Below are 115,343 nucleotides of genomic sequence, written 5' to 3'. Positions count from 1 at the left end.
AATATTACTGTTAGACGAACCAGCAGCAGGTATGAACCCCAATGAAAAGCAACAACTAAGTAAATTTATCCGTCATCTCCGTGACAGATTCAACTTGACGATAATTCTTATTGAGCATCATGTCCCCTTAGTTATGGGTTTGTGTGACCGTATTGCTGTCTTAGATTTTGGTCAGTTGATAGCTTTGGGGGAACCATCTGTTGTCAGAAGTAACCAAGCTGTGATTGAAGCGTATTTAGGTAATGATTAAGGATATGAAATCAGGGAACGCTTAACAGTGAACAGTGAACAGTAAACAGGGAACAGGGAACAGGGAACAAGGGGTGGACGAGTCCGTTTCCTACCAGATAACTGATAACTGATAACTAATAATTGACAACTACATAATATGTAAACAAATGAATACAGATATATTAAATGAGAAACAGGTTTTAAAGATATTAGAAATAAAAGCTCTTTATGTTAACTATGGGGGCATTGAAGCTCTACAAAATATTAATTTATTTGTGAACAATGGTGAGGTAGTTACCCTAATAGGTGCTAATGGTGCTGGCAAAACAACAACTCTCCGCGCTATCTCCAAAATAATTAATCCTCGCCACGGCACAATTATGTACAACGGACGTAATATTACCCGCCGACAACCTCATGAAGTTGTACAATTAGGTATTGCCCACTGTCCTGAAGGAAGAAGAATATTAGCTCGCCAAACAGTTTTAGATAATTTACTTTTGGGTGCTTATATTCGCTCTAATCAAACAGAGATCAGAAATCATATTCAGCAACAATTTGATATGTTCCCGCGTTTAGCACAAAGACGTAGTCAACTTGCAGGAACTCTCAGTGGCGGTGAACAACAAATGTTAGCCATAGCCCGTGCTTTAATGAGTAAACCTAAACTTTTGCTCTTAGATGAGCCTAGCTTAGGTTTAGCACCGACAATTGTTCGTGAAATTTTTAGTATTATTCAGAATCTGCGTGCAACAGGCGTTACTATTCTTCTAGTTGAACAAAACGCCAACCTTGCTTTACAAATTGCAGACCGTGGTTACGTATTAGAAGCTGGTTGTATGACCCTATCAGGTGTAGCATCGGAATTAATCACTGATGAGCGAGTGAAAAAGGCTTATTTGGGTTGATGAAGTTGAGAACCCTCTGGTGTTACTCTCCGAAAATAAAAATTTCGAGAGAGACTTTTTATCCATCTGGAATATAACGCTTAAACTCATTCATAATGTCAACCAGATGTAAAAAGCTTCACATCAAATCAAAAATCGTGAAAATGCCAAAAGGGTGTTAAATGTTAACTTTTATTCTTAGTCACCGACGAATATTTCTCTACGGTAGCCTTGCAGGACTATTACTACGACTATTTTTCGTTATCTGGTTTCATACAACTAATGACGATACCGTTATTTATGCTGATATTGCTAAAACTTGGTTAACATCCGGTGTCTACGGAACCCAGGAAGATGATAAATTGATTCCTACCTATGTTAGATTACCTGGATACCCTGCATTCCTGGCTGCTATTTTTGCCATCTTTGGAAATGACCATTATCTGCCAGTTCTACTAATTCAAACTGTGGTGGATCTGGGTTGCTGTTTGCTTGTAGGGGCGATCGCACTGGAAATATTTGGAGAAGGCGCGGCTATTGGGGCATTTTTAGTCTCAGTGTTGTGTCCATTCACCGCGAACTACTGTGCTATAGCATTATCAGAAACACTATCTATCTTCTTTAGTGCACTTGCACTTTGGCTAGCGGTGAAAGGAACCAAAGCACTGAAGCAACCCAAAGATTGGGGTGCTAAGTGGTGGGCTATGTGTGGGCTAGCCATTGGTGCGGCGACGTTCCTCAGACCAGATGGTGTTATTCTGCTGATGGCAGTATGTATTTTTTTACTTTTGAAACTAGCTCAGTTTCGGCACAAAAAAAATATCATATTTGCTGGTGCGCTGACAGTAGCGATGGTGTTGGCAATGCTAACGCCCTGGACATTGCGTAATTTGTTTGTTTTCCATGAATTTCAACCGCTTGCGCCACGTTATGCGAATGCACCTGATGAATATGCTCCCACAGGCTTTTACCAATGGGCTAAAACATGGATGGTTGATACTGCTTCGGTGGAAGATATTTACTGGAAAGTTTCAGCAGATTCTTTGGGTGAAATAGTTGATTTAAATGATCTTCCTTACTCGGAGTTTTATAATACTGCGGAACGTGAGAAAACTGTGGCACTGTTCAGTAAACTGAATCAGACTAGGTTGCTCACTCCACAATTAGATGCACAGTTTGCCTCTCTAGCACAAGCACGCATTGCAAAAGCACCCCTGAGATACTACTTATATCTTCCTGTTCTGCGAATTGCAGATATGTGGCTTCGCCCGCGTACAGAATATTTAGATGTTGATCTACACTGGTGGAAATTTGAGGATCCTGTTGAAGATTCCTTTAGCGTTGCTTACGCTCTACTAAATTTCTTACTAGTTTTGATTGCAGTATTGGGGATGTGGAAATTCCGACAGTTTCCGTGTACCGGACTATTGATTGCGTTTATTATCATTCGTTCAGTGCTTCTAGGAATACTACGCGAGAATCCTGAACCCCGTTTTATACTGGAGTGCTTCCCTGTAATTCTTGTGTTCGATGGTATTATGTTCTACACATTTTGGCAAATATATAAACAAAAAAGCAGGAATAAACGTAATTAATTCCCCCTACACCCCTATTCTCTCACTCCCGTGATCCCCTAATTCTTGAGTTTAGAGATAATAGAACTGACGATTACAGATTATGATAAAGAATTTTATATGGAAAGACGAAGTTTTCTCAAACAAATGACTCTATTTTCTCTTTCTGGATTTTCTATTAACTTTAGTGATAAAGTGAGTAGAAAATTTCTCAAAGCAGAATCTAAAGATGTGGTCAATAAAGCAAAAATCTTTGAACATGGTAAGTATACAGTTTGGAAATTGGTAGATAGACCTGGATTTTTTTTCAAATCAGGAATGGCAATTGATGCTGATGGCGCACCGAACGCTTACCATCCCCAAGATGTCGGTATAGATAATTTAAAACATGCTGGAAAACCTGGCAATTGGTGGGCACTTGTTACAGATAAAGGTATACCAAATGGCAATCCGATTATTCAAGGAACTGATGATCCATATCCAGGCTATTACATCTCTACCACAGCGCTTTGTGATGAAACCAAAGAAATAACCAATCCAAAACGGTACGTTGATTCTAGAGAAATTCCCTATATAGTCCTTCCAGAGAACAATAATGAAGAATTTTTAAAGAAGACAAACATTAAACTCGGAGATTTTGCTGTTATTTACAACGGAAACAATGGTAAGTTTGCCTTTGCTATCTTTGCTGATACAAGTCTGTACTTCGCTGGTGATATTGAAGAATATAGGTTTGGTGAAGGTTCAATAGCCCTTGCTAAGGCGCTAGGTATTTCCTTAAATCCTAAAAATGGTGGCGTTAAAAATAACATAATATACACTATCTTTCCTGGCTCAGGAAACGGTAAGCCTAGATCCATTAGAGAAATCAACACACAGGGGGCAAAGTATTTTCAGCAGTGGGGCGGAGTGGCTCAAATTCAGACTTGCTTGATTTCAATCCCTGATAAAGATTCATAGAAATTACCGAGCCTAGGGTTGGGCAAACCCTCTGGGCGCTCAGACAGCGAGCAGCGAACAGTCCTTGTTTCCCTCTGGAAGAAACAAGGACTCCGAATGAGGGCTTTCCCGCTCTCGGGAGCGACTGCGTATCTCCTCCACGCCTAAGCGATCCAGAGCGGAGGGAGACCCTCCTGCAGCGCTGTCTCACCAGTCGCCTGACGCCACATTCTTCAACGGGGGGAACCCCCCGAAGCTTTGAGTCTTCTGCAAAGACGCTGCGCGAACGGAGGAAACCTCCGCTCAAACTTCTCTCCGCACAGAAGTGACTCCGGAGGGAGACCCTCCCGCAGCGCGCTTACTCACCGTAAGGCGTGCCGGAGCGCCATAGGGCTTTCCTTCGGGTAGGATGTAGCGTTTTCAAGGGCAGAAGTAAGTGGCCTGCTGGCTCGGTTTTTTGCAGTCGATCCACTTAATCATTACTGTTTTTTTTGTCACAATATTGCCATTTTATTGACATTCTCCCGCCACACAAACCGATTAAACTTCTTGGTTGGTGTATAGAAAACACTATGTTTTTTCACTAATGTCTTTCCAGTATCAGACAAGAAGCAGTTTGTAGCGCTTTTTATTACTTACTTCAAAATCAAGAAAAATCGTATGTCAAAAAAATTAAATCATCCAGTATTTTATGATCCAAATAATCGTCGCTGGCGGCGGTTCAAACATACAGTACAGGTCTTAGCTGTTGGACTGACAATCATGTTTAGCGCCTTTATTGCTAGCATGATTATCCAACCGGATTTGCCAGAACTAAATTTGTCGCCTGTAAATAAACTTCTACAAGTTCATCAAATTTTTTCGCGCCATAAGTTACAAAATTCACAACACCAAGACGGTCTTTCTTCACAGTTAAAGTTAAACAATTCTCCTGGTAATACTAGTAATACACAATCGTCTATAGTTGCTTCTACTCAAGTCACAAAACCTAAAAAATCTGAGATCATTGGCTTTTACGTTAACTGGGATGACAACAGTTTTACCTCACTCAAGCAGAATATCTCAAAGCTGGATAAGCTGATGCCTGAATGGCTGCACCTTAAGACAGCTGATGGCACGATTTCTATTGATGATGAAGTAAAACAAAAAAAGGCGCTGACTTATATACGTAAGCATCGCCCTGAACTACCCATCATGCCACTGATTAACAACTTTGATAACGAAACTCAAAGTTGGAATTCTGATAAGCTTGCACAAATGTTGAATGAGCCGACGGCGCGTACACGTGTTATTCAGAACCTGCTGAATTTTGTCCGCAGTAACGGTTTTGCTGGGATCAATATTGACCTTGAAAATCTCCCCTCTTCCAGCCAGCAAAACCTGATAGCTTTCATGCGCGAATTGTACGCACAGTTTCATCCCCTTGGCTTGGAAGTTTCCCAGTCAGTGCCTTTGGATGATTCTGAGTTTAACTACCGCACCTTAGCCCAGTTCAATGATTATCTCATTTTAATGGCTTACGACGAACACGAGACCAGCAGTGAAGCGGGTCCTGTGGCTTCCCAGAAGTGGTACGCAGAACACGTGCGGCGGCGCTTCGCTGAGTTACCACCTGATAAATATGTGATTGCTATTGGTGGCTACGGCTATGACTGGAAAGCGAATACTCATTCAGGTACAGAGGTTTCTTTCCAAGAAGCGCTGAAAACAGCACAGGAATCTGAAGGGCAAATTAGGCTTGACCCAGATGCACTTAACGTCACCTATGATTATTACGACGATAAAGATCAGTTGCATCACGTCTGGTTTCTTGATGCGATTACAGCTTTCAATGAACTCATAGAAGGACAAAGTGATGGTGCACGAGGATTTGCATTATGGCGACTAGGTCAAGAAGACCCCTCAATTTGGCAAGTTTTTGACAAGCGTACACAGCTTGACAAAAATACAGCTAAGATGCTAGAAGTACTCCACTACGGTTTCGATGTTGACTATGAGGGACGGGGCGAAGTACTGAAGGTGACAGCAACCCCCCGTGACGGAAAACGAAAAATTACATACGACCAGAAGTCCGGTTTAGTTATTGGTGAACGTCTCATTTCCTATCCATCGCCTTATGTGATCAATCGTTGGGGGGGAGATAGCAAAAAGAAGATTGCACTCACTTTTGACGATGGACCTGATCCAGATTACACACCAGATATATTAGATGTGCTGCACCGCTACCATGCACCAGCGACTTTCTTTGTTATCGGTATGCATGGTAACAGCAACCCAGATTTGCTAGAGCAAATTATCAGCGAAGGTCATGAAATAGGCAATCATACCTTTACACACCCGAACATAGCCTTGGTTTCTCACAAGCAGCTGAAGTTGGAACTCAACGCCACTGAACGCCTTTTAGAGGGTCAACTGGGACTGCGATCGCTGCTGTTTCGACCCCCCTATGCCGAAGATGTTGAACCAGAAACGCCAGAGCAAGTCGCTCCTCTGAAGTACACTGGTAATCTTGGTTACTACACTATTGGTATGCAAATTGACCCAAGTGATTGGCGTCGCCCTGGTGTGGACAAGATTGTCAAAGAAACAATTGATCAGGCGGTGAGTGGTGAAGGTAACGTCGTCTTATTGCATGACAGTGGTGGCGATCGCTCTCAAACTGTGGAAGCACTCCCCCAAATTATTGAAGGCTTGCGCTCTCACGGCTTTGAACTGGTGACGGTTTCTAATCTCATTGGTTTATCACCAGCTCAAGTTATGCCGCCAATTTCTCAGAACCAACAGATGATGGCGAAGTTTGACAGTACAGGGTTTGTCCTGATTAACTGGTTTAACACACTCATCTACTATCTGTTTGTCATTGGCATTGGACTGTCGATTATGCGGTTGCTGTTTGTTGTCGCTTTAGCTCTCTACAAGTGGTCTCGCGGACGTCGCATCCAATTCAAATATTTGTCCAATAATCAGCCCTCTGTGTGTGTGGTGGTACCCGCCTTCAACGAAGAGAAGGTGATTAGTAGAACTATTGATTCACTGCTACGCTCCCGTTACCCGAACTTCAACATTATTGTCGTGGATGATGGCTCAACTGATGGTACTTACCAGTGCGCACTCGAAGCTTTTGGCCAAGAATCACGTGTGCGCATTTTTACAAAGGCTAATGGTGGCAAGGCGCAGGCAATCAACTATGGTATCAGACAAAGCAACGCTGAAATTATCGTCAGTTTAGATGCTGATACCATCCTGCGTCCCAACGCTATTAGCAAGATGGTGCGCCACTTTGCCGATCCTCACGTGGGAGCGATCGCAGGTAATGCCAAAGTTGGCAACCGCATTAATATTCTCACCTATTGGCAAGCAGTGGAATACATCACTAGCCAAAATCTGGAACGTCGCGCCTTTGGTTTGCTCAACTGTATCTGTGTTGTGCCAGGAGCAATTGGTGCATGGCGGCGAGAACTGATCATACAAGCAGGTGGATATACTAACGATACCCTAGCGGAAGACGCTGATCTGACGCTGACAATTTTGCGGATGGGCTACAAGATAGACTACGAGGAAAATGCGATCGCCCTAACAGAAGCACCTGATACTGTACGCGGTTTCGTGAAGCAGAGATTTCGCTGGATGTTCGGTACTTTACAAGCAACTTGGAAACATCGTGACACCTTATTTCGTCGCAACTATGGTGCAATAGGATTGTTTGCGATTCCTAATGTATTTGTCTTTCAAATCTGTTTTCCCCTGATCTCTCCATTGATGGATCTTGTGATGCTGGAGTCAATAGCTTGGGCTATATGGCAAAAACATCAGCAACCTGTGGGGTATTCCTCCAATGGACTAGAACACGTCATCTTGTACTACGTGCTATTTTTGGCTGTCGATTTTCTTGCTGCCTTCGTTGGCTTTATGCTGGAACGTAAAGAAGATTGGAAGTTACTTGTTTGGTTACTACCGCAGCGCTTCTTCTACCGACAGTTAATGTATTACGTGGCGATTAAGTCTATTATCACTGCGATTAAGGGTCAAATAGTTGGTTGGGGAAAATTAGAGCGCAAGGCGACTGTGAGTTGAGTTGCTTGGTATCTTTGGGAACTGATGATATATCTTAACTAATCTTCCAGCAAGTCAAATGTAAAAAGCCTCTCCAATGCCACCAAAAAGCGTTCTAAAGAGTGATCGCTTTCGGCTTGTTGTGTTTCTAAAATACCAAAGACAGGAATAAATAGACCTCTCCAGAAATTAAGTATTAACCCAGACAGCACAAGGGTTTAAGATTAGTTTTTGGAGATGTCTAATAACTGGAGTTTAGACTAAGGCATGGAAAATGACCCAGCAATGGTGGGTTAAAGAGATCATGACTAAAGATCAGAAAAATGCCCGAACTAAGCCGACTTAGTAGTTTGTTTGCGAGGCTTAGAAATGCGTTTTCTAACAACAGGATAGTTAATTCTACGCTGGCGTTGCTGCCCGGTTTTCCAGCCAGGTGATTTTCCCCGAGGTTTTGGAGGTGATGCTGGTGTTCCAATCGCCATCAAAACTCCTCCCATAGCTTGGGCAACCCTTCCAGGGGTCAACTTATCGACTGACTTTTGCCACGGTAAAGGGTTATCTGAGACAATATCACGAGCTAACCATACTTCCCAAGTTATTATCGGCATGAGATCACTCCACCGTTCGCATTGCTTTGGTGTAGCAATTTTAGGCAGTGTCCAATGCAGGCGTTGTTTGAGAAATCGATACCAATGCTCACGGGGTCTAACACGTGAAAAAATCAGGCAGCCTTTGTTTGATTGATCTGTCGGCGTAGTCGGGTACTCGTTGTAATAAGGCTGCCTGATTTTTTAGGGGACAATGCGTCAACAGCAAAACGTCTTAAATAAAGTCGCCAGACTTCATCTATAGGTGGCATTTGTTCTCCACAAAAAGCTAACCACAAAGGTTTCGCCACCCGTATTGAACCATCTTCTTTTAATCGTTCAACTAAAATCAGTGAGATTGCATGTTGTGCAGCATTTCTAAAATGCAAATCATCCCACAGGCGAATTCGCAGCAAACCTAATTTTGAATCATTGATTTCAAGGATTTGAACTGGCTCAATCCAAGTTCCAGGTTCGTTTAGCTTAAACTTGCTTCCATGAACACGGGGTCTTCCCTTACCCGAATACACTGGGGGCTTACTCCATAAACATAAGTTTGAGCGTAAACGCATTAATTTATCTGCATTTATACCAGCCGTTTTTAACACAAATGGGGCGCATCCATACTCACTGTCCCACAAAGAAATCGGTCTTGATGGCAAGAACTTACATACTTGTCTTAGTTGCCACACCGCTTTACTGATAGGACTTTCCCAAGATGTAATTCTCTCGTGCCTTAATGGCATTGCCCAACTACCTTGGTTTTCTGGTATCCAAGCAATGGTACTATAGCCTTGACCCGAGGTAATTGGCTTGTTTGCTGGTATCCCACCAATGAGCGTGATGTTCCATTGTCCGCTCTTTTAGTGTGACTGCATTTGGTCTTGACCAAGCTGTATGGTCTCCTGCTAGTACAATTCGACCTGATGTGGGCATTTGTTGTATGTAGAGTTTCATCAACTTTTGACGTTGAGGTCTTGTATCCTGTAATGCTTCATAGATACTTGGCCACTTCCGGCGAAATATTGGGCATTGGGACAGATCTGCAAGGCAATAAGCTTTGCGTGTAAGCATTACAGCATCGGTTAGTTCAAATGTCGCATCGTGTGCTCGGCACAAATTGTTGTAAACATCTTGACGGAAGACCTTTAATCTGGCAAAAACATCCATAGTGGTTGATGTGAGTTGGTAGTGCTTCTCTCATCTTCCGTTGGGGGATGCTTGTTTTAACCGCAGGCATCTCCATAATTTTTTATACCTATTCCTACGTAGCGTGACCGGGTAGCGATACGCCCTTGGCTTGACGCTCCGCGTATCGCGTGGTTTAGTCTAAACTCCAGTAATAATGATATCCCTACACTCCGTTCAATGTTTCGGCAGACTCCCTTGTTTGGATGCATATGGTAAATGACCTAGCGTCGGGGGTTCGTGTGTTTGACAGATTCTGTATTTATACGAGTGAAGTGTTTCCTTGAAGTCTTCGAGAGAACACGCCCCGTCAACAAAGATGCGTTTAGAATGAAAAACATCGTCTCCTTGCCGATTAGCGCCATCGCTTGCAGTCAAGACTGCTTCATAATGCGCTGCTTTTGCCATTTGCAGAAGCTTGTTATTATACCAACCGTGTGGCCAAGCAAAATACTTAATAGAGCGATGTAATTTAGTTTCAAGCACTTTTTTAGATTGGCGAATCTCATATTCGGCATTAAGAGCAGATCGACCTTTGGTTTTCCCATCAACCCAAGTGACGAGGTTGCTACGAGGATCGTCGGGATGAGTCATTGAGTGAGCGCCTATTTCAAAGCCAGGAACATTGGCAATTTTCCGAACCTCTCTCCATGAAAGATAGTCCCCATAGGGGTCTTGAATGCCACTTCCTGGAAACAACCAAAATGAGGCTTTGAAGTGATACTGTCGTAGAATGGGGAGGGCGAGCATTTGGCTTTTCCAACCGTCATCAAAAGTAATGACGACCGACTTTGGTGGAATAACTCTTTTGCCCTTCATAAAGTTCACGAGCTCCTCTATGTTCAGTGTTGTGTATCCCTGTTGATAGAGGTAGGTCATTTGCTGGGAGAATTTCTTCAAGGAAATAATGGTTTCACCAGGACGCTTGTACTCATTTCCGTGGTGGCCAGAAAGAATTTCGTGGTAGATAAGAATAGGGACAACAGTTCCCTTCTCGTTCTTTTGATGAGGAGACTCTGCTATTGCCAGAAGAGGGAGCAGGACATTTAGAGTCAAGACAATGACGAAAAGCGCTTTGGGCTTTAGTACATAAATGATCAGGTAATCCGTGATATGTCTTAAACGGCTAGGCATTTTATTTTTTAGGTCAAGATACCTGGGCAAACACACCTTTTCTGGGGTAGATATAGCGTAACTAACACCAGGAGCAAAGTAGTACAAATTTTCCTGAAATCAGATTTTGTAGTATACCAGTAACATAACTAAAACCCTATGAATTATTCTATTACGAATAGTTACAGACTATGTAATATTATTTAACTAATAACCCATGCTAAACGGGCTGCATGCATAGAGCCACAGGCTTTACTTTAGAAAAAACATTTAATCATACCATGAGTCAAATTGTTTGGATCGCAAGACACGCCAACCGTCTCGACTTTGTTAACCCTGATTGGTTTCTCACAGCAGAACGACGCTACGATCCACCACTTTCTGAAGATGGCATGGTGCAAGCCCAGCAGTTAGCCAATCGCCTCAAGCGAGAACATATTACTCATATTTTTGCTTCCCCCTTCCTGCGGACAGTACAAACAGCAAACGCCGTGGCAGAAGTTCTTGATTTGCCGATAAAACTAGAAACAGGCTTAAGCGAATGGCTGAATCCCGTCTGGATGAAAGAAGAACCACTGCGACTCTTAACCCGAGCATTAGCAGAATTATTCCCCAGAATAGATATTAGCTATACTCCGCGCATCGCAGTAAATTACCCAGAAACTTACGAAAAAATGCAGGAACGCTCGGGACAAACTGCCAGATGCCTAACGACAGAATTCTCTCCAGAAAATATTCTTTTTGTGGGACATGGTGCGTCCGTATTGGGGGCGACAATAGGCTTAGTAGGTGAAATTGCCAGAACGGAAGTGAAGGCTTCCCTATGTTCTTTAGTAAAAGTTGTGCGTCAACACCCAGAGTGGTTGCTAGAACTAAAGGGAGATACCTCGCATTTAACTCAGGTAGAAGAAGTAATTCGGTTTAACTAAGAACAACTCACATGACATTACTATTGGCAGGAGACATCGGCGGCACGAAAACCATCTTACGATTGGTTGAAGCATCACAAAAAGCTTCATTACACACCATCTGTGAGGAACGGTACCCCAGTGGAGACTTTCCCGATTTGGTGCCGATGGTACAACAGTTCTTGCTCAAAGCTAACACACAAACTCCAGAAAAAGCGTGTTTTGCCATTGCAGGACCGGTGGTGCAAAATACCGCGAAGCTGACTAATTTAGCTTGGTTCCTTGAGAGCGAACGTTTACAACAAGAACTAGGTATATCTCAAGTTTCTCTCATCAACGACTTTGCTGCTGTTGGTTATGGTGTTTTGGGTTTAGACAATCAAGATTTGCTCACTTTACAGGCTGGCAAACCCAACCCCGAAGCCCCTATTGCTATTATTGGTGCTGGGACTGGTTTGGGACAAGGATTTTTGATTAAGCAGGGACACAGCTATCAAGTTTTTGCTTCTGAAGGTGGACACGTTGACTTTGCCCCCCGTACCGAATTAGAGTTTCAACTTTTGAAATACCTGCTCTCTAAACATGATATCCAACGGGTTTCTGTAGAACGAGTCGTTTCTGGGATGGGAATTCTAGCAATTTACCAATTTCTACGAGACCGTAAAATTGCTACTGAATCACCAGAAATTGCCCAAATCATAAGAAAATGCGAACAAGAAGTCGGAGGGCAAGAAAAAAGCGTTGATCCAGGCGCTGTCATTGGTAACGCTGCATTAGAGAAAAGCGATCGCCTTTGTGAACAAACCATGCAGTTATTTGTAGAAGCCTACGCTGCAGAAGCAGGTAATATTGCACTCAAACTTCTACCTTACGGTGGTTTGTACGTTGCTGGTGGAATTGCTCCTAAAATATTGCCTTTAATTCAACAAGACAGGTTCATCCTCAATTTCACTCAAAAAGGTAGGATGCGTCCTCTGCTTGAAGATATACCTGTTTATGTTGTCCTAAATCAACAAGTAGGACTCATTGGTGCTGCCATCTGTGCTACTAGGTTATGACTACTAGTAGCACAGTTGAAAGTAAGTTAGTAACGGGTTATGTTCCTACCCTACTTTGAATTGATGAAAAAGCGCCTGCAAATGCGTCAATAATTAGGGGTGTAAGGGGAGCCCCTACACCCCTACACCCCTACACCCCTTTCTTGGTCAGAGTCACTGCATCGCTAATCAACTATTAGAATTTGGTTAAGTCGTATGCACCTCCACGTTCAAGGGCACGTTTATAAGCAGGTCGCGCATGGATGCGCTCGACAAATTCCTTAATCTTTGGTCGGTTCTCGACCTGTTCGGGAAGCTGGGCGAGCATTTCCAGAGGAAAGCTCATTTGGATATCGGCGGCAGTGAATTCTTCGCCTACAAACCACGTATTCTTACGAAGCTCGCCTTCTACGTAGTCAAAATGAAGCTTTATCTGTGGCGCGATGAACGCATCTTGAGCGCCGCTGTCCCCTTTCCCAAAATGTTTGAAAACTACCTTCATCACCAGCGGTGGCATTGCAGAACCTTCGCCGTAATGCAGCCAATACGTATAGCGCAGACGCTCCGGTGTACCCGATGCTGGGACTAACCGACCATTGCCGTAGCGATCCACTATATATTCGATAATGGCACCCGACTCAGCGATCGTCAGGTCTGCATCTGTGATCACGGGTGACTTGCCGAGTGGATGGATTTGGTACAGCGACGCTGGTGCCAGCATCGTCTGAGCATCGCGTTCATAGTACTTGATTTCGTATTCGATACCTAATTCTTCGAGCAGCCATAGTACGCGCTGCGATCGCGAGTTGTTGAGATGATGGACAACGATCATAAAACCCTCCTCCTAGTGGCTGATTACTGTTCGATTTCAGCGAGTCCGTAACTCTTTCTTAAAAAGAGTTTGTTAGCATGACTCCCCCAATTGGGTACTTAGCCAGACAGTTTCCAGCCTAATTTTTTGATTGCATTATGTCACACTCAGCTTAGCTTGAGACTCTTCTGAAAAATTCATTCTTTAGAGGTTCTTTCTAGAAAAAAATTGAAGAAAAGTCCGTAACAGTTGACTTTGTAGACATTGAAGAAATTTGCAGAAAAAGTGCTTTTTGTCAATCATTGCGTTAATAGTCATTATCCGCCACACACATCCCTTTACATTTAATTCCGTTTGTAGCGGTGCGCTTACAATGAGAACATAGAACTTTTTCGTTTTCTGTTTCTTGATTTGTCTTGATATTAGTGCTTGCTGTAAGAAAGTCTTTTTCGGTCTGGATTTCTACAGTCATAGAGTAGTTGTTTTAAGAGGATGTTTTCAGAGTATGGTTTTCGTTATGCTTTTAGCGTAGCGTGCGTTTTTGACGCTTAGCATTTGAGCTGACAAAAACACCTTTTTTCCTTACACCCCTACACACGCCAGATACCTCTGTCGGGAAAACGCCAGGTGCTACAACGGGGGGAACCCTCCGCAGTCGCCACAACGGGGGGAACCCTCGCAAGGCGCTGCTCTCCGCAACGCACTAGCTCCCCTCCTATGGCACAAAGTGCCACGCTACGCGCTTGCTGTACTGGCTCACGCCACATGCCTCAACGCGGGGAACCCGCGCACGGTGAGACAGCGCTGCAGCAGGGTCTCCCTCCGTAGGCGACTGCGTTAGCGCAGCGGAACCGGAGGTTCTCCCCGAAGGGCAGTGGCTCCCCTACACCCTTACATCCTCACACCCCTACACCCATGTGTTTCTTCGAGACTCTGCTGTATCACTGGCATCTTGTCGAACTTGGGTAGATCTGGGTTCATGTAATCCCAGGGTTGGGCACTCACTGCGTAAAGATCCATCGTAGGTCGAAACCAGCTTGGATAATCAAGACTCCCTGCCATAATACCTATAAGTCCGGGAATTGGGGGCTTGCTAAATAATCGGGAACCACAGTTTGGGCAAAAGCCTCGACCAACAAGATTTCCACTATCACCTATTACGTCATAGTATTTCACATCTCCGGTAATGGTAACTGCACTCTGCGGCACGAGAAGCGCGGAAGCATAAGCACTTCCTGTTGCTTGTTGGCAATCGCGACAGTGGCAATTACCCATCGTAATCGGTTCGACTGAACATTCGTAGTGGACAGATCCGCATAGACAACCGCCAGTAAATTTTGTCGCCATAAGAGTATCTCTCCTTAAGAGCTTTCTGGTTTTGTTACTTCTAGGACGCGAGTGCAGGTAGCAGAATTCTTTAACTCGTAGTTTGTAAGACCAAGCAAGATATGACACTTGCAGCGCGTCCTGATTTCTAAAGTAGCGATCGCACTCTTATTTGGTCTTACAAGTTTTTGCTTTTTTTTACACGTTTGTGCTATTTTGCTCGAACGACTTTAGGTGTGACTCCAAACAGGCGCTTAAAATGACTGGTTAAATGTCCTTGATTCGCAAAGCCAACTTTGTAAGTGATATCCGCGATTGACAAGTCATCTTTGAGGAGAAGTTCACGAGCACGCTCAACACGACACTTAATGACAAACTGATGAGGAGAGTATCCGGTTGACTGTTTGAATAATCGAGAGAAGTGCGACAGACTCATTTGAGCTAAGTCAGCCAATTCAGTCAAGCCAATATTACACTCAAGGTTGGCATGGATGTAATCAATGACCTGTTGTACTTTGTACTTAGGCAAGCCACTTGTTGTGATTAGCTCCTTTTGTTTACCTTGGGCGTAATGGTGGAAAAGATGGGTGGCAAGAAACGTCGCGGCAGATTCTGCATATAAACGGCTAGAATGCCGATTATGTTCTAGTTCAGCTTTGAGCGCCAGCCCAATTTGATAAATAAGCGGATCAAACGTCGGAAACTGAGGATGGAGTTCAAGACAATCTAAGTCAATCGATTCACAGAGAGTTCGCTCAAGAAAGCTGAAATGAAAACCTAAGGTAATCCCTCGGCTTTTGTGGTTATCTGATTGCCAATAAACTGTGCCGCGTGGAATGATGAGACTATGACCCGTGACAAGAGAGCTTTTTTGCAACCGTCCATTAATTCGTGCTTCAAGAAGGTACCCAGAGGGCATATCTGTATAAATATGAATCGCATTCTCTGGAAAGACTACTTCATCTGGCAATGCACTTGCGCTTCTACTTTGAGTGAACTGGAAGCGGATACCGTTCCAAAACGAATTGTCGTTGGAGAGTAGAGATTGACGATTAAAGCTTTTTAAGATTGCCTTTTCTACAGCGCAGCATTCATGCTCTGTTTTTGACATAACTCTCACCTTTTTAGCTCGGCTGAGAACATTAGGAGACAGCAACGACAAATACAACCAGATGCAACACACTCAATTTCCATGCTTGGGAACAAATCTTAACTTTACTTAACTTAAAGCCTTAACTGAACTATATTGTCACCATAGAAATTGAACAATTTTGCTGGGCAAAAGGCAGAGAAGATTCTTCCCGCCTTATTGCTGTCCTAGGATCGCAGCTACCTGTGCTAGCCCCTAAACTTGATGCGAAGCGAGAAAAGCTTCCACTTCATCTGCGGTGGGTTGAGATGCGATCGCCCCCGCTTTCATTGTCGTTAATGCCCCCGTTGCACTTGCATATTTCACGATTTTTCTCGCAGTTTCTGAATCATTTAAGCTTTGGATTCCGTGAGTGAGCAACTGGTGCATGAAACCAGCGACAAAGCTATCCCCTGCACCTGTTGTATCAACGACGGAGGGAGAAAAAGCAGGTAATTTGCCTTCGTTTTCGCCAAGGCAGTAGGCGCAGCCATGTTCTCCATCTGTCACCAGTACACCCTCAACAGTACCAAGGCGGTAAGTGATTACCCCTGGATCTGCGGTATCAAATAGCCATTCTGCTTCTTCTTTTGAAAGTTTGATAAAGTCTATATACTTAAATAATTCTTGAATTTTTTGTGGAGCGATGTCAGGATTTGTCCAAAATACTGGACGCCAGTTGACATCGAGCAAAATTTTGACATCATATTGCTCAGCCAGTTGAAGGGCGCGGTGAACTGCTTGCCCACTTTCAGGATACGCTAGTCCCAGAGTACCTAAAATCAGAAAATCTGCTGCTTGAAATAACTCCTTCGGTAATTGATCGGCTTTGAGGCGCGTATCAGCAAATTCTGTAGTTTCATAATCTTTAAATCCAGCAAAAGTGCGATCGCCCTCAAGAGAACGCACAACATTTACTTGCCGCGTTGGTGCTGTAGAATGACGCTGTACTCCAGTTGTACCCACACCTACTTCTTGTAATAATTCTACCAATTCATTACCTGGTGCGTCCTCACCAACACAACCAATAAATGCCACTGGTGTCCCCAGCTTCACTAAAGCACAGGCGACGTTAGCTGGTGCTCCTCCAGGGTAGGCAGTCCATGACTCAACTTCTTCTAGCTTTCGCCCCAGTTGATCAGCTAAACGATCAAATAAAACTTCACCCAGGCACAAAACACGGGGATTACTCATTGAATTTCAGATTTTGGATTAGGATTTGCCAGTATAAAATCTACAATAATTTGTGTCACTATGTTGGCAGTCGTTCATACAATGAAATAGCAATTTCTATGAATTAATTTAGCCATTAACGATGGTGATCAGTGCTTATTTGCCATCAGTATTATTTCTATTATTTTTAATTTATTTTTTATAAAAATTACTTATAAATAACTGATTTGGGATGAGGTGAAGTGTAATGGTGTGGGGGGAGCAAGGATAGCGTCCTGATAATTTCGGGTTTTCAATCTTGATCTTTTTCTATCTTCTGCTCCGATACTGTAAACCCAACTCTCAAAGAAAAATAGTATTTATGCCTACACTTGAAACATCTACCTACAAAAGAATCTTCTAGAATGGGATAGAGCGATTGAGTACATATACCAAGGAGGATAAAGTAACTCTATGGCTGGTGGCGAGTCTCAGACCCCCGTTAGTCTGTCAGACAGAGAACTGCAAATTATCGACTTAGTGGCCGCTGGCTTAACTAACCAAGAGATTGCAGGTAAATTAGAAATAAGCAAGCGTACGGTTGATAATCATATCAGCAATATTCTCACCAAAACAGGTACCGACAACCGAGTGGCTCTTGTCCGCTGGGCTTTGCAATGGGGCAAAGTCTGCCTGAATGATGTTAATTGCTGTACTTTGCCTCGGCCTGAGCAAAAAGAATAGATAAAGTGCTAGTATACTGCCAAGCTCATTTTGACTGGTTACTTATTGTTCTCCTCACAACTTAACGTATAAGTGTAAACCTCTCAAAATCAAGCACCACAGAGTACTCGACTATGTTGTCTTGGGTAGAGGTTGTATTTCCTCAGATTATTCGATCTGTACGCATAAGGACACGAAAAGCGCGGCAGAAAGCGCAGCTTTGCTCTTTTTTAAGTTTGTCCACCAGAGCAGAGAAACCAAGCTTTCTTGGCTTTTAAATGGAAGAACCTTGCCGTTGCTATGTGTCCTTATTAAGATTTTGCCTTTAGTCAATCAAAGTAAACCAAATAGTAAACAAAATTTAGCAACTATCTCCAGGCTAAAACGCTACATTAAAAAGAAATCTCTATTGGTTTATTAGCTTAGGAAGCAGTGTAGCAATGAATACTTCCGCTTCTGCTAAAGGTAGCTTGTCTTTCTATAACTTTTTCAATTCTGATTTTACAGTACCTCAGCCCACACAAGATGCTGATTTACTCAGACAGCTGTCGTTTTTGCCTGGATTAAAAGAAATTTTAATGCTGCGTCAGGTTCATGCTCTAGAACACGCTACAGTTTGGCTTCTGAGTGCATCAAAAAACGTCCAAGCTTCCACAGCAAGACCAAGACCAAGCAATTTCCAAGTTGACAACGAACTCTTAGGCGGTTTGTCCACAGAGCGGGGATTCTATCTTTATGGTGAAGTTAATATCAGCGATTTGCGACGTGCAGTCACACTCGCTCTACATCGCCTCACCAACGGAGAATGGGACTTGGCTGTACACCCCCGTTGTGGAACAAATGTATCAGTAGAAATGCTGCTGACAGCAGGGCTAGCAGTGGGGATGCATCTGCTGCTACCGCGAGGACTAATTGAGCAACTGATAGGTTTGGGGGTCGCGACGACAACAGCGGCTGAACTAGCTCCTGACATTGGTGCTTTAGCACAGCGTTACCTGACAACTTCCATTCCCTTTAACCTCAAAATTGAAAATATCACACATACGCGTGACCTTTGGGGACGACAGGCGTATTTTGTTCAAGTGCAGTGGCGGGAGTAGGAGGAGGGAGAGAAAGAGGGAGAGAGGGAGGGAGTGAAACTTTCTTCATTCCTTCATTCCTTCATTCCCTCATTCCCTCACTTCTCATCTCGCCATTTGCCGAGTTTGGGTTGTAGAATCATTGGCTTGTGTGTTGAATATTCTTGTGCTTTATGTCTTTAGACCCTGATTTTGCCATCTTACTGCGTGCTTCGGCTGACCGCTTGTTCTTTTTATTGGAAAAATTCGCTTCTGCACGGGTACTGGTTATCGGAGATTTAACTTTAGACGAGTTTCTCACAGGTCAAGTCGAAAGAGTTTCTCGGGAAGCACCAGTGTTGATCCTGCGCCATGAAACCACCAAGCAAGTCCCAGGAGGTGGGGCAAATGCGATTTATAATTTTGCCCAACTGGGAGCAAAAGTTTTGGCAGTAGGGCTATTGGGCAAAGATGAACAAGGAAAGGCGCTACGTAGTCTTCTGGAAGCTGCGGGAATCAATACTGATGGCGTTTTTGTTGACTCCAGTCGCCCAACAGTAACTAAAACCCGGATTTCTGGTCATTCCCGTCAATCGGTGACACAGCAGATTGTTCGCTTAGACCGAAAGTCGGATGATTTGCCAGACTTAGATTTACAAGTTCAGATATCTCAATATATTAAAGAACAAATTAATTCCGTAGATGCTGTTGTCTGTTCTGACTACGGGGATGGAACTCTAACTCAACCTGTGATTTCAGCAGCATTGTCTGCTTCTCGAACAATTGTGGATGCTCAAAAAAATCTGGAACGGTATCGTGGAGGAACATTGTTTACTCCAAATTTGCCGGAAGCAGAACTTGCTGCTGGTTATGGAATTACTGATGAAGCAACTTTGACTCAAGCAGGACAAGATTTGCTGGCGTTGACGCAAGCGCAACATATACTGATTACCCGTGGTGAGCAAGGGATGAGTATGTTTAACCGCGAGGGTAGCGCATTTCACATCCCAGCTTTTAATCGGACGAAGGTGTTTGATGTCACAGGTGCTGGAGATACTGTGGTGGCGGCGTTAACTTTAGGTTTAACCGTTGGGGCGTCGGCTTGGGAAGCTGCAGTTTTAGGTAATTTGGCAGCTAGTATTGTCGTGCGACGGTTTGGTACCACAACCACAACTCCTGAAGAAATGAGGGTCGCGTTGCAACGGTTATTGGAGGAAGGTTAACAGCCGCCAATAGTCCAGAGCTTAATCCCATTGAGCGTTTATGGGAACACATTAAATCTGAGTTGTCAGTTGGTTTTTCGGCGAGCACCCATATTTACCGACACTATCACTTAATTACTCGTCAATTCTACCGATTTACATAATTTTCTCACCTAAGCGAAAAGTATTTGAGAATTTCTTAATAATGATAATCGCAGAAGCAGGAAGAGTATGCCTATGGCGGACTCTCCCTGCTTCTCCTTTTTCTGATTATTGTGATCAGGAAATCTTTTTATACACTAAGAGATATTGACAAAATATACTTTTTTCTAACTTATTACCAATGATATGAGAGCGATCGCCTTCAAAAGTAGGAAATTCCCCACACGGCATATCGCTTTTGATTGGCGCGTGGAGAACAGCCGAAGTTTATTTACTTCTCGCTTAAGATAGGACTCACAAGTGCTAGCACTTCCTCCTTTGTAGCGTAGCCATCAAAAGCTTCATTACTGAAGGGAATTGGGGAATTAGACCCTTGCCGATTTTTGTTGAAGATAACTTCACTAGCATCTTTTATCCAAGGTCGCACATCTGCACCATAATAAGTTTGCCGTATATAGCGAACACCAGCAGCATGTCGAGCTTCTATAGTGTGGATTTCCAAAGCTCCAGCTAAGACAACTTTACCAGCATCACCGGCGGCGAGCAAGTTCTGCACCTGTCCCTTATAAGCTGCTACCCCCGTGTCTTCAACATACTGTAACGCCAGAAGAAAATCTTCAGGATTAGCAAATGGGTCGCGATTGAGTATAGCATCGTAGTTGGGGTTCTTTGGGATAGCGATCGCATCTGGATTACCTCCCAGAGATTTTAATACAGCCGATAAGTCTGTAACGTGCATACCCTCATCCTGTCCGTAGGACATGATTGCTTTTTTAGCAGGTTCTACCAGACTCATTAATCCACCGCTCTCGATTGCAGTAAATGCACGGCTATACATATCAGCTTCCAGTTTTTCTAAAGTCAAAGCGTATTCCACAACTTCCTTGGGTGTAAGCGTTGCTTGTTGAGCAGAAGCTGGTGTTACGGGGATTGTGAGCAAGGATAGAACAAGTAAAGACAGGATCAGCATTCTACCCCTTACTGCCAAACAAAAGCTGGCAACTAATTGCCCTGCTAGAGATAAAAGGGTTTTCATATTCTTTGTAACTCCTAGGGTTAAGCGACAAGTGCGCCGTTGATTGGATTTTTCAATATATTCAAAGAGCCGACAATTGCTATAATCTGTTTGGGTGTGTATAGCTCATCGTAGGCACGTCCCTTAAATGGATTAAGTTCAGGAACTAAATCAGCATCGCTCACAGCGCGATCGCTATCTGGTTCTGTGGTAGGTCGCTTCAGAAGCGCACGTACTCCAGCAGTGTGGCGTGCTTCAATAGATACGATAGAACCAGCTGCCAGTAAGTATGTGGGGTCTTTCAAGCTTGTTCCCGCGCCATTGTAAGCGTGAACACCCGTATCTTCCAAAGCTACAGCCGTATTCAAGATGGTATCGCGGTCTGTGAGGACAGCATCTAACCCAGCTTTGTTAAATTTGAGATTTTTTGTCTTAAAAGTCGCATTTTTACCTAAAATTTCCCGCAGAAATTTGACGTGGGTAGCTTCATGAGAACCTATAGCTTTGATATAGTCATACTCTTTAGGATCTGTAATTTTGCCAGATTTAAGCACAAGTAAATAAAATGCTGCTTCTAGTTCTTCTAATAACAAAGCAAAGTTGAGGATACCAATATCATCAGCATTAAATGTCAGAGTTTTGCCATATTCATTAGTCTGTGCAGTCACTATCTCAGGTAGAGTGGTTAAAGCTGCCGTACCAACGCTTAGAAGACCCCATTTCAACAAGCTGCGTCGCGAGGTGAAAGATAAATTCTTTTTCATTTTCATATCTCCTAATAAAAGTAAGCGCTTATTGCTGATAGTTAAGAATTAATTACCCGCGTCGAAATCAATTACCGCGCTTATATGTTGCAAGAAGTTATATCCTTAGAAGGATGAAACTAACTGCCATTTCATCAAGTCTTCTCCCCAACTCAAGTTAGGAAATTCCGTTTATAGTTCTACCCCGCTGTCTTCTACGCGAGGCAATAGCACCTGTACTCAAAACACCAAAAGCTAATAAACCTAGTCCAGAAGATGCTTCCGGGATTGCTTTCGCACCAGCAGTTTGAACGCCCGTGAGGGTGATATTATAACTCCCACTGTCCAATATCAAGCCGTCAAACTCCTCAAGTTGAAATCCATCACCAGTACCAGATGGTTTCAAAACTGTTTGAAAATCAACATCGGGGAAATCTGAGAAGATTTTACCTTTACTACCAACAGGATCGTAGTCAAAACCAGAGATCCCTAAGTAATACGTACCAGGGTTACTGGGGGAAAATTCACCTTTGGGCAAAGTAGCTTGTTTTGTATTAGAACTCTCGTCGTCGTTTGCGTAAATGCCTTTGCCGTTTGAATCGAATAGAAACAACTGTGGATCGGCAAGACTACCTGGATTGATTTTAGTCGTAGCTGAGAATGTCTTTGCGCCAGTTAGGTAGATTTTAAACAAATTGGCAGGATTCGTTTGGGAGATTGTCCCAGAGATTGAATCCAACGATAGTGGTCTCGATGGAATAACTTGAACTGTAGTAAGAGTCTCACCAGCTTCCTTAGTTGCCGTAAAACTAACAGCTTTTACCTGAGTTGGTATCAGCGCACCGATAAGTGCAAATATGACTGTTTTCCATGCAAAGTTTTTCATTAGCTAAATTCATCTCCATATCCAGCTAGCTATGTCTGGAAAAGCACTTAGAACGAACACTTATTAGAGTCGCACTCCTTTAGCTCATCTTCCAGTCCAAAAAGTGTTCATTAACTGCTCATTTCTGACTCATTTTTTATAATGACCAAAAAAGTTTCATTGATAGAGCTATTTGTCAAGAGAATTATTTGATTTTTATTTAGTTGAATAAATCAAACACCTAATTTATAAATTTTGTCAAAATAGATTTTATGAATCAAAAACATCCTTCATACTTGAAAATAGTAATCCTACGTAAAATTTGAGGAAGGGATGCTAATGACATCTCTATTAGAGCGACTAAGTGCAGAACGAAATCGCAGATTTGTAGGACGTGGGCGGGAACTGGAGCTATTTGATCGTGCGATCGCAGCTCCAGAATTACCTTTTCACATTTTGCACGTCTTTGGTTATGGCGGTGTGGGCAAGACAACCCTCATGCAGCAGTTTTTGCGATTTTGTGAACGGTCAAAAATATCAACAATCTACGTAGAAGGACGTAATCTAGAAGCTGCACCAGAATCTTTTGTTAGCACGTTGCGATCGTTGATGGGACTGAATGAATCAGATTCTCCTTTGGATGTGCTAGCCCAAAGACAAGAACGTAATGTAATTTTCATTGATACCTATGAAGCTATTACCCAGCTAGATGAATGGTTGCGGGAAGGATTCTTACCCCATTTGTCTGTTAATACCTTAGTTGTGATTGCTGGACGCAATCCTCCCTCATCTGGTTGGTGTAGCGATCCAGGTTGGCAAGCTTTGATGCACACTTTTCCCCTACGCAACCTGACCCCAGAAGAAAGTCAAACTTATCTTACCACACGAGATATTCCCACCACACAACACCAGGCGATTCTAGATTTGACCCACGGACATCCTCTAGCATTATCTTTAGTTGCTGAGGTGTTTGCTCAGGGAAAAGAAATCTCTTTTCAAGCAGAATCTGCTCCCAATGTTGTGAAAACACTGTTGGAAAGATTCATAAAAGAAGTACCAACACCCTCACACCGTATGGCTTTAGAAGCTTGTGCGGTGATTATGCTGACTACCGAAGCCGCACTAAATCAAATATTGGCTGCGCCTGAAAATACCTTGGGTGGTGAGGCTCATTCTTTAGGGGAAGTACTTGATGTTCACGATTTATTTGAGTGGTTGCGCGGGCTGTCGTTTATCGAATCAGGACAATTGGGTTTATTTCCCCACGATTTAGCACGAGAAGTTTTAATTGCTGACTTGCGTTGGCGGAATTCGGAATTGTACACTGAATTACACCACCGATCGCGTCAATACTATAGTAAACGACTAGGACAAACTCAAGGGCAAGAAAAGCATCAAGTGCTACTTGATTATATTTTTTTGCATCGGGATAACTCGGCAATTCGATCCTGTTTCACCTGGGGTGAGCAAAGTAGTTTATTAACAGACTCACTACGGGAAACTGACAAAATTCCACTGCTAAAGATGGTGGCACAATACGAAGGTGAAGAATCAGCAAAAATAGCAGATCACTGGTTGAAGCGCCAACCACAGAATGTAGTAGTATTTCGTGACTTGCACTCCGAACCTGCGGGATTTGCAATGATGGTGGCGTTGCATACAGCAACGGTTAAAGATTTGAGTGCAGATCCGGGCGCTGTTGCATCTTGGCAATATCTCCAAACCCATGCACCATTACGCCCTGGCGAAGGCGCAACTATTTTCCGCTTCTGGATGGCGCGGGACACCTATCAAGCTGTTTCCCCTACCCAAAGTCTAATTTTCATTAACTTTGTGCAGTATTTTCAGAAAACACCAGGGTTAGCATACACCTTTCTACCTTGTGCCCAAGCAGATAGTTGGACAGCAATGTTAAACTATTTCGACTTGGTGCGACTTAGAGAAACTGATTTTACAGTTGGGGGAAGACACTATGGTGTTTATGGTCATGACTGGCGAATTGTGTCACCTGCCGCATGGAAGGAAATTTTGGCACGAAAAGAGGTGACAACTGCCGGAGAATCTGTAGAGAATACTCCAGTCGGTGAACCTCTGTTAGTTCTTAGTCAGCCAGAATTTGTGGAGGCGGTGCAGAATGCGTTACGTAACTTTAGTTGTCCTGATGCATTACAGAATAATCCCTTAATGCGATCGCGATGCGTACAAGAAGTGTTCTGGCGCTTAGTGGAAGGACAAGTTGCCACAAAAGCAAGTATGAGCGAGAGTCCTTCATACACGCAATCCGAGAAGCCGGATGGACACTTAGGCGATGCTTGCAGCGGGCAAAGCCAACGGGTTAAGGTTTTACAAAATCTGTTGAAACAAGCAGTTGAATCCTTACAATCATCTCCGCGTGATGAAAAACTCTACCGCGCTGTTTATCGAACTTATTTAAATCCCGCCCCCACGCAAGAACAAGCAGCTGAGTTACTAGATTTGCCTTTCAGTACCTATCGCCGTCATCTGAAAGCTGGGATGATGAGAGTTACAGATATTTTATGGCAAAGAGAAATTAGCTAATAGGGCGAAAATAATGTCTTAAACGGCTGTTTTCTCCTTCAACTCTTCTTGTCCGGGGGAAAACCTGCACAAAACGCCCAAGTGCGACGTGAAAGTCGTGCGGAGGTGCAATAGAACATATAACTGAGGAGCCGTCTCCTCCTGGGGTTCCTTACTTAACTTTTAAAATGGGCGGTACTGGACTCGAACCAGTGACATCCTGCTTGTAAGGCAGGCGCTCTACCAACTGAGCTAACTGCCCGCTGTTGCACACAAAAACAATATTAGCACACACATTTTGAAAAAGCGATAGTCTTAGAAAAAATTTTTTGCCTTATTCTGCATCTGTTGGATTGAATTGCGACTCGGACAGCAAGATACTGATTAGCAATGGCTTGAATATTTTTGAATTTTGAACTTTGAATTGTTTATGCCCTCAGGTCGGACTCATGATCGCATTACTCTCTGGGCTTTGCCGTTTGTAACTGGTGTTGCTTTTTGGCTAACCAACAGCGGTAACTTGACTTTGTTGGTTACTGGTGGGTTTCTGTTCGGAGGGCTGATGTTCGGTCCTGACTTGGATATTTACTCTCGCCAGTTCCAACGCTGGGGTTTTTTCCGTTTTATTTGGTTACCTTATCAAAAAAGTTTACGCCATCGTTCTTTGTTATCTCACGGACCAATCATCGGTACAACGCTGCGTGTCGTTTATCTGGGCTGTTTGGGAGCAATAGTGGCAATTTTCACTTTGTTGATTGTCGAAAAGCTGTGGAATGTGCAGTTCAATTGGCAGATGACAGGGGAAACTGTAAAATTCACGCTCGCTCACTACAGTATGGAATTTCTTGCTTTATTTGTCGGGCTGGAAGTTGGTGCTATGAGCCATTATCTTAGTGACTGGGGAGGTTCAGCTTATAAGCGTTTTCAAAAGCAGGGAGTTCGCGGATTGCTGCCGCGTGCGAAAATGAAGAAACGTAAAGTGACGAGTCGTGGTAATAGGAGTAAAGTCAAACCAAAAAATAGCCGCCGCACCTAATACGGCTCGGTTAAGATCCCCCCGCCTACGGCGACCCCCTTAAAAAGGGGGTAAAAGAGGGTTAAAAGCCCCCCTTTTTAAGGGGGGTTGGGGGGATCTTCACAAAGTCATAGATAAATTGTGAGGTAGGATCGGAGCCTGCTGATTAAAAAGAATAAGGGAGCATCCCAATGCATGCAAATTTACCAAGATGATAGATTGTCATTGCGAATGAAGCGAAGCGGAATGAAGCAATCGCGAAGTCTAGATGTTGCGATTGCTTCGCTCCATTTCATTACGCTCGCAATGACAAAATAAGATCGCTTGTCATTGCGAATGGAGCGGAGCGGAATGAAGCAATCGCGAAGTCTAGATGTTGCGATTGCTTCGCTCCATTTCATTACGCTCGCAATGACAAAATATGTACTCCCAAGAATAAGATTTACAACCGCAGAGGACGCAGAGGACGCAGAGCTTTTATTAATTATGGAAACTAATCAAACTGAGAGAAACGCTGAGACTTTGGTGGCGTTGCAAAAATTAATTGATGTGGTGGCAAAGTTACGTTCTCCTGATGGGGGTTGTCCGTGGGATTTGGAGCAAACTCCTCAAACGCTGACACCATATGTGATAGAAGAAGCTTACGAAGTTGTAGATGCGATTAAGAGTGGGGATCAAGATGCGATCACCGAAGAATTAGGTGATTTACTGTTACAAGTTGTCCTGCAAGCACAAATCGCCAGGGAATATGAACAATTTTCTTTGAAGGAAGTCGCCGAAGGAATTTCACAAAAGTTGATTCGCCGTCATCCTCATGTTTTTGGTGATGTGTCGGTGCAAAGTGTTGATGATGTGCGGCGAAATTGGGAAGAAATAAAAGCTGCTGAGAAAGGAGAAGCTTCGGCGGATACTCAAAAACTGAGTTATAAACTCAGTCGTTATGCACGAAAGCTTCCTCAGTTAGCAGCGACGATGAAGATTTCCCAAAAGGCGGCTGCTGTTGGATTTGAATGGGAAAATATTGATGGGGTGTGGGACAAGTTTAATGAGGAATTGACGGAATTTAAGCAGGCGTTAGCTGAGGAAACACCAGAACGACAACAAGCTGAGTTGGGTGATTTGATGTTTTCTCTTCTGCAGGTTGCTCGTTGGTGTAATCTTGATCCGGAAGCTGCTTTGCAGGGAACAAATCAGCGGTTTATTCAGCGTTTGCAAAAGATGGAGGTGTTTGCTGAGCGTCCTCTGACTGATTACACTTTAGAGGAATTAGAAACGTTGTGGCAAAAGGCGAAAGTCCAACTTGCACAGGAAGAGTAAAAATCTGGTTTAGGGGTATTTGGAACCGCAGATAAATATATAGCAATCCTATATGAGTTGTGAGAATTATCGAACCGCCAAGACGCCAAGAACGCCAAGAAAAAGAAGAGAAAATCTTACTAATGATTTAGGACTGCTGTAGATAAATACAGATAATTGAAACTTAGTTTTGTAGTATGACTATTTCTGTTGAGAATTCATCAAACATCATTGCAGCGGCTAAAAAAACCAGACAAGCCGCACTCAAGCTGGCAGTTCTCTCTACTGAGGCGAGAAATCAAGCAATTGAGGCGATCGCTCAAGCTTTAGAATCTGCCAAAGATGAAATTTTACAAGCTAATGTTGCTGATTGTGAAAGAGCGATTACAGATGGAATTGCTAAGCCACTTTACAAGCGTTTGCAGTTAGATGAATATAAGTTAAGAGATGCGATCGCTGGGGTGAGAGATGTCGGCAAACTCAGTGATCCGGTTGGTGCAGTGCAGATTCACCGTGAACTGGATCAAGGCTTAATCTTGAAGCGAGTGACTTGCCCTTTGGGTGTGTTGGGTGTCATTTTTGAAGCACGTCCGGAAGCAGGAATTCAAATCGTGACTCTTGCTATCAAGTCGGGAAATGGTGTGATTCTCAAAGGTGGGAAAGAAGCGATTCGTTCTTGTGAAGCGATAGTTAAGGCGATTAAACAAGGACTTTCTCAAACTGCTGTTCATCCAGATGCCGTGCAGTTGTTAACAACACGAGAAGAAATTTTGGAACTTCTAAGATTAGATAAATATGTGGATTTAATTATTCCTAGAGGTTCTAACTCTTTTGTGAGATTTGTGCAGGAAAATACTCGTATACCTGTATTAGGTCATGCTGATGGAATTTGTCATCTATATATAGATAAAGCTGCAGATTTAGAAAAAGCGATCGCAATTACAGTTGATGCCAAAACAAACTATCCTGCTGCTTGTAATGCAATTGAAACTTTGCTACTTCATGCGAGTATTGCTGCAAAGTTTTTACCAAAAGTTGCTGAGGTTTTGGTAAAACTCAATGTGGAATTGAGAGGGGATGAACGTACTCGCGAAATTCTACCAGATATTGCAGATGCAACAGAAGAAGACTGGGAGACAGAATACTCTGATTTGATTTTGTCGATAAAAGTTGTGGATTCATTGGAGGATGCGATCACCCACATCAACAACTATGGTTCCAAGCACACTGACGCTATTATCACTGAAGATGCAGAAGCTGCCCAAACTTTCCTCGCGCTGGTAAATGCAGCCGGAGTTTACCACAACTGTTCTACCCGATTTGCTGATGGCTTCCGCTATGGTTTTGGTGCAGAAGTTGGGATTAGCACTCAACAAATGCCTCCTCGTGGTCCAGTTGGTTTAGAAGGTTTGGTAACATACAAATATCAGATGATTGGCAATGGTCATATTGTGGCGACTTACACAGGTGCAGATGCCAAGGCTTTTACTTTTAAAGATTTAGGATGAATCAGCGCTCACAAAATACTATAGCAATCCGTGCAGGAGTTGTGAAATTACTCGTTGAGACGCTTAACAGGGAACAGGGAACAGGGAACAGGGAACAGTAAACAATTGATCACTGGTAACTGGTAACTGGTAACTGTTAAAGTTTTGTCTGACGTTGAGTAGCTAAGATCGCATGAGTGCTGAAAAAGTAAATTGGTTTCAAACCGCCTTACGAGTACGAGGTTCAGTTATTCCTGTTATATTACCTCGTATATTTTTGTTTAGTGGATTTGGAGTTATCATATCCATAATCCACTATTACGGGTTTTCTCTACCAGAGGAAATTGGCAACGTTACAACCAATGTAGCTTTTAATCTTGTCTTAGGTTTGTTGTTAGTTTTTCGCACAAACACTGCCTATGAGCATTATTGGGAAGGTCGAAAAATTTGGGGTGGGATAGTAGTTAATTCCCTGAATTTAGGCAGAAAAATTCAGATAGCAATTTTAGAAAATGATCCTACAGATAGAGAGAAAAAAGCAGCATCTCTGCGGCTATTAAGTGCTTTTGCAATTGCCACTAAATTACACTTACGTCAGTCACAAGAAAACAACGAACTAAAACCTTTTCTGACAGAATTGCAATATTCACAATTACAAAATGTGAAAAATCCTCCCTTGAAGATTGCTGTTTGGATTGAAGAATATCTCAAACAGCAGCAAATTAACAATCGCTTGAGTATGGATGAATTGCTGTTGATGAATAATTTACTAAATAACATGGTAGAGTCATTAATCGGCTCTGAGCGTATTTTAAAAACACCAATGCCCTTAATTTATGCTATTTACCTTAAGCGATTGTTACTGATATATTTTATTATATTACCCTTGGATTTAGTCGATGATTTACAGTGGTGGACTGTACCCATTGTGGCGTTAATAAGCTTTACTTTACTTGGAATAGAAGAAATAGGTAACCAGTTAGAAGATCCATTCGGTTTCGATTTATATGATTTGCCCTTAGATGAAATTTGTCAGACATTAATCAAAAATATAGAAGATTTGATGGCTCGAAGTGAAGACGAGTTAATTAGTCAAACAGAATCAAATTTGCCAAGCTGAGCTTGAATAGCAGTACCTTTTCTTGTCGCATATTATTCACCAAATGTCAAAGCATTACACTATTAAGCAATTATTACAAGCATTGGACAAAATTATAAACTCATGCTTTTAGCAACGCGAGGCTTTTGAGTTGAAGTTCTGCCAGTTCTTTGTCAGGATCGGAACCAGCAACGATACCAACACCTACGTAAAGTCTGAGGCGATACGCGTAGTGTCAAGCCTCTGGCTTATCGCCGTTGAAGAAGTCAGCATTATATGAATAAACTGTCATAGGTCTAGAAAGAGTAAATTTTTTTGAAGTTAACTTCCAAAAGAGTAATATTTCGTGGTCGTATTTTTACAGGTAAAACAAAACAGTTACCTTTTTACCTGCACTGGCTTCTAATGGGTTATCGATTTGAGTTTCGTCCTTATCAGCACAAATTGGTGACTTCGCTCATGACAAGTCATGGTATTTGGGATATCCGCGAAGGAATTATTCTTCGTCTCACCGATGAAACAGGAAAAATCGGCTGGGGGGAAATTGCACCCATCAGTTGGTTTGGTTCAGAAACTCTAGAACAAGCTTTAGAATTTTGCCGTCAGCTTCCACAGCAAATCACACAAGAGACGATTTTCTCTATTCCTGACGAGTTAAGCGCGTGTCAATTTGGATTTGAGTCTGCTTGGGAAATGATTAGCACCCTCGCCCGCCCGGAAATTAATTTCCGGACTAATAGCCCAAGTCCATTAAAATGGACAACAAACTTTTTCCAGTCGTCTTTAGATGACTTGGATTATGAGCCTGGGGCTTTAAACCCCAGCCGGTTGTTGCCACTGGTACAAGATCACAGAAAAATTGAGACATTAAGCTACAGCGCCTTACTACCAGCTGGGGAAGCGGCGCTAGAGGCGTGGCAAAAGCTGTGGAAGGAGGGATATCGTACTTTTAAATGGAAAATTGGTGTCTATCCCATTGCTCAAGAACTAGAAATTTTTAAATTACTCTGTCAAACTTTACCAGCTTCTGCAAAACTACGATTAGATGCCAACGGCGGACTTAGCTATGAACAAGCTCAGTTATGGCTCGGGAATTGCGATAATATCAAGAGAAATGAAGAATTATTCCCAGAAATTGAATTTCTTGAGCAGCCTTTATCTGTGGATCAATTTGCGGCGATGTTGGAGTTGAGTCATTGTTACCAGACGGCGATCGCCTTAGATGAATCTGTCGCCACACTCAACCAACTCACGACATGCTTCCAACAAGGTTGGCGAGAAATTTTTGTGATAAAGCCTGGGATAGTCGGTTCACCATCCCGTCTGCGTCAGTTTTGTCAACTGCATAAAATCGATGCTGTGTTTTCATCCGTGTTTGAAACTGCAATTGGTAGACAAGCTGCACTCCAGATAGCAGCGCAATTATCTCAAAATAACAGAGCAGTGGGTTTTGGTGTCAACCATTGGTTTGCTCAAGAGGAGACAACGCCCGAAGATTTATGGAAAAAACTTTAGAACATTTTGTGCAGTATACATTTTGCCAGCCTCTTTCTAATGACTGGCTCATTTGTCATGATAGCCATTTATTTGCTCAATTAACCCAACAACTTTATTTAGAATTAACCCAGTTTTCATACTATCGAGGCACACCAATCAAAATTCTTTTAGCCGAACGTGAACCAGTGCGCTTTTTAGCAGGTTTTCTCGCGGCAAGTGCCGCTCGTTGTCCAGTTTTTCTTTGCAACCCCGACTGGACAAAACAAGAATGGCAACAAGTTTTTGATTTAGTAAAACCGGATTTAATATTGGGACTAGGGACTAGGAATTGGGGACAAGACTATTCCAAATTAAAAAATCCTATGATTCCATCTCCTCACTCAGGACTGATCATGATTCCCACAGGTGGATCATCAGGAAAGATGAAGTTTGCGATCCATACTTGGGAAACTTTAATCGCATCCGTGCGAGGATTTACAGAACATTTTTTGATTAATCATGTTAATTCTTTTTGTGTCTTACCGCTCTATCACGTCAGCGGTTTAATGCAATTTATGCGCTCCTTCACCACTGGTGGAAAACTCGTTATTCTGTCATTTAAAGAAGTAGAATATCGTCAATTCGACAGTACACAATTATCCAATTTCTTTATTTCTTTAGTACCAACACAGTTACAACGTCTGCTACAAAATCCAGAGTTAACTCAGTGGTTATCCCAATTTCAAACTGTACTATTAGGAGGTGGAGCAGCATGGAATGAACTTTTGGAAAAAGCAAGATACTACAATATTCGCTTATCTCCTACGTACGGTATGACGGAAACTGCCTCCCAAATTGCTACCCTCAAACCAGATGAATTTCTTAATGGTAAAGATAACTGCACTCAAATTCTCCCCCATGCCTCTATCAAAATTCGCAATCAGCAAGGCGAGGAATTGAATTCAAATCAAATCGGAAACATCACAATCAATTCTCAAGCTCTTGCCCTAGGATACTATCCTAACACTTGGGAGAATCAGGCTTATTTACAAGTGGATGATTTGGGTTTTTTAGATAACAAAGGTTATTTACATATCGTCGGACGTAACAGCGACAAAATTATTACAGGCGGTGAAAATGTCTATCCAATAGAAGTTGAATCTACCATTAGAGCTACAGAAATGGTAGTAGATATTTGTGTCATCGGCATACCAGATAAACTCTGGGGACAAGCAGTCACAGCAATTTACATTCCCAAAGACTCAAATACCTCTGATATAGAAATCCGAAATTTGCTGAAAGAGAAACTCAGCAAATTTAAAATTCCTAAAAATTGGATTCCTGTACAAACCTTACCTCGCAACTCCCAAGGTAAAATCAATCGTCAAGAGCTACAGCAAATAGCCACAAAATTTCTTCAAACTAGCCTCGCTGATTAAAGAGAAAAATTACAGCATCCCAATGCGTGTGAAAGTAGTGCGAGCCGGAAAGCTCGCTTGTGAGTGTACTGCATTTGGGATGATCCCATAAAAATTGGAAAAGAAAAATCTCTTTTAACTCTTGATTCCCAACGTTTCAAACAACCTCTCTTGACTTTCTTCTCTCTGCTGTTTCTGCACCTCTCTTGTTTCTCTCCAACCATTCCTTCATATTTTCTGGCAACTCTGTTTTCGTTTTATTACTTGTCTCAATGCAAACGTGCCTAGTCACAGCTTTAGCAGCGATCACCTCACCAACTATCACCTCATAAGCCACTTCAAATCTGTCAACACTAAGCTGTTGAGGCATTAACCTAATAACCAAATTGTCTCCACAATATAGCGGACGAAAAAAGTCCACACTAGCATGAACAATCGGAAAAGCTACAGAAGGATTCGTGAAAAAATCTTTGAGATTAATGCCAGAGATAACTAGAGACTCTTCATAAGCCTCATGACAAATACTCAAGAGATTAGCAAAGTAAACTACCCCAGCAGCATCAGTGTCTTGAAAGTGAATGGTGCGGTTATATGTAAAGGCCATAATTCAAGCCAAAGTTCAAGCCAAACTTCAAAAATATATAGCAAACAAATAGCCTGCTACAGTAAACAATTTTACCGCAATCATCTGGTTTCTAGTATTTGCCAGGTAGAGTAGGACATGAACTAATGAGAAAATACGCACACCACGAGATCATCAAGCCTATTAAGCGTTCGGGTGTTAAGAGTTAAGCGTTCGGGTGTTCCCTGTTCCCTGTTCCCTGTTCCCTGCTATATCAGTTCAAGGGGTAATAAATATCCTCAGAGCAAGGATTGAGGTAAGGACGCTGTAAATCAATACCAAGCCGAGTAAAATGTGAGTCAATTGCCTTCATCCGCTGATCAGTTGAATCGTTATCTTGTTGCCAAACTTCCAACAAAGCATTCGCTACGATTTGACAGCGGTTCATCCCAAAACTTTCCTGTACCGCAAATTTTTGACTAAGTTCTTCAGCTAAACTCAAGCCAGGTGCTAAAAACTTGGTAAACAAGGGGATTTCTGTGTGGAAATGAGATTGATGTTCTGCATAGACACTTCTTAGGACTTTTCGCACTGCTGGATAGTCTTCGCGTTCAAAGGATAGCACTCCTGAATCATAGCGCCCATAAGCAGCCCGATTGTGTAACACCTGAAAACTAAAGGGAATTGCTGCAGCGTTCAGTTGTTGTGTCAAGCTATCCATAAGGGCTAAGGCACCCATTGGAGTAACATTAAAGTAAATTCGCCCTGCCCCCAAATCAGTATCCGGGTTAGTCTGCAAATCCTGTCCGACATTGCTAAGCGCTATATAAAAGCCGTTTTGTAGTCGATTTTTAGGCATCCATATATTTATCAAATCTCCTACCTTGGCAGTTGGCGTTGACGGCTCTAGATTGTGATTGTACTCAACATACAACGTCAAACCACCTTTGCTCACTGCAATACTACCATCTGGTTCCCGTCGCAACAATTGCCAATCTGGATCAAAGTAGCCTATCCCATGATTACTGGTATGTAGTAACTCGTAAAATTGCCAATCCATCTCTAAGCTAGAATAGCTTTCCAAGTTTTTCTGTGGCAAATCATGAGCAACATCACTACTGAGTGACAACGTGCTTTGCAGAGAACCATTGTAATAAATACCGTGAACGAAATTCCGCAATAGCAGAGCAAGATACTTGTGTTGTAATGCTGGCGAATTTTGTCGAAATCGCTCTGCTATTTTAGATGGCAGGGCAAAGGGTTGATATTTTGGATGGCGAATGCAAAAGTTGGATTGAATTTCGATATTGCTAGCAATATCCAATAGAGAATTTAGCAGTGGTTTGGTAGAAGACTCTAGCATGAGTGGAACTTGTCAAGGAAGAATTATCAGTTATCAGTTTGAGAATTTAGGTTTTAGTCCTTCAGCATAAGCCAACAAGACTATTCACTGTTCACTGTTTTAACAACCGCGTAGACGAGTTTTATTATAATAAAGACGAAGTAAGTTATTCTGTTTTTTTGGATGAGAAAGTTGAACAAATTTTGTAAACAGCTTTAGGATTTCTGACTCTGTGATCCCAAAAACAGTCAATACAGACTCTTGTGGTCTACTGAGTAAGCTTTGAGCAAATTTGAACATACAAATACTGGAGTTATCAAAGTATTTGTGAAAGTTTATTTTTTCCTTGATTCGATGAAGTAGAACTAAACCCGCAAATTGGATAACTCGTTGAACAAATTCACAACGATACTCAAGAATCACTGGAAAAGTATCAAGATAAGCTAGAATAAGAGTTAGTAGTGAAGGTTGGATCACTTCCAATGGAATCGCTGCCAGAAGTAATGACTCTTCTAACTCAAGAGTAGGATCTACCACTAGGCTTTCTAACCAAAGTGTTAAGTAGCTTGCCACTAAAGTTCCCAAATCAAAAGCTGGATCTCCCCAGGAACAAGCTTCCCAATCAATGAGTCGTATAAGACAGTTGTCTAACTTCTCCCACCTTGAATGCACTAAAACATTTTCCAATTTCAGATCATTATGAGTTAAGCAGCAAGGATTCCATTCATACGCCAACTCAGAAATTGCTGCTTCTAAACTCTCATAACGTTGATAAAGAGCGTAGAATTTCAGCGCCTCTGTAGGAACATTGCCAAAAATTTCTGGCCCAATTGACTCTATCCCTTGCGCTGGATTATAAAATTGATAGCGAAACTGTCCTTCAGGAGCAGTTGCCATAAAATCACGATACTCCCGGCGGTTGAAAGTGGCACGATGCAGTGCTCCCAAACTACTACCAATAGCGCTTGCGATCGCTTTTGGAAAGTGCAAATTTTTTTGATAAAAACTTGCTAGTTCAAAATACTCCTTGAGGTAGTGACGAACAAGAATAGATTTTTCTTGCTCAAAATGCACTACCAAAGATGCCGCAGCAGAAATATTTCCTAAGACTGGAAACTGCTGAAGTAGTTGATGAAACAACCACTCATTCCAAAACTCATGTGGGTTTTCGTTATTATCAATACATTGTTCTTGCTTAACCAGCAGCTTCTGATTTCCAGGCAGAGTAACTAGTAAATTTAAATTTTTTTGACTCGTTTGCGGGAGTTCAAAATAGGAATTTATACCTTCTTCTGAGCTACACAGACCTGCTTGATGCAGATAATGAATAACATTATGAGAAGACAGTGAAAGTACCATGTCTTATTTCCTAAAGCGTAAGATTGTTCCTAAAACCACTATTTCAGTATTAGCTTTACTTCAGTGGTCTTCAGTAGATATTCATGGCTCGTGCAAATATCAATAACGATTAGCACAATCTACTAATATCCGATTTATCAAAAATAAACCTGCCAAAATGGCAATGTTACTTTTGCTATTGCTTTAAATTTTGCTCAGCACTCAGTCAAATCTTTGAAACGACGTTGTAGAATAATTCGCGCTATTATCGCTACTACAACAGGACTTAAAAATAGAAATCAGAAATCAGAACTCAGAACTCACAACACAGAACACAGAACACAGAACACACCAGAAATATTCACCTGCCTTGGTGTACGTAGTTCATGATGACTACTTAAACAGAGAATGAGCTAGTAGGGCTGCTTGGGTGCGATCGCGCAAAGGGCAGACGCAATCATGCGTATCGCGCAAGTTTAAGCGACTGAGAATATTAGTCACACAGTTCTTAACAGTATTCTCTGAAAGGAAAAGCGACTGAGCAATCTCACGGTTATTCGCTCCGGAAGCCATTAAACGCAACACATCCAACTCTCTGGGTGTGAGTAGGGCCATTTCTGGGGAATATTCAACGGATGAGACTAGTAGTCTGCCAAGGTAACAATGCTTGGTTAATAGCAGCAAGAAAAATCTCTTTCTCCCCCTGCTTCCTCTGCTTCCCCTGCCTCCCCTGCTTGCCTTAACCCGGCAATTTTGGGTTGGTCGAGTACTAGTAGTCCACCACATCAACTTTGCGGGGTAAAATAAAAAACCGCGTTCGCGTAGCGTGTCCTCTGGACATAGGCACAAAGAGCGCAAAGGAAGAGGGAAAGAAGACTAGGAGCGAAAATTGATTTACCCATTAAAGTTTTTGTGGTGAAGTACTAGTAGTGTTATGGACAAAAGTGCTTTTTATAACAATTCAGGTTCAAGTTGAGTATGTCCTTTGGCGGTAATTGTCAACCAATTTTGGATTTAGGATTTTAGATTTTGGATTAACTCCACCCTAAAAGTGCTCTGCTTGGAGCGGAGCGAAACGAAGCCTAGATTTTGAAATTTACGATTTTGGATTAATTCCGTCCTAGAAGGCTTGCCGAAAATCAACGCCAAGTACCTCTGTCGGGAAACAAGGACTATGGCACAAAGTGCCACGCTACGCGCTTGCTGTATTAGCTCCCCAATTTCAAATCTAAAATTTCAAATCTAAAATTGTTTCGGTCAAAAGTCTGGAACGACCAAATCCTGTTAATACACATGATGTATCATTTGTACAGTGCTTAAGTGCTATATTTTTTTACTGATTTGGTTATGGATACTCGTGACTTTCTTCCCATTTCATATTGAAAATCACCGTTGTATATTGAAATCACCTGAAAAAACCTAACTAAATCTACGTGGTAAAAACACCGTAAAACTGGTGAATAAGACAATCAGATTAAGTAAATATTTTTCCAAGATGAATTACACGTTGCCGTAAATCAATTGACTAGGCGACTGGCATAAGTATGAGTTGTGTCAGTGTTTTTCTTATTCATACAAGTTTACTCACTTTGTGTTCTACCCAAGTAAAAATTACTGTAAATGGAGAAAAAATGATCAACAAACAGATAATATTACCAACCCTTCTATCTGCAACTATCCTTCTGGGAGGAATCGCTGGTTGTTCCGAATCTAAATCATCGGACGCAACCAGTCCAGATGCGTCTGGAACTAACGTATCTCAAAACAGCCCATCTACGACAAACAACAATAAAGCGGATACACCAGAACGTGCTCAGAAGCGTGAAGAGATTCGCAAACAAATTGAAGCCGTTTTAACCGCAGATCAGGTGAAACAGTTGCAAGCGAAACTGCAACAAGGGGAAAAAATGCGTAAAGCAGTGTTGAGCCTCAATCTCACTGCAGAGCAAAAAACTAAAATTCAGGATATTTTTAAGACTGCTTATCCCCATCGTCAAAGGAAATCTCAAGAGAATTCCTAGTAGTTTAATAGGGATGTAAATCTGAGTTTCCAGAAGGTTTGCTGCAATTTTCTGTACTGTTGTTTGTGAATTTATTGTTATCAGTGAAAGCATGTTCAAGCCAAAATTGCTCGCCAAGATAAAACTTGCTTTTATGGCAGTATTCCTGACAGGAAGTAGTCTCTATGCTGTAAAAGCTCTAGGACAATCTCAACCTAGCCCACAACAACTGGTAGATGAGGTGTGGCAAATCTTGAATAAAGATTATGTAGATACCAGCTTTAACCATCAGGATTGGAAAGCAATTCGACAGCAGTATTTGAGCCAGAAATATAGCTCTAAACAACAGGCATACAATGAAATTCGAGAAATGGTAGCTAAATTAGGCGATCGCTACACCGAATTTTTCGATCCCCAAGAATTCCAGGCTTTAGATAACGACCTTTCTGGCAACCTCAGTGGTGTAGGACTGGAACTAGCGGAAAATGAAAAAACCAAAGCTTTAACCGTTATCGCCCCAATTGAAGGAACACCTGCTTTTAAAGCAGGTATCTTGGCGGACGATGTAATTGTCAAAATTGATGGTCAGCCAACTCGGGGGATGAACATCAACGATGCAGTTAAGCGGATTCTCGGTCCAGTTGGAACTAAGGTGATACTTACGATTCAACGAGGCAATCAATCGCAATCTTTCAAACTTACCCGTGCCAATATTGCTACTCATCCTGTAACTTACAACATACAAACAACGGCTACAGGCAAAATTGGCTACATTCAACTACCAGAGTTTACACAAACGGCTCCCATAGAAATGGGTCGGGCAATTCAAGCCTTAGAAAAGCAGCAGGTACAGGGCTACGTTTTGGATCTACGCTCTGATCCAGGCGGACTCGTGGATGCGAGTTTGGAAATTGCCAGTATGTGGTTGAAGCAAGGGGCGATCGTCTCTTTGGTAAATCGAGACCAAGTAAAAGAGAGCTACAATGCGACAGGACATGCCTTAACCAATAAACCCCTGGTTGTGCTAGTTGATCAAGGGTCTGCCAGTGCTAGTGAAATTCTGGCGGGGGCACTGCAAGATGATAATCGCGCCAAGCTAGTAGGAACTCGCACTTTTGGTAAAGGTTTAGTTCAATCAATAGAACCACTGGAAGATGGTTCGGCATTGAAACTCACCATTGCTAAATACTACACACCCAAAGGTCGAGATATTAATCATGTTGGTATTGTGCCAGATATTACAGTAGAGTTGACCGAGGCACAGCAGAAAGCATTAGTGCAGAACCACACTTTAGGCACGTTAGCCGATCCTCAGTATGCTAGTGCAGTTGCAGACTTGAGCCAATTGATTCAGACAGGGGCGAACTCTGTTGGTTTACAGCGTGGGAAATAAGTTTCTTCACAACAGCCAAGTCCAAGAGGGCGATCCCACTTGAAAAAAATAATTTGTATCTTCTCTCCTGTACCCCAACAGTCATTATCGGTAATTACTGAAATAAATTTACAAAAAAAATTATAGCCCCTCAAACTCCCCATCAGTTAAATAAAGAATGAGCAAGCAGTGCTGCTTGGGTGCGATCGCGCAAGTTTAAGCGACTGAGAATATTAGTCACATAGTTCTTAACAGTATTCTCTGAAAGGAAAAGCGACTGAGCAATTTCACGGTTATTCGATCCTGAAGCCATTAAACGCAACACATCCAACTCTCTGCGTGTAAGTTGCGCCAATTCTGGAGGTTGTGCAACTGAAGCGGCTGGTGCTGGGGCGGGCGTAAGTGCTTTTTCAAACAATCCTGGTCCGAGTTGGGTATGTCCTTTGTAGACAGCGCGAATGGCTAGCGCCAATTCATCTGGTTCAGTGTCCTTGAGCAAATAGCCCTTAGCCCCCACTCGCATCGCTTGCGAGACGTACCCATCATCATCGAAAGTTGTTAATACCAGAACTTTCGTGTCGGGATATTGTTGAGCGATCGCCCCAGTAGCAGCAACTCCATCCATCACGGGCATCCGGATATCCATCAGCACAATGTCCGGTTGTAGGGTAGAGATTTGTTCGATCGCTCGTTGCCCATTTTCCGCCTCACCCACAACTTGCATATCGCAATTGGACTCTAGCAGACTTTTGAGTCCTTGACGGATGAGAAGTTGATCATCGACTAACAAGATCCGAATCATAAAACCTCGCAGGAGTTTAGATACCCTCGTGCTTTAGGCAGGGGAATGCTTACAGTAACAAATTTGATATTGGAAAAGAAACACAGACCCGGCAACCTTTTCCCGGTTGACTGTGAAGAGAAAACTGACCGCCCAACGCCAGTGCTCGTTCTCGCATCCCCTGCAGTCCAAACCCGGTTGTATTTTGAGTTGGATTAAACCCTTCACCATTGTCCTCAATCGAAAGATCAAGTATCCCAGCCTGATACTGTAGCTGAACGCTCACAGTTGTTGCCTGTGCATGTTTGTAAATATTTGTTAGCGATTCTTGCACAATGCGGTAGACAGTTGTGTTCACTTCTGTGGGTAAGGATAATGGTAAATTAATTTTACTAGACAGTTCAATCCCTGTGTTGTGCTGAAAATCCTTCAGCAGCTTTTCAATAGCTGATTCAAGTAATTGTCCTTGCAACGGATTTGAGCGCAAGACAGAAACTGAACGCCGGATTTCCAGCAACGCCTCAGCCCCTAGTTGCTTTGCTTGTTTGAGAAATGTCAATGCCTTCTCGTCATTCGATTGCCAGAACAGCAGGGCATTATTCATTTGAATGGTTTGAGCTGCTAGGGTGTGTCCAAGTCCATCGTGAATTTCGCGGGCAATGCGGTTACGTTCCTGCAAAGTAGCCTGATCCTCAATCAGCAACGCATACTGTCGCAGTTGCTCATGGGTCATTTCTAGTTTTTGATGGGCAATTTCCAATTGCTTGCGACTTTGCCACTCTGCAAGCAGAGCGTTAATCAACAATAAAGCAAATACTAATGTCAAGCTATATAATAACAACGAACTCAGTCGCCAATCCCATACAGCAACTTTAAGCTTCGCAGGCACGATGGGTCTTGACACAAGCAGCATGAGATAGGATGCAAGAGTTAAACTCAATACAATCAACTGTCCCTTTCGCTCAAACAGCAAGCAACTCCGCATCACCAATATTAGGCACAGCATGAAAAGAGAGCGAATGGTTAAGCCTTGTGGAGTGACTGCAAGCATTATCAAGCCAAACTCCACACTCGTGTAAAGCAATTTTTCTGCCAACTTCTTAGTTGGCAATCTTAAGCCCATTAAACCGAAGGCAGCAATTATAGAAATTCGCAGCAGCAACTGCCAAGACAACTCGAACGGCAACAGGATTTCCATTAACACTGCTGTGGCTAACAACAGCCATTCCAGATAAAGCAACAGACGAAAGGATTGGTAACTCGGGCGAACCATAGGACTGTCTGAAATAAACGACCAAAGGAACAGTACCACTAGCATTATCCTGATTTTAAAAGGAGTACAGCGCCAACACAGAACGTTGGAAACCTTAAACTTTTTGCAAAGGTCAACAGCAGTGAACCTAAAACCACAGATGCACACTGATCAACGCTAGTTATTTATTTGTATCCATCCTTGGTTCTAAATATCCATTAATCATACTTTTGCAAGAAGTTTATTCTCTTCAACTCTTACAAAATTGTTACCAGTATCGATAGAGTTTTTTCTACTGATTCTCTTTCTGGACTAGGAAAAAAGTCACATCAGTTTTAGTAATTTCTGACTGATCAGCTTAGGAATCCTGCTTCATGTAAATATTCATGTCCATTTCTAAAATTGACATAGTGAATGCGGAGATTTCACCATCAACCATAAACTTAAACCAATTGGAGGCTCTGGTGCTCGATAACATTCCCAAAGAGAGTTTAGCGGAAAATCACTCAGCGGAAAATCACTTAGAAAAGCAAGATCCTCCATCCAGGAAACGGACTGGTGAGGCTCTGGTGGTCTATGAGATTCCCAAAGAGAGTTTAGCGGAAAATCACTTAGCGGAAAATCACTCAGAATTCAAGCAAGCTCCTCCATCCAAGAAGCGGACTGGTTTGGTTTTACTCGGTTTGATGTTGCTCGCTACGCTGGGCTTTTTTAGTTTGCGTAACGTTGCCAAGCCTAACAAAACTGACAGTTCCCAAACGTCGCAAAGGTCTGGACGTAAAGGAAAAGGACGGTCAATGATAACTCCTGTAACCGTCGCCAAAGTCGGCCAAAAAACAGTTCCGGTGCAATTGCAGGCAATTGGTAATGTTCAAGCGGAGTCTACCGTATCGGTGACACCCCAGATTGGTGGAAGAATTACCGGAGTGTTTTTCAAAAAAGGTCAGCAGGTGAAAAAAGGACAACTTTTGTTCACACTGGATGACCAAACACAAAGGGCTGCCATCCAACAAGCAAGAGGAACTGTCGCCAAGGACTTGGCGCTGGTACAGCAAGCCAGAGCAAACTTAGCCAAAGATCAAGGAGCGGTAGAACAAGCCAGAGCCACGTTAGCCAAAGACCAAGGACTGGTAGAGCAAGCAAGAGTGACGTCAGCCAAAGACCAAGCACTGGTGCGACAAGCTGAGGCGACTTTGGCAAAGGATCAAGCGCAAGGACAATACGCACAGGCACAAAGTAATCGTTATACTAACTTGTACAAGCAGGGTGCTGTTAGCCAGGATCAAGCTCAGCAATACTCTACTAATAGTCAGGTGAATGCGGCAACGCTTCGGTCAGATAGAGAGGCGATCGCCAATGCTCAAGAAGTTGTCAAGGGAGATCAAGTCGCAATCAAGAACGCTCAAGAAGTCGTCAAGAGCGATCAAGTTGCAATCAAAAATGCTCAAGAAGTCGTCAAGGGCGATCAAGCAGCAATCCAGAATGCACAGGCGGTCGTCGATTCAGATAAAGGGGTATTGCAAAACGCCCAAGTGCAACTTTCTTACGCCAGAATATACGCCCCAATCTCCGGTCAAGCTGGAGATCTTTTGGTGAATCAGGGCAATGTGGTCGCAGCTAATAGTACGAGTCCGCTTTTGACAATCTACCAGATTCGCCCAATTCAGGTTTCTTTTTCAGTTCCAGAGACGCAACTACCGGAAATTCAAAAGTACGCGAGCAATAACAAGCTGGCAGTGGATGCTACTATCCCCAACACCAATAATCAGATACGAGGCTTTTTGACATTCATCAATAACACAGTCGATAACAGCACCGGAACCATAAAACTCATAGGCGAGTTTGATAATGCTCAAGGGCAACTATGGCCTGGTCAATATGTGAACACAACACTAACGCTGAGGACACAACCGAATGCGATCGTCGTTCCTTCGCAAGCAGTTCAGAATGGGCCCAATGGTCAGTTTGTCTTTGTTGTCAAGCCAGATAACACAGTGGAAAATGTCCCTGTAACTGTTGGCAGTATGATGAATGGTCTAAACGTTATCGAGAAAGGACTGCAAGCTGGTCAAACAGTTGTGACTGATGGTCAGGCGAATCTTATTTCTGGTAGTAAGGTAAAAGTCAGATCCGCCTCGAAACGAGCAGGAGGTCATCATTCATGAACCTCTCGCAACTATTCATCCGTCGCCCGATCATGACCACTTTGGTTATGGCGGCTATTCTTATCTTCGGTTTGATGAGTTATCGGTTACTGCCAATCAGCGACTTACCCAGCGTTGATTATCCTACCATTCAGGTGTCAGCGGCGCGACCAGGAGCTAGCCCGGAAACAATGGCATCTTCTGTTGCCCGTCCTTTAGAAAAGCAGTTTTCTAGTATTGCCGGACTTGATTCGCTCAACTCAACCAGCACGTTAGGTAGTAGCCAAATTACGCTCCAGTTTAACCTTAGCCGAAACATCGACGATGCGGCTCAGGATGTGCAGGCGGCGATATCAGCAGCGTCTGGACAAATTCCTGACGATTTACCTAACCCTCCATCTTACAGCAAGGTCAACCCAGCCGATCAGCCAATTCTTTACTTATATATAGACTCACCGACTCTGCCGCTTTCCCAAGTAGACAAGTACGCTCAAACGTATTTAGCACAAAAGCTTTCTACAATCAACGGGGTGGCTCAGGTACAGGTTTACGGTTCCCAAAAGTATGCAGCTCGTATTCAACTTGATCCTGAGAAATTAGCAAGTCAGCAGATTGGACTTGATCAAGTGGAAACTGCAATACAACAAGGAAACGTAAATTTACCGACAGGTAGTATTTCGGGCAAGAACAAAAATTTTACAGTCCAAGCTAACGGTCAATTACAAGATGCTGCGGCTTATCGCTCTCTAATTGTCGCCTACCGCAATGGTGCACCAATCTACCTTGAACAACTCGGTCGAATTATTGACAGTGTCCAAAACGATAAAGTGGCAAGCTGGTACAATGACACCCGCGCCATCATTCTCAGCATTCAACGGCAACCAGGTACAAATACGGTACAAGTTGTAGACACAATCAAAGAATCGTTACCGAAGTTGAGTGACCAAATTCCAAAATCAGTTGAAATCGGGGTTTTCTATGATGCATCCCAGTCCATTCGAGAATCGGTGGATGATGTCAGATTTACTCTGGTTTTGACCATTGGTCTGGTGATTTTGGTCATTTTCCTGTTTTTACGGAATCTCTCGGCGACGGTGATTCCCAGTTTGGCTTTACCTGTATCGCTGATTGGGACTTTTGCAGCGATGTACATGTTGGGTTACTCGCTGGATAACTTATCAATGATGGCGTTGACGCTTTCAGTGGGTTTCGTGGTTGATGATGCGATCGTCATGCTGGAAAACATCGTTCGCCACATGGAAATGGGTGAATCTCGTCTAGAAGCTGCCTTAAACGGTTCTAGAGAAATCAGTTTTACCATCTTGTCGATGACAATTTCACTGGTGGCGGTTTTTATCCCAATGCTGTTCATGGGTGGAGTATTGGGACGACTATTCCACGAATTCGCGGTAACGATCGCCGTCGCAATTTTGGTGTCTGGGTTTGTCTCCCTATCCCTCACCCCGATGCTATGTAGTCGCTTTGTAGGCGCACCCAATCACGAAAATCAAAGTCGTCTGTATCGTGCTTCCGAGTATGTGTTTGACCGCTTCTTAGCTGTTTACGATTGGACCTTAAAAATAGCTTTAAAGTTTCACCTAACCACAATGATTTTGTCTGGTGTGCTTTTTATTGTCACTATTTATCTGTTTATTGTTGTTCCCAAAGGATTTATTCCTAGTGAAGATACTGGACAAATTATTGCAACAACACAAGCAGCACAGGATGCGTCTTTCGATAACTTAGTGCGTCACCAGCAAGAAGTGGTAAATTTGATTCGGCAAAACCCAGATGTTGATGCGGTTAATTCTAACATTGGTCCTGGTTCGAGTGCGAGCGGTGGTGGAGGAGCAGTCGCAGGTAATTCTGGGAATTTGTTGATTCGCCTAAAGGAGCGATCGCATCGCCACAACAGCGCTGATAAAATCGTCCAAGAACTGCGCAGCAAGCTAGCAAGTGTCCCAGGGATTAAAGTCTTCTTACAAAATCCCCCTGCCATTCCCATCGGAACACAACAGACAACTGGACTATATCAGCTTGCGCTTCAGAGTACTGAGGTCCAATCCCTCGAAAAATACGTCCCGCAACTTGTCGCGAAGATGCAAACTCTCCCAGAACTCTTGGATGTCAACAGCGACTTACAAATTGCACCCCAAATCAAAATTAATATTGACCGTGATAAAGCTTCCACCCTTGGCATTACCGCCGAACAAATCGAAAACACTTTGAAAAACGCCTATGGCGCTTATCAAGTGTCAACCATTTACGCAGCTAGTGACGAGTACGAAGTCATATTAGAACTACAACCGGAGTACCAGCAAGATCCAAATGCTTTAATGAAGCTCTACGTTAACACTAGTACGAGTACGAACTCTACCACGAATACCAGTACTAGCACCAGTACAAATTCCACCACGAATACCAGTACTAGCACCAGTACAAATTCCACTACTGGTCAAGCAGTTCCTCTCAGCACATTTGCCACAATATCCCAAGGTGTTGGACCGCTGATGGTCAATCACTATGGTCGGATGAATGCTGCGACCATCTCCTTCAACTTAGCACCAGGTGCATCGCTGGGAGCAGCCACTCAAACCATAGAAGACTTGGTGCATAAAGTGATTCCCGCCAGCATCACAACAAGCTTCCAAGGAGCGAGTGAGGTATTTCAATCTTCACTGCCGAGTTTGGGATTGTTGCTAGCCGTCGCTATTTTGGTGATTTATCTGATTCTCGGTATCCTTTACGAAGATTTTATACATCCTTTAACGATTCTTTCTGGTCTGCCTTCCGCTGGATTTGGTGCGTTGTTAACGTTATTAATTTTTCATGTGGAATTGAATGTTTATTCATTCATCGGCATCATCCTCTTGGTAGGTATCGTTAAGAAAAACGGGATTATGATGGTGGACTTCGCCATAGAAGCGCAGCGAAACGAAGGCAAAAGTCCGTTTGATGCCATTTATGAAGCTTGTTTGATTCGGTTCCGTCCGATCATGATGACGACAATGGCAGCTTTAATGGGAACATTACCAATCGCCCTAGGTTATGGTGCAGGTTCTGAATCTCGTCGTCCTCTGGGAATTGCCGTTGTTGGTGGATTGGTGTTTTCTCAGATATTAACGCTGTATTTAACACCAGTGTTTTTTACATACATGGAAGCTTGGCGGAAAAAACTCACACAGGTTAAGTTTCGTCGAGTTTCTTCGTTGACAGGAGTTAGGTAAGAATGAAAACATTACTTAGGCAAAATAATGAAAAAATAAACCGCAAAGGACGCAAAGTACGCGAAGAAAGAGAAAAAAGAAGAGAAATTGAAAAGTTCATTTACCCATCAAAATTAATGCGATAGACCAGTAGTTTACCTCGGAGATTGATCTATGAGTTTAATACTAGAACAAGAAAGTCCTCCCCTAAGTCAAGATGCCACAGGCGCAATTCGAGTGGGTAAAACAAGAGTTTTGCTGGAACTGGTCATTCGCGCCTTTGCTGATGGTGCATCTGCTGAATCAATTGTTCAGCGTTATTCATCGTTATCCTTATCTGATGTTTATCTGACAATTGGTTACTATCTTCGACATCGGGATGCTGTGGAAGCATATCTAGATCAACGTGAGCAGTTAGCTGAATCAGTTCGTCAACGTTTGTCCAGTGTTCAACCTGATTTGAGACTGATTCGTTCTCGCTTGTTAGCTCAGTAGCAATTCTATGAAGCTTTTAGAAATCAGTAGACACAATAATCTATAAAATTCCTTTTTCATCATTTTACCTAAGTCCTTAACTTTATTAGGACTTACGCAGGAACTCTCTAAAACTCTTATTCCTTTGTGTCCTTCGCGCCTTGGCGGTTCGTTTTTCTATTTTTTGTTCACTAGCTATCTAGGATTGCTGTAACTTCACATTTGCCAACATCATCCACCCCAAATTTTGAAATAAAAAATCTGGAACAACACAACTCATGAACCTTTCAGAACTCTTTATCCGCCGTCCTGTCATGACAACCTTAGTCATGATAGGTATCGTCATCTTCGGTCTCATGAGTTATGCACTGTTACCAATTAGCGCTTTACCTCATGTAGAATATCCCTTTATTTCCGTCTCTGCCAGTTTGCCGGGTGCGACGCCTGAAACAATGGCATCTTCTGTTGCTTCACCTTTAGAAAGACAATTTTCCAGTATTGCTGGACTGAATTCCTTCAACTCCACCAGTTCAACAGGCAGTACCAACATCTCCCTGCAATTCGACTTCAACCGCAGCGTGAATGATGTTGCCAAAGATGTCCAGGCAGCAATTTCAGCAGCAGCAGGACAATTGCCACCAGGTATGCCTAAACCACCTACCTACCGTAAGGTCAACCCGTCGGTTGCACCGATTCTCTACCTGTACATGTATTCCGAAACGCTCCCTATCGCTACAGTGGACGAATACGCAGAGATTACGGTCGGTCAGCCAATCTCTATGATTGATGGCGTTGCCCAAGTACAAGTATACGGTCAGCAGCAATATGCTGTTCGCGTCCAAGTTGACCCACAAAAATTGACAACGCGGGGAATCGGGCTAAATCAGGTCAAGACTGCGATCGCACAGTCAAATGTAAACTTGCCAACTGGCAGTGTTTCTGACCGTAACAAAACTTACACAATCCAAGCAAACGGTCAACTCACGAATGCTGCTGCTTATCGTTCACTAATCATTAGCTACAAAAATGGCGCACCTGTGAGACTCCAAGATGTGGGGCAGGTGATTGACAGCGTGCAAAATGATAAAGTCTTGAATCTCTACAACGGCATTCATTCGGTTCTTCTGGCTGTGCAGCCTCAACCAGATGCCAACACGGTGGAAATTGTCGATACCATCAAGCAACTTCTACCCACTCTGCGCGAACAAGTTCCCAAATCACTTGAGATGGGCATCATGTACGATCGCTCTGAATCGATCCGCGCTTCGGTTGATGACGTGAAATTCACGTTATTTCTATCAGTTTGTTTGGTTGTCGTAGTCATCTTCCTATTTTTGCGTGAACTCTCTGCCACACTCATTCCCAGTCTGGCACTCCCTGTGGCACTGATCGGCACATTTGCCGTAATGTATCTGTCGGGCTATTCTCTGGACAACATCTCACTGATGGCGTTAACGCTCTCAGTCGGCTTTGTTGTTGATGATGCGGTCGTTGTACTGGAAAATATCGTTCGTCACCGCGAAATGGGTGAAGGTCCAATGGAAGCGGCGTTCAATGGCTCGCGAGAAATCAGCTTCACAATTGTGTCGATGACATTATCGCTGGTGGCGGTGTTCATCCCCCTGATATTTATGGGTGGATTAATTGGTCGGTTGTTTCATGAATTTGCCGTGACAATTGCCGTTGCGATTTTGGTGTCGGGCTTTGTTTCCCTCAGCCTCACGCCAATGCTATGTAGTCGATTCATCCGTCCACCAAATCATCAGCATCAAAGCCGTCTGTATCGTGCTTCGGAGCGTGTCTTTGATTTACTGTTGCGGGGGTATGAGTGGAGTCTCAAGCCATTTTTTAGATACCGCCTGACAACACTCATCGGTTCAGTCATTCTCTTAGCGTTGACAGTTTACTTGTTTGTCCTTGTTCCCAAAGGATTCATTCCCACAGAGGACACTGGACAAATCATGGGAAACACGCGAGCAGCACAAGATATATCCTTTGATGCTATGCAGCTTCACCAAGAGAAGATCGTTAACATCATTCGTCAAAACCCTAATGTTCAAGCTGTTGACTCTATTGTAGGTGCGAGTGGACCCAATGCTGCTGTCAACTCTGGTCGAATTACTATTCTGTTGAAGCCGCGTTCCCAACGCCGTCTCAATTCCGACCAAATTATTCAAGAAATGCGCCCTAAGTTGATGCGCATACCAGGCATCCAAGTATTCCTACGCTCTCCACCTGCTATCCCTATTGGTGGTCAACAAACTAATTCATCATACCAGTTTTCGTTACAAAGCCTGGACTTACAAGCACTCCGTCAATATGTTCCTATACTAAAAGATAAAATTAAAGCACTACCAGGATTCCGGGACGTTGACAGCGACTTAGAACTGAGTACCCCACAGTTACAAGTCGAGATTGACCACAAAAAAGCAGCAACGCTTGGTATTACGGCAGAACAAGTCGAACAAACACTTGGCGCTGCTTATGGTTCTAGCCAAATTTCAAAAATTTATACCCCAGACGATCAGTTTTACGTAATTCTAGAATTAGAGCCGCAGTATCAGCACGATCCCAACGCTCTATCGCTACTCTACGTCCAATCGAGTAATGGACAACTGGTTCCTTTAACGGCGATCGCCCGTATCACCCAAGGAGTTAGTCCTCTCACCGTCAAACACGTTGGTCAGCTGCCTTCTGCCACTATTTCTTTCGATGTAGCAGAAGGAATGTCTCTGAGTCAAGCGACAGACACCATCAAGCAACTCGCTAGTCAGATTCTGCCTGAAAGCATCACTACCAACTTTCAAGGTTCTGCACAAGTCTTTCAACAGTCTTTCAATGATTTAGGCTGGCTGTTGCTTGTGTCGATTGTGGTGATTTATCTGATTTTGGGTATCCTCTATGAGGATTTCATTCACCCCATAACCATTCTTTCTGGTTTGCCTTCGGCTGGCTGTGGTGCTTTGTTAACACTGTTGATTTTCGATGTCGAGTTAAATCTCTACTCCTTCATCGGAATCATTTTGCTAGTAGGTATCGTTAAGAAAAACGGCATTATGTTGGTAGACTTCGCGATTGAAGCGCAGCGACGGGAAGGGAAAAATTCCTTTGATGCTATCTACGAAGCCTGCTTGGTTCGCTTCCGTCCAATTATGATGACAACAATGGCAGCTTTGATGGGGACAATACCAATTGCGTTGGGGACAGGTTCGGGTTCTGAAGCACGTCGTCCTTTGGGGATTGCGATCGTCGGCGGATTAGTGTTCTCTCAGATTTTGACGCTTTACCTGACTCCTGTGTTTTACACTTACATGGAAGAATGGCGGAAAAAGCTTGGTCAACCCAAGTTTCCGAGATTTTTTTCTCGCAAGAAAGTTAAGCATTCAGGCTGATTTCTCAAACCTAGTAGGTATTAACTGGAGAAATATGTCAGTAGGGTGGGCATTGCCTAAAACAGTTTTTCTGCAAAGGTTACAAGCTTTGAGTAGGCAATGCCCACCATTAATTTAATTTTGTCCACCCACTTATAAGCTCAATCCTAATTAAATAAAATTTGGGTAGTGCTCAAGATGTAATGATGGAGAAGTAGAGTTTCTTGCTGTTCTCTTTCCATGCCTGCCTGCCCTATTTGTGCGTCTTCCCAAACGGTTAAGAATGGCCACATCCACAACGGTAAACAACGGTTCAAATGCCATGACTGCGGACGACAGTTCGTCGAACAACCGACTAAAAAAGTGATCAACCAAGCCACACGGGAACTGATTGACCGATTGCTACTGGAACGCATTTCTTTGGCTGGAATCGCTCGTGCAGCCCAGGTTTCTGAACAATGGCTACAAACCTACGTCAATGAGAAATATGCTTCTGTGCCTCGAAGCGTGCAAGTGACGCCCAAAAAAAGGGAAGGCTAATGATTCAATGCGATGAGTTATGGTCATTCGTGGACAACAAAGGTAACAAGCAATGGGTCTGGTTGGCTCTAGATGCAGACACCCGTGAGATTGTTGGCGTTTACATTGGCGATCGCAATGAATCTGCGGCGCGTAAATTGTGGGAATCCTTGCCTGGTGTCTATCGCCAATGCGCGATCGCATACACTGACTTCTGGGCAGCCTATGCGGCAGTTCTGCCGAGCAAGCGACATCGCGCGGTAGGAAAACAAACAGGCAAAACCAGCTACATTGAGCGATTTAACAATACGTTGAGGCAACGAGTGTCTCGATTAGTGCGAAAAACCTTGTCCTTTTCCAAGTCCTTGGAGAATCACATTGGTGCTATTTGGTATTTTGTGCATTACTACAATGCATCATTACTTGTTTAGCACTACCCGCAGTTCAATTAATTGTTGAAGGTACAGTGGATATATTTAAAGCTAATGTACTAAATCTACTACGGTAAGTTATTTCAAGACACCAAATTCTAAAACAGACTTTTCATGGGAAGTTCTCAAACCACGAAACTAGAATTACAGTGGGGACGAAAGCTTGAACAAAAACATCATAGAGTGAAAAAGAAAGTTGAAGAAAAGGATTATCCATGAAGGATCAGCAGATTAATTTACCATATATTGACCAGCTTTTGACATTGCTCGACACTGGTCATCCTGAGGTTGATCTAGCGTTTGGGCGTCATGTACATTGGGGCTATTGGTTCAACCCAGAACAAGCATTGAATACACCAGAAGATTTTAGCAAGGCAGCCGAACATCTGACTCGCGAAGTTTATTCTGCTGCAAATGTTAAGAATGGTCAAGATGTTTTGGATGTTGGTTGTGGTCTTGGTGGCACAATCGCTAGCTTGAATGAACAGTTTTCGCAAATGAATCTGGTTGGGTTGAATATTGATGGACGGCAATTGGAGCAGGCACGAAAAAAAGTAATAGCACGGGATGGCAATACACTTCGGTTTGAAGAAGGTAATGCTTGTATGTTACCGTTTCCCGATCAATCGTTCGATGTGGTGTTAGCAGTTGAATGCATTTTTCACTTTCCGGATCGTCGGCAGTTCTTTCAGGAAGCCTTTCGCGTGCTTAAGCCAAATGGGCGTCTTGCTTTGTCGGATTTTATTCCTGTAGATTGGTTTCTACCACTTGTATGGTATGCTAAACCACCTGAAGGCTTTTACGGCTACTTCGACATAGGATACACTACTAAATCCTACTGTAAACTCGCTGCCGAGACAGGTTTCGATCAACTGCTCGAACGGAATATTACGGTCAATACCTTACCAACTTATAAATTTCTTCAGAGTATGAAGCAATATCTTAAGTTAGACGTAGATCTTTTTTCGGCGTTATCGCAAACTTTAATCCTTGAATGGGTTAGTCGATTGGAATTGATACGTTATATGATCTTCTCATTTAGAAAACAGTAATCTTGCCATTTAAGTAGGTCGGCGTAAATAATTCTTGTTGGAATAAAGCAGGGAGCAGGGAGCAGGGAGTAGGGAGAGAAAGAGTTTGAGCCTTATTTACTTTTCTTTACACAGTTTGATTTTTTTGCACCGACTTACTTATATATTTATATCTATTAAAGAAATTGAAGAAAACCCATATGCAGAGCCGTCTAAACCAGCTGAAATAGCGACAGTGCCACAGTGGCTAGTGGTAGCAAAGAATCGACGGGTTAATCGAGACTGGGAATTATTACTGTCGCGTGCGCCAGAAAATGCTAGTCGCTGCTATGAGGATTTATCTACCACGCCTATGACGCCGGAAACCTGGGCGCGTTTTTCCGTTGAAAGGCAAACCCTATAAGGGCGCATGGGAATATGAAGTCACCAAGGAAGATAGGGTATTTTATGTCCCTGACGCTCAACAGCAGAAAGTAGTTGTTTACTATGCTGGAGAGCATCCTAAAAATGCTCCCCTACCTGAATAGCGATATCGCTCTTTTTTCATCTAGAAATATAGTGGTGCACAACGTCAAAAACCAATACTGGTTATAACTTGAACGCTGATGCTATCCCAATACCACCAGCTGATTGACCATCATCGCTAGTGCTACCAAACCCAAAATAGCCATAACTCCTGCAGGCATAAACTTCCGTGTTTTCACGAGCCTAACCCCAAAAGTTATGACTAAAATAGCGGTGATCGCAGCTGCTAACGTCAAACCCCAAGTTTGTCCTTGGAACTGGACAAAAGCAGCAATAATCAGTAATAAGCCACTGATACCACCACTGATAAGAGAAACTTTGCTATTCGCTTTACGGTAGCCGATGATGCCACCAACCAGAGCCACAACGCCGTAGGCAAGAGCTGTAACAATACCTAAAGTCATTATTAAAAACCTATGTAGATTTTGATTTTGTTGCAACCATCAGCAGACAATTTACCATAGCTATTGAGCTATATCACTTTTTTGATCAATGGATAATCAAGGGACCTTCTACGAAGCGGCTAAGCCGATCGCAAAAGTTCAATTCCTCCAGCGCGAAGCTGCATCCCTCTTACTCTACCAATCCGTCCTCCAAACCGAACTGGGGAGGGTATATCTTGACCTATTGCAAGCAATACGCTACACTGATGCGGATGGACAAGGTTGTCTCCAAGCATACGGCAATTACTTCAGGTGCTTGGCTGCCAGACATCAAAACTGGGAGGAATATCTCATTACTCAAATTCTCAGAGCAGATAATCCTTTTACTCAACTTGCTCAACAACAAGAATTTGAAAATCTCCCTCCAGCTTTAGTCGCAGCAGTTGAGCATGATTTACGAGCGTTGCAAAGTCTTGATGAGTGTGGCAGTGCTATTTTGAGTCAGTGGGTGCAAGAAGTAGCTCATTTAAGCGTTTCACCAGTCGTATGGTATGTAGAGCAAAATCGAGTCGCAAGAGTTCACGAATTTCCACTTATAGAGAAGTTACAACAGCTGGAAAATTGGGCTGATGCCGTGAAAGAATTGGCAGCGTATTATCGCCAGTTTGGTACAGGTTTATTTGCAGAGTATAAAGCTGCGCGTTGGCAAGGTGGGGAGTTTATTCCAATACGCTATTGCGATCCAATTGAGTTAAATCAACTTGTGGGTTACGAGTTGCAAAAAGAAGCATTGTTGAAAAACACAGAGTTTTTATTATCTGGACAGGTGGCGCTGCACGTCTTGCTTTACGGTAGTCGCGGTTCGGGAAAATCTTCTTTGGTGAAAGCTTTACTGAATGAGTATGGCAATTCCAACTTACGCTTACTGGAAGTCACCAAATCTGACTTGAAAGACTTACCAAAAATTGTGGAACAGTTACGAAGCGTCCCACAGAAATTTATCATCTTTGTTGATGATCTGTCTTTTGAAGAAGACGATGATGCTTTCAAAGCACTCAAAGTGGTTTTGGAAGGTAATGTAACCGCACGATCTCAAAACATTGTGGTCTATGCTACATCTAACCGCCGCCACTTAATTCGAGAATTTTTTGCTGATAGACCATCTCCCAGAGACAACGATGAAGTTCATGCATGGGATACTATGCAAGAGAAGCTATCTTTTAGCGATCGCTTTGGTTTAACCTTGACTTTTGAAGGGGCTGACCAGAAAACTTACTTACAAATTATCCGGCATCTTGCGGCACAAGCTGGAATTGATATGAGTCAGGAAGATTTGGAACATCAAGCTTTACAATGGGCAACTCGCCATAATGGTCGTTCTGGAAGAACAGCAAGACAATTTGTTGATTTCTTAAAAGCAGATTTGACTGTGTCTAGTTCAAGCCATCATGCAGCAAACACAGAATCATAAAATAAAAAAATTTCGTTTTTAATTTTTCCGTTTTCTCGACTCTAATGTTAAAAATAATAACACCTATAGCTTGAAAGGCGACAATGTGAGACTCCTTAACTGAAAAATATTTAGAATGATTTGGCTATGTTAAAAACAAGCAATATGCAATCAGCGATCGTGAGTAATCGACTTATTATAGGTATAGTTGCCTTTGGCGTGAGTTTTGGTCTTAGTCTCGTCCTTAGCTGGGATTTTAATAAAGCCTTTCTCACTGGTCTAGTGACTGTACCTGCTACGTATCTATCAGCCTTATTTGTAGACAAGCGCAAAAGAAATTATGAAATGATGATTTTAGATTCTCTACAGAGGCGAATTAGAGATCTTGAAGGACTAAAATCTCGCATTGTCACAGAAGTTAATCAACTTGAAGCGCATAACGCTTTACTGCACGCAGAGTCAAGCAATTTACAAAATCAAGTTATAGAACGACGTAACCAGAGAGATACTCTTAATAGAGAGCTAGGCGTTTATATAATAGAAAAAAAACAGTTACAAGGAAAAATAAACTATCTACAAAATGAACTTCGCACAATTGAGGAATCAAAAGTAGAACTTAACAATACCTTTTCGACACTAACCGCTGAAAAACGGCGTTTAGAATTAAACTCTAATATTTCACGTTCTGAAATTATTCAACTGCAAGCTCAAATCAGCGAACTTCAGCAGCAGAAGCAAGAATCAGAAAACAGCTTAATTCTGCTGAATCGGCTTAAGCCTCAACTAGAAGAAAAATTATACGAGTTGCGAGTCCAAATACAAGAGGTTGAAATCCAAGAAAACCAGCAAAAGCAACTCATGTTAGAGAGAAAAACTGAGAAAGAACATATAGAAGTAAGCCTGAATGCTTTGCAAACCGAATTAACAGAACAACAAACTCAACAACAACAGCTACAAGGGCAAGTTATATTGTTGCAGGAGGAACGTGACGAATTGCAAAGTCAAGTTTGGGAACTTCTCCACCAAATGGAAACCCTGACAACTCAAGAAAAAATTAATGAAAACGAACAGGAAGAGGACGAAGATTTATTTCCTTTCTCTGAATTAATAGATACTTTAGAGCCAATAGATACTATCAGTGTATCAGATGTTTCCGAAGAATGGGGGGAATTTACCAAGCAGTTACAGGGTTATGAAATTCGGGTATTAAAAGCTATGCTAGAGCAAGACAACCCTTATCCTGTCATTAAAAAGATAGCTGAAGAAAATATTACAATGCCAAATCTACTGATTGATTCAATAAATGAACTTGCTAATGATACTATTGGTGAATTGATAATAGATTCGAGTTCAGAAACGCCAGAAATTTATGAGGAATATAAAACAAACCTCAAAAAAATACTTGACATGTATGAATATAAAATGACTGAAGAAACCTCACTCAACTAAAATTCAGTACAATATTCTTCCATATTTCAGCTATAAATACTTTCACCTAGGTTACATATTTGGTAAATTGCAACAGAGGAGACGCCCACTCAATGCTTTTCCACGTGCTTCCTAGGAACAAGAAAAGTTAGGTGTATTAATCTACATGACAAAGCTCAAAATCTCAAAAAAAGTATCCACTGCGTTGATAAATTCTCTAGGTGCAGGTGTCGTACCTAGAGTCGGACTAGAACACATAGCAGTAGGGCGGGAACAAGAATTTAAAACTTTATCGCAAAATCTTGATGACATAGCAGAAGGGGTAGCAGCATTTCGCTTCGTCATTGGTAATTACGGTTCCGGCAAAAGTTTCATGCTACAATTGCTTCGCAACCGTGCTATGGAGCAAGGTTTTGTCGTAGCTGATGCTGACTTATGCTGGGAACGCCGATTAGCAGGAAGCAACAACGAAGGGTTGGCAACGTATCGAGAATTAATGAGCCATCTTGCGACAAAAACTCGTCCTGATGGTAATGCGTTGATTTCCATTTTAGAAGGATGGATTAATAAAATCCAACAAGAAGTTGCCAAACAAACCGGGATGCGTCCTAATGACGAAGGTTTTGATGATCGAGTTGAAGCAAAAATCAGGGAAGTCGTTCAATATATAGAAGACTTAGTTCACGGATTTGATTTTGGTAGTGTTATTGTTGCTTACTGGCGCGGATATCGATTGGATGATGATGATTTGAAAAATGCAGCACTGCGATGGTTGCGTGGAGAATTTTCTACTAAAACAGAAGCAAAAGCCGCCTTGGGAGTACGTGTCATTATTGATGATGAAAGTTGGTATGACTATATCAAGCTTATAGCTAAATTTGTTGCGGAGATTGGCTATAAAGGTCTTTTAATTCTGCTAGATGAAGCTGCACTTTTATACCAGATATCTCCAACAGTGACAAGGGAAAAAAACTATAACAGATTGCTAGGGATGTTTAATGATATTATGCAGTGTAAAGCAGAACATCTTGGCATTTTTCTTGGTGGTACGACAAGATTTTTAGAAGATCCAAATCGAGGTCTTTTTGCAGATTCTGCTTGGCGGAGACGGACAAAAGAAAGCCGTTTTGTCACTCAAGCAGGAGTCCAGGAATATATGGGACCAGTCATGCGGCTGAACCCACTCACACAAGAAGAAATTCTGACACTTCTGCAAAGATTAACAGAAATCCATGCCGTTAATTTTGGTTATGAGAAGAATTTAAAAAATAGTGATTTGAAAGATTTTGTACAAGAAATTGTTAACCGTTTGGGTGCAGAAGCTTTGCTAACACCAGGGGAAATTGTACGGGATTTCCTGAGTGTATTGAATCTTCTTTATCAAAATTCAAATCTTTCTTTTGCTCAACTCATTCATGGTGCTAACTTTAAACCGACTGTTAAGGGTAAAGATGCAGATTTGGATGATAATGCAGCAGAATTTAGTTTGTAAAAGTATAGCAGGGAACAGGGAACAGGGAACAGGGTTGAAAGTCTCGTGGTGTCCATATTTTCTCATTAGTTCATGTCCTGATCTACCGGGCAACTGCTATAACTGCAAAATATAAAAGATAACGTAGAGTTACACGATGCGTTATAGCAATCCTGTTAAGGTGTAAGTACAAGATGAGCGATGCTATATTTGCCAGACTCGCCCCTTTTATCCAAGAATATATTTATAATCATAACTGGACTGAATTAAGACCAGTTCAAATCGAAGCTTGTAAAGTCATCTTTAACACTGATGCTCATTTGCTCGTTGCTACTGGTACTGCTTCGGGGAAAACAGAAGCAGCATTTTTACCAGTTTTGACTTTATTACATGAAAACCCTTCTGCTACAATTGGCGCACTGTATATTGGTCCTATTAAGGCTTTAATTAATGATCAATTTGAACGTCTGAATGATTTGTTGAAAGAGGCTGATATTCCTGTTTGGTATTGGCATGGTGATGTTAGCCAAAGTCACAAAACTAAGCTTCTTAAGAATCCTAAGGGTATTCTGCAAATTACACCAGAATCTTTAGAAAGTTTATTAATTAACAAACATCATGAGTTAGCGCGTTTGTTTGGTGACTTACGGTTTGTGATCATTGATGAAATTCATGCATTTATGGGTTCAGAACGAGGTTGTCAAATTCTTTGTCAATTAGCACGGTTGGCAAGATTGACGCAAAGAGAACCCCGAAGAATTGGTTTGTCGGCGACTTTGGGTGATTACTCGATGGCTGAAGAGTGGTTACGTTCTGGGACTGATAAGTTGGTGCTTACTCCGAAGATTGAGGGGGGAAAACGTCAAATTCGACTTGCGGTGGAGCATTTTTATGTTTTTGAAACGAACCGCCTTAGCGCAGCGTGTCCCCAGGATATAGACGCCAAGGACGCAGAGAGAGGAAAAGAAGATACAAGTCTATATGATAGATATGTTTTTAATTTGAGTAAGTCTCGGAAGTGTCTGATTTTTGCAAATAATAAGTCGCAAACGGAATCTGTGATTTCATCTTTGCGTCAAATTGCTTCTGATGAGGGGTATCCAGATATTTATCATGTGCATCATGGTAGTATTTCTGCGAGTTTGCGTCAAGCGGCTGAAGCTGCTATGCGTGAACCAAATCAACCAGCGGTGACTGCTGCGACGTTGACTTTAGAGTTGGGTATTGATATTGGTTATTTGGAGCGAGTTATTCAGTTGGAATCGCCTCTTTCTGTTGCTAGTTTTTTACAACGGTTAGGACGTACTGGAAGAAGAGGTGAAGCTGCTGATATGCGGTTTGTTTGTGCTGAGGAGAAAGTAGATGCAGAAGCATCTTTACCGGAACAAATTCCTTGGCAACTTTTGCAATGTATTGCAATTATTCAACTCTATTTGGAAGAGCGGTGGATTGAACCAATTAAGCCTTTGATATATCCTTTGAGTTTATTATATCATCAGACAATGAGTGTTTTAGTAGCAATGGGAGAACTTTCTCCTGCTGGTCTTGCTAAAGAGGTTTTAAGTCTACCAAGTTTTGCTGCTATTTCTCAGGAAGATTTTAAGTTATTGTTGCGCTATCTCATTGATATTGACCACCTTCACTTAACTGAGCAAGGTAAACTTATCGTAGGTTTGGTAGGAGAAAAGGTGGTAGGTAAATTTCAGTTTTATGCTGTTTTTCCTGATAATCAGGAATATGTTGTTAAGCAAGGAACAACAGAAATTGGTAGTATCACAACGCCGTCTCCTGTTGGACATCTATTTGCTTTGGCAGGGAAAACTTGGGAAGTTGTAGATGTTGATTTTAAAAGAAAGATTATTTTAGTTAAGCAGGTAGATGGTAAGGCTAGTATTTATTGGCGGGGTGGTAGTGGTACGATTCATACAAGAATTTTGCAACGAATGCGACAGGTGTTGTTTGAGGATATGGAGTATAGCTACTTACAAAACAATGCTTTGAAGCGTTTGCAGTCAGTTCGTGAATTGGCAAGAGAAGCTGGACTCGATAAACATAATATTTTGCAATTAGAAAAGGGAAAGTGCTGCATCTTTCCTTGGATGGGTACTGTCGCTTACCGTACTTTGGAAAGATTGCTAAACAGTTTTTGTCGTGAGTCGTTGGAAATTAGCAGTATAAGTGGTGATAATCCTTATTTTTTGACAGTTAAATTAGCTCAGAAAAAAGTTGAATCTCTTTATTATGAAATTGTTTCGTTATGTGAGCAAAGAATAAATAATGAGGATTTAGTGAGTGATATGGATGCTCCACAAATTCAGAAGTATGATGAATTTATTCCTTACCCACTTTTACGAAAAGCGTTTGCTAGCAATCATTTAGATATGTTGGAATTGAGACAACAAGTTGCTCTTTGGCAAGAATAGAACAAATCGTATTGATACTGTTTTCAAGACTAATACCAATTCTCTGTAAACTTGCACTTAATACTTACTCTTTCATTCTTGGCGTTCTTGGCGTCTTGGCGGTTCGTCTAATAAACATTAAGTGCATCTTCATGGAGAATCGGTATAAATATATAATCACAAATATTCCAATCAGCATCTTCTCTAAGTAGTTGAAAGTAGTCACGTTTGAGTTGGTTAAGTCTGCTGTATGACACTAACAAAGTCTTGCTATTACTAGATCTAATGAGAAGATTTCCTGAAAGACGAACAATTTAAGTTGACACCAATGTGCTGGGTGTCGTCCTCTCATATCATGTCCGGTGAAAGACTTATCATTAAGACGGCAGGGAGCAGGGGAGCAGGGAGCAGGGGGAAAGAGGATTTCCCAGTTGTTGCACATATTTGGTAATCACAACTAATTAGCCGGACATGATATCAGGTACATCTCATATTTTTATCGAACAAAAATTTACCAGATTCTTTTACATAATCGCCAAAATAGCTTACACCGAAGTCAAGCAACCAAGAGTCGGTTCCAAAAAGATTAGAAAGCTGAATATTAATCTCATTGAGTACCACGTCATAAAAATAGCGATCGCACCCAGTGAGGATATGGGGTTCTCCACCATGCTGTCTCAGACTTTTGATAAAATCCTCTTCTTGTGCAAAACCAAGCTTTTCGTCGCCAAACACTACAAGTAAGTAGAACGGCGTAAATAATTCACACTATGTCATAGCGAGTGGAACGAAGCAATCACAGGGGTTTGAAGAATTTTACTTTCTGTTACATAATTAGGTTTATTTTCACCGACTTACTTATACGTGCAGTTGCTTTCAGTTGTGGCGTTTGCTGGGGTATAAGAAGGGTGTATGGAATAAATCTGTGGTTCAAGGTATCTGCCACTGATTTTAGACCACCAAATCTACGATTTTCTTAATCAACAAGAATCGAAGCTTGCAAACCTCTGATATTTAATCATGGAGTAATGTCCTTCATCAATCGGGACAAGATATCCCAATCTTTACAGCAAATGAAGGGCTGATTCGATAAATGATTTAATAGTGATAGGAGTTACTAAATTTATGTAGTCAATGTCACTCTTGTTACACTTTATTAACGATTGTAATTATAAATACTTTTATGTAGTATATAAAATTACTATTTTCGAGGTTTTCAATCACTGTTTCTTGTTAAAAATATTAGAAAAACACCGAAAACATACAAAAAAACAGAGATAATACTAAATATTAATAGCTCAGTTGCCAAAATATATTTTTCTCAAAAAGTGACTTCAGGTAAAGGTTACAGACTTATTTGTTAAGTAAAATACTATATTTCTTGGAAGATAATCAGGGAAAATTACTGCAAAAAACAGACTTTATAATTGATGCTATGCTTTTCTGAAACATACGAAATTTTTTGTAACAAAATTGTGGATGGCAATTATTGTATAAAAGAAATTACGAGTGAATAGGCGAAACAAAGTAGTGAAGCTTCTGTTTTATTGAGGTTCATTGCTTTTATAACGATTGTGAATTTTTCTCAGATACTAAAAGATAATCTAGTCTTTTGGAAGAGGATGTTCTTGCTATAAGAAAGCAAATGGTTAAGATTTTTATAATCTTGGCTTCAAGTTTTTCTTGTGCGATTCTCCGTCTGAGAAGAAGTGCAAAGCTTAATCCTTCACTTCCTGTTTTAAAATCACATCATTCATTCTCAACTCATCAAAATTTAGGAGATTTCAACTATGGTGCAGGATGCTTTTTCTAAAGTTGTTGCCCAGGCTGACTCACGAGGAGAATACCTTAATGACTCTCAATTGGATGCTCTACTAGGTTTAGTTAGAGACGGTAACAAGCGCGTTGATGTCATCAACCGGATTACTAGCAATGCCTCTACTATTGTTGCTAATGCAGTTCGACAGTTGTTCGCTGAACAACCTCAGCTGATAGCGCCTGGTGGAAATGCTTACACAAGCCGTCGTGCTGCTGCTTGTGTACGGGATTTGGAAATCATTCTACGCTATGTGACTTATGCGATTTTTGCAGGAGATGCCAGTGTATTGGATGATCGTGCCCTCAATGGTTTGCGGGAAACTTATCTGGCACTAGGCACCCCTGGGGCTTCTGTTGCTGTTGGTATTCAGAAGCTGAAGGATGCCTCGATCGCCATTGCCAATGATCCCAACGGTATTACCCGTGGTGATTGCAGTGCACTGATTGCGGAAGTTGCAACCTATTTTGATCGCGCGGCGGCGGCTGTTGCCTAAATCGTCACAACTACATCAAATCAATCCTTTATAGAACAAACTTGGAGATATTAAGTCAATGAGTAAGACGCCTTTAACGGAAGCGATTGTTTCTGCGGATTCCCAAGGTCGCTTTTTGGGTAGCACTGAAATCCAGGTTGCATTCGGTCGTTACCGGCAGGCAGCTGTCAGCTTAGAAGCGGCAAAGACGTTATCTAAAAAAGCGTCAAGTCTGGCTGAAGCCGCAGCTAACGCTGTGTATCAAAAGTTTCCTTATACCACCCAGTTGGATGGACCTAACTACGCTTCTAGTTCCACTGGCAAGGCAAAATGTGTGCGCGATGTAGGCTACTACCTACGGATTATTACTTATGCTTTGGTTGTAGGTGGAACAGGTCCAATCGACGATTATTTGATTGCTGGCTTAGCTGAAATCAACCGCACCTTTGAGTTATCTCCAAGCTGGTACATTGAAGCCCTCAAACACATCAAGGCCAATCATGGTTTATCAGGTGACCCCGCTGTTGAAGCGAACTCCTACATTGATTATGTGATCAATTCTTTGACCTAGCGGAAGTCTTTCAGTTTTGTGTGATGCAGCAAGAAAATAATTTGGTAATTTTGCATCCAAAGTAATGTTATTACGAAATTATTTTCACCAAACTTCGTTACATAGTTCCACAAAACTGAACCTAAAGTTTGCAAATGCGTCGAGCCTTTGTGTAGTCAGCCTGAAAGGCTTCAAACACTGGCATCATTATCTGTTCTCTCAATTCAAACTGACTGAGATACTTATGCTGTTGGAGTTTTCTAGCTTTTCAATGACTACGCAAGGGTTTTTTTTAAATGTCTTTTTAACCAGATTCGCAGTTGTGTGATCGAGATTTAAGAGGTGGAATTATGGCAAGGCTGGGAGAAGCAAGCCGATTAGGAATTAGCCCATTTGCAGATGCTGAAAAGGTTGAACTGCGTCCTGTGAGGACAGAAACTGATGTCCAGGCGGTGATTTGGGCGACCTATAGACAAGTTTTGGGCAATGAACATCTGATGCAAAGTGAGCGTCTTTTGAGTGCAGAATCACTCTTGCGTCAGGGACAGATTACACTACGGGATTTTGTGCGTGCGATCGCCCAATCAGAACTATATCGACAAAAATTCTTCTATTCCAACTCTCAAGTTCGCTTCATTGAATTAAATTATAAACATCTTTTGGGTCGTGCGCCCTACGACGAGTCAGAAATTGCCTACCACGTCGATCTCTACAATTCCCAAGGTTACGAAGCTGATATTAATTCCTACATTGATTCTGTCGAGTATCAACAAAGCTTTGGAGATTCCATTGTCCCTTACTATCGAGGCTTCCAAACCGTGGTAGGACAAAAAACAGTTGGGTTTCCGCATTTTTTCCAGTTGTATCGAGGTTATGCGAATAGTGATCGCGCCCAAAGCAAGCCCAAAGGACAATTAACTTGGGATTTAGCAAAAAACCTGGTATCCCCCATCTACCCTGCTTCTGCTGGCACTTTAACTGGCACTTCAACAGGTCGTCGCGGTGGTAACACTTATCGAATTCGCCTCACGCAGGCGGCTTCTCCTAACTCTACAGTTATCCGCCAGAGTATTAGTGAAGTGGTTGTCCCTTTTGAGCAGTTGTCGGATCGATTGCAACAACTCAATCGCCAGGGACGCAAGATTATTAGCATCACTCTTTCATAGGACTTACGCAAAGTTATGGAAAAACGAACCACAAAGACGAGGCAGTGCGTTGCGGGGGTTCCCCCCGTTGTAGCACCTGCCGTGCAAAGGACACGAAGAAAAGAGGTTAAGAAGAGTTTTTGCGTAAATCCTGTTTCATAAAAGTTTTTAATCAAGGAGACTTTTAGATGGCTATTACAACAGCCGCATCTCGACTCGGAACCTCTGCTTTTAGTAATGCTGCCCCTATTGAATTATGGTCTAATGCCAGCCAGACAGATCTTTCTGCTGTGATCGCGGCTGTTTATCGTCAAGTCTTAGGCAATGATTATTTATTAAAATCCGAACGCCTGACTGGCGCAGAATCTCTGCTGTTGAATGGCTCAATAAGCGTGCAAGAATTTGTCCGTCAGGTGGCAAAATCCCAACTGTATAAAGCTAAGTTTTTCTCCAGTAGCTTCCACAGCCGTTTCACTGAGTTGAACTACAAACATTTTTTGGGTCGTGCCCCTTATGATGAATCTGAGATAGCCTATCACCTGGATTTGTACCAAACCAAAGGATACGACGCTGACATTGATTCCTATATTGACTCAAGCGAGTACCAAGTCAACTTTGGGGAAAATATCGTACCCTACTATCGGGGATTTAAGACTCAACCTGGACAGAAAACCGTGGGCTTTACCCGGATTTTTCAGTTGTATCGTGGGTATGCGACGAGCGATCGCTCCCAAATCCCAGGCAATTCCCCTCGTCTAGCTAGTGAACTGGCGAAAAATAGTGCATCAACCGTAGTTGCTCCTGCCCCTAGCAATAATGGCTTTGCCTATCGTCCTCCGCTAAGAGGAGAAACTCCCAGCAGCACATTTGGAGGCTCACAAGCTTTTGGCACAGGACGACTCTATCGAGTTGAAGTGGCAAGTATTTCCAAACCAGGATATCCCAAGGTTCGCCGCGTCAACCAAGCAGTCGTTATCCCCTACGAACAGCTATCAGATTACTTTCAAAGGGTTCAACGCCAAAATGGCAAGATTGCCAGTATTACGCCTCTTTAATTCAGACTTTATAAAATTTGTCAATCCCCCGATAAGGGGGAATTTAAATTTCCTTTAATTTCTGGGATAATATAATGGTTTATCAAATTGTTAGCGGCAGAGGCAACAACTCCATTGCAGCGAATCGGAGTTTCCGGTTTGAAGTGATCGGTCTCCATCAAAATGAGGTTACGGATAATAACAATTATGCCATTCGCTCCAGTGCCAGTGTGTTTATTACGGTACCGTTTAGCCGCTTAAATCAAGAACTCCAGCGGATTAATCGACTCGGTGGCAAAATCGTTAATATAGAACCGTTGGCACCTGAAACTGATCAAGCTTAGGACAAATTCCCATTTGATTTGCAGATAAAATTAAAAATTAAAGGTAATGACATAGTGATAGGAGTAACTAAATTTTAGTAGTCAATATCACTTTTGTTACACTTGATTAATCTTGGATGCTGCTTCTTTGATTTTACTACAGATGTCCACCCAAGCTCCATCTTGCTCTGCCTCACTCAACCTACTTAGAGGATTCTTGGGATCGTGCGCTGCTTGATACTTTTCAATTGCTGTTTCTTTGTAACTGCTAAAACGCAACGGTATCCAAATAATCGTAAGTCCTTTGGCTTGAGCTGTATTTAGTAGTGGAGGTAACTCATTCTCAGCAATGAAATCTGATGCTAAAAAGTCAGGGCTAACCATCAACACAGCTACTTTTGCTGCTGCGATCGCTTCTTCGATTTCTTGTCGCCACTCAGCACCGGCTTTGATCTTGGTATCATCCCACACCGCGAGTTTTTGATTGCGAATCATGGGTTTTAGGTGTTTCTGGAGTTCGGTAAGCGATTGTTGGTCTTCATGACTATAGCTTATGAAGACTTGATTTCTGATTATGGGTTCTGGCATAAATGATTGCTGAGATTCATTTTTCTTCTGTTCTAATTCCCGTTGCAACTGTGCACCCGAAGTTTGCTCCATAACATCATCAATCAACTTTCGGACATCTACCATTTGAAAGCTGTTCTCGCACTCAATTTGTTTTCGACCAGCTTTTAAGCGCTTTTGCAGTGCATCCAGAGGATAAGCATAAGGCGTCTGACTTCCTTGACAGCTTTGGCAATTGCAGGGAACAAAGATTTCAGGCTTCAAACGCTTGAAAGACTGATGAATTTTTTCGAGTTCGTGGGTGACAACTGCTAGCAGTTCTTTCTTGCGGTTTCCGGCGACACGAATTTTAATTTCCCTTTGATTATAGTTTTCAATAACTTTGGCACGGGTTTGGTCTTTATTGAGAACAACGCCGCTTTTCCAAACGAGTTTTTGTTCATCAATCCAAGGGTATGTCTCAACGATGAAGCGGGTGAGGATACCTTTGGGCATGAATTCCTTGTATTCGTAGCGCAAAATCAGGTTGTTGGTTTCGTCCCAGGTGTAGTCGGGTTGGTTAGCACAAAGCAGTTGAGGTGCAATATAGGTGTCAGGAAGATTGTCAGGACGATTGGGAATTTTGTAGCACAGTTTAAATTTCATCATTAGCTGCAACAGTTCTGCCCGCATATCGGTATATTTGTTGTCATGCCAAATTTTTGCTAAATCATTGCGGTCAAATTTACCCAAGTTTTCAATGACTTGTGGGTTATCCAAAACTTTGTAAACGGCATCTGTACCCCAACTAGGTTTGAGAATCACGGTTTTTCGTAGCAAGTCATCCTCTTGGAAGTGAAGACATACGCCTAAATCATGCAGATAGCCGCTGAGTTGGAATTTGTCCTTATTTGCAGTAAACCCATATTGTTGACAAATAGTGAGATATTCTTCCAAGCTAATATATTCGCGGGGGTCGTCTTCTAAAGCTTCCCGGACTTTAACCCAGGTTTTGGGGAGTTCTGTTCCTACATGGGGTAACTTTTGAATGTAATACTTAATATTATTAAGGATTTCTGGAAGACCACGATTAGTCGCAAGATTTGTAGTGAGTGTTTCTTTAAAATTAGTAAACTCACCCCGTAACTCCCGTTCGTTGATTTCTCGTTTACGCTCCTGCTTTTCGTTTTTGATAATTAACAAAGGACTGTTACCGCTCAGTAACTCTACCACTTTTAGCCAGTAGTAAAAATCTGTATCTTCTTTACGAGTATCTGCGACCACAACATAAAGGGAGCGTTTGGTGAGGAAAAATTGGTGGGTAGCATGATAAATTTCCTGACCGCCAAAATCCCATATATTAACCTGAAACTCTCTGCCAGTTAAGAGTGGAAATTTCCATTGAATAACATCAATACCTTCGGTAGAGATTTCATCCTGTTGTAGCTGATAATTTTGGTCTTGAATTTTTTTTGCTAGCGTAGTTTTGCCCGCTCCAGCTTCTCCTACAATAAGTAATTTGGCTTCGTAGAGGTAATCAGTTTCTTGTTCTAGCTGTTGCCTGTAAAACTCCAGAATTTTTCTAAATCCTTTTGTTTGGATTTCTGGTGGAAGTGATTTTAGGGGATTGTGATCAAGCTCAAGGTTTGTGAGTTTAGTGAGTCGTCCAATTTCCCTTGGCAAGCTGTTCAGTTGATTGCTGCCCAGGTAGAGCCATAGCAGGTTGGTGAGTTGTCCAATTTTTGCTGGCAGTGCGCTCAGTTGATTCCTGTCGAGGTGGAGCTTTTGCAGGTTGGTGAGTTGTCCAATTTTTGCTGGCAGTGCGCTCAGTTGATTGCTGCCCAGGTGAAGCTTTTGCAGGTTGGTGAGTTGTCCAATTTTTGCTGGCAGTGCGCTCAGTTGATTGTCGCCCAGGTGGAGCTTTTGCAGGTTGGTGAGTTGTCCAAATTCGGGTGGCAGTGCGCTCAGTTGATTGTCGCCCAGGTAGAGCGTTTGCAGGTTGGTGAGTTGTCCAAATTCTGCTGGCAGTGCGCTCAGTTGATTGCTGTCGAGGTGGAGCGTTTGCAGGTTGGTGAGTTGTCCAAATTCTGCTGGCAGTGCGCTCAGTTGATTGCTGCCCAGGTGGAGCGTTTGCAGGTTGGTGAGTTGTCCAATTTCTGCTGGCAGTGCGCTCAGTTGATTGTCCCAGAGGAGGAGCGTTTGCAGGTTGGTGAGTTGTCCAATTTCTGCTGGCAGTGCGCTCAGTTGATTGCTGCCCAGGTGGAGCGTTTGCAGGTTGGTGAGTTGTCCAATTTCTGCTGGCAAACTGCTTAAGCGATTATCAGTAACCTGAAGTTTTTCAAGATGGTGAAGCTGTCCGATTTCTGTAGGTAAAGCACTCAGGTTATTCCCGATAGTACCATCAATACAGCCCGCGTCATTATATTTATATTTGCCGATAATCAGTTTTTTGAGTTGAGTCAACTTGCCAATCTCAGGCGGTAAAACTGTCAACTCATTACCCGATAGGTCAAGTTCTCTGGCTCCCTCACTCGCCGCCTCCTCAATTACCCGCTGCAATTCTTCCTGAGTCATCAGCAATCTACTGAACTATTATTCAATATATTAAAGGTAGCCCAAATTCTGAGGTACACCTACTCCTTTCCCACCCGAAGATTACCGTTTAGGTAGCAGGGGAGCAGGGGAGCAGGGAAGCAGGGGAGAAGAAATTACATCGGTAATCTTACACAGGGAAGGGAGTAAATAAAAATCAAGCCCGCGTTAGCGAAGCGCATAGGCGGGCTTTGTTTGTTTCGCCCCACCCTTCTAGAATGTGGGCGTATATTTGCAAAACTGACGTACTCAGGACTTACGCAAAGAAACCCGGTTTCTACCAAAAATCGTCTGTTTCGCAACCAAAGACGAACGAAGAAACCGGGTTTCTAGCAGATGGTGCGTAAGTCCTAGTACTTTCTTAAGCAATGAGCAACCTAGCCTTATCCGCTTGCTCTTGCACACTTTCCTTAAGCCACTCACTGATAGATTTACCCAATTTGACACCTATTGTTGGATCTTGGATTAAAGTCTGTTGAATTTTTTGCTGCAACTCTGGTTTCTTCTGATAGGCTAATTCGTCAATTTTTTGATCAGGCACCAATTTGCGTATCCAGCCCGGTATATCTGTTTCCTTAACTAAGGACTCACCTATAAAGTAAGCTATTATTCCAACAATCGGTGCAATGATTCCCGTAAAAAGTAGGATATGGAATAATCCTGCTAGGACAACGCCTACGATTAAAGCAACAAGGTGCCCAACAAATATAGAAAGCCCAGTTAAATCATCCAAAGATATAGATGTGGGAACTTTGTCTGTGTGATCGCCCAAGTCAATTGTTTTGCTGCCAAATGTTTCGAGTGGTAAACTATATTTTCTACAGATTGAATCTGTTTTTTCCCTCACCTCGTTTTGAACTTTTGACAACCACTCAACTAAACAGGTCGTCACTTTATTATTGGCATCACTTCCTGTTAGCCAAGCTTTGGCTTTCTGCTCTATTTCCGATTCAAGAGATGATAGCGTTATGATCTTTCTGTTCCGCCAAGATTGCACGCTTGGTTTTATCACGTCGTCTACCAAACCATTTGCCAGTTCTTCGGCTAATTTTTCCAAGAAGACGGGTATATAATTTCCTACAATACCTGTCAGTTCTCGGTCAAGAAATTGATTAATTTCTTCCAGAAATCCCGCTGTGCGAATGTACACACGTCCCCAACGTGCCAGTCCTTTGGCAATACTAAGTTCAGGTTCTCCATCTCGCTTGCAAGGCAAATCGGGAAAGACTTCTTGGCATATTTCCAGAACAAATGACATCTTGGAAGCACTACCTGTCAGGAGGATGGCACTTGGTTGAATGCCTATGTGTGGCAACTTTTCTTTGACTGCCTGCAACTGGTCACGGAAAGCATCACGCCAACTTTTATTGTCAAGTTCTCGTAGAGGTTGACTGAGAATAGTGTTCATTATTTTGCCATTGACAAGAGGCAAAAACTTAAATTTTCTCTGAATATCTTCAATACCTACATTAACAATAGTTTCTTCGTAAGAATCTTGATAATTAAAATACTCTTCTTTTGCTTTCCGGCATCGAAGTTCACAGCGATTTTTGTATATTGGGTTTTGCTCAAAAATTTTTTCAAGTTGCGAAATTTCTTCTAGTTGCAAAATTTCTTCATCTTTAAGAATTTCTCCAAGTCGTAAAATTTCTTCGCGTCCCTCCCTATATTGTGTTTGACATTCCAGGGTTTTCTTAAGAATTTCTTTCTCAATTAAGGATGCACCCAAGTCGTGTCCAAAATCTATCGGAGTGTCAGACATACCCTTGACAAGGGTGTAATCTGTGGTGGAAGAACCAATGTCAATGACCAGCACCGACTTTTGTAATTCTTCTATGGTGAATATGCCACTTTCTTTGGCGTGCATCAAAGCAGCGCGTGACTCTTTGACTACGGTTGCATTTGGCAAGCAATCTTTAGAGAGGAGTTGTTTGTAAGTCTCAATTTCTTCTTGCCACCATCCTGATGGACAACCGATGAAAAAATAGTTGTTATCTCCAGACTGAATTTGTTGGGTATCAATCAAATGCTGGTATATAGCATTTACAAATTCTTTAATATTTTTTTGATATGCGGTTTCATTAAAACGCCTAGATTTGAAGGCGATTTCAAAGATGGTGGCATCGGGCATTTGACATGCCATTTCACCAATTATTATTCCTTTTTTAGGATGATGGGCAATGGCAGTGATTTGGCTTTTCCTATTATTAATGAGTAAACTTTGAGGAGTCGTTTCTGCATTATCTGCTCGCACCCAGCTAAGAGCCGTTTCTCCATGCCCTAAATCAAATCCAATGATTTTGATATTATGATAATCGCGCATGAGTAATTCTGTTTGCTCCATACAATTAATACTATTGATTCGTTCCCATGATCTACGTGAGAACGAGAGTAAAATGATGAATATTGCCCACCTTACGATATTGGTTATACAGGCTCAATTACGCTACCTGGTAAAAGTACTTGGTTATCTTTAACAAAGGCTTGTTTCAAGGTGATGTAATCTGTAATTTGTGGATCGAGACTTGGCTCAAAGTAAAACATTGACCAAGCTTCCATTCCCGAGTCCTGTTCCTCTATTGGTTGATAAACTCGTGTCTCAATTCCGTAGCGTCTCAAAATCGTCGCAGCTTGTTCAATGCGCCTACGCACCGCAGTTGGCAGTTGAGTTTGTTCATCGAGTCCGTCTGCCATCAGGTCTTGTAAATACTCTAACAAGTCTAGATGATTTTCCAGACCGGGTTTGAATGATTTCTCTTCGCTTCCCCCGTACGCAGCAACAGTTAGATCAATTGATTGAAAAGCTTGATAGAGATGGTCAAGTAATTTATCAATATCTATTTTTACAATACTTGTTTTCAACGTGTTTTTAGGTGGTTCTGGCTGCGAGACAACACCTGTGTTTTCAGACGACTGGGTTTGCTGAACTATTTTTCCAATCACTCCTCCGGTAATTGCTCCTATTAACCCCCATATATAACCCCCTGCCAAGGTTCCCGTTATACCGCCAGCAAGTAAGCTACTCATAACCTCGCGGTTTTGCTGTACTTGTTGTGATAATCCCTGCTTGTAATAGTCAAGCGATGTCAATGATTTCAGATTTTTTTCTATCTGAATCATTGTGTTAAATGGCGCTAAAGTGTTAGAGGTTAATTCAGTCAAGCCTAGCTGGTTTTCGGATTGTGAGTTAGCACTACTGTGAGATTTTTCCGAAGTGCTTAGGATTGAATCTTGCAGTTTGACTAATATCAAAATGCTCGTGTATTGATTAAGCGCCTTTAACATGACTGTAGCAAGGCGTGCCTGTGGTGGGGTTAATCCTCTAATGTAATCACCACTCAAGTCTGCAAGCTTGTTAATCTCGTCTTGAACTATCTTGACGACTTGCTCAGTTGTTTCTGTTCGTTCTAATTGAGACTTTAGCTTTTCTTGTATTTCTTTGTAATAAGATATAAGTGTTTTCATAATAAAAAAATTTAAGGTATCCTATTTCTATACTATCGTTGCGAGATCACAGGGTGATATTTATGTTTGTTGGGTTTGCACAACTCTTATAGTAGTATTTTCAGTATATAGGAATCCGGTTTGATTTCTGAACAGCTCGTCAGGGCAGGGAACAGGGAACAGGGAACAGGGAAAAAGCAATACAGGTATACTGAGTTTTTTTCAAAAATCAAATAGGAGTCCTATATATAGAATTTGTTAAATAAAACACTTTCATATTGAACCCTTGGTAGCTAATACCTTTCCCTCTCCTTTATAAGGAGAGGGATGCCCGATAGGGCAGGGTGAGGTTTCCACGGGGTTTTAGTTAGTTCAATGACTTCTATGTACACCATAGTCTTGCGGCGAGGAAAGCCTAAGCGCAGGTTTTGCTGGGTAGAGTTCTTCAAATCTACTTACTGACCTCGTAGAATTCCAACACCCGCTTTTGTCTCTATATAATCTGCTAAGCTGATAAAGTCATCACGTGGATAGCACCTTCCTCCAATCAAGTCAAATGCCAATCTGCTAGATGGATTTTCTGGATTTTCTAGAATATGTATTCCCCAGTAATAAAGTTGTTCACTGGCTCGAATACAAACTTCTTCTGGGTCTATACAATGAAACTTATCATCTTTTGTGAGAATATCTTTATATGTCTCTAAATAAACTTTTCTGAGAAGACTTAATTTTTGATATCCAGGATTTTTAAAGTTATTAACTAAAACAAATAAGTGAGCATTTTTGTTTATGTGACGTATTTCTGTTACAGTATCTCGAATCACTTGACCATGCTTATTTAAGCCGAGTGGATTTAAGGTGGTTGGTATGATGCAATAGTGCAATTTTTCGAGTAAGTTTGTGGGGTTCCGCTCAAGTGCAGGAGAGCAATCGCAAATAACTATTCTACAATCACGGGCGGAATCTTCATGCCAATCCCTGCCATCAAATACTTCTATCGTCGTACCCCTACCTCTAGAATTAGGAACAAAAACCCCATCTCCTACTAGCTTTTGCAAATTTTGTTCTGGATCTAAATCTACAAGCGCCACATTGAATCCTTGTAGTGCAAATGCTCCTGCTAGATGCGCTGCTATAGTTGTTTTTCCAACCCCTCCTTTACAAGTAAAAATGCCAAAATAAATCTTTTCTGAGGTTGTGGAATCGTCATTAATTCTATCTTCGTAATCAGCGCCATCAATGCCAACTAGCTTTTTTTCCTGAGCAATTCCACAGCGGATTTTAGCATCTTTCCCCCAGGATCTAATTAAAGCCAGTGCTGGTCCACTGAAACCTCTTGTTGTTATGAATAAGCCAAATTGAAATGTTTTACCTTCATCAGAATCGAAAAAATTAGCAAACTTTAAAAGCTGCGGTGCTGCGACATTATTTCTTAACCACTTGATGCAAACAGCGCCATATAAATTTCCTTTTTTCACAACCAAATCGTAACCAGACTGGTTTGATTTGGCAGCTATCACTGTCCAACCCGCCCTATGGAGAAGTGTTGCTACGTGCTGTTCAAAGTGGCTATAATCCTTTATGTAAGCAGGCTCCATAGATTAGATTTAGGGATACTGTAAGCTTATAGTAGCTCAAATAACTTTGTTAATAATAGGACTTACGCAAGAACTCTCTAAAACTCTTATTTCTTGGTGTACGAGTGCGTCCTTGGCGGTTCGTTTTTCCATAATTTTGCGTAAGTCAAGACTTAAGTTTGTTATGAAGACGAAATCTAGTTTAACATCCACAAGAACTTTGATAAATTTTTCAAAAAGTTGTTCCAAACCCTATACTCGCTTGGCAATGATTTGTTAAGCTGTAAGCGCTGGTAAGCGGAGCCATGTCAGCGCAATGCACTGGTTGTTATCTGGACCTTTAAGCGTCGAGAAGTTAACGGTTAATATTGCAGGGTTGCCAGCATCGTTACAAGGTACGAAGCTGGTTCATATGTCGGACCTGCATTATGACGGTAAGCGGCTGTCGGAAAAAATGTTGGAACAAGCGATCGCAGTTTGCAACGAAGCTGAACCCGATTTAGTTGTTTTAACAGGTGACTATGTGACTGACGATCCGTCACCAATTCATAAGCTAGTGCTACGACTCAAACATCTGCAAAGTAGCGCTGGGATCTATGCCGCACTTGGTAATCATGATATATATTATACTCGTTCCAAAGCAGAAGTCACAGCTGCATTTGAAAGTATAGATATTAAAGTTCTTTGGAATGAAATTGCATATCCTTTAGGGAAAGAACTACCCTTGATTGGGTTAGCTGATTACTGGTCACGAGAATTTAAGCCTGAAATTGTGATGAATCAGCTAGACGATACTATTCCTCGTATTGTGCTATCCCACAACCCAGATAGTGCTGAAATATTACAAAAATGGCGAGTGGATTTGCAACTGTCTGGTCATACCCACGGCGGTCAAATTGTATTGCCAGGACTTGGTCCTGCGGTGATTTACTATAAGCCGTTTATTCGCAAACTTCCCCGAAAACTACGGCGAGTGGTGCCATTTTTACGAGGAGACTGTTCTAGAGTTATGAAACACTGGGAATGGGCGCAGGGTTTTCACAAAATAGGAACAAATCAGCTCTATGTTAATCGTGGGTTAGGGACTTATCCACCAGGACGTTTGTTTTGCCCACCAGAAGTCACTGTGATTACTTTAATTAGCCATTAACGGATTAACCGCCGAAAGCTACGATGGATGCGTATCAGCAGCTTGCGGCGGTTTTGTAGGTGTAAATGATTGAGAAGAGTAAAAAATGAGAAGAAAGTCACTCAACTAAGGTGGACAAGGTTCACAACCAATATCTTCGCAATTGTGTATTCTCGATTCAAGCTAAGCAGGCACTTTTGCTGTCAGTTAAAAAACCTCCAAAACGACTTTACTAAACTTTAGGCGAAATACATCACAACAGAACACAACAACTGAGAAATGGTCGCGAATATATTAGAGCAGGAGGCACAGGCTCTAACAAGTGAAGGTTTAGATAAATTTCTAACTTCCATGCGCCTACTTTTAAGTTAGCATCTCCTGCTGAGAAAGGTTTATATATTTACCAAATTTTATAACGATTCATCTGTCTTAACATTTTATAAAATTTGTTATAAACATAGTCTTTTTTTACTCTCTTACCGGAAAAATTGATTTGCATTGCTTGATCTGCTGATTTCATTTGCAGTCTCCAAGTGCTTTGCCCAGCTTAATCACAAGGCAATAGCATGACAGTGTTATCACCATAGCCACCCACTGCCAAAGTCTTACCATCTGGACTAAAGACAACACAATAAATTGGATCTTCACCAAGAGTGAAAGTACGGATTTCCTTCCCTGTCTCCACTTGCCAAAGCCTTACCGTCTTGTCTTTACTACCACTTGCGATCTGCTTACCATCTGGACTGAATGTTACAGAACAAATATCATCAGAATGTCCCCCAATAGTGCGGAGTTCTAGACCATTTGAGAGTTGCCAAATTTTAATTGTCTTATCTGTACCGCCACTTGCAAGAGTATTTCCATGTGGACTAAAAGCAACAGAATAAATTCCTCCCAATTCTTCAGAGTGACCTTTAAGAGTCAAAAATTTATTTTCAGCCAGATACCACACTTTGATAGTTTTATCCTTTTTACCACCACCACTAGCTAAAATATTTCCATCTGGGCTGAAAGCAACGCAGAAAATCTCGTCACAATGCCCGTGGAGTGTAGATGTTTCTTTATTTGTATCTATAGACCAAAGCTTGATACTCTTATCTTTACTGCCGCTAGCTAAAGTTTTTCCATCTGGGCTAAATGCTACAGTATAAACCTTATCTTTATGCCCTTTGAAGGTGGAGATTTCCTTTCCAGTGGAAATCTCCCACAACTGAATTGTTTTGTCATCATTTCCACTTGCCAAAAGTTTTCCATCAGGACTCAATGCTACAGAATTCACTGCGCCAGAACAGGAAAATCCTCCGGTTTCCCTAAGCATGCGAGGTTCCTTGTCAGGCAAATGCCAAGTTTTTATAGTTTTGTCATCACAACCACTAACTAATGTTTGTCCGTTCGGACTAAATGCGACGGACGTCACTTTATATGAAACAAGACTTTCTGTTGTCAAACTTTCTAGTGTTGGTGGTGATGTTGTTGTGCTGACAACAGGTGTAGAAACTTCCGGTTTTGGGGGTGATGTTGTTGCGCTGACAACAGGTGTAGAAACTTCCGGTGTTGGAGGTGATGTTGTTGCGCTGACAACAGGTGTAGAAACTTCTGGTGTTAGGGGTGATGTTGTTATGGTGACAACAGGTGTAGAAACTTCTGGTGTTAGGGGTGATGTTGTTACGGTGACAACAGGTGTAGAAACTTCCGGTTTTGGAGGTGATGTTGTTGTGCTGACAACAGGTGTAGAAACTTCCGGTGTTTTATGATTGACCTGAGAACTTGGGTTTTGTGTCACCGTCACTGGAGATAGATTTGGAGAAAAATTTGTTGTCTGTTGCTTCTTTTCCTGCGGGGGTGGTGGTGGTGCTGGTGATTTAATCGTTACTTGAGGAGGCTTGAAACCTTCTGGTTTTTGTTTTTTTTCCGACAGGTTTTGAGATTGCTGCTTTCCCAAAGACAACTCCTGTAGTTCAGTTTGTATGAGTGCGATCGCGTACTGAAGTTCTTGAAACTGTTTTTGAGTATTTGCACTTAAATTTTGTGTCAGGGCATCCAGTTCAGTCAGGTGTTGTCTAACATCATCCACATTTTGTTCCTGCTGGGTTTGCTGTAATGCCTGTACCTGGTGCTGAGTGTATCGATTTAATTGCTGTGCAAAAGAGTCCAGTTGAGAAAGGCGCTGAGAAAGTGGATTAATTTGCTGTTGTGTCGTTGTACTCAACTGTTGCATGATGGTGTCGAGTTGAGTGAGTCGTTGACTCACAACATCAATATTTTGTTCCTGCTGGGTTTGGTGTAATGTCTGTATCTGCTGTTGTGTCCTTGTACTCAACTGTTGTGTCAAAGCATCAAGTTGTGCAAGGCGCTGATAAATAGGGTCTATCTGTTTGTGAGTGTTTGTATTTAATTCTTGCGTTAAGGTGTCGAGTTGAGTTAAGCGCTGTTTGAGATCATCGGTATTTTGTTCTTGCTGATTTTGCAGTAATCCTTGTATCTGTTGTTGAATGTTTGTACTGATTTGCTGGAAAGAGGCATCAAATTCTTCAAGACGTTGAGTGAAAATATTGGCGTCTTGCTGCTGGTTCTGTCGTAACTCCTCAAGCTGCTGTTCAGTTGTTGCACTGAGTTTTTGAGTGAAAGTATCAAAGTTTGTCAGTCGTTGTCGCAGTGGATCCATGAGTAGATCCTGTTTGGCAATTGTTGCTTGTTGATGCTGCTCAATCAAATACTTTAACCTTTCTCGATTAGCAACGTTCAAGCAAACTGTTACAGTCAAAGGAGCAGCTACATAAATCATCTGTTGCGTGAGTGCGGCTGTGACTAATCCCAGTGCAGAAAAAGAGACGGAGGCGTATTCGCTAACTTCTAACCAGTGGAGTTTGGCCATAATCAGGTGAGTGCTGTGCTTGGTGCCTAAATCAGAAAATAACTTGAGCGCGTAACGCGGTTTCACTACCCTATCCTCATCTTCTTCTAATAAATTTCAAAGAATCTATGCCCAGAAGTACTCATGTCAACAAGACATGACAAACACAAGTGCATCCGGATGACCTCTTAAAACCTAGCCAAACGCTTGATCCAGTGTAAAAACCTTTCTAGAAGGGATCTGAGCTTTGATTTTCTTCGGGAGGTTTTGGACGATCTTGATGATGGCGATGCTGAATGAGTCTGTTTATTTTTCAGCCTCGCTTCGATTTGTGCGGCTTTATTTAAATCAGAACTGGCTCGATACTCATATCCAAGTTGGGAGCAAATAAACCCACGGTATTTGTAAGCATCGATGTAGTTGGGATTGAGGCGAATTGCATGAGTAAAGTCCGCAAGTGCTTCCTGGTATCTTCCTTGTTTTGCATTCTCTGCTCCCCAGTTGTAGAAAAGTTCGGCATTGGAGCGACTTGTATAAATGTTTGTCTGTGTTGTCTGTGTTGTCTGAGTGGGCGGATCAGTAGAACTTGGCAGATCAGATTTAAGCTTGTCGTAAGCTTCGTTGATTTGTTTAATTTTTTCTTCTGCTTCCTGTTTTTGGTGCGGATGAGAAAACCGATCAGGATGCCAAATCTTAACTAGCTTACGATAGGCTTGCTTAATCTGTGTTGGTGATGCACCAGGTTTAAGTTCCAGGATAGAGTAGGCATCATTTATGTTAAGGCGATCGCTCATACTGGGAAATAGGCAGCATGGTAAATCTATGTTAACTATTTCCACAAATTCTCATCATTTAATCCAAACACCCCACAGTGGTTATCACTGGGACGGTACTGCTCGTCGCTTCTTTGAAGGTTGGTATTACCGCGTCACCTTACCAACTGAAGGTGAAACTTTTGCCTTTATGTATTCTATTGAAGACCCAATCGGCGGTAAACACCACAGTGGCGGTGCAGCACAAATCCTAGGTCCCAATGACGAGTATTTATGGCGCACGTTTCCCGATGTGAGCAAATTTTGGGCAAATCGTAACGTTTTGGGCTTAGGTCATTGGGGCAAAACAAACCTTCTACATACTAAACCTGTGTACCTCCTACCACCTGAGTTTGAACACCATATTCAAGAAGGCTACCAAGCAACAGCCACCCTGAATCAAGGGGCAATTCACGATCCTGCTACTGGTCACTACTGTCGTTGGGAGTATGAAATTCAACCCATTTATGGATGGGGTGATAAAGGAAGTATTCAACAATCAACCGCTGGTTGGTTGTCATTTTTGCAGATTTTTGAACCCGGATGGCAAATTCTCATGGCGCATGGCTTAGCTTCCGGTTGGATTGACTGGAATGGTAAACGCTACGAATTTCGCAACGCCCCAGCTTACGGCGAGAAAAATTGGGGAGGCGCTTTTCCCCAAAAATGGTTTTGGCTCAACTGCAATAGCTTTGAAGATGAACCCGACCTTGCTTTGACTGCTGGCGGTGGACGACGCGGTGTTTTATGGTGGATGGAATCTGTAGCTATGATTGGCATACACCATCAAGGCAAGTTTTATGAATTCGTACCCTGGAATTCCCAAGTAAAGTGGGATATTCAGCCTTGGGGTAGATGGCAAATGCAAGCACGGAATTTGCTGTATGAAGTTGAAATCACAGGAACTACCAATTTACCTGGAACTTCTTTACGTGCGCCAACAGCAAATGGTTTGAGATTTTGCTGTAGTGACACTATGAAGGGAGAGTTAAATTTAGACCTGCGAGAATTAGGTATTGGAAAAAGAAAAACTATCCGGAAAGCACGTAGCTTGCTATGTGGATTAGAAATAGGCGGCGGATCTTGGGATAATTCTTGGCAGTCCCCCTAAAAATGGTATCATGTTGAATGATATCTGTTTGGGGCTGTAGCTCAGCAGGATAGAGCGAGCGCCTCCTGAACTATCGGGCACTATAGAGGAAACTCTATGAGTGAATGTAGTTAAATTCGGTGAACCCTAAAAAGAAAGGAAAAAGTAGGATTGGTTGTCTTTCGACTACAATGCTGACACTTCATGGGAATACCGAGCCAAGCCTGGGCTAAGACTTGTCATTTCTTATACAGGTCTGCTCAGGAAGGTGTAGAGACTAGAAAGCTACCACCTAAGGGCTTAAAGCCTATGGTGAAGGTATAGTCCAGAGAGTGGGGAAACTCACACAAATCTGAAGCGCTAGGTCGCCGGTTCGAATCTGGCCAGTCCCGTCCTCTAATACATTTGATAAACTACTTGGGAAATCTTTGGATTTGCTTAGATGGAGGTTATAATCATCCATTGAATCTGGAGATGTCTCTTATTTTTAGGCACAGATAAGACCACATCTCGTGTCTGTTAGTTCAATAAACCCTGAGAATTGTGAGTCGTGGTTTGTCAAAAAATATTCTGATATTGGGACTTTAGAAAAGAAAGATATTTACACCAGTGGTGTACAAAATTCGTGGAACAGAAATATGATAAAAACACAAATGTGAGTTAAATTTTTATTGCTTTGATAATGTACGTTATGATTCCCGCAAAAAATTCAGTTTAAGCAACCGAGGTGATAAGCCCTTGAAAAAGCAACAATCTAAAGGTATTTATTCTCGGTTTATGTTCCTAGCACTACCACTGATGATGTTGTGGGGTTACAAGGAAATTCAAACCCAATTTATGCAGCCTCAAGCAATTTTGGTTTTAGGTGGTTCAACATCTAAATTAGAGCGAGAGAAGTTTACAGCAAATTTTGCCCAAAAACACCCCAATTTAAGCATTTGGATTTCTGGAGGTAGCCCTCCAAAGGTAACTAAACAGGTGTTTGCTAAAGCTGGAGTTGATACAAGGCGGTTGCGTCTAGACTATAGAGCAAATAATACTGTAGAAAACTTTACAACCTTGGTAGATGATTTGAAAAAAAGAGGCATAAAAAGTGTCTATGTAGTGACTTCTGACTACCACATGCGCCGTGCTAGAATCGTTGGTGAAATTGTTTTGGGTAGTCGAGGAATTGATTTCAAACCTGTCACAGTCCCTTCAGAGACTTCTCCCGAACCAATTGGAAAATCTATCCGTGATGGAATTCGAGCTATAGTTTGGGTAACAACTGGTTACACGGCTACTGATGAAATTAAAAACAAGCAGTCATCAAATCAGTTATTAAAAGAATAGTCAAAAAATTATAATTTAAAAAATATTTCAAATTGAGGAAACTGAAGAACTTTAGCGATCGCTTTATCTTTTTTAGGGAACAGTTTTTTCTTGTATCATCACGTAAGGTTGTACAATTAAAGTTTTAAAACGCTTTGCACCCTGAGTGTTCCATTCTCCTATTTGTGTAACCGAGGGTTTGGTAATCAATGCCTCATCTATCCAAGTTTCGACTTGCGATACGTTATCGCCAGCGATCGCCACTCCCACATCTAGTATATCTAGCCCTACCGCCACGAGAATTAGAGCATCCCGTTGCGCATGAGGAATCAGCCATTCCCACTCTGCCTCATCTAAATTTTCTGTTAATTGCGCTCTTAAATCTGTATCACTCATTAGTCATGATTTCTTAGCTATCAGTTACTATTTATATCATAAATAAATCCAACACAAATAACATGTTTTTTTGCCATCTTTAAATTATGTATCAAAACATTATACTTTGCGATTAAGTATATTTATTATTAAATTTTTAGAAGTAGTTCAACATTATTAAATGTCAAATATCATTATGATTAGAACTAAATTAAACGTAAGCGCATAGCGCACGTCCAAAGTGCGTTATCAAAGCGTCAGGTGGAGAAGATACAAAGCTGCCTGCCTCTTTTAGACTGGTGCGATAAGCCGGAGGCTTGACGCTACGCGTATCGCAAAATTTCTTTTTTAATCTTTTTAGGTTGACTGACTTAATGACTAATATAGGACTCCTATTTGATTTTTGAAAAAAACTCCGTACGCTTTTATTGCTTCTTCCCTGTTCCCTGTTAAGCGTTCCCTGCCTCTACGAGTCAATTCACCCTATGGCTAACGCCACGCCTTACGGTGAGTCCAGCGCTGCGGGAGGGGAGCCAGTGCGTTGCGGAGAGCAGCGCCTTGCGGGGGTTCCCCCCGTTGTGGCGACTGCGGAGGGTTCCCCCCGTTGTAGCACCTGGCGTTCTCCCTCGTGCCGGCTCTGGCGTATGCGCTTTGCGCACGCCCAGAGGTCTAAAGCGCAGCGAGACCGGAGGTCTTCCCCGGAGGGCTATCGGGGAGAACCTCCGGTTCCGCTAGCCCCTAAGGGGGCCGGAGCTAACGCAAACGCTAGATGCCTAGGTCGGGAAAGCCGTCATTCGCAGTGGTCTCACCAAATCAAACCGGATTGCTATAGCTAATGACTAAACTTCAGCTTTCATTTCATCAATTTCAAATAAAGCAACTAAAATTCCAGCAATCGGAATAGAAATAAAAATTCCTAATAAATCTGCAACCTTAGCCCCAACGAGTAAAGCAAAGAAGACAACGACAGGATTAAGATTAAGAGCACCTCGCATAATTCGAGGCGCAATTAAGTTATCTTGGATTTGCTGCAGTACAATACAAGCTACCAAAACTTTGAGTGCCAACCAGACATTTTGCGATAAAACTATGAGAGTCACTATACAAACTCCTAATGTGGCTCCTATACCAGGAATTATGATAAGTAGTCCAGCAATCAATGACAATACTAGTGGAAAAGGCACATTTAAGACCAAGAAAATAATGAAAGTTGAAGCTGTATGAAACAAGGTTAATATTAATTGGCCTCGAAAAAATCCTAAGAAACTACGTTTGATAATCTCCGTAAATTTAGAACGTCGTTTCTGTGGAACTACTTTGATGACAAAATGCCAAAGCTTTTCACCATCCAGTAGCATGAATAAAGTCACAACTGCGATCCATATAAATGTTACAAAGTTAGTCAGAAAGCTTTGGAAAATAAGGAAACTCGAACCAAGTAGAGATATAGCTTGATTTCGCAGTTGTTCTTCTAATAAACTTAAATCTATTCTCAGATTCCGGTTACGAAGATATTCTTCAAGTCGCTGGACTAAAGGTACTAAAGAGTTTAAAAATCCAGTGACACTGTCAATTAATTGTTGCGCTTGAGATAAAACTGTTAAGCCTACAGTAACTGTTAAACCGCCAAGAATCACAAGCGTAAGCAAGAAAACAATAACCACAGCTACACCGTGAGGCAAAAAACGCCGTAACCATTGTACGGGATAGCTTAGTAAAAAAGCCAAAATTGCAGCAACTGTAAAAATAACAATAACTGATTGAAAATAATCTAGAAGTAGTGTAACTGCCCATCCGGAAGCAACTAAAAGCAAAAAACGGACTAACGCCAGATTATTCAGGCGATACCAAAAATTGTTGCCATCAAAACTGCTCATATATTATTTCGGAAGAGCTTGATGAGGGTGAATGAAGTTCAGCAGCGTGGAACTAATATCAAGTCGAACTTAAGATTTTAGATTAAGGTTTTTTACTCTCTTTCCCTAAAGATAGATGCAAAAACTCTACTAATGTTCAGATAATTATTGATAATTTTTTACGTCAATTACCGATCCAAAATCTCAAATTAAAATTGTATGGTTTTAAATTGGCATAAATTCAGTGGCTGTTGCCACCTCCTTTAAGCATATTTTTAGGCTCTTCCAAATTATCGTCCCAACTCGTGGAGCGTGTTAATTGCTGCTGCACACTTTTGCGTTAACGTCTCCAATTCTTCTTTATCATTAGAACTGGGAGCATTTATCAGTTCGCCAATTCGCACTGTGACTGGAACTGAAACAGGAGTTTTTGAACCTTTTTGCTCAATTGCCTGAGTTCCCCATAAAGATACGGGCAAAAGTGGGACTTTGGCTTTAGCAGCAATCAGGGCTGCACCTCTTTTAGGATCTGTAATGCGTCCGTCTGGAGTACGTGTTCCTTGTAGAAAAAGACCTACAGCCCACCCGTCATCAAGATACTTCATAGCTGCACGGATAGCAGTGCGATCGGCACTACCTCGACTCACAGGATAAGCACCGTACAACTGAATTGCTTTACTGAGAATTGGGATTTTAAAGAGTTCTTCCTTTGCCATAAAAGCTACTGGACGGCCTACGCAATTAGAAACAATGGGTGGATCGTAGTTACTAGCATGATTGCTAACTACTAGTAGTGGTCCTGTTTTAGGGACATTTTCAGCACCATAGATTCGTCCCTTGAAATAAACCTGAAGCATGGGACTGACTACTGACCACTTAAATGCGTGGTAAAGTAACAAACTTACATATGGTTCACGGCTTCGAGACATAGTCGAAAGGGAGGGAGAGAGGGAAAGAGGGAAAGAGGGAGTATTTTTGCTTTCTGCTGCCTTAACTTCTATGAGATCTCGTGGGAAAAGTAACAATTGCCACTGTAGTGGAGAAAGGGAAAAGGTTTTTTATATTCTTTCCCCCTTACCTCTTACCCTACAACTGACGCGAAGTTTATTGTTTACGCTCCTAAATCATCTAGGCTGCTGACGTTTTTTAGAATTAAGTCAGAGCAAGTGCGTTTAATTAAACCAGTTAGCACATTACCAGGACCAATTTCTACTACTCGTTCAATGCCATTTTCTGGTAGTGCTAATGAAATTTCTCGCCATCGCACTCCTCCAGTCATTTGTTGTATTAAACGTTTTTTCAAAACACTTGCATCAACAGTGGGAACTGGTTCTACGTTTGATAATACTGGTAAAAAAGCTTGATAAAATTCGACTGATTCTAAAATATCTTGAAATTCAGCTGCTGCTGGTGCCATTAAAGGGGAATGAAATGCTCCAGAAACATTTAAAGGTTTAGCACGCCTTGCCTTAACTTGAGACATTACGGCTTCTACTGCTGCGGGTGTGCCTGAGATGACCACTTGAGCTGAACTATTATCGTTTGCTATCACTACCTCAGGAGTTTCAGCAATGACTTTTTCCAACTGTTCACGATCAAAGTTCATTAAAGCTGCCATCATCCCACCTGCAGTGGTCTCCATAAGTTCGGCACGACGCTTTACTAAACGCAACCCATCAGACCACTCGAATACTCCAGCCACGTAAAGGGCGACGTATTCTCCTAAACTGTGACCTGCAACTAAATTCGGTTTTTCTTTTTCTCGCATAATATCAGCGAGAATGCTTTCTACAACGTATAAACAAGGCTGTGTGTAGAGAGTGTACGCCAACTTTTCGGGATTGTTCTGACAGATTTCGATGACAGACCAGCCCAATATTTTCTCAGCTTGAGCAAATTTTTCTTGTGCGGATGGCACATCTAATAAGTCTATTCCCATTCCCTGGGACTGCGAACCTTGTCCAGGAAATACCCATGCAGTTTTAGTCATTAGTCATTAGTCATTGGTCATTGGTCATTGGTTATTGGTTATTAACAAATAACAAATAACCAATGACAAAGGATAAAAAACTATCTTCCCCATTGGAAGATGGCTGCACCCCAGGTGAGTCCAGCACCAAAGCCAGAAGTGACAATAATATCACCCGTCTTGATTTTGCCTTGCCGCACTGCTTCATCTAGGGCAAGCGGGATGGAGGCGGCAGAAGTGTTGCCGTAATTGGCAAGATTACTAATAACTTTGTGTTCTGGAATATTCAGGCGTTGAGCAACAGCGTCGAGAATGCGCTGATTTGCCTGGTGCAATAATAGCCAATCTATTTGGTCAACACTAAGGTTGGCGCGAAACAAAGCTTTGTCAATAACTTCTGGCACTTTTTGTACGGCAAAGCGGTATACTTCTTTACCATTCATGGTGATGGGTTGGAAGTTGCCTTTTCCAACATTGACTTCTTGAGTCAGTTGTGTGGGTTGTGTTGCATAGGCAAGGTTAAGGCAGTTATTTTGAGTTCCGTCGCTTCTGAGTTCAAATCCCAGCAAGTAATCCTTCTGGTTTGCCTGTATGACTACAGCCCCAGCACCATCACCGAACAATACACAAGTACCCCGGTCTTGCCAATCTACCCAACGAGAGAGAAAATCCGCTCCAACAAGCAGTACGTTTTGATAAACCCCAGTCCTGATGTATTGAGCAGCAGTCACTAGCCCAAACACAAAGCCAGAGCAAGCTGCGGTTATATCAAAGGCTACCGCTTTAGTAGCTCCCAATTGGGCTTGAATGTGACAAGCACTGCCAAACAAGTCATCAGGACTAGAGGTTGCTAACACAATTAAATCTAAGTCTTGTGGGGAAATTCCAGCCATGGCGATCGCCTGCCCACTAGCAGCAGTCGCAAGTTCAGTTATCGTTTCACTTGCTTTTGCCAATCGCCGTTGACGAATTCCTGTTCTTGTGGTCACCCATTCGTCTGACGTTTCAACCAGTTTTGTTAGTGCCTGGTTATCCAGGAAAGTTGCTGGTACTGCTGATCCACTTCCTGTGATTGCTATTCCTAAGTTTTGCACTCTGGCATCTCCAAAGCTATCAGCTTTTAGTGATTAGGAGGCAGTGCGGTGGACGGGTTCCCCGGCATATAGCACCTGCCGTTCATTAGTCTTTAGTCGTTAGTAAAAGACTTTTGAGTTTGACTTTGACTGAAAACAAGGGAAGTGTTAACCACTTTCTTGCTGAATGCTTTGATATTGAGACTGAATTCTGTGCAATACTCGGTTATCTACAGCTTCTTTTGCCATGCGAATTGCATTAAAAATCGAAGGTGCTTGGGAGCTACCGTGACTGATAATGCAAATTCCATCAACGCCTAAAAGCAAGGCACCTCCATGTTCTGCATGGTCCATGCGCTGCTTTATTCGCTTGAGGTTAGGTTTTAAAATTGCTGTCCCAATTTGACCGTGTAATCCTTGGGGTAATTCTTCTCGGATAATCTGGAGCATGACTTCCCCAACTGCTTCGGCAAATTTTAACAACACATTGCCCACAAATCCATCACACACAATCACATCAAAGCGACCGGAAAGAACATCACGTCCTTCCGCATTGCCAATAAATGAGATTTGGGGATTTTCACGCAGTAGTTGGTTAGCACGAACAGCGGCGTCATTGCCTTTGGTGTCTTCTTCGCCAATATTCAACAAACCTACTTGAGGTTCTGGAATACCCAAGACATACTGACTATAAACTGACCCCATAATAGCAAACTGCTCTAAAAACTTAGGACGGCAGTCTACATTTGCGCCGACATCAAGTATGAGCACTGGTTTTCCTGCTACCATAGTTGGGAACATTGCACCAATTGCTGGACGGTCAATTCCTCGCAGTCGTCCCAAGCGGAGCAAAGCTGCTGCCATTGCTGCCCCAGAGTGACCGGCAGAAACCACAGCATCAGCCTGGTGATTTTTTACCAAATCCATAGCTACGTTGATCGAAGCCTTAGGTTTGCGTCTGATACCGCTTAAAGGCTCCTCGTCCATTGTGATCGTCTCCTCAGCAGGAACGATCTCTACTTGCCGCAGATGAGTTTTTGGCGGCAGTTTGCTTTCTATTTGTTGGGGATCGCCTACTAATAAGACTTCTACACCCAATTCTTCTCGTGCTCGCAGTGCGCCAGCAACGATTTCACCGGGTGCGTAATCCCCTCCCATTGCGTCAATTGCGATCCGTGCGCCAGTCGATCCCATTGCTCAGAGCTTCTAGAAACCTTACAAATTTTACCAGATGCCTCTACTGAAAGTAGTAGATGTTCTGATCAAGGCAAAAGTGATGAAGTATGAGTTATAAAACTTTCAAGCTTCATTCTTGAGCCTTGATCGTTTCTCAAGAGGTGCTAACAAGCTCAACATAACATGAATTACCTCTGTAACTGAGAAGCAAAACCACAGTATTGAGGATAAAGTTTAATCTGTTAGTCAACCCTTTTCACAAAAGCAGGATTTTTGGCAACACACAAAGCACCACAGCTACCTAAAATCATAAAATTAGCCTGATTTGGGCGTAAACCTCAGAAATATGTGGGATAGACAAAAATGAGTACCCTGCATTAACAACTAGATTCACCAAAAGTGCAAATGAAGACTTTCTATTTTCAAATGTTTTGGACGAATGGTTATACTTTCTACCAAAGCTTCTTTGCATGCCCTACTTCCGCATGGCAAAAACTGCGGTTATCATGACTCAATGCCTAGTCTGCAGGGAACACTTACGTAATCATACATTAAACAAAATAGCATATTCTACAGAGGCAATGAAGCATGCTGGAATTGTTCGGTTCGGGTTTAATTTCTATTTGGCTGGAAATGGCTGGAGTCAATGTCAAGCCCATAAATGCTTTGGATATCTTAACTTGGCAAGGTAGCCCCGGCTTAGTTGTTGCCGCCGATCCAAATCCAGTTGGTGCTACTACGGTGCTGGAATATCTAAAAGGACTACAAACATCGAAATTAGTGCCAGCAAATCAGATCGAAAGTCAGGGAATTTGGATACAGTCTGGACCGATGCTTATGGCTAATCACCAAGGCACGACTCCTCTTCCAGCCGCTTCCTTAACCAAAGTTGCTACCTCACTCGTTGCTTTCAAAAATTTTGGTCCAGATCACCAATTTCAAACTTTGGTCAGTACTACAGGACCTTTGCAGAATGGTGTGTTACAGGGTGACTTGGTGATTACAGGTAGTGGCGATCCGATGTTTGTTTGGGAAGAAGCCATTGCCCTTGGTAATAGTCTCAACCAGATGGGCATTAAACGTGTTACAGGAAATTTGGTGATTACCGGGAATTTTGCGATGAATTTCCAGCGTAATCCAGTACTCGCAGGTCAGATGCTTAAGCAAGCCTTGAATTATGCTACTTGGTCCCGTGCTGCTAGTTTTCAACACTTGCTGATGCCAAAAGGAACTCCCAAGCCTCAAGTTGTGATTGCAGGGGGAGTGAAAGTAGAACCAATAGCAAATCCTCAACCGACTTTGCTATTGCGTCACCACTCACTACCTTTAAAGCAAATCATCAGGGAGATGAACGTTTTCAGTAACAATGACATAGCTCAAATGCTAGCAGATGCTGTGGGGGGAGCGGAGGTTGTGCAATCAACAGCTGCTACTCTGGCAAGGGTACCGCAGTCAGAAATTCAGTTAATTAACGGTTCAGGGTTAGGACCGGAAAATCGCATTTCTCCCAGAGCAGTTTGTGCTATGTTTATGGCAATTCAACAGGAAGCATTGGCTTATCAGTTGACTTTGGCTGACTTATTTCCAGTCTCCGGATTTGACCATCGGGGAACGATGCACTCTAGACATTTACCTGCTGCGACGCTCATGAAAACTGGCACTCTACGGGATGTTAGTGCTTTAGCCGGAGTAGTGCCCACGCGCGATCGCGGTTTGGTATGGTTTGCCATTCTTAACCGTGGTACGAATGTCTCAGGTTTCCGCACTGGACAAGACCAATTGTTGCAACGTTTAGTGCAGCAATTACAAGTTGCTCCAGGTGTTCCTGCTACTGTCACTCCTCACATAGCTATCAATACAATACCTCAATTAGGTGCAGCTAGTCGTAATGAAATGTTATACGGAGGCTAGTAAGAAATTCAAAATTCAAAATTCAAAATTCAAAAATAAGAAATGAGCGTCCTGGTAAGTATCGTGCTTATTAACTAAGTACTGCATTTCATAAATCCGTATCGAAAAGTGTCATGCTGTAGACGCTTTGCGGCTTCCCGCAGGGTGCGTAACGCAGTAAAGCGAAGCATCTGGGATTCTTCGTTCCGCTTCACTCCACTCAGAATGACACACATAACGCTACGAACTTGTGCAATGTTGTACTAAGTAGATAGGTGGAAAAAAACCTAACTATGTTAAGAAATGTAAAAACGCCTCAAACCCTTACTAATGAACGGCAGGTGCTCATGGGGGAAACCACGCCACATGCTACAAGTCGGCAGAGCCGGACGCCCTTCGGGGAGAACCTTCGGTTCCGCTTCGCTAACGCCAGTCGCCTACGGAGGGAGACCCTCCTACAGTACTGGCTCCCCAACACAGTGGCTCCCCAAGACCGCACTGCCTCCTAATGACCAATGACTAATGACTGCCAAAACTAGTTAACTTTATTTGTACCGACCTACTTATATGTGTACCTTTGGGACTTACAAAGCACGTTCTTAGAATGCGATTAGAGCGGTACTATTGATTTTTCACTTTTCTGTCTTGAGGAATAATCTCTGTCACGACCTTTTTACCAGAACCATCGCTGTTGACGACAATCGTTTCTGCCTGCAAATCACCGGAGGCTTTTTGACCTGTAAAAGCTAATGGAGGATCTGCTTGGCGATAAACGACATCCCCTTGAGCCTCAACTAATTTCTTGTCAAAATACCATGTTAAGGTCTTTGATTTAAGAGACTGGCCACGCTCTCCAACTCCAGAGACGTTTCCTGTTAAATAAACACTGTTTTCCGGTATCTTCATTTCGCCTTGATTTGCAGTAACTACTACTTTTTCAGCTTGATGGAAGACCCGCACAGGAGAATTAGTTTTTACTGTTTCTGAGTTTAGGTTCCAAGTCATAGAGTTACTAGCGACTTGCACTGGTGGGTCTAATAACTCTAGCTGTGCATTTTTGTTAACGGTAGCAATATTTGTCTTCAAGTTAACTTCAGCAGAATCTCCTTGACCTCGGTCGGTAATTTGGTTGTTTTTATAGTGATCCATTTGCACAGGGCGATCGGCTATTAATGTTTCTTGTTTTATTCGCCAAGTCAAATGCTCGGTTCGCATTTGTAATTGCGGTTCCAAGCAGTTTGCAACCACTCCTCCAGAAAATTCCATGCGTTGTTCGCGAGTTTTGACTCGCGCCTCCTGCGCTACTGCTTGTAGTTGTTTATGAGTTCCATGAAGCTGGTTACGGACAATGAGCAAATCTTCTTTTGGTCGCCACTCCAACTCATTACCGTGCAATACAACACCATTGCGAGGATCTATTGCAACAATTTTCCCTTTTAGAAACAATTGCTTACCATCTTGCGCAATGTCTGCCATTTGAGCTTGTACTTGATAAACAACTTTGCCATCTTGGTAAAGTTCACCATATGGACTTTCCGCTGCACCAATTTGTTTTTCTTTGGTGTATTTTGCCTGTTTTGCTCTGACTCTCCAAATTGGTCTGCCAACTTCATCTGCTTGCTCTAAGGTGACACCAAAGAAAGTCAGGTTACTATCTTTCTCTCCAGGTGATGGACTCTCAACAGGTGGTTTGGTCGTGACGTGAGTTTGGCTCCCAGCACAAGCAACTAGCCCTACGGAGATTAGGGAAATAAGCAGCCAGCGCCATGAGGAGGACAGCGTTGGAGCAAACTTTCCAAGAGGAATTTTGAATTGATTTGTCCGCCTCATCCTCCTTATCTCCCTTTCTCGTGTTGCTTACTGCTTCATGACTCTTGAATTTCAATCTGCTGGCTGTCGCTTTCCCTGGGATCTTCCAAAAATCCTATAGGGGCTAGTGATCGATCTAGTGCTCGATAAGGAAAGCTTTGGCGAGGGGTTTTCTGAATGTCTTCTTTAATTGCTTCTAAATCAATATAGCGATCGCTCACATTAATCAAACTGTCGCTTGTCATGGAGCGTAAACTGACCACCTCAACCCGCACACCGCGATAGCTGACTGAATTCACTGCATACGCCAGATCCCCGTCACCACTGACTAACACTGCTGTATCATAGGAATCTACTAAAGCCATCATATCTACCGCAATTTCTACATCCAAGTTGGCTTTTTTGGATCCATCTGGCAACTGTACCAAATCCTTGGCAATAACCCGGTATCCATTGCGTCGCATCCACAACAGAAAACCCTGCTGCTTTTCATTTGTGCGGTCTACTCCAGTATAAAAGAAGGCTCGCAACAATCTAGAGCCTCCGGTTAATCGACATAGTAACTTGGTGTAATCAATTTCAATTCCTAGTTGTAGTGCTGCATAAAATAAATTTGATCCGTCAATAAATATAGCGACACGACCCCGATTTTCTAAAACTTGTTCTGGCGTAAAAATCGAATCATTTTCCAGATTATTCAACATTGTTGTCATACCTCATTTTTATGAAAATGTAATAATTGATACTTTTCAGTTGTTACAGATCAACAGAGAACGGCTTATGATAATTTTTCAGAACTGATAAATTTAGTCCTGATAAAATTCAGACAAAATCAGTTATGGAAGTTGAACTAATTGTTTTTAGGAGATTCTATTCGTTTAAAGACTGGGCGGGCTTCACCCAGCTTTTGTTGATTTGTTAGTACTCCCCATGTTCCATGAATGGCAAAAGGAGCAACGGTGGCAGTTTCTATTTGTTCATTAAAATTAATTCCGAAACCTAATTGCTGGTAAATATCACTACTTGTATCAGGGATAATTGGAGATAGGAGATAAGCTGCTAGTCTCACTGATTCCAGCACTGCATACAGGACTTGTTCTACAGCTTGCTGCTGTCCTTGTTTATACAATGACCAAGGAGCTTGTTCATCAATAAACTTATTACTGGCTTGCACCAGTAAAAGAATAGCTTCGCAAGCTTGATTGAACGCTAACGCTTCATATGCATGTTTCACTTGTTCCCCAAGACGTAAACCAATCGCTTTCAAAGGATGCTCAAAAGGTATATCTTCCTTTGTAATCGTCGGCACATTCCCATCGCAGTATTTCTTCACCATGTTTAAAGTGCGGTTTAGCAAATTACCTAAATCATTTGCCAAATCTGCATTTATCACATTAATGAATCTACTTTCATTAAAGTCGCCATCCTTGCCAAATTCGATTTCCTTAAGGAAGTAATAACGAACAGCATCACTACCATAGCGCTGCACTAAACCTATAGGATCGAGGGTATTACCCAGACTTTTGCCCATTTTCTGACCATCTTTGGTCAAAAAACCATGCCCAAAGACTCGCTCTGGCAATGATAAGCCAGCTGACATTAGCATTGCTGGCCAGTACACTGCATGGAAGCGCAGGATATCCTTACCAATCAGATGCAAATTGATCGGCCACCATTTTGCTAAGGCATTTTTAATGGTTGGTTCTTCATCCGGTTCGAGCATTGCGGTGATATAACCTAAAAGCGCATCGAACCAAACATAAAGAGTATGGTTAGGATCAACTGGTACAGGAAAACCCCAATCTACATTCACCCGTGAAATGGAGAAGTCCTGCAACCCTTGATTTACAAAGTTGAGGACTTCATTTCGGCGGCTGTCTGGTTGGATAAAATCCGGTTGAGAGTGGTAAAGTTTTTGCAGTTTCTCTTGATATTTAGATAAGCGGAAGAAATAGTTCTGTTCGTCTCGCCACTCAACTTCTTTATTTGGGTGGAGAGGACAGCGGTGTCCTTCTAACAGTTCTCTTTCTTCTTTGAATTCTTCACACGAAACGCAGTACCAACCTTTTTGTTGTCCCTGGTAAATGTCTCCAGCTTCCCACACTCGCTGAAAAAATTCTTTGACCAGAACTTCATGACGAGGAGCGGTTGTACGAATAAATCTATCGTATTGAATGTTTAGTAACTGCCATAGGGAGACAAAACCCGCTGACATTTCATCACTAAAGCTTTGAGGCGATCGCCCTTTGCTTTCTGCTGTCCGTTGAATTTTTTGCCCATGCTCATCTGTACCTGTAATCAGGAGGACTTTGCGTCCCAATAGTCTCTGAAACCTTGCCTCCACATCTGCTGCCATTGTTGTATAAGCACTGCCAATATGGGGTAAGTCGTTTACATAATATAGTGGTGTTGTGAGTGCGAATGTCTTTTGTGTTCTATTCACTTGATTTATGCAAAAAAAAACTAGTTGTTAAAAACGTTTTCTCTCTTACCTTTTTTGGATAAAACCACGCAATTATATCATTTATCTCCTTTTTTCAATCATTTGTTAATTTTAACAAATTTATGTCGTTTGAGTTTGTTTAATGAATGTCATAATCTCAGCTTATTTGTCCAAAGAATTGGCAAGTTATTTACTAAGATTCCACACTAAACTTGTCATTACATTAAGAACATTAGAAAACAAACCTCTTTTACACAAAGAACTTTACCGATTTTGTTGCTCTGAACATTTCTACCTTAAGGCAGTCGCCGTTATCGGTTAAAAAATGTAAATTCTTAATAAAGATAAGCTGCGAATTTTCCTGATCCTATATCAAGATGAGTGTAAATAGCCCCCTTGAGGTTTCTCGCTGGTTACTGGCGGCGCTATCAACCAAAATGTTTCGCTACTACGAGGATCGCATTCCCCAAGATGCCAGTGTGTTAGTAGTGAGCAATCACCGCAGCTTTATGGATGCACCCATTTTAATGGCGGCTTTATCGAGTTCTATTCGCTTTGCTTGCCATCACTATATGGGGCAAGTGCCAATAATGCGGGAGATTGTTACAGGACAATTAGGTTGCTTTCCTCTAGAGGAGGCAAATCAACAGCGCCAGCAAAGCTTTTTCCAACAGTCACAACTGCTATTGCAGTCAAAGCAAATAGTAGGAGTCTTTCCTGAGGGAACAAAACCAATGGTAGAATTTACCCAACCGAACCGGGTGGGTGAATTTCAACGAGGTTTTGCCCATTTGGCATTGCGAGCACGGGTACGAGATTTAGCAGTTTTGCCAATCGCAATAGCATCCCTTGAAGAAGTTAACACATCTGCTGTACCTTTGAGGGTATTAAGTTTGTTTGACCCTTCAGAACCTTTATTTAATCAGTCAGGTTGGCATCCACTAGTCACATATCAACGTGTCGCTGTGCTCATTGGTCATCCATATTGGATTAAACCTCTACAAAAAGAAAAATATCAGGGAAAAAAAGCAAGAACTATGGTGACAGAATTGACAAATCATTGTCACTCAGAAATAGCAAATTTATTGTGTGAAGGTTGCTATTAAAAAATTTAGTCATTAGTCCTTTAGTTAGCCTATGACTAATGACTAAGGACTAATGAACAGCAGGTGCACTCAACATGCTTGACTTGCAAGGGCGCACTGCCTCCTAATGACTAATGACTAATGATTAATGACTAATGACTATTCCAAAAGTTGATCTAAAACCATGTTTCCTCAGTCCTAAACGACTCCAGCCAGAGTTACCATTGTTTGTGTATTTACCAGGAATGGATGGAACAGGTCAACTGTTGCGATCGCAAACTGCTGGATTAGAAGTTGGCTTTGATGTCCGTTGTTTAGCGATACCAAGGGAAGATTTGAGCAGTTGGGATGAGTTAGCTAAGAATGTCTTGGACTTGATCCATGCAGAATTAGAAAAAAGCCCCCAGCGTCCTGTTTACCTGTGTGGGGAATCCTTTGGTGGTTGTTTGGCGCAGAAAGTAGCGGTCATTGCACCACAGCTATTTAAGCGTATTATTCTCATCAACTCAGGAAGCGCCTTCCAGCTTCAGCCTTTGTTAACTTGGGCATCTCAATTGAGTTCCTTGGTTCCATCCAACCTTTATAACATCGGCGCACTAGGTTTATTACCTTTTTTGGCAGCTTTGGCACGTATTTCTAGGAGTGATAGACAAGAACTCCTAAAAAGCATGCGTTCGGTACCACCAAAAACTGTCCTGTGGCGAATATCGTTACTGAGAGATTTTTGCGTTGAAGAGGAACAGTTACGTTGCCTGACTCAACCTGTTTTGGTGATTGCTGGTGCTAGCGATCGACTTTTACCTTCCTTAGCTGAAGCAAAACGTTTGGTTAGTATCTTACCCAATTCCAAAATGGTGGTACTACCACATTGTGGGCACGCTTGCTTGTTAGAAACAGATACTAACCTCTACGAAATTATGAAGGCAAATGATTTTTTAGACAGTAGTGTTGAAGCAGCCCAGGAGCAAGACGCCAGGGGATAAGGATGAGTAGTGAGGCAGTGTGCCCTTGCGAGTTTGCCGACTTGTTCTGTGTAGACGTCGCCCTGCAAGTATATCCAAAGGATAAGTGGGCGCGTAGTGATTTTCATAAATTATACTTAATAATTGAGATTTTATTATGATTAATTTAGCTATCTCCATTTATAAAAAAATATCATTAGCTCACCAATGAAAATAAAAAAGAACCTGAGGTAACGATGAATATACAACTGGTTGAATCCTTACTACAAGTTATTCTCGCTTTACCAAATGAAGAACGTTTGTGGTTAAAAGAAAAGCTTTTTGAAAAAAAAGATTTCTTATGCTTCTACTAATGAACTGATGCATCTTGCTCAAAACGGAAAAGTATTTGATTTTTTGCATAATGAACCAGAACTCTACAATCTTGAGGACGGAGAACCTGTCTAGAGAGCCGGTCCAGTAGAAGTAGTTGACGTAAAATGCAAAATATGAATGGTGTTTAAATCGAACATTTAGGCTCTGCGTTTTAATGCGATCGCCCAAAACCCGACCTAAATATTTACCCCAAAATAGGCGTTTTACTTATATACATATATTTTTTTATTTGTCAACATATATTAGTGAACCGGCTCTCTAGTAGCACTTGACAAAGGAGATATTGTTTTAGTTCAATTCCCATTTACTGACTTAAGTCAGACAAAGTTACGTCCTGCTGTAATTCTTCTGGAAAACACTAGTTTGAATGAAGTTACGCTCTGTTTCATTTCTTAACAAAAGGTTGATAATCTGAGTTCAGATGAATTTGCCCTAAATAGTTCAGGTTCAGAATTTTCTGGGACTGGATTACGAGTTGCTTCTAAAGTGAGAGTAACTCGAATTGTGACCTTGCAACCTCAACTCATTATTCGACGCTTAGGCAAGTTAGGAGTCAATCAAATACAGATATTGAATGCACTTATAATTCAATCATTCAATTTAATGTCATAAAATTTATACTGGCGTTAAAACTAACAGCTAGCTATCGTTTGAGTAGAAGTCCTGTTGAAAGTTCCTCTAACGACTTATCCTTATAGAAAGATGCTAAGCTGCTCACACCTTCGCTACAAATAAAATAGGGAGATTTTTACAGAAGGTGGTAAGTAATGACAGACAAACTTAATGAAGACACAGAGGATACAAAACCAAATAATAATATACTTGCGTCCGAAACCAAACAAAAAAAGCCATCCTTGTTAGAAACCGTTGCTGAAACAGTAGGTTGTGTTTTTGGAACGGCTGTGGGCGTAGGAACCGCTGCTGGTAACACCGCTATAGAAGCTGGTAAAGTCGTTGCAGAAACAGCAGTTGATGTGGGAGAAGCTGCAGCAAAACAAACTCATAACCTGATTTCACAAGCAACTCACACAGCAGGAGAAGTTGCAGAACGTATTGGCGAAAATTGGCTGATCCGAAAGCTGGCTGGGTTTTTAAATCTGAATTGGGTTTTTGGTGCTGTTGATAGTGTGAATTTAGATAAAGCAGAAGCAGAAGTCAAAAAGCTCAAGCAAAAATATCCGAATGAATCACCTAGACAAATTGCCCACCGTATTATGCTTGACAAAGCAACAAAAGCAGGAGGAATTGGATTAGCAAGTAGTGTTTTGCCGGGAGTCGCAGCGGCTTTGTTGGCAATTGATTTAGCAGCTACGACAGAGTTGCAGTCAGAAATGGTTTATCAAATTGCATCCCTCTACGGATTGAATTTAAAAGATCCTGCCCGAAAAGGAGAAGTATTGGCGATTTTTGGTTTAGCCTTGGGTGGCGGTCGTCTTTTAAAAGCAGCAGGTTTAGGTTTACTAAGAAATATACCTTTTGCTGGCGCAGTGATTGGTGCTAGCTCTAATGCTACAATGATTTATTCATTGGGGTATGCGGCTTGTCGATTTTATGAAGCGAAGCTAGATGAATCAAAGTCGCTCAATTCTGAGGAGACACTGAATACTTTAAAACAACAAAGCGATAATTATCTGGAAAAAGCAATGGCTCAAGAAGCCGCAATGGATCAAGTTTTAATTCATTTTATCCTTGCTAACTATCCAGAAAAAAAATGGGAAGAAATCTCGACAGAGTTACAAGGTTTGAACCTCAGTTCAACTTCCTTGAAAGTCATATCCGAAAATCTTAAATCACCTCAGCCTTTGGATACACCTCTCAATCAACTCAACCGAGATTTTGCTGTACCACTATTGGCTCAATGTTATAAAATTGCCCGAGTAAAAGGTGAGATGACTCCAGTGGCACAGCATATTATTGATACTATTGCTGCGAAATTTGATATTGATCTCAGTGTTGTTCAGTCTACTGTTGATTCATCGGAAAATTTAGTAAATACAAAATAATTGATTGATCTGATGGCAGACAATAAATAAGAAAGCCGGCTTCTTAGAGAAACCGGCTTTCTTATTTATAGAAACATATCATACTTAAGAAATCTATCTCAAGGTTATTCCACAGACGTTATGATCAGTCTAATGGTAGACTATAGTAAGAGTTCCAGCATTTGTGATCTGGCAAAAAAAGTTGAAAAATTTTTCTGCAATGATTATTGTATGAAAAGTATTATAAAACAGAATCCTAAAGTTGGAGTCAAGGCTTATGCCTAACTTCACTGTTACAAAAAATATTTCACAAGCTGCAAGTGTCTTTCTAATTATCGGCTGGTTAATTCTTTTGGGGCTAAGGGTTAAACAATATGACTCAGCTTTGGGCATATCGCTGCTCATGGTGTCGCTAGGGATCATGTTTTTGGCACTGATTTGGTGGAACGCTGAGTTCCTTAATCCCGTAGATAGCAAGGGCAAACAAGAGTCAGCCGCACTAAGGGAAAGTGAACAACGCTATCGGCTGCTTGCCGAAAACATTCCCCAGATGGTTTGGATGAGCAACCCAGATGGCTTTGTAGAATACTACAATCAGCGTTGGGTAGAGTACACAGGACTCGAACCTCAAGAAACTTCTTTGCCCCAAGACACTTTGGAGTCGAATTGGCAGCAAGTTGTTCATCCTGACGATTTATCACAAGCTTTGGAAAAATGGACAACTGGACTCAAAACAGGAAATCGCTATGAGGTACAGTACCGCCTAAAACGATTTGATGGGGTTTATCGTTGGCATGTAGCACAGGCTTTACCATTACGTGATGAGGACGGTACAATTGTTAAGTGGTTTGGTAGTTGTACTGATATCGACGACCAAAAACGCACAGAAGAAGCGTTGCGTCAAAGCGAATCACGGCTGCGGCTATTTGTCAACTCAGATATTATTGGCATTCAGTTTGGCGATGTGTATGGAGGAGTAGGTGAGGTTAACGACGCCTACCTCCACATTCTCGGTTATACCCGTAAAGATTTTCTACAAGATAAAGTGCGCTGGAGTGAGATAACTCCAAGCGAGTATCTACCGCTTGATGAAGCGGCGATCGCCGAGGCGAAGCTCAAGGGATTTTGTACTCCTTACGAGAAAGAATATATCCGTAAAGATGGTTCTCGTGTTCCAGTGATCATTGGTTTCGCCTTAATTGATGAGCAACGCGAAGAGGCGATCGCCTTCATTTTGGATATTAGCGAACGCAAGCGAGCAGAAGCAGAACGCGATCGCTTCTTTATGATTTCACCCGATATGTTCTGCACTGCCGGATTGGATGGCTACTTTAAGTGTATAAATCCGGCTTTTGAGAAAATTCTCGGCTACACTCAAGCAGAATTGCTGAGCACGCCATTTATTGAGTTTGTACATCCAGATGACAGAGCAAAAACCTTGGCTGAAGTCGAGAAGCTAACAAAGCCAACTGTCACTCTCAATTTCGAGAACCGCTACCGCTGTAAAGATGGTTCCTACAAATGGCTGGTTTGGAATTCTGTTCCTGATGTTGAGTCAGGATTGCGGTATGCAGTCGCCCATGATATCACAGAGCGCAAACAGATAGAACAAACGCTGCGAGAGCAGGCAGAAGCTTTGCAAATTAGTAGAGAACGTCTGGATTTGGTTATTCAGGAAGTAGAAGTCGGTTTGTGGTACTGCGACTTACCACTGGACACACTCGTTTGGAACGAGCAGTGCAAAGCGCATTTTGGTTTACCACCTGATGCTGAAGTCACGATTGATTTATATTATCAACTGCTGCATGATGATGACCGCGAACGCACACGGCAGGCAGTTCAGCACGCTATTGAACAGGCGACTGGTTATGACGTGGATTACCGCACAGTAGCCCCAAATGGATGTATACGCTGGATCAGGGCAATTGGACACACCTTCTGTGATGCTGCTGGTATACCAAAGCGCTTTGACGGCATTACTATTGACATCACTGAGCGTAAACGGGGAGAAGCCGCCCTCAGTGAAAGTGAGCAGCGTTTTCGCCATGTTACAGACACTGCTCCAATTATGGTTTGGATGTCTGGTACAGATCGGCACTGTACTTACTTCAATAAACGTTGGCTAGATTTTACCGGACGGACGATTGAGCAAGAACTAGGCAATGGTTGGGCAGAAGGTGTACATCCTGATGATTTGCAGCATTATCTGGAAATATATACGAATTCTTTTGATGCCCGCCAAGATTTTCAAATGGAGTATCGTCTGCGACGGTTTGATGGGGAATATCGTTGGATTTTAAATATTGGTGTGCCTCGGTTTACCCCAGAAGCAGAATTTTTGGGTTACATCGGTTCTTGTGTAGATATTGAAGACCGTAAGCAAGCCGAAGCTCAAATTCAACAACTCAACGAAACTTTAGAAGAACGGGTAAAACAGCGCACAGTTCAATTAGAAGCAGCCAACAAAGAACTAGAATCCTTTTGTTACTCCGTCTCTCATGACCTGCGAGCACCATTGCGCCACATCACCGGATTCGTTGAGTTGCTGCAAAAACGTCTTGTGTCAACAGCGGTGGATGACACCAGTAGACGATACTTCAACATTATCACCGAAGCAACTAAACAAGCGGGTAAATTAATTGATGATTTGTTAAGTTTTTCTCGTGTGGGGCGTTCTCAAATGCGTTCTACCACCATTGACATGAAACTACTGCTGCACGAGGTGCAACGCGATTTAGAACTGGAAACCAGGAATCGTCAGGTTTCCTGGCAAATAGAACCATTACCTCTGGTACAAGGAGATCCCGACTTGTTGCGGCTCGTTCTCCGTAACCTCTTGGAAAATGCCCTCAAGTATAGCAAAACTCGCCCTTTAACACAAATTACCGTAGGTAGTACCACCAATGAGCAAGAAGTGGTATTCTTCGTGCGAGATAACGGCATTGGTTTTGATATGAAATATGTTCACAAGTTGTTTGGCGTTTTTCAACGCCTGCACAGTGATCCACAATTTGAAGGTACAGGTGTGGGATTGGCAAATGTCCAACGCATTATTCACCGTCATGGCGGGCGCGTTTGGGCAGAAAGTGAAATAGATAAGGTCGCGACTTTTTATTTTTCGCTACCAAAGGGGTTTGGAGTGGGAAGTGGAGAGTAGAGAGTATACGATGGAACTAAAGCGCATTCTCCTAGTCGAAGACAGCATTAACGATGTTGAGTTAATCCTGACTTCACTGGCAGAAAACCATTTGGGCAATGAAGTCGTCGTCGTTCGTGACGGCGAAGAAGCATTGGATTACCTTTATCGTCGAGGTTTGTATCGTTTGCGTCGCGAAGGTCATCCTGTCGTGGTGCTACTCGATCTAAAGTTACCAAAAATTGATGGTTTAGAAGTTTTGACGCAACTCAAAGCTGATCCAGAATTGAGAGTAGTACCAGTCGTGGTGTTGACTTCTTCCCGAGAAGAACAAGATCTCGCTCGCTGTTACGAACTTGGCAGCAATGGTTATGTGGTCAAGCCAATCGATTTTCTTGAATTTGTTCAAGTCATCAAAGGTTTGGGATTATTTTGGGCAATAATTAATGAACCCCCTCCCGGTTCCATACCTCCGGCACGCAGTAATCAAGGAGTAGCAGGGATATAGCCATGTCAGGTCTAAAATTTGTCTTGCTGGAAGATAATTTGCTGGATGCAGAACTGATCCATGCCTTGTTGACCGAAAACGGTATTGCTTGCGAACAAGTGCACGTAAAAACGCAAGCAGAATACCAGACGGCGCTAGAGCAAGATAACTTTGACCTGATTCTTTCAGATTACGCCTTGCCTGGGTTTGATGGTATTACGGCTTTAAAGATGGCGCAACATCACTGCCCAAACGTACCTTTTATTTTTGTGACCGCAACAATGGGGGAGGAAGTCGCAATTGAAACCCTCAAAAGTGGTGCCATTGATTATGTTCTCAAACAAAGATTAGAGCGTCTTGTGCCTTCGGTACGTAGGGCACTACGGGAAGCCGAGTATCGACGCGCCTGCAAAATAGCAGAAACAGAACTGTATCGCCGCGAGCAGGAGTTTAGAGCTTTAGCGGAAAACTCACCAGACGCGATCAGCCGCATTGATAGAGAACTCCGCTATAGCTATGTAAATCCCGCAACAGAAATGGCAACAGGAATACCATTAGAAATGTGGATTGGCAAAACTGTTGCCGAAATGGGTTCTGCGGAGGAAGTTTCCACTTGGCAAGCAAGATTACGCCAAGTACTTAGCACAGGAATCGGGTGCTGGATGGAGTTTGATGTTTCCTCACATAAGGGACGCATTTACTACCAGGCACGGATTGTGCCAGAATACGCTGCCGATGGTTCCGTACAATCATTACTGAGCATTGCTCGTGACGTAACAGAGTATAAACTGGCAGAACAGGCATTACGGGAAGGCGAGGCTCAGTTACGCCAACAAAAGGAAGAATTGGAACGGGCAAATAAAATTAAGGATGAGTTTTTGGCTGTGCTTTCCCATGAATTGCGATCGCCACTCAACGCTATCCTCGGCTGGTCAAAAATATTACGTACCCGTAACTTAGAACCAAAAAACTTGAATCGCGCGTTAGAAACAATTGAGCGCAACGCCAAGTTACAAACACAACTGATTGAAGATTTGCTGGATGTATCCCGGATTCTTCGTGGCAAGTTGACTCTGCGTCCCTACCCAACAAACTTAATTCCAGCAATCGAAGCTGCAATAGACACAATGCGTCTGGCAGCTCAAGCCAAATCAATTGACTTGCAATTTCTCATTATAGACTCTGGATTGGAAACACAGGACAAATCAATTCTAAATTCCAAATCACTGAAGATTAGAGAAGAGGTCTCCTGCGATACAACTTCTGTGCAAATTCCAAATTCGGAATCTCCTCCAATTGCACTCCAGTCGTCACCTTTATGGGAAGTCGCAGCGCATCCACAACAGCACGAACCTCTACAGGCGCAAAGCTCTTCTGTGGAAAACCGTGGATCTCAATCTCAAATTTGCGAACAAAAATTCCACGTTTTAGGCGATCCTAGCCGATTACAGCAAATCGTCTGGAATCTGGTTTCTAACGCTATCAAGTTTACCCCACAGGGAGGACGAGTGGAAGTGCTGCTTGAAAGAGTTGGGACAGATGAAAAACATGAGGGAGGAACATCTCCCTTATTATCCCTACTCCCCATTCGCCACTCCTCAAACCATGCTAAAATTACTGTGAAAGATACAGGTATGGGTATCAAATCTGATTTTATTCCTTACGTGTTTGATTCTTTTCGTCAAGGAGATGGTTCTACCACTCGCAAACACGGGGGCTTGGGATTGGGTTTAGCAATTGTACGCCACTTGGTAGAATTGCATGGTGGAATTGTTACCGCAGAAAGTCCGGGAGAAGGAAAAGGTGCAACATTCGTAGTACAATTGCCTATTATTGAAGATATAAGAGCAAGGAAATTAATTTCCACTTCCTCATCTGCCCCATCTGCGTCATCTCCATTACAAGGTGTGCGCGTTTTAGTGGTAGATGATGATACTGATTCACGAGATTTTTTGGTATTTGCTTTAGAGGAATTTGGAGCGATCACCACTGCTGTCAGTTCTGCTTCTTCAGCGCTAGAGGTTCTGACAACATTCAAACCAGATGTGCTTATTAGTGATATAGGTATGCCGCAGCAAGACGGCTATAGCCTGATCCGTCAAATTAGAGGATTATCAGCTCAACAAGGAGGAGACATCCCGGCGATCGCCCTGACGGCATATGCTGGAGAAAGGGATCGTCAACTGGCGATTTCAGCCGGTTTTCAAAAACATCTTTCTAAGCCTGTGATGCCAGATCAAATAGCGAATGTCGTTGCCGATCTCGTGAGACATTAACTCAGTTATCAGTTATCAGTTATCAGTTACCAGTTATCAGTTATCAGTTAAAAATTATTTGATAACTGTTCCCTGTTCCCTGTTCCCTGTTCCCTGTTCCCTGATTTAATCACGAACTCTGAAAGCTCTCAAAAGCATAAAGTGCATATTTTGCGCAATACTGGTACAAGAAGTTTTACACAGAAGACAAGAGTATGGAAATTCTTGCCACTGATACCCCCCTTCTAGAGTGGACGGGGGACGGTTTAGCAATTGGATTATTTGAAGATGCTGTAGAGTTAACTGGCGAACAGGTAACTTTAGATGAAAAGTTGGCTGGTAGTATAAAAGAGCTGATTGCCGAAGAGGAATTTAAGGGTAAGCAAGGCAGCACTGCTGTAACGCGAGTGGGTGGTGGTAGCGCCGTTCGTAAAATTATACTCGTAGGTTTAGGCAAACCCGACGCTCTAAAGCTAGAAACCTTGCGGCGATCTGTAGCCAACGTTGCTCGCTTAGCGAAAAAGCAGAAGTGCAAAACTCTGGGAATCAGCCTGCCTATTTGGAACAACGACCCAACACAAACAGCACAAGCACTAGCTGAAGGCGTTCAATTAGGACTATATCAGGATAATCGCTTTAAATCTGAACCAGAGGATAAAGGAGCACAAATTGAGAAAGTCGATTTATTGGGACTGGGTGGACAAGAAGCAGCAATTAGCCGCGCCAATCAAATTGCCTCTGGTGTATTTTTAGCACGGCAGTTGGTCGCAGCGCCAGCTAACTCTGTGACACCGATTACTATGGCAGACACCGCCGCTGATATTGCCTCAGAACACGGTTTACAAATAGAAATCTTGGAACAGGAAGACTGTGAAAAGTTAGGCATGGGAGCTTTTTTGGGAGTTGCAAAAGCTTCTGATTTGCCACCTAAGTTTATTCACCTGACTTACAAACCAGAAGGAACACCCAAACGTAAGCTAGCGATTATTGGTAAAGGTTTAACCTTCGACTCTGGTGGACTCAACATCAAAGGAGCAGGCAGTGGTATTGAAACCATGAAAATTGACATGGGTGGTGCTGCGGCTACTTTAGGTGCAGCCAAAGCGATCGCTCAACTTAAACCAGATGTTGAAGTTCACTTTATTTCCGCTGTCACAGAAAATATGATCAGCGGTCGTGCTATGCGCCCAGGTGACATTCTCACTGCATCCAATGGCAAAACCATTGAAGTAAATAATACCGATGCAGAAGGACGTTTGACCTTAGCAGATGCCTTAGTATTTGCTGAAAAGCTAGAAGTGGATGCAATTGTTGACTTAGCGACTCTCACGGGTGCTTGTGTGATTGCCTTGGGAGATGACATTGCTGGTTTGTTCTCTCCCGATGATGCTTTAGCAGCACAGATAGAAAAAGCTTCCCAAACTTCTGGAGAAAAGTTTTGGCGACTTCCAATGGAAGAAAAATACTTTGAAGGGCTCAAGTCTGGCATCGCGGACATGAAGAATACAGGACCACGTCCTGGTGGTTCAATCACCGCTGCATTGTTCCTCAAGGAGTTTGTCAAACAAACTCCTTGGGCGCACCTAGATGTTGCAGGTCCGGTTTGGGCAGACAAAGAAAATGGTTACAACGGTCCCGGTGCGACTGGCTTTGGCGTTCGTACTTTAGTCAGTTGGGTGCTAAGCGATAGCTGATGCAGTAATAGGGACATGAAGGAGTGAGGGCTTTGTTCCCTCTTTCCTTCTCTCCTTTTCACGAAATCCCTGATACAAATGATTGGTTTCTAATTCTTTCCCCTTATTCCCTGCCTCCTGCTCCCTGCGCCCCATTTGTATCAACCTTAAAGTGAAACGGTATAACGCGTAGCGTCTCTGTAGGACATACCCGGAGGGCTTCGGTGCAGGGTAGCATCTGGTGAGTCCAGCGCTCTTGGTAGGGTTTCCAACGCCAGATACCTACGGAGGGAGACCCTCATCAAGTACTGGCTCCTCCGCAGGCGACTGGCGTTCGCGTAGCGTGTCCGTTCGGCGCAGCCGTGCCGCAGGCTCAGGACTCAGCGTCTCCGTTCGCGTAGCGTGCCCGCAGGGCTTAGGAGATACCCGAAGGGCGTTGGGCACTGCTTTCAACGTTAAAATCAGGATTTTCTCTTGAAATGAGCAGTGCCCACCCTAAAAAAATAGCTCTTTTCCCTGTTAAGCGTTCCCTCTTAAAAATTTATAAAGGACTAATTGGAATTTCAATAAAAAATTCTGCACCTTGTCCAGGTACTGAGTGGCAATATAGCTTCCCACCATGCTTGTCTACTATAATCTGGTAACTGATAGACAGCCCAAGTCCTGTACCTTTACCCACAGGTTTAGTAGTAAAGAAAGGGTCAAATAGCTTTGAACGAATTTTTTCTGGAATACCAGGACCATTGTCAATGATTTGGATTCCAATCCAGTTTTTTGAAATCACCTCAGTGCGAATGCGAATATAACTGGGGTTAGCTTTGATTTCATCAGATGTGCGCTGTAAGTTGTACTCATCCAAAGCTTCAATTGCATTGGCAAGGATATTCATAAATACCTGGTTCAGTAAACCAGGGTTGCACTCGATCAGCGGCAACAAACCATACTCTTTAATAACAGAAATTTCAAAATGTTTTTCGGTTACCTTGAGGCGGTGGTGCAAAATCATTAATGTACTATCAATACCTTCATGAATATCAACTGTCTTTACAGCAGCCTCATCTAAACGAGAAAATGTCTGAAGAGATTTAACAATTTCCTGAATCCGTTCTGTTCCCATCTTCATAGATTTGAGCAGCTGAGTGAAATCTTGTTTCAAGTAATCCAAGTCCATAGCATCAATTTCAGTTTGAACTACTTGTGAAAAATTGGGATACTCCTGCTGATACAGTTCTACAACTTTTAATAAGTTTTGGGTATATTCCTCAGCGTAAATAAGATTGCCAGAAACAAAAGTGATGGGATTGTTAATTTCATGGGCAATACCAGCCATCATCTGCCCCAAACTAGACATTTTTTCAGTTTGAATCAATTGTACTTGAGTTTGTTGTAGTTGTTGTAGCGTTTGTTGTTGTTGGATATTTTTTCGTCTTAATTCTTTTGTCCTTGTTGCAACTCTAATTTCCAATTCCTGATTAGTTTTTTCTAATGCAGCTTGAGCAATTTTTCGAGCTTTTAAGTATTCTTTTAATAATCGCAACACCATCAGCCATGCTGGAATGAGCATTACTAAACTAAGAATTGATGCCAAAATTGACCAAAATACTTTGTTGCGATATTCAGTAATTTTTTGATGCAACTGAAGGGAGATAATACGGCTTCTTTGACCAACATTATCGGCGTAGAAGCGTTTTTGCTTTTTATATTCTTGACTTGATAATATTACTTGTGCAATTTCCTTTTTTCCCTTATTTACCCAATCAAACGATTGATATTCCATTGCAATCAAACGCTGATTTACAGCATAAATTTTTTGGTAATTATCATCTACTTTTGGAATCAGTTTAATGGATTCCTGAATCGCAACATTTAGTTTTGGTTCAAATTGATGATACCGTTGTTCCCAAGTCGGGTCACCTGTAGCAGCATTCATACTTGCTGACATAGTTAAAACTTCATCGAAATAAGTGATTTCCTCATTGATAATTTTTAGTTTGAATTCATTTTTTATAATACTATTGAAGTTGTAGTATGCTTCCCAACTGATCCAAGTATGAGGCAAAAATAATAACAACGTTAGCACTACTGTTACAGTTACTAGTTGAGATGGAATAAATCTCAATTTCGAGTATAAGTACATTTTTATGCTGCTTCTATAAATGTTTTAGAATCAGGATAAAACCAAAATAAAAAGTGAAACTTTATTCAGATTAATATCAAGTTTGCTTAATCGCTTATAAATCGCGTATACACCCCAACCACCCTTCCCTGGTAGTACAAGTTAATTAGGTTCAAAGCACCGGGTAAGGGAAGGTATACCAAATGGGAGCTAAGCGCAAAGTGTGCCGCTGTTCCCTATGCGTAGCGTTTTTGCAGAAGATAGCGACTCAGTAATCTCTCCTAACTAACCACAAAGTACTACAACAGAACGCAACTGGCTATGACGTAGATTACAGAATGTCGTGGCTTTTTGTGGGAATAAGCGACAGCGAAATTCCCATAAAAAGCTAGGAGAGTGTCAAAAGTTATAGCAGTGGACAGAAATCTTAGGACATCTGGGAAAAGCTATCGCAAAGGATAAGCCAACAACCTTTATATCACTCAAACTTGATATTATCCAAACCCCCTACTTCCTTTCTGGATGCGCCTTTTCTTCTGCTGAAGGAGTCCCCATGCGGTTAATCACTGCGATCAGCTGGTATAATCGCCCTAAATCTCTTTGATTAAAGTATAAAACCAGACGCGGTAGCTCAAAGGTCTCATCTTGAGCCTCTTGGGGTAAAGCCTGACTTTTTTCAATGCGTCCAGTCACAAGAATGTCGCTGAAATCAGCATTGAGTTGTTCTACATCAACATCCGATAACTCTGCTTTGAGACGGATAACCAAGAGGCGATCGCCCACATAGCGGCTAGAGTGATAAACTTGGTAAAAACTGGTAATAGCATTGCAAGCGACATCCAAGTTGTCTGTCACCGTGTAAAGACTTGGGTCATCAGGACTAACCAGACCTTTTTGCACCAATTGTTTGTCAATATATTCGCTCCAAGATCGCCAATAATCGCCACCAGGGTGGTCAATTAAAACCAAGGGTACTGGACCAAACTTACCTGTCTGGCTTAAAGTCATGCACTCAAAAGCTTCGTCTTGGGTGCCAAAACCACCTGGAAACAAAGCTATCGCATCACTCTCCTTGAGGAGAAACAGCTTCCGCGTGAAGAAATATTTAAAGTGAATTAGCTTAGGATCTCCCTCAATAATCGGGTTTGCCTGTTGCTCAAAGGGCAGCTGAATATTTAAGCCAAAAGAATTTTCCCGTCCAGCACCTTCATTACCTGCTTGCATAATTCCGCCACCGCCACCTGTCATCACCATAAATCCTAATCGACAGACATCGCGAGCAAATTCATACGCCATGCGATATTCTGGTGTTTCTGGCGATAAGCGAGCTGAACCAAAAATAGCGACTTTGCGAACATGTCGGTAAGCATAAAACAGCTGGAAACCCCGCTCCATGTCTGTTAAAGAAGACGACAATATTTTCCAATCGAGGCGCTCAATTTCTTCACTCTTGTGAGCCAAACGCACTATAGTCGCTAGTGCTTGGATAATATACTGCCGATGCTTTGACATCGGTAAGTCTTCAAATAATTTAGCGATATCCGCTTGAAGAGACTCTAATGTGTCAAACGACGCAGATGAGGTCATGAGAACTGCTGCCAAAATGGCATTACATTGTATCTAAATTTAATGTGGAATGATAAATCGTTACCTGGAGTCCAAAGTCTAAAGTTTTTTGACTATTGACTTTTAGGGATTTTTCTGCTATTAAGAGCACCTTTGGTTAAAGATAATCCAAGGCGCTGTTGAGAGCTATCGTCGCCAACCTATAGACAAGGTTGCAAAAGTTAATTTTGCACTTTTGTGGGGAAAGGGGAAAGGTTAAAAGGCAAAGGTTTTTTATATTTTTTCCCCTTATCTCACAACTGACACGAAGTCTTATCTTGATGAGAGCAAACGGTTCGATATGGGGTTGTATTTACAACAGACGTAGCAAACTACATCCCTACAATAATTTAACATTTATTTTATAAATAACTGCTGACAACAAACAAGCTCGCCAAACATTGGCCTCTCCAAAAATTTCATAAATTTGTGGAGAGGCGATTGTCGCCCCTCCACTGTTTACAAATCTTTACTTTAGACCATTTGAAATCAAATACTCTGTAGCAGTTTTCCGGCGGTTGTATTTAAAGATATTTTTCCAAAGTGTTAGATAGTGTAGTTTTCGGTACGGCACCGACCACCATATCAACTCTTTGCCCACCTTTAAAAATCATTAGTGTGGGAATGCTGCGAATGCCATACTGGCTCGCAACATTCGGATTTTCATCGGTGTTAAGTTTCACTACCTTAACTTGGTCTTTGTACTGGATAGCAATTTCATCGACAACAGGGCCAACCATCCGGCAAGGTCCGCACCAGGGTGCCCAAAAGTCAACTAAAACAGGAATCGCGCTATCGAGTACTTCCTGTTTAAAGGTAGAGTCTGTAACTTGATCGGCTTCTGACATGCCTATAAACCTTCGCCTATTAATATGTTTGACTTTGCTGAAAATTCTACCACAGCGAAAACCACTGCTAAGCAGTGGTACACAGACTTTTGCATATGGATTTTGAACTTATTCAAAAATAATTTAATTATTAAGGAACCGCCCGAAACATGTCCGGGCGGAGTGTGGTGTGAGGAGTGAACGGAAACATGCGTCTCCGCTATCTCTATTCTAGGCGACATATGCGATTTTTCCAGTAAGAGTTTAAGAGTCGAGAAAAATTTCATTAACTTATCCCCCAGCTGTAATAGTATCACTCTGTTTGAGTATTACAGATGGGAGATAAAGAGTCATTAGTAAACCGGCTCTATGAAGGAGGGTTTCGGTGCGCCTTAGGGACTGGTTAGGCAGCGCGCCCAGGCGTTGTCTCATGCTCTGGCTTCGTTTGAAGTCTGAGCCTCGCCTGACGTGGATCACAACTTCGGTGTCTGATCCAAACTTCTGCGAGCGTAACTCCCAAAGCAGGCAACTTAGGTAAGCGCAAAGCACACGCCAGTTGCAAAGACTGTCGGGAAAACCTTCATTTACCCATACCTAATTGTTGTGCTTTTTGATAAACTTTACCTTCGGTTAACAAAGAAGGAGCAATCACAACTTCCACTTGTTGCATTTGTTTAATGTTTTTTGCCCCCAAAGTGCCCATACTCGTTTTCAAGGCTCCCAAAAGATTATGAGTTCCGTCATCAAGTTGTGCTGGTCCAGTGAGGATTTGCTCTAAGGTACCAGTCGTGCTGACACGAATGCGCGTACCACGTGGCAAAACTGGACTGGGAGTTGCCATCCCCCAATGATATCCGCGTCCGGGAGCTTCAGCAGCTCTTGCAAAGGGAGAACCAATCATCACTCCATCTGCACCACAAGCAATGCACTTACAAATGTCGCCACCCGTGATTAAACCCCCATCAGCAATCACTGGAATGTATTTGCCCGTTTCTTGGTAATAATCATCCCGTGCGGCTGCACAGTCGGCGATCGCCGTTGCTTGTGGTACACCAACACCCAGCACGCCACGAGAGGTACACGCTGCACCAGGACCAATTCCTACCAGTACGGCTGCTGCGCCTGCTTTGAGCAAATTCAGAGTCACCTCATAAGTCACGCAATTTCCCAGTATCACGGGTATAGGCATTTCTTGACAAAACTTTGCCAAATCGAGTGGTACAACAGATTCTGGAGAAAGGTGTGCAGTAGAAACCACAGTTGCTTGTATAAAGAATAAATCAGCACCAGCTTTTGCTACTACAGAACCAAATTTGCTTGCTCCTACCGGAGTCGCACTCACGGCGGCGATACCACCTTGTTGTTTAATTTCTTTGATTCGTTGTTCAATTAATTCTGCTTTTATCGGTTCAGCATAAAGTTCTTGCATCAAGGGAACAAATTCTTCTTTCCCGACAGAGGCAATACGGTCTAAAATTGGCTCTGGATTTGCATAGCGAGTGTAAATTCCTTCTAAGTTCAAAACACCCAATGCTCCTAGCTGTGACAAAAGCACAGCCATACGGACATCAACTACGCTATCCATCGCACTCGCAATAATTGGGATTTTGCGCTCAATATTGCCGATACGCCACTGAGTATCTGCCAAACTTGGATCGAGTGTTCCATTACCGGGGGCGAGAGCAATTTCATCTATACCGTAGGCCCTGCGAGCTGTTTTACCCCGCCCAATTTGAATATCCACGCTTGATGCTCCCAAATCTGTTTTAGATAGGGTATCAAAATTATGGGGGGATTTGCAGGGGTTTTTTGGATCAAACCGCACTAGGCAACAGAGAACGCACACGACGAGAGATAAACACAGTTGCAATCGTCTGTCAAATATTTTATCCAGTCAATCTTGTAAGGCTTTCGGCTTTAGTGTAACTTTCTGCACGGTTACTCATTTATAGCAGGGAACAGGGAACAGGGAACAGGGAACAGACTTGAAAGTCTCTTGGTGAGCGTGTTTTCTCATTAGTTCGTGTCCTAATCTACCTGGCGACTGCTATAAATTCGTAGCCAGTGGTAGCGTTAAATGCAAAGTGAGTATCACAAGCGATCGTCCTTTGGGCTGCTCCCTGCTGGAGCATCGCTATAAAAATTTGTTCAATTAATAAGTTATAAAAAAATATTCACTTAAGTAGTTATCCTGATTTTACCTTTGAATACTTGAATATTGATGCTAAAGTTAGATTTTTAAACTAACTAGGACTTACGCAGAAGAGATCCCCCAACCCCCTTAAAAAGGGGGCTTTTAAGATTCCCCCCTTTTCAAGAGGGGCTAGGGGGGATCAAGTTTTCGGGTTTTCAGTGCGTAAGTCCTGCTAACAAGTCTTGTACTTATTCAAACTCAGAGTAAGCAAATGGATATAGTAACTTTGACGACTTTCTTGACCCCATTTTTACCGTACCTACTGAAAGTAGGAGAGAAAGCAGCTGAAGAAACTGGTAAAGAACTGGGTAAAGGGTTTGGTGCTAATGCTTGGGAAAAAGCCAAGGCTTTGTGGAGTAAGCTGCAACCAAAAGTAGATGCAAAGCCAATAGCAAAAGCTGCAGCAGAAGAATTGGCTAATTCTCCTGATGATGCAGAAACGAAAGAAACGCTCCAGAAGCAACTCAAGAAATTGCTTGATGAAGATAAAAATTTGGCTGCTGAGATTGCCCGTTTGATGCAGGAAGATTCGGAGGCTATTTCTAAAGTTGTAAATAGCTTTAATCAAACAATATCTGGGAAGAACAACACAGTGCAGAATACTACGGGTGATGGGAATAAGGTTTTTGGCAGAATCGGAGATGGTGCAACTATCTATTAAGTAAAAAAGCTAACTCAAAAAGCCAGGAAATAGGGAGTTAAAACAGTGCGGAAAAGACGCTTGAAAAGGTTATGGAAGCGGATAATACTTTTTCTGTCCAAGTTAGCTGGCTTTTTGAGAGGGAATCGTCGGAGATTAAAACGTAAGCGACATTTACTCACAGATGAAGTTGCTCAAAGCCGTTTAGCTCCCCATATTCAGTCTCAGGTTGAACAACCAGTTTTAGGTAACTCACAAAAGGCTGAAGCTTCTGTAACCAGTTTAGCTCCCCATATTCAGTCTCAGGTTGAACAAACAATTTCAGGGAACGAAAATGTTCTCCAAAAGATCAAGGGCAACAATAATATTAATGTAGGTCGGGTAGAAGGCAGCCTCACTATTAATTATCGTCGCCCAATTGACAGACCTTTTCAAGCACCGAGTTTACCTGCCAATTTTGTTGATCGCCCACAAGTTACTGTAGAAATCAAAGCACGTCTACTGGCAAATACATCTAATGCTGGTGCTTTGCTCATTAGTGCAATTCACGGTTTAGGGGGCATTGGCAAGACAACTTTAGTTACTGCCCTTGCCCATGATCAAGATATCCAAAAACGTTTTTCTGGTGGTGTGCTTTGGGCAACTTTGGGACAAGAACCAGATGTTCTGGCGCGGCTGACTAGCTGGGTGCGAGCCTTGGGAGACTACGAATTTCCTGCCATTAATATAGAAGCAACTTCAGACCATTTACGAAGCTTACTACATGATAAAGCAGTTTTACTGGTAGTTGATGATGCTTGGGAACCAGATAAAGTTAAACCCTTTCTGGTAGCAAGTTCCCAATCCCAGCTATTAATCACTTCTCGGCGTGCTAATGTGGCTGGTGGTGTAGGTGCTTCTTTGCAAGAATTGAATTTGATGACACCAGAAGAATCTCTGGAATTACTTTCTAAATCTTTAGAACGAGAAATAGAAGATGTAGAGAAACAAGAGGCTTTGAGAGTAGCCAAGATTGTGGGATACCTACCCATCGCACTGAATTTGGTAGCAGCTAGAATTAAATGGGGAATAACATGGGTGGATCTGGAAACGGATTTGAAACAAGAGGTTACAAATTTACAATTATTAGACTTAGAAGTATTAGACGCGCCGCATCAAGAAAACTCTTTAGAAGCAATTTTTAATTTGAGCTTGAAAGCTTTGCGGGATTATAACAAACAAGCTTGGGAAAATTTTATTTGGTTGGGAGTTTTACCAGAGGATGTAACAATCGCCGCACCAATGGCAGTGACACTCTGGGATATGGAATCGCAAAAAAAAGCTGATAAGCGTTTAGAGCTACTTTGGAATGATGCCTTACTTCAGTCTGATTCACCTGTATTTATTGGGGGTGTTAAGTGGAAAGGCTACAGGATACATGACTTATTGCATGATGTAGCTCGTGGTAGATTAATGAAATCTCCGCCTACGGGAATGGGTTTGAATTTACTTGATGCTCAGACTCAACTGCTAGAACGGTATCGGAGAAAGACTCAAAAAAACTTTTGGCATACCCTGCCTAATGATGGTTACATTTATCAATATTTAGTTTGGCATTTAGAGAAAGCTGAACAAATAGAAGAAATTCACTCCTTATTGCGGGAGGAGTCACACAAAGCAAGCAATGGCTGGTTTGAAGCGCGAGAAAAATTAGGACAAGCTGGGGGTTACATAACAGATATTTCTCGTGCTTGGGAATTAGCAGAAGCGAATTGGAATGAATCAACCCTGCCCCAAGTTGTGAGTTTGCAGTGTCGCTATGCTTTGATTAGTGCATCCGTGACTAGTTTGGCAGGTAATTTACCAGTAGAACTGCTGGTTGCATTAGTCAAAAATAATGTGTGGACTCATGAACAAGGACTAGCTTACGCTCTACAAAACCCAAACCCAGAGCAGAAAGTCAACTCGTTGATAGAATTAGTCAATTATTTGCCACTAAATCTTCAAGAACTAGCACTGCAAAAAGCACTCGCTGTTGCCAGGGAAATTCAGTCTGAGGATTCTCGCGCCAAAGCTTTGAGTGCAATAGCCGAAAAACTGCTAAGCGAGCGGTTGCCAGAAGCACTCGCTGTTGCCAGGGAAATTCAGTCTGAGGGGTATCGCGCCAAAGCTTTGAGTGCAATAGCCGAAAAACTGCCAAGCGAGCGGTTGCCAGAAGCACTCG

88 protein-coding genes, 1 tRNA gene and 2 pseudogenes (1 of these 91 running past the window's edge) are annotated in these 115,343 nt (G+C 42.3%); 50 read left to right on the top strand and 41 right to left on the bottom strand.

All coding sequences use genetic code 11. The features are described from left to right. The 5 genes from AC5JM2_RS29240 to AC5JM2_RS29220 form a co-directional block, all read left to right on the top strand. Positions 1 to 250 carry the 3' portion of an ABC transporter ATP-binding protein gene (locus tag AC5JM2_RS29240; RefSeq protein ID WP_495838589.1) on the top strand. Its footprint begins 548 nt before the window's first position, so 250 of the gene's 798 nt are visible here — the last part of the coding sequence; its start codon lies beyond the left edge, outside the window; the stop codon is at positions 248 to 250. Between the two features lie 148 nt (positions 251 to 398). Next, the gene (locus AC5JM2_RS29235; protein WP_495838587.1) at positions 399 to 1,139 is read left to right on the top strand and encodes an ABC transporter ATP-binding protein; all 741 of its coding nucleotides are present in this window, start codon (positions 399 to 401) and stop codon (positions 1,137 to 1,139) included. 161 nt (positions 1,140 to 1,300) lie between these two features. Next, on the top strand, positions 1,301 to 2,713 hold the full coding sequence (locus tag AC5JM2_RS29230) for an ArnT family glycosyltransferase (RefSeq protein WP_495838585.1): 1,413 nt from the start codon (positions 1,301 to 1,303) through the stop codon (positions 2,711 to 2,713). A gap of 45 nt (positions 2,714 to 2,758) precedes the next feature. Then, positions 2,759 to 3,652, top strand: coding sequence for a glycoside hydrolase family 75 protein (locus AC5JM2_RS29225; protein WP_495838583.1), 894 nt, complete (start codon positions 2,759 to 2,761; stop codon positions 3,650 to 3,652). Positions 3,653 to 4,291: 639 nt separating this feature from the next. Beyond that, on the top strand, positions 4,292 to 7,705 hold the full coding sequence (locus AC5JM2_RS29220) for a trifunctional glycoside hydrolase family 18/polysaccharide deacetylase/glycosyltransferase family 2 protein (protein WP_495838581.1): 3,414 nt from the start codon (positions 4,292 to 4,294) through the stop codon (positions 7,703 to 7,705). Positions 7,706 to 7,743: 38 nt separating this feature from the next. Here the strand turns inward: AC5JM2_RS29220 and AC5JM2_RS29215 are convergent, their stop codons facing one another. From AC5JM2_RS29215 to AC5JM2_RS29195, 5 genes are all read right to left on the bottom strand, one after another. Next, the gene (locus AC5JM2_RS29215; RefSeq protein WP_495838580.1) at positions 7,744 to 7,896 is read right to left on the bottom strand and encodes a hypothetical protein; all 153 of its coding nucleotides are present in this window, start codon (positions 7,894 to 7,896) and stop codon (positions 7,744 to 7,746) included. A 120-nt stretch (positions 7,897 to 8,016) separates the two neighbouring features. Next, positions 8,017 to 8,292, bottom strand: a complete 276-nt coding sequence (locus AC5JM2_RS29210) for a hypothetical protein (RefSeq protein WP_495838579.1) — start codon at positions 8,290 to 8,292, stop codon at positions 8,017 to 8,019. Between the two features lie 113 nt (positions 8,293 to 8,405). Next, on the bottom strand, positions 8,406 to 9,017 hold the full coding sequence (locus AC5JM2_RS29205) for a transposase (RefSeq protein WP_495838577.1): 612 nt from the start codon (positions 9,015 to 9,017) through the stop codon (positions 8,406 to 8,408). A 40-nt stretch (positions 9,018 to 9,057) separates the two neighbouring features. Next, the gene (locus AC5JM2_RS29200; RefSeq protein WP_495838575.1) at positions 9,058 to 9,441 is read right to left on the bottom strand and encodes a hypothetical protein; all 384 of its coding nucleotides are present in this window, start codon (positions 9,439 to 9,441) and stop codon (positions 9,058 to 9,060) included. 195 nt (positions 9,442 to 9,636) lie between these two features. Further along, on the bottom strand, positions 9,637 to 10,593 hold the full coding sequence (locus tag AC5JM2_RS29195; RefSeq protein ID WP_495838573.1) for a polysaccharide deacetylase family protein: 957 nt from the start codon (positions 10,591 to 10,593) through the stop codon (positions 9,637 to 9,639). 260 nt (positions 10,594 to 10,853) lie between these two features. Here AC5JM2_RS29195 and AC5JM2_RS29190 point away from each other — a divergent pair, with 260 nt between their 5' ends. Further along, positions 10,854 to 11,501, top strand: a complete 648-nt coding sequence (locus AC5JM2_RS29190) for a histidine phosphatase family protein (protein WP_495838571.1) — start codon at positions 10,854 to 10,856, stop codon at positions 11,499 to 11,501. Positions 11,502 to 11,512: 11 nt separating this feature from the next. After that, entirely contained in the window at positions 11,513 to 12,538 is a 1,026-nt protein-coding gene (locus AC5JM2_RS29185) for a glucokinase (RefSeq protein WP_495838569.1), read from the top strand. A gap of 175 nt (positions 12,539 to 12,713) precedes the next feature. Here AC5JM2_RS29185 and AC5JM2_RS29180 read toward each other — a convergent pair whose 3' ends face one another. The 5 genes from AC5JM2_RS29180 to AC5JM2_RS29160 form a co-directional block, all read right to left on the bottom strand. Next, positions 12,714 to 13,349: a glutathione S-transferase family protein gene (locus AC5JM2_RS29180; RefSeq protein WP_495838567.1), complete on the bottom strand. Its 636-nt coding sequence runs from the start codon at positions 13,347 to 13,349 to the stop codon at positions 12,714 to 12,716. Positions 13,350 to 13,635: 286 nt separating this feature from the next. Continuing rightward, positions 13,636 to 13,800: a DUF8639 family protein gene (locus AC5JM2_RS29175; protein WP_495838566.1), complete on the bottom strand. Its 165-nt coding sequence runs from the start codon at positions 13,798 to 13,800 to the stop codon at positions 13,636 to 13,638. A gap of 419 nt (positions 13,801 to 14,219) precedes the next feature. Continuing rightward, positions 14,220 to 14,675, bottom strand: a complete 456-nt coding sequence (locus AC5JM2_RS29170; RefSeq protein WP_495838564.1) for a GFA family protein — start codon at positions 14,673 to 14,675, stop codon at positions 14,220 to 14,222. Between the two features lie 190 nt (positions 14,676 to 14,865). Then, positions 14,866 to 15,765 carry a helix-turn-helix domain-containing protein gene (locus AC5JM2_RS29165; RefSeq protein ID WP_495838562.1) on the bottom strand — a complete coding sequence of 300 codons (900 nt, stop codon included), beginning with the start codon at positions 15,763 to 15,765 and terminating at the stop codon, positions 14,866 to 14,868. Positions 15,766 to 15,999: 234 nt separating this feature from the next. Next, a complete protein-coding gene (locus AC5JM2_RS29160) occupies positions 16,000 to 16,977 on the bottom strand; it encodes a carbohydrate kinase family protein (protein ID WP_495838560.1) in 978 nt (325 codons plus the stop codon). Between the two features lie 432 nt (positions 16,978 to 17,409). Here AC5JM2_RS29160 and pedR point away from each other — a divergent pair, with 432 nt between their 5' ends. The 3 genes from pedR to rfaE1 all read left to right on the top strand — a co-directional run bounded on the left by pedR (position 17,410) and on the right by rfaE1 (position 19,939). Continuing rightward, positions 17,410 to 17,679, top strand: a complete 270-nt coding sequence (pedR, locus tag AC5JM2_RS29155; RefSeq protein ID WP_169267727.1) for a photosynthetic electron transport-dependent transcriptional regulator PedR — start codon at positions 17,410 to 17,412, stop codon at positions 17,677 to 17,679. Positions 17,680 to 18,098: 419 nt separating this feature from the next. Further along, positions 18,099 to 18,758: a DUF6391 domain-containing protein gene (locus AC5JM2_RS29150; RefSeq protein ID WP_495838557.1), complete on the top strand. Its 660-nt coding sequence runs from the start codon at positions 18,099 to 18,101 to the stop codon at positions 18,756 to 18,758. 152 nt (positions 18,759 to 18,910) lie between these two features. Beyond that, a complete protein-coding gene (rfaE1, locus tag AC5JM2_RS29145) occupies positions 18,911 to 19,939 on the top strand; it encodes a D-glycero-beta-D-manno-heptose-7-phosphate kinase (RefSeq protein WP_495838555.1) in 1,029 nt (342 codons plus the stop codon). Between the two features lie 412 nt (positions 19,940 to 20,351). Here rfaE1 and AC5JM2_RS29140 read toward each other — a convergent pair whose 3' ends face one another. The 3 genes from AC5JM2_RS29140 to AC5JM2_RS29130 all read right to left on the bottom strand — a co-directional run bounded on the left by AC5JM2_RS29140 (position 20,352) and on the right by AC5JM2_RS29130 (position 22,724). Continuing rightward, positions 20,352 to 21,116, bottom strand: a complete 765-nt coding sequence (locus AC5JM2_RS29140; protein WP_495838553.1) for a ferritin-like domain-containing protein — start codon at positions 21,114 to 21,116, stop codon at positions 20,352 to 20,354. A 20-nt stretch (positions 21,117 to 21,136) separates the two neighbouring features. Continuing rightward, entirely contained in the window at positions 21,137 to 21,859 is a 723-nt protein-coding gene (locus AC5JM2_RS29135) for a ferritin-like domain-containing protein (RefSeq protein ID WP_495838551.1), read from the bottom strand. A gap of 157 nt (positions 21,860 to 22,016) precedes the next feature. Next, positions 22,017 to 22,724 (bottom strand): DVUA0089 family protein, encoded by a 708-nt coding sequence (locus AC5JM2_RS29130; protein ID WP_495838549.1) that lies wholly within the window; start codon positions 22,722 to 22,724, stop codon positions 22,017 to 22,019. A gap of 318 nt (positions 22,725 to 23,042) precedes the next feature. On the opposite strand from AC5JM2_RS29130, the gene AC5JM2_RS29125 reads away from it, so the two are divergent. Next, positions 23,043 to 25,262, top strand: coding sequence for an ATP-binding protein (locus AC5JM2_RS29125; RefSeq protein ID WP_495838547.1), 2,220 nt, complete (start codon positions 23,043 to 23,045; stop codon positions 25,260 to 25,262). A 168-nt stretch (positions 25,263 to 25,430) separates the two neighbouring features. Here the strand turns inward: AC5JM2_RS29125 and AC5JM2_RS29120 are convergent. After that, positions 25,431 to 25,503, bottom strand: a tRNA-Val gene (locus AC5JM2_RS29120). A 168-nt stretch (positions 25,504 to 25,671) separates the two neighbouring features. Between AC5JM2_RS29120 and AC5JM2_RS29115 the strand changes: the two genes are divergently transcribed. The 4 genes from AC5JM2_RS29115 (at position 25,672) to AC5JM2_RS29100 (ending at position 30,159) form a co-directional block, all read left to right on the top strand. Then, a complete protein-coding gene (locus AC5JM2_RS29115) occupies positions 25,672 to 26,277 on the top strand; it encodes a metal-binding protein (RefSeq protein ID WP_495838546.1) in 606 nt (201 codons plus the stop codon). A 465-nt stretch (positions 26,278 to 26,742) separates the two neighbouring features. After that, positions 26,743 to 27,573, top strand: coding sequence for a nucleoside triphosphate pyrophosphohydrolase (gene mazG, locus AC5JM2_RS29110; protein WP_495838544.1), 831 nt, complete (start codon positions 26,743 to 26,745; stop codon positions 27,571 to 27,573). A gap of 176 nt (positions 27,574 to 27,749) precedes the next feature. Next, a complete protein-coding gene (locus AC5JM2_RS29105; RefSeq protein ID WP_495838542.1) occupies positions 27,750 to 29,060 on the top strand; it encodes a glutamate-5-semialdehyde dehydrogenase in 1,311 nt (436 codons plus the stop codon). Positions 29,061 to 29,232: 172 nt separating this feature from the next. Then, on the top strand, positions 29,233 to 30,159 hold the full coding sequence (locus AC5JM2_RS29100) for a bestrophin family protein (RefSeq protein ID WP_495838540.1): 927 nt from the start codon (positions 29,233 to 29,235) through the stop codon (positions 30,157 to 30,159). Positions 30,160 to 30,259: 100 nt separating this feature from the next. Here the strand turns inward: AC5JM2_RS29100 and AC5JM2_RS29095 are convergent. Beyond that, positions 30,260 to 30,355 (bottom strand): annotated as a pseudogene (locus AC5JM2_RS29095) (hypothetical protein); the annotation flags it as partial. Positions 30,356 to 30,543: 188 nt separating this feature from the next. Between AC5JM2_RS29095 and AC5JM2_RS29090 the strand changes: the two are divergent. Continuing rightward, positions 30,544 to 31,653 (top strand): o-succinylbenzoate synthase, encoded by a 1,110-nt coding sequence (locus AC5JM2_RS29090; RefSeq protein WP_495838654.1) that lies wholly within the window; start codon positions 30,544 to 30,546, stop codon positions 31,651 to 31,653. After that, on the top strand, positions 31,638 to 33,053 hold the full coding sequence (locus AC5JM2_RS29085; protein ID WP_495838538.1) for a 2-succinylbenzoate--CoA ligase: 1,416 nt from the start codon (positions 31,638 to 31,640) through the stop codon (positions 33,051 to 33,053). Before AC5JM2_RS29090 ends, AC5JM2_RS29085 begins: the two co-directional genes overlap by 16 nt. Before the next feature lie 136 nt (positions 33,054 to 33,189). Here the strand turns inward: AC5JM2_RS29085 and AC5JM2_RS29080 are convergent, their stop codons facing one another. From AC5JM2_RS29080 to AC5JM2_RS29065, 4 genes and pseudogenes are all read right to left on the bottom strand, one after another. Next, the gene (locus AC5JM2_RS29080; protein ID WP_495838537.1) at positions 33,190 to 33,636 is read right to left on the bottom strand and encodes an acyl-CoA thioesterase; all 447 of its coding nucleotides are present in this window, start codon (positions 33,634 to 33,636) and stop codon (positions 33,190 to 33,192) included. A 232-nt stretch (positions 33,637 to 33,868) separates the two neighbouring features. Next, entirely contained in the window at positions 33,869 to 34,957 is a 1,089-nt protein-coding gene (locus tag AC5JM2_RS29075) for a T3SS effector HopA1 family protein (protein ID WP_495838535.1), read from the bottom strand. A gap of 99 nt (positions 34,958 to 35,056) precedes the next feature. Then, positions 35,057 to 36,295, bottom strand: a complete 1,239-nt coding sequence (locus AC5JM2_RS29070) for a phosphotransferase family protein (RefSeq protein ID WP_495838533.1) — start codon at positions 36,293 to 36,295, stop codon at positions 35,057 to 35,059. A 372-nt stretch (positions 36,296 to 36,667) separates the two neighbouring features. Further along, positions 36,668 to 36,895: pseudogene (locus tag AC5JM2_RS29065) on the bottom strand (response regulator transcription factor); the annotation flags it as partial. Between the two features lie 1,010 nt (positions 36,896 to 37,905). On the opposite strand from AC5JM2_RS29065, the gene AC5JM2_RS29060 reads away from it, so the two are divergent. Then, entirely contained in the window at positions 37,906 to 38,295 is a 390-nt protein-coding gene (locus AC5JM2_RS29060; protein ID WP_495838531.1) for a hypothetical protein, read from the top strand. Positions 38,296 to 38,386: 91 nt separating this feature from the next. After that, positions 38,387 to 39,667, top strand: a complete 1,281-nt coding sequence (locus AC5JM2_RS29055) for a S41 family peptidase (RefSeq protein ID WP_495838529.1) — start codon at positions 38,387 to 38,389, stop codon at positions 39,665 to 39,667. A gap of 142 nt (positions 39,668 to 39,809) precedes the next feature. Here the strand turns inward: AC5JM2_RS29055 and AC5JM2_RS29050 are convergent, their stop codons facing one another. Both AC5JM2_RS29050 and AC5JM2_RS29045 read right to left on the bottom strand, forming a co-directional pair. Further along, a complete protein-coding gene (locus AC5JM2_RS29050; RefSeq protein ID WP_495838527.1) occupies positions 39,810 to 40,448 on the bottom strand; it encodes a response regulator transcription factor in 639 nt (212 codons plus the stop codon). Between the two features lie 49 nt (positions 40,449 to 40,497). Next, positions 40,498 to 41,700 (bottom strand): sensor histidine kinase, encoded by a 1,203-nt coding sequence (locus AC5JM2_RS29045; protein WP_495838525.1) that lies wholly within the window; start codon positions 41,698 to 41,700, stop codon positions 40,498 to 40,500. A 365-nt stretch (positions 41,701 to 42,065) separates the two neighbouring features. Here AC5JM2_RS29045 and AC5JM2_RS29040 point away from each other — a divergent pair, with 365 nt between their 5' ends. The 8 genes from AC5JM2_RS29040 (at position 42,066) to AC5JM2_RS29005 (ending at position 53,258) form a co-directional block, all read left to right on the top strand. Further along, the gene (locus AC5JM2_RS29040) at positions 42,066 to 43,844 is read left to right on the top strand and encodes an efflux RND transporter periplasmic adaptor subunit (protein WP_495838523.1); all 1,779 of its coding nucleotides are present in this window, start codon (positions 42,066 to 42,068) and stop codon (positions 43,842 to 43,844) included. After that, the gene (locus AC5JM2_RS29035; protein WP_495838521.1) at positions 43,841 to 47,050 is read left to right on the top strand and encodes an efflux RND transporter permease subunit; all 3,210 of its coding nucleotides are present in this window, start codon (positions 43,841 to 43,843) and stop codon (positions 47,048 to 47,050) included. The genes AC5JM2_RS29040 and AC5JM2_RS29035 overlap by 4 nt, the downstream gene beginning before the upstream one ends. Positions 47,051 to 47,052: 2 nt before the next feature. Beyond that, entirely contained in the window at positions 47,053 to 47,175 is a 123-nt protein-coding gene (locus AC5JM2_RS29030; RefSeq protein WP_495838520.1) for a hypothetical protein, read from the top strand. 28 nt (positions 47,176 to 47,203) lie between these two features. Beyond that, positions 47,204 to 47,524: a DUF433 domain-containing protein gene (locus tag AC5JM2_RS29025; protein WP_495838519.1), complete on the top strand. Its 321-nt coding sequence runs from the start codon at positions 47,204 to 47,206 to the stop codon at positions 47,522 to 47,524. Positions 47,525 to 47,781: 257 nt separating this feature from the next. After that, a complete protein-coding gene (locus AC5JM2_RS29020) occupies positions 47,782 to 50,895 on the top strand; it encodes an efflux RND transporter permease subunit (protein ID WP_495838517.1) in 3,114 nt (1,037 codons plus the stop codon). 219 nt (positions 50,896 to 51,114) lie between these two features. Beyond that, positions 51,115 to 51,824 (top strand): IS1 family transposase gene (locus AC5JM2_RS29015; RefSeq protein WP_495838515.1). Its coding sequence is split into 2 segments (ribosomal slippage): positions 51,115 to 51,400 and positions 51,400 to 51,824, totalling 711 coding nucleotides; the frame shifts between segments, so codons are not numbered across the junction. A gap of 215 nt (positions 51,825 to 52,039) precedes the next feature. After that, entirely contained in the window at positions 52,040 to 52,876 is an 837-nt protein-coding gene (locus tag AC5JM2_RS29010) for a class I SAM-dependent methyltransferase (RefSeq protein ID WP_495838513.1), read from the top strand. Between the two features lie 85 nt (positions 52,877 to 52,961). Next, positions 52,962 to 53,258 (top strand): hypothetical protein, encoded by a 297-nt coding sequence (locus AC5JM2_RS29005; RefSeq protein ID WP_495838511.1) that lies wholly within the window; start codon positions 52,962 to 52,964, stop codon positions 53,256 to 53,258. A gap of 205 nt (positions 53,259 to 53,463) precedes the next feature. Here AC5JM2_RS29005 and AC5JM2_RS29000 read toward each other — a convergent pair whose 3' ends face one another. After that, positions 53,464 to 53,784 (bottom strand): TMEM14 family protein, encoded by a 321-nt coding sequence (locus tag AC5JM2_RS29000; protein ID WP_495838509.1) that lies wholly within the window; start codon positions 53,782 to 53,784, stop codon positions 53,464 to 53,466. 88 nt (positions 53,785 to 53,872) lie between these two features. Between AC5JM2_RS29000 and AC5JM2_RS28995 the strand changes: the two genes are divergently transcribed. The 10 genes from AC5JM2_RS28995 (at position 53,873) to cpcD (ending at position 65,878) form a co-directional block, all read left to right on the top strand. Then, the gene (locus tag AC5JM2_RS28995; protein ID WP_495838508.1) at positions 53,873 to 55,234 is read left to right on the top strand and encodes an ATP-binding protein; all 1,362 of its coding nucleotides are present in this window, start codon (positions 53,873 to 53,875) and stop codon (positions 55,232 to 55,234) included. 144 nt (positions 55,235 to 55,378) lie between these two features. Next, a complete protein-coding gene (locus AC5JM2_RS28990; protein ID WP_495838506.1) occupies positions 55,379 to 56,662 on the top strand; it encodes a tellurite resistance TerB C-terminal domain-containing protein in 1,284 nt (427 codons plus the stop codon). A 145-nt stretch (positions 56,663 to 56,807) separates the two neighbouring features. Further along, positions 56,808 to 58,133 carry an ATP-binding protein gene (locus AC5JM2_RS28985; protein WP_495838504.1) on the top strand — a complete coding sequence of 442 codons (1,326 nt, stop codon included), beginning with the start codon at positions 56,808 to 56,810 and terminating at the stop codon, positions 58,131 to 58,133. Positions 58,134 to 58,306: 173 nt separating this feature from the next. Further along, on the top strand, positions 58,307 to 60,535 hold the full coding sequence (locus AC5JM2_RS28980) for a DEAD/DEAH box helicase (protein ID WP_495838502.1): 2,229 nt from the start codon (positions 58,307 to 58,309) through the stop codon (positions 60,533 to 60,535). Between the two features lie 450 nt (positions 60,536 to 60,985). After that, a complete protein-coding gene (locus tag AC5JM2_RS28975) occupies positions 60,986 to 61,258 on the top strand; it encodes a hypothetical protein (protein WP_495838500.1) in 273 nt (90 codons plus the stop codon). Positions 61,259 to 62,304: 1,046 nt separating this feature from the next. Then, positions 62,305 to 62,826 (top strand): C-phycocyanin subunit beta, encoded by a 522-nt coding sequence (cpcB, locus tag AC5JM2_RS28970; RefSeq protein ID WP_495838498.1) that lies wholly within the window; start codon positions 62,305 to 62,307, stop codon positions 62,824 to 62,826. A 58-nt stretch (positions 62,827 to 62,884) separates the two neighbouring features. Then, on the top strand, positions 62,885 to 63,376 hold the full coding sequence (gene cpcA / locus AC5JM2_RS28965; protein ID WP_495838496.1) for a C-phycocyanin subunit alpha: 492 nt from the start codon (positions 62,885 to 62,887) through the stop codon (positions 63,374 to 63,376). Between the two features lie 329 nt (positions 63,377 to 63,705). After that, complete coding sequence (locus AC5JM2_RS28960) at positions 63,706 to 64,521, top strand: phycobilisome rod-core linker polypeptide (RefSeq protein WP_495838494.1); 816 nt, start codon at positions 63,706 to 63,708, stop codon at positions 64,519 to 64,521. Between the two features lie 167 nt (positions 64,522 to 64,688). Next, positions 64,689 to 65,555, top strand: coding sequence for a phycobilisome rod-core linker polypeptide (locus AC5JM2_RS28955; RefSeq protein WP_495838492.1), 867 nt, complete (start codon positions 64,689 to 64,691; stop codon positions 65,553 to 65,555). A gap of 74 nt (positions 65,556 to 65,629) precedes the next feature. Further along, the gene (cpcD, locus tag AC5JM2_RS28950) at positions 65,630 to 65,878 is read left to right on the top strand and encodes a rod-capping linker protein CpcD (protein ID WP_495838490.1); all 249 of its coding nucleotides are present in this window, start codon (positions 65,630 to 65,632) and stop codon (positions 65,876 to 65,878) included. A 96-nt stretch (positions 65,879 to 65,974) separates the two neighbouring features. Here the strand turns inward: cpcD and AC5JM2_RS28945 are convergent, their stop codons facing one another. The 4 genes from AC5JM2_RS28945 to AC5JM2_RS28930 all read right to left on the bottom strand — a co-directional run bounded on the left by AC5JM2_RS28945 (position 65,975) and on the right by AC5JM2_RS28930 (position 74,037). Continuing rightward, on the bottom strand, positions 65,975 to 68,977 hold the full coding sequence (locus tag AC5JM2_RS28945; RefSeq protein ID WP_495838488.1) for a COR domain-containing protein: 3,003 nt from the start codon (positions 68,975 to 68,977) through the stop codon (positions 65,975 to 65,977). Positions 68,978 to 69,356: 379 nt separating this feature from the next. Next, positions 69,357 to 71,339 carry an Hsp70 family protein gene (locus AC5JM2_RS28940; RefSeq protein WP_495838486.1) on the bottom strand — a complete coding sequence of 661 codons (1,983 nt, stop codon included), beginning with the start codon at positions 71,337 to 71,339 and terminating at the stop codon, positions 69,357 to 69,359. An 83-nt stretch (positions 71,340 to 71,422) separates the two neighbouring features. Then, positions 71,423 to 72,460, bottom strand: coding sequence for a hypothetical protein (locus AC5JM2_RS28935; protein ID WP_495838484.1), 1,038 nt, complete (start codon positions 72,458 to 72,460; stop codon positions 71,423 to 71,425). A gap of 434 nt (positions 72,461 to 72,894) precedes the next feature. Beyond that, entirely contained in the window at positions 72,895 to 74,037 is a 1,143-nt protein-coding gene (locus AC5JM2_RS28930) for a nucleotide-binding protein (protein WP_495838482.1), read from the bottom strand. A 295-nt stretch (positions 74,038 to 74,332) separates the two neighbouring features. Here AC5JM2_RS28930 and AC5JM2_RS28925 point away from each other — a divergent pair, with 295 nt between their 5' ends. Then, a complete protein-coding gene (locus AC5JM2_RS28925) occupies positions 74,333 to 75,166 on the top strand; it encodes a metallophosphoesterase (protein WP_495838480.1) in 834 nt (277 codons plus the stop codon). Between the two features lie 526 nt (positions 75,167 to 75,692). Here AC5JM2_RS28925 and AC5JM2_RS28920 read toward each other — a convergent pair. Beyond that, positions 75,693 to 78,020: a WD40 repeat domain-containing protein gene (locus tag AC5JM2_RS28920; protein WP_495838652.1), complete on the bottom strand. Its 2,328-nt coding sequence runs from the start codon at positions 78,018 to 78,020 to the stop codon at positions 75,693 to 75,695. A 167-nt stretch (positions 78,021 to 78,187) separates the two neighbouring features. Then, a complete protein-coding gene (locus tag AC5JM2_RS28915) occupies positions 78,188 to 78,793 on the bottom strand; it encodes a J domain-containing protein (RefSeq protein WP_495838650.1) in 606 nt (201 codons plus the stop codon). A 28-nt stretch (positions 78,794 to 78,821) separates the two neighbouring features. Here AC5JM2_RS28915 and AC5JM2_RS28910 point away from each other — a divergent pair, with 28 nt between their 5' ends. Together AC5JM2_RS28910 and AC5JM2_RS28905 are read left to right on the top strand one after the other, a co-directional pair. Continuing rightward, on the top strand, positions 78,822 to 79,922 hold the full coding sequence (locus AC5JM2_RS28910; RefSeq protein WP_495838478.1) for a tocopherol cyclase family protein: 1,101 nt from the start codon (positions 78,822 to 78,824) through the stop codon (positions 79,920 to 79,922). Between the two features lie 756 nt (positions 79,923 to 80,678). Beyond that, complete coding sequence (locus AC5JM2_RS28905) at positions 80,679 to 81,233, top strand: YdcF family protein (protein ID WP_495838649.1); 555 nt, start codon at positions 80,679 to 80,681, stop codon at positions 81,231 to 81,233. A 72-nt stretch (positions 81,234 to 81,305) separates the two neighbouring features. Here the strand turns inward: AC5JM2_RS28905 and AC5JM2_RS28900 are convergent, their stop codons facing one another. From AC5JM2_RS28900 to plsX, 6 genes are all read right to left on the bottom strand, one after another. Continuing rightward, positions 81,306 to 81,608, bottom strand: coding sequence for a DUF2288 domain-containing protein (locus tag AC5JM2_RS28900; protein ID WP_495838476.1), 303 nt, complete (start codon positions 81,606 to 81,608; stop codon positions 81,306 to 81,308). Positions 81,609 to 82,426: 818 nt separating this feature from the next. Next, positions 82,427 to 83,464 (bottom strand): AI-2E family transporter, encoded by a 1,038-nt coding sequence (locus AC5JM2_RS28895; RefSeq protein ID WP_495838474.1) that lies wholly within the window; start codon positions 83,462 to 83,464, stop codon positions 82,427 to 82,429. A 269-nt stretch (positions 83,465 to 83,733) separates the two neighbouring features. After that, complete coding sequence (locus AC5JM2_RS28890; RefSeq protein ID WP_495838472.1) at positions 83,734 to 84,372, bottom strand: lysophospholipid acyltransferase family protein; 639 nt, start codon at positions 84,370 to 84,372, stop codon at positions 83,734 to 83,736. Positions 84,373 to 84,554: 182 nt separating this feature from the next. Next, the gene (gene fabD, locus AC5JM2_RS28885) at positions 84,555 to 85,433 is read right to left on the bottom strand and encodes an ACP S-malonyltransferase (protein WP_495838470.1); all 879 of its coding nucleotides are present in this window, start codon (positions 85,431 to 85,433) and stop codon (positions 84,555 to 84,557) included. 80 nt (positions 85,434 to 85,513) lie between these two features. Then, the gene (locus AC5JM2_RS28880) at positions 85,514 to 86,506 is read right to left on the bottom strand and encodes a beta-ketoacyl-ACP synthase III (protein WP_495838468.1); all 993 of its coding nucleotides are present in this window, start codon (positions 86,504 to 86,506) and stop codon (positions 85,514 to 85,516) included. A gap of 147 nt (positions 86,507 to 86,653) precedes the next feature. Continuing rightward, the gene (gene plsX, locus AC5JM2_RS28875) at positions 86,654 to 87,679 is read right to left on the bottom strand and encodes a phosphate acyltransferase PlsX (RefSeq protein WP_495838466.1); all 1,026 of its coding nucleotides are present in this window, start codon (positions 87,677 to 87,679) and stop codon (positions 86,654 to 86,656) included. A gap of 570 nt (positions 87,680 to 88,249) precedes the next feature. On the opposite strand from plsX, the gene AC5JM2_RS28870 reads away from it, so the two are divergent. Beyond that, entirely contained in the window at positions 88,250 to 89,572 is a 1,323-nt protein-coding gene (locus AC5JM2_RS28870; protein WP_495838464.1) for a D-alanyl-D-alanine carboxypeptidase, read from the top strand. A 600-nt stretch (positions 89,573 to 90,172) separates the two neighbouring features. Here the strand turns inward: AC5JM2_RS28870 and lptC are convergent. The 3 genes from lptC to metG all read right to left on the bottom strand — a co-directional run bounded on the left by lptC (position 90,173) and on the right by metG (position 93,812). Next, positions 90,173 to 91,381 (bottom strand): LPS export ABC transporter periplasmic protein LptC, encoded by a 1,209-nt coding sequence (gene lptC, locus AC5JM2_RS28865; RefSeq protein ID WP_495838462.1) that lies wholly within the window; start codon positions 91,379 to 91,381, stop codon positions 90,173 to 90,175. A gap of 35 nt (positions 91,382 to 91,416) precedes the next feature. After that, positions 91,417 to 92,064, bottom strand: coding sequence for a LabA-like NYN domain-containing protein (locus AC5JM2_RS28860; RefSeq protein ID WP_495838460.1), 648 nt, complete (start codon positions 92,062 to 92,064; stop codon positions 91,417 to 91,419). A gap of 146 nt (positions 92,065 to 92,210) precedes the next feature. Beyond that, positions 92,211 to 93,812: a methionine--tRNA ligase gene (gene metG / locus AC5JM2_RS28855; protein WP_495838647.1), complete on the bottom strand. Its 1,602-nt coding sequence runs from the start codon at positions 93,810 to 93,812 to the stop codon at positions 92,211 to 92,213. A gap of 368 nt (positions 93,813 to 94,180) precedes the next feature. On the opposite strand from metG, the gene AC5JM2_RS28850 reads away from it, so the two are divergent. From AC5JM2_RS28850 to AC5JM2_RS28820, 7 genes are all read left to right on the top strand, one after another. Then, positions 94,181 to 94,909 (top strand): lysophospholipid acyltransferase family protein, encoded by a 729-nt coding sequence (locus tag AC5JM2_RS28850; RefSeq protein WP_495838458.1) that lies wholly within the window; start codon positions 94,181 to 94,183, stop codon positions 94,907 to 94,909. A 134-nt stretch (positions 94,910 to 95,043) separates the two neighbouring features. After that, positions 95,044 to 95,871, top strand: coding sequence for an alpha/beta fold hydrolase (locus AC5JM2_RS28845; protein WP_495838456.1), 828 nt, complete (start codon positions 95,044 to 95,046; stop codon positions 95,869 to 95,871). Positions 95,872 to 96,992: 1,121 nt separating this feature from the next. Beyond that, a complete protein-coding gene (locus AC5JM2_RS28840) occupies positions 96,993 to 98,228 on the top strand; it encodes a hypothetical protein (protein WP_495838454.1) in 1,236 nt (411 codons plus the stop codon). 256 nt (positions 98,229 to 98,484) lie between these two features. After that, positions 98,485 to 101,364 carry a PAS domain S-box protein gene (locus AC5JM2_RS28835; protein WP_495838452.1) on the top strand — a complete coding sequence of 960 codons (2,880 nt, stop codon included), beginning with the start codon at positions 98,485 to 98,487 and terminating at the stop codon, positions 101,362 to 101,364. Positions 101,365 to 101,374: 10 nt separating this feature from the next. Next, positions 101,375 to 101,851, top strand: a complete 477-nt coding sequence (locus tag AC5JM2_RS28830) for a response regulator (protein WP_210613039.1) — start codon at positions 101,375 to 101,377, stop codon at positions 101,849 to 101,851. A gap of 2 nt (positions 101,852 to 101,853) precedes the next feature. Then, a complete protein-coding gene (locus AC5JM2_RS28825; protein ID WP_495838449.1) occupies positions 101,854 to 104,106 on the top strand; it encodes a hybrid sensor histidine kinase/response regulator in 2,253 nt (750 codons plus the stop codon). A 194-nt stretch (positions 104,107 to 104,300) separates the two neighbouring features. Then, a complete protein-coding gene (locus AC5JM2_RS28820) occupies positions 104,301 to 105,779 on the top strand; it encodes a leucyl aminopeptidase (protein WP_495838447.1) in 1,479 nt (492 codons plus the stop codon). Positions 105,780 to 106,299: 520 nt separating this feature from the next. Here the strand turns inward: AC5JM2_RS28820 and AC5JM2_RS28815 are convergent. From AC5JM2_RS28815 to AC5JM2_RS28800, 4 genes are all read right to left on the bottom strand, one after another. Next, positions 106,300 to 107,895: a sensor histidine kinase gene (locus AC5JM2_RS28815; protein WP_495838445.1), complete on the bottom strand. Its 1,596-nt coding sequence runs from the start codon at positions 107,893 to 107,895 to the stop codon at positions 106,300 to 106,302. A 486-nt stretch (positions 107,896 to 108,381) separates the two neighbouring features. Beyond that, entirely contained in the window at positions 108,382 to 109,461 is a 1,080-nt protein-coding gene (locus AC5JM2_RS28810) for an LOG family protein (protein WP_495838443.1), read from the bottom strand. Between the two features lie 542 nt (positions 109,462 to 110,003). After that, positions 110,004 to 110,327 (bottom strand): thioredoxin, encoded by a 324-nt coding sequence (gene trxA / locus AC5JM2_RS28805; protein ID WP_495838441.1) that lies wholly within the window; start codon positions 110,325 to 110,327, stop codon positions 110,004 to 110,006. Between the two features lie 559 nt (positions 110,328 to 110,886). Beyond that, the gene (locus AC5JM2_RS28800) at positions 110,887 to 112,050 is read right to left on the bottom strand and encodes a GuaB3 family IMP dehydrogenase-related protein (protein ID WP_495838439.1); all 1,164 of its coding nucleotides are present in this window, start codon (positions 112,048 to 112,050) and stop codon (positions 110,887 to 110,889) included. A 661-nt stretch (positions 112,051 to 112,711) separates the two neighbouring features. Here AC5JM2_RS28800 and AC5JM2_RS28795 point away from each other — a divergent pair. Both AC5JM2_RS28795 and AC5JM2_RS28790 read left to right on the top strand, forming a co-directional pair. Next, positions 112,712 to 113,161: a hypothetical protein gene (locus AC5JM2_RS28795; protein WP_495838437.1), complete on the top strand. Its 450-nt coding sequence runs from the start codon at positions 112,712 to 112,714 to the stop codon at positions 113,159 to 113,161. 45 nt (positions 113,162 to 113,206) lie between these two features. Next, positions 113,207 to 115,343 (top strand): NB-ARC domain-containing protein (locus AC5JM2_RS28790; RefSeq protein ID WP_495838435.1); only part of this gene is annotated, 2,137 nt, incomplete at its 3' end.

This window comes from Brasilonema angustatum (assembly GCF_059505445.1).
Note: the sequence above shows the minus strand (reverse complement) of the source record. Positions and strands in the feature narration are given on the sequence as shown.

Excerpts from the sequence above, each read along its gene's own strand:
- AC5JM2_RS28815 (WP_495838445.1), bottom strand. The coding sequence starts at position 107,895 with ATGTACTTATACTCGAAATTGAGATTTATTCCATCTCAACTAGTAACT.
- AC5JM2_RS29140 (WP_495838553.1), bottom strand. The coding sequence starts at position 21,116 with ATGAAAACCCTTTTATCTCTAGCAGGGCAATTAGTTGCCAGCTTTTGT.
- AC5JM2_RS28995 (WP_495838508.1), top strand. The coding sequence starts at position 53,873 with ATGGATAATCAAGGGACCTTCTACGAAGCGGCTAAGCCGATCGCAAAA.
- AC5JM2_RS28910 (WP_495838478.1), top strand. The coding sequence starts at position 78,822 with ATGTTAACTATTTCCACAAATTCTCATCATTTAATCCAAACACCCCAC.
- lptC (WP_495838462.1), bottom strand. The coding sequence starts at position 91,381 with ATGAGGCGGACAAATCAATTCAAAATTCCTCTTGGAAAGTTTGCTCCA.
- AC5JM2_RS29200 (WP_495838575.1), bottom strand. The coding sequence starts at position 9,441 with ATGGATGTTTTTGCCAGATTAAAGGTCTTCCGTCAAGATGTTTACAAC.
- AC5JM2_RS29100 (WP_495838540.1), top strand. The coding sequence starts at position 29,233 with ATGAGTGCTGAAAAAGTAAATTGGTTTCAAACCGCCTTACGAGTACGA.
- AC5JM2_RS28795 (WP_495838437.1), top strand. The coding sequence starts at position 112,712 with ATGGATATAGTAACTTTGACGACTTTCTTGACCCCATTTTTACCGTAC.
- AC5JM2_RS29170 (WP_495838564.1), bottom strand. The coding sequence starts at position 14,675 with ATGGCGACAAAATTTACTGGCGGTTGTCTATGCGGATCTGTCCACTAC.
- AC5JM2_RS28830 (WP_210613039.1), top strand. The coding sequence starts at position 101,375 with ATGGAACTAAAGCGCATTCTCCTAGTCGAAGACAGCATTAACGATGTT.
- cpcB (WP_495838498.1), top strand. The coding sequence starts at position 62,305 with ATGGTGCAGGATGCTTTTTCTAAAGTTGTTGCCCAGGCTGACTCACGA.
- AC5JM2_RS29235 (WP_495838587.1), top strand. The coding sequence starts at position 399 with ATGAATACAGATATATTAAATGAGAAACAGGTTTTAAAGATATTAGAA.
- AC5JM2_RS29150 (WP_495838557.1), top strand. The coding sequence starts at position 18,099 with ATGAATACTTCCGCTTCTGCTAAAGGTAGCTTGTCTTTCTATAACTTT.
- AC5JM2_RS28840 (WP_495838454.1), top strand. The coding sequence starts at position 96,993 with ATGACAGACAAACTTAATGAAGACACAGAGGATACAAAACCAAATAAT.
- AC5JM2_RS28900 (WP_495838476.1), bottom strand. The coding sequence starts at position 81,608 with ATGAGTGATACAGATTTAAGAGCGCAATTAACAGAAAATTTAGATGAG.
- AC5JM2_RS29035 (WP_495838521.1), top strand. The coding sequence starts at position 43,841 with ATGAACCTCTCGCAACTATTCATCCGTCGCCCGATCATGACCACTTTG.
- AC5JM2_RS28940 (WP_495838486.1), bottom strand. The coding sequence starts at position 71,339 with ATGGAGCAAACAGAATTACTCATGCGCGATTATCATAATATCAAAATC.
- AC5JM2_RS28925 (WP_495838480.1), top strand. The coding sequence starts at position 74,333 with ATGCACTGGTTGTTATCTGGACCTTTAAGCGTCGAGAAGTTAACGGTT.
- AC5JM2_RS29020 (WP_495838517.1), top strand. The coding sequence starts at position 47,782 with ATGAACCTTTCAGAACTCTTTATCCGCCGTCCTGTCATGACAACCTTA.
- AC5JM2_RS28860 (WP_495838460.1), bottom strand. The coding sequence starts at position 92,064 with ATGTTGAATAATCTGGAAAATGATTCGATTTTTACGCCAGAACAAGTT.
- rfaE1 (WP_495838555.1), top strand. The coding sequence starts at position 18,911 with ATGTCTTTAGACCCTGATTTTGCCATCTTACTGCGTGCTTCGGCTGAC.
- AC5JM2_RS28960 (WP_495838494.1), top strand. The coding sequence starts at position 63,706 with ATGGCAAGGCTGGGAGAAGCAAGCCGATTAGGAATTAGCCCATTTGCA.
- cpcD (WP_495838490.1), top strand. The coding sequence starts at position 65,630 with ATGGTTTATCAAATTGTTAGCGGCAGAGGCAACAACTCCATTGCAGCG.
- plsX (WP_495838466.1), bottom strand. The coding sequence starts at position 87,679 with ATGGGATCGACTGGCGCACGGATCGCAATTGACGCAATGGGAGGGGAT.
- AC5JM2_RS29050 (WP_495838527.1), bottom strand. The coding sequence starts at position 40,448 with ATGATTCGGATCTTGTTAGTCGATGATCAACTTCTCATCCGTCAAGGA.
- AC5JM2_RS28915 (WP_495838650.1), bottom strand. The coding sequence starts at position 78,793 with ATGAGCGATCGCCTTAACATAAATGATGCCTACTCTATCCTGGAACTT.
- AC5JM2_RS28825 (WP_495838449.1), top strand. The coding sequence starts at position 101,854 with ATGTCAGGTCTAAAATTTGTCTTGCTGGAAGATAATTTGCTGGATGCA.
- AC5JM2_RS28945 (WP_495838488.1), bottom strand. The coding sequence starts at position 68,977 with ATGACTCAGGAAGAATTGCAGCGGGTAATTGAGGAGGCGGCGAGTGAG.
- AC5JM2_RS29070 (WP_495838533.1), bottom strand. The coding sequence starts at position 36,295 with ATGGTACTTTCACTGTCTTCTCATAATGTTATTCATTATCTGCATCAA.
- AC5JM2_RS29090 (WP_495838654.1), top strand. The coding sequence starts at position 30,544 with ATGGGTTATCGATTTGAGTTTCGTCCTTATCAGCACAAATTGGTGACT.
- AC5JM2_RS28985 (WP_495838504.1), top strand. The coding sequence starts at position 56,808 with ATGACAAAGCTCAAAATCTCAAAAAAAGTATCCACTGCGTTGATAAAT.
- AC5JM2_RS28895 (WP_495838474.1), bottom strand. The coding sequence starts at position 83,464 with ATGAGCAGTTTTGATGGCAACAATTTTTGGTATCGCCTGAATAATCTG.
- pedR (WP_169267727.1), top strand. The coding sequence starts at position 17,410 with ATGGCTGGTGGCGAGTCTCAGACCCCCGTTAGTCTGTCAGACAGAGAA.
- AC5JM2_RS29220 (WP_495838581.1), top strand. The coding sequence starts at position 4,292 with ATGTCAAAAAAATTAAATCATCCAGTATTTTATGATCCAAATAATCGT.
- AC5JM2_RS29055 (WP_495838529.1), top strand. The coding sequence starts at position 38,387 with ATGTTCAAGCCAAAATTGCTCGCCAAGATAAAACTTGCTTTTATGGCA.
- AC5JM2_RS29060 (WP_495838531.1), top strand. The coding sequence starts at position 37,906 with ATGATCAACAAACAGATAATATTACCAACCCTTCTATCTGCAACTATC.
- AC5JM2_RS28930 (WP_495838482.1), bottom strand. The coding sequence starts at position 74,037 with ATGGAGCCTGCTTACATAAAGGATTATAGCCACTTTGAACAGCACGTA.
- AC5JM2_RS29000 (WP_495838509.1), bottom strand. The coding sequence starts at position 53,784 with ATGACTTTAGGTATTGTTACAGCTCTTGCCTACGGCGTTGTGGCTCTG.
- AC5JM2_RS29030 (WP_495838520.1), top strand. The coding sequence starts at position 47,053 with ATGAAAACATTACTTAGGCAAAATAATGAAAAAATAAACCGCAAAGGA.
- AC5JM2_RS29045 (WP_495838525.1), bottom strand. The coding sequence starts at position 41,700 with ATGGTTCGCCCGAGTTACCAATCCTTTCGTCTGTTGCTTTATCTGGAA.
- AC5JM2_RS28920 (WP_495838652.1), bottom strand. The coding sequence starts at position 78,020 with ATGGCCAAACTCCACTGGTTAGAAGTTAGCGAATACGCCTCCGTCTCT.
- AC5JM2_RS28810 (WP_495838443.1), bottom strand. The coding sequence starts at position 109,461 with ATGACCTCATCTGCGTCGTTTGACACATTAGAGTCTCTTCAAGCGGAT.
- AC5JM2_RS29115 (WP_495838546.1), top strand. The coding sequence starts at position 25,672 with ATGCCCTCAGGTCGGACTCATGATCGCATTACTCTCTGGGCTTTGCCG.
- AC5JM2_RS29190 (WP_495838571.1), top strand. The coding sequence starts at position 10,854 with ATGAGTCAAATTGTTTGGATCGCAAGACACGCCAACCGTCTCGACTTT.
- trxA (WP_495838441.1), bottom strand. The coding sequence starts at position 110,327 with ATGTCAGAAGCCGATCAAGTTACAGACTCTACCTTTAAACAGGAAGTA.
- AC5JM2_RS28955 (WP_495838492.1), top strand. The coding sequence starts at position 64,689 with ATGGCTATTACAACAGCCGCATCTCGACTCGGAACCTCTGCTTTTAGT.
- AC5JM2_RS29040 (WP_495838523.1), top strand. The coding sequence starts at position 42,066 with ATGTCCATTTCTAAAATTGACATAGTGAATGCGGAGATTTCACCATCA.
- AC5JM2_RS28835 (WP_495838452.1), top strand. The coding sequence starts at position 98,485 with ATGCCTAACTTCACTGTTACAAAAAATATTTCACAAGCTGCAAGTGTC.
- AC5JM2_RS29160 (WP_495838560.1), bottom strand. The coding sequence starts at position 16,977 with ATGAGTAATCCCCGTGTTTTGTGCCTGGGTGAAGTTTTATTTGATCGT.
- AC5JM2_RS29130 (WP_495838549.1), bottom strand. The coding sequence starts at position 22,724 with ATGAAAAACTTTGCATGGAAAACAGTCATATTTGCACTTATCGGTGCG.
- AC5JM2_RS28890 (WP_495838472.1), bottom strand. The coding sequence starts at position 84,372 with ATGTCTCGAAGCCGTGAACCATATGTAAGTTTGTTACTTTACCACGCA.
- AC5JM2_RS29125 (WP_495838547.1), top strand. The coding sequence starts at position 23,043 with ATGACATCTCTATTAGAGCGACTAAGTGCAGAACGAAATCGCAGATTT.
- AC5JM2_RS29080 (WP_495838537.1), bottom strand. The coding sequence starts at position 33,636 with ATGGCCTTTACATATAACCGCACCATTCACTTTCAAGACACTGATGCT.
- cpcA (WP_495838496.1), top strand. The coding sequence starts at position 62,885 with ATGAGTAAGACGCCTTTAACGGAAGCGATTGTTTCTGCGGATTCCCAA.
- AC5JM2_RS28975 (WP_495838500.1), top strand. The coding sequence starts at position 60,986 with ATGATATCAGGTACATCTCATATTTTTATCGAACAAAAATTTACCAGA.
- AC5JM2_RS29135 (WP_495838551.1), bottom strand. The coding sequence starts at position 21,859 with ATGAAAAAGAATTTATCTTTCACCTCGCGACGCAGCTTGTTGAAATGG.
- AC5JM2_RS28845 (WP_495838456.1), top strand. The coding sequence starts at position 95,044 with ATGACTATTCCAAAAGTTGATCTAAAACCATGTTTCCTCAGTCCTAAA.
- AC5JM2_RS28820 (WP_495838447.1), top strand. The coding sequence starts at position 104,301 with ATGGAAATTCTTGCCACTGATACCCCCCTTCTAGAGTGGACGGGGGAC.
- AC5JM2_RS28850 (WP_495838458.1), top strand. The coding sequence starts at position 94,181 with ATGAGTGTAAATAGCCCCCTTGAGGTTTCTCGCTGGTTACTGGCGGCG.
- AC5JM2_RS29205 (WP_495838577.1), bottom strand. The coding sequence starts at position 9,017 with ATGCCATTAAGGCACGAGAGAATTACATCTTGGGAAAGTCCTATCAGT.
- AC5JM2_RS28935 (WP_495838484.1), bottom strand. The coding sequence starts at position 72,460 with ATGAAAACACTTATATCTTATTACAAAGAAATACAAGAAAAGCTAAAG.
- AC5JM2_RS29175 (WP_495838566.1), bottom strand. The coding sequence starts at position 13,800 with ATGACTGTAGAAATCCAGACCGAAAAAGACTTTCTTACAGCAAGCACT.
- AC5JM2_RS28990 (WP_495838506.1), top strand. The coding sequence starts at position 55,379 with ATGCAATCAGCGATCGTGAGTAATCGACTTATTATAGGTATAGTTGCC.
- mazG (WP_495838544.1), top strand. The coding sequence starts at position 26,743 with ATGGAAACTAATCAAACTGAGAGAAACGCTGAGACTTTGGTGGCGTTG.
- AC5JM2_RS29210 (WP_495838579.1), bottom strand. The coding sequence starts at position 8,292 with ATGCCGATAATAACTTGGGAAGTATGGTTAGCTCGTGATATTGTCTCA.
- AC5JM2_RS28905 (WP_495838649.1), top strand. The coding sequence starts at position 80,679 with ATGTTCCTAGCACTACCACTGATGATGTTGTGGGGTTACAAGGAAATT.
- AC5JM2_RS29230 (WP_495838585.1), top strand. The coding sequence starts at position 1,301 with ATGTTAACTTTTATTCTTAGTCACCGACGAATATTTCTCTACGGTAGC.
- AC5JM2_RS29180 (WP_495838567.1), bottom strand. The coding sequence starts at position 13,349 with ATGATCGTTGTCCATCATCTCAACAACTCGCGATCGCAGCGCGTACTA.
- AC5JM2_RS29010 (WP_495838513.1), top strand. The coding sequence starts at position 52,040 with ATGAAGGATCAGCAGATTAATTTACCATATATTGACCAGCTTTTGACA.
- AC5JM2_RS29165 (WP_495838562.1), bottom strand. The coding sequence starts at position 15,765 with ATGTCAAAAACAGAGCATGAATGCTGCGCTGTAGAAAAGGCAATCTTA.
- AC5JM2_RS29025 (WP_495838519.1), top strand. The coding sequence starts at position 47,204 with ATGAGTTTAATACTAGAACAAGAAAGTCCTCCCCTAAGTCAAGATGCC.
- AC5JM2_RS28980 (WP_495838502.1), top strand. The coding sequence starts at position 58,307 with ATGAGCGATGCTATATTTGCCAGACTCGCCCCTTTTATCCAAGAATAT.
- AC5JM2_RS29075 (WP_495838535.1), bottom strand. The coding sequence starts at position 34,957 with ATGCTAGAGTCTTCTACCAAACCACTGCTAAATTCTCTATTGGATATT.
- fabD (WP_495838470.1), bottom strand. The coding sequence starts at position 85,433 with ATGACTAAAACTGCATGGGTATTTCCTGGACAAGGTTCGCAGTCCCAG.
- AC5JM2_RS29085 (WP_495838538.1), top strand. The coding sequence starts at position 31,638 with ATGGAAAAAACTTTAGAACATTTTGTGCAGTATACATTTTGCCAGCCT.
- AC5JM2_RS28870 (WP_495838464.1), top strand. The coding sequence starts at position 88,250 with ATGCTGGAATTGTTCGGTTCGGGTTTAATTTCTATTTGGCTGGAAATG.
- AC5JM2_RS29105 (WP_495838542.1), top strand. The coding sequence starts at position 27,750 with ATGACTATTTCTGTTGAGAATTCATCAAACATCATTGCAGCGGCTAAA.
- AC5JM2_RS29185 (WP_495838569.1), top strand. The coding sequence starts at position 11,513 with ATGACATTACTATTGGCAGGAGACATCGGCGGCACGAAAACCATCTTA.
- AC5JM2_RS29195 (WP_495838573.1), bottom strand. The coding sequence starts at position 10,593 with ATGCCTAGCCGTTTAAGACATATCACGGATTACCTGATCATTTATGTA.